We start from the raw sequence: 115343 nt of genomic DNA, 5'->3' as shown, positions 1-115343 counted from the left end.
GTAGGTCACCGCTTCATCCCAGCTGACTTCCTGCCACGGGTCGCTGATGTTTTTGCGGATCATCGGCTTGGTGATGCGATCCGGGTGGGTGGCGTAGCCCCAGGCAAAACGCCCTTTGACGCAGGAGTGGCCGTGGTTGGCCTGGCCGTTCTTGTCCGGCACCATGCGCACCAGTTGGTCGCCTTTCATCTCGGCGCGGAACGAGCAGCCCACGCCGCAATAGGCACAGGTGGTGATCACGCTGCGTTCCGGCTGGCCCAGTTCGACCACGCTTTTTTCCATCAGCGTCGCGGTAGGGCAGGCCTGCACACAGGCGCCGCAGGACACGCATTCGGAGTCGAGGAAGTTATCACCGCCGGCAGCGGCCACGCGGGATTCAAAACCGCGCCCGGTGATGGTCAGGGCGAAAGTACCCTGGGTTTCTTCACAGGCACGCACGCAGCGGTTGCAGACGATGCACTTGCTCGGGTCGTAGTCGAAATAAGGGTTGGAGGTGTCTTTCACGTCCTCCAGATGGTTCTCGCCTTCATAGCCGTAACGCACTTCCCGCAGGCCGACCTGACCGGCCACGGTTTGCAACTCGCAGTTGCCGTTGGCCGAGCAGGTCAGGCAGTCCAGCGGGTGATCGGAGATGTACAACTCCATGACGTTGCGCCGCAGGGTGGCGAGCTTGGGCGTCTGGGTGTGCACGGTCATGCCTTCGGTGACCGGCGTTGTGCAAGACGCGGGGTAGCCGCGCATGCCATCGATCTCCACCAGGCACATGCGGCAGGAGCCGAAGGCTTCCAGACTGTCGGTGGCACAGAGCTTGGGAATGGTGGTGCCCATCAGCGCCGCAGCGCGCATCACCGAGGTGCCTTCGGGCACGGTGATGCTGCGGCCGTCGATGTTCAGGGTGATCTGCACATCGCTTTCGCGGGCCGGCGTGCCTAAATCGATATCGGTTTTCGGGTCGAAGAGAGTAATCATTGCTCGGCCTCCGAGGCTTGCAGACCGAAGTCGGCGGGGAAGTACTTGAGGGCGCTGGCGACCGGATAGGAGGTCATGCCGCCCAGCGCGCACAGCGAACCGTATTGCAGCGTGTCGCAGAGGTCCTTGAGGATGATCACCTGCTCATCACGGCCGGCCTGATCCGGCGCGGCCAGCAGGCGGTCGATCACCTCCACGCCGCGGGTCGAGCCGATGCGGCAGGGTGTGCATTTACCGCAGGATTCCTCAGCGCAGAACTGCATGGCAAAACGGGCCATGTGGGCCATGTCCAATGTGTCATCAGCCACCACCACGCCGCCGTGACCGAGCATCGCGCCGATGGCGGCGAAGGCCTCGTAATCCAGCGGCGTATCGAATTGTGACGGCGGCACCCAGGCGCCCAGCGGACCGCCCACCTGCGCAGCCTTCAGCGGCCGGCCACTGGCGGTACCGCCACCGTAGTCTTCCACCAGCTCGCGCAGGGTCAGGCCAAAGGCCCGTTCCACCAGACCGCCGTGACGGATGTTGCCGGCCAGTTGGAAAGGCATGGTGCCCAGGGAACGGCCCATGCCGTAATCGCGATAGAACTGTGCACCTTTGGCCAGAATCAGTGGCACCGAGGCCAGGGTCAGTACGTTGTGTACCAGTGTTGGCAGGCCGAACAATCCTTGCAAAGCGGGGATCGGCGGCTTGGCGCGGACGATTCCGCGTTTGCCTTCCAGAGAGTCCAGCAGTGCGGTTTCTTCACCGCAGATGTACGCACCGGCACCCACTCGTACTTCCATATCGAAGGCCTGACCGCTGCCGCCGACATTGGCGCCGAGATAACCGGCGTCACGGGCGATGTTCAGTGCCTGACGCAGAGTGGCCACGGCATCCGGATATTCCGAGCGCACATAGATGTAGCCGAAGGTGGCGCCGGTGCAGAGGCCGGCAATCGCCATGCCTTCGATCAGCAGGAAGGGGTCGCCTTCCATCAACATGCGGTCGGCAAAGGTGCCGGAATCGCCTTCGTCGGCGTTGCACACGATGTATTTCTGCGCCGCCTGAGTGCCGCGCACCGTGCGCCATTTGATCCCGGCGGGGAAGGCTGCGCCGCCACGACCACGCAGGCCGGAATCAAATACTTCCGTCGCGGTCTGCTCGCCACCCACCGCGATGGCCCTTTTCAAACCCTCGAAACCGCCGTGGGCCTGGTAATCTTCCAGCGACAAGGGCCGGGTAATACCGGCGCGGGCGAACAGCAGGCGTTGCTGAGACTTGAGATAAGGCAACTCGTCCACCCGGTCCAGGGCCAGTGGATGAGCGGACGGCTCACCTTGCAGCGCCTCGAGCACGGACGGCACATCGGCAGCGGTCAGCGGACCGAAACCAATCCGGCCTTGCGCCGTGTCCACTTCCAACAGCGGTTCCAGCCAATACAGGCCCCGCGAACTGGTGCGCTGCAGCTCCAGCGGCAGATTAAGTGCCTTGGCCTGAGTGATCAGCGCCGTGGACACCTCTTCGGCGCCCACGGCACGGGCCAGCGAATCACAGGGCAGATAAAGAGTCGGCATCACGCGTCCTCCCGGCAAGCATCAAGCAGGGCATCCAAACGCTCGGCACTGAGCCGCGCATGCACCCGACCATCCAGCTCCAGAGCGGGCGAACAGGCGCAGGCACCGAGGCAATAAACGGGGCGCAAACTGATGCTGCCATCGGCGCTGCTGCCGTGGTCATCCAGTTGCAGACGATCGCGCAACTGTGCGGCCAACTGCTCGGCACCACGGCTCTGGCACGACTCGGCGCGGCACAGACGCAGAATATGGCGGGCCGGCGGCGAGGTACGGAAGTCATGGTAAAAACTGATCACCCCGCGAACCTCGGCCTGACTCAGGTTCAGGGCATGAGCAATCTCGGGGACGGCCGCATCGGGGATGTAGCCGATGCGCTCCTGAATATCATGAAGAATCGGCAACAGCGCGCCGGGAGTGCCCTTATGGCGCTCCAGCAGAGTGTTGACCACAGACAGGTGCAAACTCTCATCAGGCATTCAGCAATCCTCACGGTCACGGACAAACCAGAAGGTCGTCGGTCGTCCGAAAGTGTCGGCTGCGGCATTCACACCACGTCACGGTATCGTGGCATTTTCAGGCCGTTGGCCAGGGCACCCTTGGCGGGCATCTTGTTGTGCCCAATGCGGTCTTCGCCGCACCTCTACCGGGCATAAAGGGCAGCTTGCCACGCGGCTATTGATCGAACTGCACCAAAGCGACGTGTTCGGTTCTGCCTACGACTCTCCATTAAGTCTAGTTGAGCGGGGCACGGGAGCCTCGGTCAGTGGCTTAATGCCTGTATGGGCTTGTCGTGGGGGATGTATAGCAAGCATTAGAGGGGAGAAGAAGCGTCAGATCTGTGGGCGATTCTACGGAGCAGATGCGTTGATCTACTCAGCGATAGTGCTGACACGAGCCCTCTGTGGGAGCGAGCCTGCTCGCGAAAGCGCCAGCCCAAACAACATAGATGTTGAATACCGGGGAAGCGTGGCCTGTCCCTTCTTTCATTTTATATTCTAAGAATGGTCACCAAAAACAAGCTTGGCATTAAGCGTATCAAGCAGATCAAACGCACTGATGTAAGGGACATTGAACTGCTGGCAAATATTGGGGATTTTGATTTTCTGACTTGTCGAAGGCACCAACACCTCGTGGGTTACTACGGTCTGCCTGGTTGCGTGCGCTTTTGCAATCAACCATGGATCGGCCCCATCGAGAAAGCGAATTTTTTCTGTCTGTTTAGGGAGAGGCATGTCCATGACAAACGTCGCGATCCGCGTAAAGGTTATCTGTGTGCTGGAGTCGTCGACTGGTAAAAAGTGATTTGGCCTTTCTTTCGCCCATTTGGACAGGTCATCGCCGAATTCAACTAATTCCTTGTATACAAGCGAGACGCTGGAAATCTTACCGGCATCGTATGCCTTGTCTAACCAGTCCCAGAGTCCAGGACAAAAACCCATCCGGTAGTGAGTGTTTTTCGCCTGTATGCAGGAATTCATATCCAGCAGATAACTCAAATTCCAAATTCCTTTTTAGAATATTCAGACAGCTTGTGCGGTTTCACGCCAATCAAGCGCGCCGCATCTCGAAGAAGCATTCTTCCGCTTAATGCTTCACTGGCCACTGCCATAGCGAGGGTTTTGCTGACCCGCCCTGTCTGCAATCTGCTGTATGGCGGTGCTCCATCCTTACAGCGAGCCTTGTGTTCAGCGAGCTTTCTGGCAACGAACACTCCATATTCGTCTGCCGTTATGAGGTTGAAGGTCAGGGCGCGCCGGGCTATGACCGAGCCACTCACATGGAAGATTTTTGTCAGGTGCGGGATGTTTTCTTGCCACTCAATATCAACGTCCCAAGCGGAAAGGAATTCGCGACCAGGCGTTAATAGCTCTGCCGCTACTGCATTGCACAAGATCTCTTCCGCTCGATGACTTGCAGGCTCCCCGTCAGACACACCGGAGCAGCCTATCCAGATATGAGATACCTCATGGGCTAGCGTGAATAGCCTTGCCTCAGGGCAATCTGCTGTGTTGATAAAAATGACGGGCACTAAGGTATCGCTGATTGCGAAACCTCTGAACTCTTCTACACGCAATGGCCTGCTCGTATTGTTATTCACAATACTGTTGCGCATCACAAGGATGCCGGCGCTTTCAATCGTGCTGACCAGATTTTTGAAATAGTCATCAAAATCGCCACGATTGGGCTTGGGGGGAATACCTAAGGTCGCTCGGATGTCTGCAACGATCATTTCGGCGCTATCGCTCACCGAAAACTTTCCAACCGCTCCATTTTCAGTGATGCCCTGGCTGATCAGGTAATCGCGATACCATTCCTGTCTTTCCATGGCCCACCTGATGGTATCCCTCAGGGCCAGGCTGTATTCGTGCTCGCGTTTTCCATTGATCGTTCTGAGGTCTGGCAGAAGAAGACTTTCCTCTGGGGGGTGAGGCAGGTAAAGGTATCCAAACGGGATGTACGTCTGCCGGGCGTAATTCATTGCCTGATTGAAAGAGGGCTTCTTCTTGCCTTGCTCCCAGGCCAACACGTTGTCTTCCTGCGTCCCAAGACTCTTGGCCAGGGTGCTCGTGCTAAGGGATGCTCGCTCCCGCGCCCATCGCAGAACGTCCGGATTAATCAGCGCTTCCATGTGTGATTCCGATTCGTTGTCATAACCATCCCGCCAAATGCCCATGCACAGCCAATTCAAACCATAGCCGTATCTCACTACAGGGAAGGGGGACGGTCACGCGTTTTTGGTCGCTAAACTGTGCGCATTTGTAATCCCCGAAGAACTCCGGGCCGTCGTAGGAGCAAAGCTTGCTCGCGAAAGCGCCAGTCCATCCAACGTCAATGCTGAATGCGGCGTGGGGGGCTGGCCCTGCAATCTCGATCGAAATACGCTATGAAGTCAGGCTCAAGCCGTTCATTTGAAAAACAGGGAAAGACTGATGATTGATTTCAACAACAAGGGATTCTTCAAGCTCAAGCAAAACGACGAGTACGCCGAACGCGTTTCCGCCCTGTTGATCGACGGCGAACACGTCATCGACGCCTACAAATCCATGCGCGACGGCGTGGTGTTCACCAACAAACGCATCATCTCGGTCAACGTCCAGGGCATCACCGGCAGCAAAAAAGACTTCACCTCATTGCCCTACAAAAACATCGTGGCCTACTCGGTAGAAACCTCAGGCACGTTCGACCTGGACTCCGAGCTGGAGATCTACTTCTCATCGCTGGGGAAGGTGAAATTCGAATTCACCGGCAAGACGTCGATGGTGGAAGTTTCCAAGCTGATTTCCCAACATCTGCTTTAACCACCCCCAACAAAAAGCCCCGGAAACCCCGGGGCCAAACCAAATACCAACCAACACACAAACCCCCTGTGGGAGCGAGCCTGCTCGCGAAAGCGGCAGCCCAGCCAACACCAATGCCGAATGCAGAGCTGAAACAAAAAACAACTCCCCCACTCAAGCCAAACAATGCCAGCCAACTCACCCCAACCCCTGTGGGAGCGGGCTCGCCCGCGAAAGCGCCAGCCCAATCAGCATCAATCCTGAACCAGCCACCAACATCGCAAGCAACCCAAACCCACAGACATCAACAACTACTCTTCAGCCTTCGCCGCCGCCCGCTTGGATGCCTGCACAGAAGTCCGATCCCGAGTCAGCACCTTCACCGCATCATCCACCACCGCCTTACTCATCGCCGTCAAATAATGCGCAGCCCAGGCGTGGTAATCCGTGTCCCTGGCATAAGCCGCATCCTTGGTCAGCGCCTTGGCGAGAAACAGAAAATCAGAAGCCATGGCCAACGCATCGCCGAGAGGGACGTCGCGGGTGACATGGAATAGAGGTTGATCGGAGCAGTAGATGGCGGGGGTTAAACCGATGGTTTTGAGTTCGGGTTGTTCGGTCATTGGCCACCTCCGAGGATGGAGAGGCAATGGGGGAGGGGGTTACGCGATTGGAAATCGCCTAGAGGGAAAAGCCAAATTTCAAACGGATTGATACTGCGCATTATCCAACTCCTTGATATGAGGAGCTGCCACGTTCGTTACCACACGAATGGGTGACAGCTGTGCGCAGGGTGGTAAACCGGGAATCAAGGAAACCGGCACGCCCGAGGGCGTCCCACGCACAGCCGCCATAACTCACGCCGCAGGCATAAAAAAAGCGCCTGATGACGTGATTGGGGCGCTGTTGCGCCTTGAATAACTCGGGTTACCACACCCGGTCGCTGAATTGGCAGCGACGGGTGGGAGGGTATCGTGGAGGTCACTTTCCTGCAACCTCAAAAGATTCATAAGCCAACCATTCGAAACCAGGAAACGCTCAACGTTCTTATTGTAGGAACGACTTTTACCGTCACGATTTAGATGAGTGTATAGTTCACGGATGGATATCGGTGATACTGGAGTAAGTATGCGCAGAAGTGTCGAGGCCGCAAGGTCTTGAAATTGCGGTGACTTTAAGATGTTAGCTGGTGTGCGTTTTATCAGCTTATTGGTTGGCGATCAAGGAGCTAAAGTAGCTTGATCCCAGTTGAAAAGATTGAAAACGGTCGGAGAGTGGTGGATGTTTACCATTTATTTGGGGGGTAGTAAGAAAAGCCGTATGCATCTCGTCCTTGATGAGCGATACGGCGTTTTCCTTTTGCCTAATTTGAAATCAGTCGAAGTAGCTCGTTTTATGTGGTTGGACACTATCAAGTAATATCATTGCTAAGCGTCATCAAAAAGGTTCTTTGCTCCTGCAATCAGCATATTTGCCAATCGGTGGTCGCAATCCTCATACTTAAATTGGCGAGCCAAGTAACCATAGGCAACGGCGGCTCTTTCTCTTTTGCCAACTGCAACGCTTTCAGCCCATGCTAAACAACTTAAGAAAAACTCGGGGGCGGGGCATGTTTCATCTATGAATTGTTTCTTGCCCCAGTTTGATGCCGTTTTTTCACTTGGCCAGCCACTGTTAACAAATGGGCCCTGAACATGAAAAAGCGAGCTGAGTTCAAGTGTAATCGGGTCTCGACTACAAGCACATTCGCCCACATCACCGTAGTCGATAAGAACCGGAATAAAATTAGAGGAAACTAAAATGTTGTAACCATGCAGGTCGCTATGAGTGCAGCCCCAGTTTACTTGCACAATAGATCGTTCAAAATTTTCGATCCAATCATGTTTGATGTGACCGCGAATAGATAGGAATTTTTCATCGCTGATAAAACATCTTCGAATGTCTGCCACGGTGAGTCGCCGTTGCACTGCTGCTGAATGCCAATTATTCATAGAAGCTGCGACATTATTAATGACTTGCCCGCTGCCGCCGGACATGAAAGAAAATGCAGTGCTTTCGGATGCATTTGCTAGGCCATAGAAAACGCCAGAAATATTTTTTGCACCGTGATTTACTAATGATAATTTTCTAGGTGTGGCACTTGCTTCCAAGCGCACGACAAGCCGATCATAGCGATCAACTTCATCATGGATTGCAGCGGGACTACCTATTTTGGCAACCGAATCATGGATTTTTGAGCCATTAGAATCGGTAACTAAAAGTTTAAATACTGATGCGCCTGAAAGCCCTCCCCCTATGCGCGATATTTTACAAAAAACACCACCGACAGATCTGGTAAATATTCGAATTAGTCTGATTTCAGACGTTGAAAGTTCTTCGTTAAACTGAAGTTCAATGTCAAATATGGCATCGCAACCATGAATATAAGGCGCAATTGCTGGCTCGAGGTTGTTAAGTCGATGCTTCTTTTGTAGGTTTATTACAGGTAATGGTTGGTTTTGTCCCCAGATATCTACTTGATGACCCATTTGCAAGAGATCTGGTAGAAATTCCTCAGCTGAAGATCCTGTTAAAATAAAGATAGGCGTACCTGGAGCTACGGCTACGGCAATATCTAAGATGCTTCTTCCATGTTCTGGCGAGCTGTCCATCGATCCATTTTCCGATGGAATTTTTAAGTCTAGAAAAATAAGATCAAAAAAATCGTTGGTGATGTGTTCTATTGCCGAGCTTTTTGTGCTGGCTACCACATACGAAGGAGCTCTGCACATTGAAGAGACCCTGCTTTTAATCTCATTAACAAAATCTTCTTCGTCTTCAATAATCAGGATGTTCACAAGTTTAAGCTCCATCTTAATTCGTAGCGGGCTCCGCCGGCTGCTGAATTACTCAGCGAAATACGCCCACGTAAAGTTTCTATTGCCTGTTTAGCTATACCTAGTCCGAAACCAAGATGCCCAGATTTTGAAGATTCGCCAAGCGTAAATGATCTATTAACGTCACTCGCAAGACCAGGGCCGTTGTCTATAATGCTTATCCAGCAATCGTGGTCTGTTGTTCCCCAACTTATTACAATGCTAGGTTTATGTTGTTCTGTGGCTGTTAATAACGTTGCTTCTATTGCATTTTTTATCCCATTACACAACGCTAGTCTAAGAAGGCTGCGGTCGCAGAAGACTATAAGGGGTTTAATTCCAACTAGCGTAATCTCGACTTGATCGCCAATATTTTCAAGTTTGGATAGCTCATCAATAAATAATGCTAAGTCCATATCGATCGGTCTAGGTACTGAAGTGGCTTTTTTCAGTTCTTCTATACCATCAAATGTATCTTGAAGGGCTTCAATACGTCGTTTGCAATGCGATAATTGATAGTTGGGGATTTCTTGCGCTACGGCGCTTGCTAGAAGTCCTAATTTAGAACCTATTTCGTGTAATAGAAGGCCAGCCACCCACTCAATCGCTTCTGATCGAAGTTTTTGCCTAACCTCGGTTGGAATTGTATCCTCAGGTTCAACTACTAATTCGGGTAAAATGCTAAGCTTCGAAATTAGAACTTCAAGCCGTTTTTTTACATGAAAATCATGTTCTGCCGATTTCAGTTTAAGTAGGATGGGTATGTCGGAAACAACAGCTGTTCGCTCCAGTGCCCTCACGGCAGTGAATCGTAAGTGCGTTAGATTGCTCTGCATTGCCTTGAAGGCTTCAGCACGATCCATTTTTAACCATGGTCTCCATAAAAGGAAGCTCGCGTCGCGAAAGCTTTAGCTCCTCCCTCCATTACAGTGCTGATCGCATGAACAATTTTCTCATCATGGAGCGCTCCAGCGGAAATTTTGAATCCTCGTCGCCCATCCGATCCTAAATGAAGGACCGAATCAGCATCTCCTAAAACGGGGATGTTGGGGTTATGAGTAGAAAATATTATCTGGCCTTGATCACCACGAGATAAAATTACTCGTATAAGGGTATCGGCAATGAAAGCGTTATCAATATGGTCTTCCGGTTGGTCTACTATTAGCATTCTGCTCATGTGAGATAGAATCAATGGCAGTACTACCGTGCAACGTTGTCCAGTAGATAGTTCGTTGATATCTTTATAATCGCTTCCATCCAGTAGCTGCAAAGATGCTTCGTCTTCAATGCAGATCGTACACAGCTCGCTCAAGTCATATCCTTTTAAATGGGATAGTATTCGAGATGCTCTATCAGCTGTAATTCCCGCTGCTTGCTCTATAAGCTCAACGTCAAAGTTGTCAACCGCTTCTACTAACGCCCTTGGGCTTATGTGAAGGGCTAACGTTTCTGCTATGTCCGCGTATCGAATGCCACTGCCCCTGAGGGCTTCGGCGATTGCCGCGGAAAAAATTTTAGATTGACCGTTTCTAAGTACTGACAATTTTATGTTAGGACCCACTATGCTATTCAGCCACTCTGTGGCCTGCTGTCTCATAGCGAATCGCTTATAACGAATTTGATCAAGTTCATCTAGTGCGGCAGATCTTTCAGTAATAAGCTGTGCAAGAAAACTTTTTCGTTCTGTAATGTAGCTAGCGATAGAGTTAAGTTTGGCTATTTGCTCTCTGAGCTCTTGGCCTCTTCGTAGAATGCTGCCTGATCCAGCTTGTATAGCATCTACTTCTTGTCTTAGTTGACGAGCCTTATCTTCCAGGACGATTTTTTCAGACGAGGCGGTTTGTGTAATGGCCACTAGCGCATGATAGATCTGTATTACTTCGTGCAGCTCAGCGTTCAACCTGCTTGATACGGATTTGATTCTGTCTCGAAAAGGCTCAATTAGTTCGGCTTCTGGCGATGCAAGATTCAACGAGTATGAAGGCGATGCATCTGCGGCTTGTTTGACTATATGCGACCATGCTGCTATATCATTGCTGAGTCGTGTAATTTGCTCGACGAATACTCCCGATTTGGATATGGCAGAGGACTGTATGTTTAATGCTTGGGTCTTTTCATTTAGCGTAATGGAGGTTTTTGAGACCTCCTGCTCCGCCGCTATTATTTTTTGGAGCTCTTCCGTAAGTATGGGGAGGGATGTTAATTGTTGCTCTAGCTCGTCAATTTCTCTTCTGTAAGTTTCCGCTTGAGAAGTCAATGCTCGGCATTTTCCAACTATTTCTCGTTCGTGCGATTCGGTTGATCCTTGTGAGGATACGAACCCATCTATGAGGCGAAGTCTGCCGGCGGACTCTAAGCCCACGGTTTCTATCTCCGTCTGAGAAAATACAACTGGTTTCTTAAATGGTGATGTAATTCGAGGCGATAAATCATTGGCGGTTCTTGTTACGACAATTTTTTGGTCGTTTTCTGAAAGTGTTACCGTGACCTGTCCGGAGCCTAGAACCGAAAGAGCATGTTCTTTGCTGCGTTTAGTTGTGTCAGATGTCGTGCTTGTAACATCTAGGCAGTATCTTATTATTTCAATTAAAGATGTTTTTCCTGTGCCTCTTGCTCCAATGATAACGTTCAGTCCGGGGGCGAAACTTACGTCTAGTCCGTCAAGAAATCCTTCTTCAATCTGTACTCGTTCAATATGCATGTCTAGCTCCGAGTCCTTTTCTTGCTGAGATTAATCATGTTTTTAAGATAGCTCAGATTCTCACAGTCAAGAAGGTGCGACTACTTTGTTTTTTACGAAATTTATAAAAAAAACAGGCTGAAAGTCAAAAGTAAAAATGAGTCGAATCCAGGGCGGACTGCGCTTTCATGACGGGTTCTCATTGCATCCGTACGCGCAGGCGTTCCGGAGGAAAAAATCGTCATATCGCTGCCAATTCAGAGACCGGTGTGGATCCGCGCAAAATATGCACGACAGCGTTTGACTCATGGTGGAAAAAGGGAGAGATTTTTTGATCTGGCTGTGGCGCTAGCGTCGGTATGCCTGTTGGGCATCTCCGTTTTTTCTGCGACGCTTTACTCATTGAATGTCTTTCAAAAAATCCTTGAGCGCAATGAGCGGCGCACCAATCTGCTTTATCGTCTGGATCCCGGCAAACTCACTCGCCAACCTCCGCAACTCCCGCCCCAACGGCTTATCCACACCCCCAACAGCCTCCAGCGCTAACCCCACACACTCACCCACCTTCACCTGAATCCCCTCAACATCCCCCCGACGCACCAGTAACTCAAACACATCCCGCTGGTAGTCACCCATGACCAGGTCATCTCGCAAAATCGGACTCTGACCTTCCGACTCGTAAGCCAGCTTAAGAGAGAAGAGGGCGACGGTTTCCAGTTGCGATTCCATGGATGAAGTCCTTGATGAGTGTCTTACTGACCGAGGGTGCGAAAAATCAAAAAAAGCATCGCCAGCAGGCTGGCTCCCACAGGTCGGCGGGGTGTCAGGTGCTTTTCTTTAGGCGAAAAAAAAGGCCTTGCTAAGCAAGACCTTTCTTAATTTTGGTGCCCCGAGGGAGACTCGAACTCCCACTCCTTTCGAAAACGGATTTTGAATCCGCCGCGTCTACCAATTCCGCCATCAGGGCTCAATGGCGGCGAAGTATAGAGAGGTGATAACCGTCGGTCAATCAGGTACATGGAGAATTTTTGATATTTCCGCTAGACTTCCCGGCCCTGCTAGACGAACCCCATCATGCGCGTTGCTGACTTTACTTTCGAACTCCCTGATTCGCTGATCGCCCGCCATCCTTTGGCCGAGCGTCGCGGTAGTCGCCTGTTGACCCTGGATGGGGTCAGCGGCGCCCTGGCACACCGTCAATTCACTGATTTGCTGGAGCATTTGCGCCCTGGCGATTTGATGGTGTTCAACAATACCCGGGTGATTCCGGCGCGGCTGTTTGGCCAGAAGGCTTCCGGCGGCAAGCTGGAAATTCTGGTGGAGCGGGTGCTGGACAGTCATCGCGTGCTGGCCCATGTGCGCTCCAGCAAGTCGCCCAAGCCGGGGTCGAAGATCCTCATCGACGGAGGTGGCGAAGCCGAGATGCTGGCGCGTCATGATGCGTTGTTCGAGTTGAGCTTTGCCGAAGAAGTATTGCCGCTGCTCGACCGCGTCGGGCACATGCCGTTGCCTCCTTATATAGACCGCCCGGATGAGGGCGCGGACCGCGAGCGTTACCAGACCGTCTACGCCGAGCGTTTGGGCGCGGTGGCGGCGCCGACGGCGGGGCTGCATTTCGATCAGGTGCTGATGGAGGCCATCGCGGCCAAGGGCGTCGAGACGGCGTTCGTGACCTTGCACGTTGGCGCGGGCACCTTCCAACCGGTGCGGGTCGAGAAGATTGAAGACCACCACATGCACAGCGAATGGCTGGAAGTCGGCCAGGACGTGGTGGATGCGGTTGCCGCCTGTCGTGCGCGCGGCGGTCGGGTGGTGGCGGTGGGGACCACGAGTGTGCGTTCGCTGGAAAGCGCTGCCCGTGATGGCGTGCTCAAGCCGTTCAGTGGCGATACCGACATTTTCATCTACCCGGGCCGGCCGTTTCATGTGGTCGATGCCCTGGTCACCAACTTCCATTTGCCCGAATCCACGCTGTTGATGCTGGTTTCGGCGTTTGCCGGTTATCCGGAAACCATGGCCGCCTATAAAGCCGCGGTCGACAACGGATACCGCTTTTTCAGCTACGGTGATGCGATGTTCATCACCCGTAACCCCGCGCCTGCCGGTCCTAAAGAGCCAGGCCCAGAGGAAACAGTATGAGTCGCGAATGTCGCATGTCGTTTGAGCTGCTTGCCACCGATGGCAAGGCTCGTCGTGGTCGCCTGACCTTCCCCCGTGGCACCGTCGAGACCCCGGCCTTCATGCCGGTCGGTACCTACGGCACGGTCAAGGGCATGCTGCCACGGGATATCGAGGCGATTGGCGCTGAAATTATCCTGGGCAACACCTTTCACCTGTGGCTGCGCCCGGGCATGGAAGTGATCAAGAAGCACGGCGACCTGCACGATTTCATGCAGTGGAAAGGCCCGATCCTGACCGACTCCGGTGGTTTCCAGGTGTTCAGCCTGGGCGCCATGCGCAAGATCAAGGAGGAGGGCGTGACCTTCGCCTCGCCGGTCGACGGCGCCAAGGTGTTCATGGGCCCGGAAGAGTCGATGCAGGTCCAGCGTGACCTGGGTTCCGACATCGTGATGATTTTCGACGAATGCACGCCGTACCCGGCCGACGAAGACGTCGCTCGCGTGTCCATGGAGTTGTCGCTGCGTTGGGCCCAGCGCTCGAAGAACGCCCATGCCGACAACACGGCGGCGCTGTTCGGCATCGTTCAGGGCGGCATGCACCAGGATTTGCGCATGCGCTCCCTGGAAGGCCTCGACAAGATCGGCTTCGATGGTCTGGCGATCGGCGGTCTGTCGGTAGGCGAGCCCAAGCATGAGATGATCAAGGTGCTGGATTATCTGCCGGGCCAGATGCCGGCTGACAAACCTCGTTACCTTATGGGTGTTGGCAAGCCGGAAGATCTGGTTGAGGGTGTGCGCCGCGGTGTGGACATGTTCGATTGCGTGATGCCAACCCGTAATGCCCGCAATGGGCATCTGTTCATTGATACTGGCGTGATCAAGATCCGTAACGCGTTCCATCGCCATGATGATTCGCCGCTGGATCCGACCTGCGATTGCTATACCTGCCAGAACTTCTCCCGCGCTTATCTGCATCACCTGGACAAGTGCGGCGAAATGCTGGGAAGCATGCTCAATACCATCCATAACTTGCGTCATTATCAAGTGCTTATGGCTGGTTTGCGCGAGGCTATTCAACAGGGTACATTGGCCGCCTTTGTCGATGCCTTCTACGCCAAACGCGGGCTACCCGTTCCGCCTTTGGACTGAGTTTCCTGACCCCAAGATTCAACATTTGCAACTGGAGTGCTAAATGAGCTTTTTTATCTCTAATGCCATGGCTGACGCTGCTGCACCGGCAGCTGCATCCCCAATGGGCGGCGGCTTTGAGTGGATTTTCCTGGTCGGCTTTCTGGTCATCTTCTACCTGATGATCTGGCGTCCACAGGCCAAGCGCGCCAAAGAGCAGAAGAACCTGCTGAGCAGCCTGCAGAAAGGCGACGAAGTCGTGACCACCGGCGGCATCGCCGGCAAGATCACCAAAGTGGCCGACGATTTCGTCGTTCTGGAAGTTTCCGACACCGTCGAAATGAAATTCCAGAAAGGCGCCATCGCCGCCACGCTGCCAAAAGGCACGCTGAAAGCGATCTAAGTTTCAACTTCTACTCAATCGACGGGGCGCGCAAGGCGCCCCGCGTCATAAGCGGGCGGCGTGATGCTGAACAAATACCCTCTGTGGAAATACATTCTGATCCTGGCGGTGCTGGCGATCGGTCTGATTTATTCCGCTCCCAATCTTTATCCTGACGACCCGGCCATTCAGGTCAGCGGTGCAAGCACTGCGCTGCAGGTCAATCAGGCTGATCTGGACCGTGTGAGCGCAGCTCTCAAGGAAGCCGGGATCAACGTCAAGGCTGCCACCCTGGCTGCCGGCGGCAAGGGCGGTCTGATTCGCCTGGTCAAGGCTGAAGACCAGTTGCCTGCCAAGGACGTCGTGCGCAAGGCGCTGGGTGATGACTACGTCGTCGCGCTGAACCTGGCACAAACCACCCCGCAATGGCTGCGCAGCCTGGCCGCGCACCCGATGAAGCTGGGTCTGGACTTGTCCGGTGGTGTGCACTTCCTGCTCGAAGTGGACATGGACAAAGCCCTGGATGCACGCCTGAAAGTCTACGAAGGCGACGTCAAGAGCCTGTTGCGTAAAGAGAAACTGCGCTATCGCAGCCTGCCGCAACTGGGCGGTGCCATTCAGCTGGGCTTCTCCGATGAAGCGACCCGCGAACAGGCCCGTTCGATCATCCGCAAGAACTTCAACGATTTCGACATTGTTCCGGCCGACCTCAATGGCCAACCGGTACTGCGTCTGGCGATGACCCCGGCGAAGCTGGCGGAAATCCGCGAATACTCCATCAAGCAGAACTTGACCACGGTACGTAACCGCGTCAACGAGCTGGGTGTTGCCGAACCTATCGTCCAGCGTCAGGGCGCCAACCGTATCGTGGTTGAGCTGCCGGGCGTACAGGACACCGCAGAAGCCAAGCGTATCCTCGGCAAGACGGCCAACCTCGAGTTCCGTCTGGCGGCCGAGCCGGGTGCTTCGAAAGCCACTTCCGAAACTTTCGAATTCCGTGAGGGCAACCGTCCTCCGGCGCAGATCGAGCGTGGCCTGATCATCACTGGCGACCAGGTGACTGACGCCAAGGCTGGCTTCGGCGAGCACGGTTCGCCGGAAGTGAACATTCGTCTGGACGGCCACGGCGGCGAGCTGATGAGTCGTGCGACCCGTACGAACGTCGGTCGCAGCATGGCGGTAATCTTCATCGAGCAGCGTCCGGTCACCACTTACACCAAGCAAGTGGTCAACGGCGTCGAAAAAGAAGTGCCGGTTCAGTCGTTCAAAGAAGAGAAGAAGATCATCAGCCTGGCGACCATTCAGTCGCCGCTGGGTGCGCAATTCCGCATTACCGGCCTGACCGGCCAGGGCGAATCGTCCGAACTGGCGCTGCTGTTGCGTGCCGGTGGTCTGGCGGCGCCGATGTACTTCGCTGAAGAGCGCACCATTGGTCCAAGCCTGGGTGCCGACAACATCGTCAAGGGGGTTGATGCGTCGCTGTGGGGCATGCTGTTCGTCTCGCTGTTCATCATCGCCATCTATCGCTTCTTCGGCATCATCGCCACGGTTGCGCTGGGTGTGAACATGGTGCTGCTGCTGGCACTGATGTCGCTGCTGGGCGCCACGCTGACCCTGCCGGGTATCGCCGGTATCGTGTTGACCATGGGTATGGCGGTCGACGCCAACGTACTGATCTTCTCGCGGATTCGTGAGGAGATTGCGGCGGGCATGAGCGTACAGCGGGCAATCAACGAAGGTTTCGGTCGCGCATTCACCGCGATTCTCGACGCCAACCTGACCACCTTGCTGGTGGGCGGGATCCTGTTTGCCATGGGTACAGGTCCGGTCAAGGGCTTCGCCGTGACCATGTCCCTCGGGGTTCTGACCTCGATGTTCACGGCCATCATGGTCACCCGCGCGATGGTCAACCTGATCTTCGGCGGACGTGACTTCAAGAAGTTGTGGATTTAAGGGGCTGCCATGTTACGTACAATCAACTTCATGGGCGTTCGCAACGTTGCGTTCGGCGTCACATTGTTCCTTACCGTGCTGGCCTTATTCAGCGTCGCCACCAAGGGCATGAACTGGGGCCTGGACTTCACCGGCGGTACGCTCATCGAGCTGACCTATGAGCGTCCGGCCGATGTGACCAAGGTGCGTGAGCAGCTTGTTTCCTCGGGCTACCACGAAGCCGTGGTGCAGAACTTCGGCGCCACCACCGATTTGCTGGTGCGCATGCCGGGTGAAGATCCGCAACTGGGTCACCAGGTGGCGGAAGCGCTGCAGAAGGTCGGCGGCGACAACCCGGCGACGGTCAAGCGCGTCGAGTTCGTCGGCCCGCAGGTGGGTGAAGAGCTGCGCGACCAGGGCGGCCTCGGCATGCTGATGGCGCTGGGCGGCATCCTGATCTACCTGGCGTTCCGCTTTCAGTGGAAATTCGCCGTTGGTGCGATCGTGTCCCTGATCCACGACGTGATCGTGACCATCGGTATCCTGTCGTTCTTCCAGATCACCTTCGACCTGACGGTGCTGGCGGCGGTACTGGCGATCATCGGTTACTCGCTCAACGACACCATCGTGGTATTCGACCGGGTTCGTGAGAACTTCCGCGTACTGCGCAAGGCCAGCCTGATCGAGAACATCAACATCTCGACCACCCAGACCCTGCTGCGGACCATCGCCACTTCGGTTTCCACCTTGCTGGCGATCGCGGCACTGCTGTTCTTTGGTGGCGACAACCTGTACGGCTTCTCCCTGGCGCTGCTGGTGGGTGTTCTGGCGGGTACTTACTCGTCGATCTACATCGCCAACGTGGTGCTGATCTGGCTGAACCTGAGCTCCGAAGACCTGATTCCGACGGTGAATACCGAGAAGGAAGTCGACGACCGTCCTTGAAGGAGGCTTCCTCCAGCGATGTAGTCCAAAAAGGCGCGAGTTGAACTCGCGCCTTTTTTTATGCTCCAAGGCTGGGAGAAGCGCGGGTTTATCCCGCATTGGATGGTCAGGAGGTTCATGTGAACAAGTCGATGCTGGTTGGTGCTGTACTGGGTGCTGTCGGTGTGACTGCCGGGGGTGCTGTGGCCACCTACAGCCTGGTTAAAGATAACGGCCCTGAGTATGCGCAAGTACTCGCCGTTGAGCCGGTCAAGACGCAAATCAAGACTCCACGTGAAGTGTGCAAGGATGTAGCTGTTACCCGGCAAGCGCCGGTGAAAGATCAACACCAGATCGCCGGTACCGTGGTAGGTGCGCTGGCGGGTGGTTTGCTGGGTAATCAGATCGGCGGCGGCACCGGCAAGAAAATTGCCACGGTGGCGGGCGCGGTCGGTGGCGGTTACGCCGGCAACAAGGTTCAGGAGGGCATGCAAGAGCGTGACACCTACACCACGACGCAAACCCGTTGTAATACGGTGAATGACATCAGTGACAAGGTCGTGGGTTACGACGTGCGCTACTCGCTGGACGGTAAAGAGGGGAAAGTGCGAATGGATCGCGATCCTGGTAACCAGATTCCAGTGGATAAAGAGGGCAAGTTGATCTTGTCGGAGAATCAGCAGGCTCATTGATCTGCTGAAATCAAAGATTCAAAAAGAAGCACCCTGCGGGGTGCTTTTTTGTGCCCGGGATTTATGCACAACCGTTAATGCCCCTGTGGGAGCGAGCCTGCTCGCGAAGGCGGTGTATCAGTCGCCATCATTGCTGGATGTGAGGCCGCTTTCGCGAGCAGGCTCGCTCCCACAGGGGGTCAGTGGTGTTATCGGGGGTGGATTCCAGGCATAAAAAAAGCACCCCGAAGGGTGCTTTTCTGTCGCTTGGGCGCTTAGCGCTTCAGCGAGGCCGGCAGGTGCGGCTGGATCGCCGTCAGGACTGCCTTGAAGCATTTGGTGTTACCGGCAACGACGTGGCCTTTTTCGAGGAAGTCGTGACCACCGGTGAAGTCGCTCACCAGGCCGCCTGCTTCCTGAATCAGCAGGGCGCCTGCGGCCATGTCCCACTCGGACAGTCCCGACTCCCAGAAAGCGTCGAAACGACCGGCGGCCACGTAGGCCAGGTCCAGGCTTGCCGAGCCGGCACGGCGGATGCCTGCGGTCTGGCCAACCAGGGCGCGGAACATGCCCAGGTAGTTGTCGAGGTTGTCCATTTGGTCGTCACGGAACGGGAAGCCGGTACCCAGCAGGGCGCCGTCCAGGCTGGTGCGGCCGCTGACGCGCAGGCGGCGACCGTTCAGTTGAGCGCCGCGACCGCGGCTGGCGGTGAATTCTTCCTGGCGAACCGGGTCCAGAACAACGGCGTGTTCCAGGCGACCGCGGTATTTGCAGGCGATGCTGACAGCGAAGTGAGGAATGCCGCGCAGGAAGTTGGTGGTGCCGTCCAGTGGGTCGATGATCCACAGGTACTCTTCGCCTTCGATCCCGGTACCGGCATGCAGGCCGGTCTCTTCACCCATGATCGAATGATTCGGGTAAGCCTTGCGCAGCGCGTCGATGATTTTCTGTTCGGCGGCGCGGTCCACCTCGGATACGTAATCCTTGGCGTCTTTTTCGTCGACCTTGATGGTATCCAGGCGCTCGATGGAGCGGAAGATCAATTCACTGGCGCTGCGGGCGGCGCGCAGCGCGATATTCAGCATGGGCTGCATGGATGTGTCACCTAAGGTTGTTAAAGAAAGCCGGGCATTCTATCAGAAAGTTTCTACAGGTGAAGGACGACGTTCGCTTTCATGGCTTAACGGTAGTGAGCGCTGTAAGATTCTGCTCCCGATAATGTGTTCGAGAGCGCCTCCCTTGCTGCAAAACATTCGTGTCGTCCTGGTCAATACCAGCCATCCGGGCAATATCGGCGGGACCGCGCGCGCCATGAAAAACATGGGGCTGTCGCGGCTGGTGCTGGTCGAACCACGCTTGTTCCCGCATCACGAGGCCGATGCCCGTGCCTCCGGTGCCGGAGACATCCTTGAAAAAGCGCAAGTCGTCGCCACCTTGGAAGATGCCTTGGTCGGCTGCAATCTGGTGCTCGGCACCAGCGCCCGTGATCGCCGGATTCCCTGGCCGCTGCTCGATCCCCGTGAATGCGGTGCGAAAGTGGTGGAGGAAGCCGGGCAGGGCGCCGAGATCGCCCTGGTGTTCGGCCGTGAAGATTCCGGCCTGACCAATGAAGAGCTGCAGCGATGTCATTATCACGTGCACATCCCATCCGACCCTGAGTTCAGCTCGCTGAACCTTGGGGCGGCGGTGCAGGTGTTGAGTTATGAAGTGCGCATGTCCTGGCTGGCGGCCGAAGGTCAGCCGAGCAAGGTCGAGAAGGAAGAAGTGGCATCGGTCAAAAGCGCTGAGCTGGCGACCATGGACGAGCTGGAACGATTCTATGAGCACCTGGAACAGACCCTGGTGGCCATTGAGTTTCTCGATCCGGAAAAGCCACGGCACTTGATGGCGCGCCTGCGCCGGTTGTACGGACGCAGCTCGGTCAGCCGGGCGGAAATGAATATATTGCGTGGCATCCTCACGGAAACCCAAAAAGCGGCCCGTGGCGAGCTTCTGAAGCGGAAGGATTAATGATGTTCGAGCGTTTGCGTGAAGATATCCAGAGTGTTTTCCATCGTGATCCAGCAGCGCGTAATGCTTTTGAAGTCCTGACCTGCTACCCGGGCATGCATGCCATCTGGATCCATCGCCTGTCATCGATGTTGTGGCGTGCCGACCTGAAATGGCTGGCGCGGCTGGTGTCGAACTTCGGTCGCTGGCTGACCGGGATCGAGATCCATCCGGGTGCCAAGGTCGGTCGGCGGTTCTTTATTGACCACGGCATGGGCATTGTCATCGGTGAAACCGCCGAGATCGGCAACGACGTGACCCTGTATCAGGGCGTGACCCTGGGCGGCACCAGCTGGAACAAGGGCAAGCGTCACCCGACCCTTGAAGATGGCGTGGTGGTTGGGGCGGGCGCCAAGGTGCTCGGCCCGTTCACGGTCGGTGCCGGGGCCAAGGTCGGCTCCAATGCGGTGGTTACCAAGGCTGTTCCGGCGGGTGCGACCGTTGTCGGGATTCCGGGGCGGATTATCGTCAAGTCCGATGAAGAGCAGGACGCCAAGCGCAAGGCCATGGCCGAGAAGATCGGTTTTGATGCCTATGGTGTCAGCGAAGACATGCCGGACCCGGTGGCGCGCGCCATCAATCAACTGCTTGATCACCTGCAGGCCGTGGATGGTCGTCTGGAGGGGATGTGCGGGGCATTGAAGGATCTGGGCAGTAATTACTGTGCCAAGGATCTGCCTGAGCTGCGCGAAGAAGACTTCGCCTGCGTGAAGGACAAGGACCAGAGTCAGGCCGGTTAATGCCTTTGTAGGTCGTATTCAGGCAATGGCACAGCGCTAAGCGGTGTGCCATTAAGCCGCAGACCCTGATATCATGCGCCCGCTCTTTGCGGGTAAACCTGACTAAAGTACTAGGTCTTATAGTTGACTTAAATACTCAGGAATTGCATACTCGCCCCATTCCGAACTCCGTGGTAATTGTCCATGCGACTGACTACAAAAGGCCGATACGCCGTGACCGCCATGCTCGATCTGGCGTTGCACGCGCAGCACGGGCCCGTGTCCCTGGCCGATATCTCCGAGCGCCAAGGCATCTCCCTGTCCTACCTCGAACAGCTGTTCGCCAAGCTGCGCCGCAGCAACCTGGTGTCCAGCGTTCGTGGCCCAGGCGGCGGTTACCAGCTGTCACGCGACATGCAAGGTATCCAGGTCGCCCAGGTGATCGATGCGGTGAACGAATCGGTCGATGCCACCAAATGCCAGGGCCAGGGTGATTGCCATCAAGGCGACACCTGCCTGACCCACCACTTGTGGTGCGATCTGAGCCTGCAGATTCACGAATTTCTGAGCGGTATCAGCTTGGCTGACCTTGTGACTCGCCGTGAGGTACAAGAAGTAGCCCAGCGTCAGGATCAACGCCGTTGCAACAGCAAGGCGCCACGCCTGGACAAGATTGAAGCGTCCGCCGTCGAATGACAGCCAGAGAGCTAACGGCGTGCCAGCCAGCCTGATTTAGGAGATAGTCCATGAAATTGCCGATTTACCTTGATTACTCTGCGACTACCCCGGTTGATCCGCGTGTCGCGCAAAAAATGAGTGAATGCCTGCTGGTCGACGGAAACTTCGGTAACCCGGCGTCCCGTTCCCACGTGTTCGGCTGGAAAGCTGAAGAGTCCGTCGAAAACGCCCGTCGTCAGGTGGCCGACCTGGTCAATGCCGACCCGCGCGAAATCGTCTGGACCTCCGGTGCCACCGAATCCGACAACCTGGCAATCAAGGGTGCGGCACATTTCTACGCCACCAAAGGCAAGCACCTGATCACCACCAAGATCGAGCACAAGGCTGTCCTGGACACCATGCGCCAGCTGGAGCGTGAAGGTTTCGAAGTCACCTACATTGAGCCTCGTACCGACGGCCTGGTGACTCCGGAAATGGTCGAAGCCGAACTGCGCGACGACACCATCCTGGTTTCGGTCATGCACGTGAACAACGAAATCGGTACCGTCAACGACATCGCCGCCATCGGCGAGTTGACCCGCTCCAAGGGCATCCTGTTCCACGTCGACGCCGCTCAGTCCACCGGCAAGGTCGAGATCGACCTGCAGAAGCTGAAAGTCGACCTGATGTCGTTCTCCGCCCACAAGACTTATGGCCCTAAAGGCATCGGCGCCCTGTACGTGAGCCGCAAGCCGCGTGTGCGCATCGAAGCGACCATGCACGGCGGCGGTCACGAGCGCGGCATGCGCTCCGGCACCCTGGCGACCCACCAGATCGTCGGCATGGGCGAAGCCTTCCGCGTGGCCAAGGAAGACATGGCTGCCGAGAACGCACGCATCAAGGCCCTGAGCGACCGCTTCTACAAGCAGGTCGAGCACCTGGAAGAGCTGTACGTCAACGGCAGCCTGACCGCCCGCGTTCCGCACAACCTGAACCTGAGCTTCAACTACGTTGAAGGCGAGTCGCTGATCATGGCGCTCAAGGATCTGGCGGTTTCGTCCGGTTCGGCTTGCACCTCGGCATCGCTTGAGCCTTCCTACGTGCTGCGCGCCCTGGGCCGCAACGATGAACTGGCACACAGCTCGATCCGTTTCACCTTCGGCCGCTTCACCACCGAAGAAGAAATCGACTACGCCGCGCAGAAAGTCTGCGAGGCCGTTACCAAGCTGCGCGCTCTGTCGCCGCTGTGGGACATGTACAAAGACGGTGTCGACATTTCGAAAATCGAGTGGGCGGCACACTGATTTCAAGTCGCCGCGAACCAGCCCTGCGGACCCAGGTTCCGGGGCTTTAAGAGCGACTCTCTGATGAGTGAGGATTAAGAACCATGGCTTACAGCGAAAAGGTCATCGACCACTACGAAAACCCGCGCAACGTCGGCAAGATGGACGCGGAAGATCCTGATGTCGGCACCGGCATGGTCGGCGCGCCGGCTTGCGGCGACGTGATGCGCCTGCAGATCAAGGTCAACGACGCCGGCATCATCGAAGATGCCAAGTTCAAGACCTATGGCTGCGGTTCGGCCATCGCTTCCAGCTCCCTGGCCACTGAGTGGATGAAGGGCAAGACGCTGGACGAGGCAGAAACCATCAAGAACACTCAGCTGGCTGAAGAACTGGCCCTGCCGCCAGTGAAAATTCACTGCTCCGTGCTCGCTGAAGACGCCATCAAGGCGGCCGTTCGCGATTACAAGCAGAAGAAAGGCTTGATCTGACTTTCAGGATTTGGCGACGAGTAAGGAGTCACCGATGGCTATCAGCATGACAGAAGCGGCTGCTCGACACGTGCGACGCTCCCTCGACGGGCGCGGCAAAGGTGAGGGGATTCGCCTGGGTGTTCGCACCACGGGCTGTTCCGGCCTTGCCTACGTGCTGGAGTTTGTCGACGAGGTGGTTGCAGAGGATCAGGTGTTCGAAAGTCACGGCGAAAAAGTGATCATCGACCCGAAAAGCCTGGCCTACCTGGACGGCACCGAGCTCGATTTCGTCAAGGAAGGGTTGAACGAAGGCTTCAAGTTCAACAACCCCAACGTGCGCGGTGAATGTGGCTGCGGCGAAAGCTTCAACATCTGAGGCTGCTCGTGGGTACTCCTTGTCATTTCGCTTTATTTGAGCTGCAGCCGAGTTTCAATCTGGACCTCGATCAGCTGGCTTCGCGTTACCGCGAGCTGGCGCGCAGCGTTCATCCGGACCGCTTTGCTGACGCCTCCGAGCGTGAGCAACGGCTGGCGCTAGAGCAATCCGCGAGCCTCAACGAGGCCTACCAGACGCTCAAGAGTCCCCCCAAGCGCGCGCGATACCTGCTCGCCTTGAATGGTGGCGAGCTGCCGCTGGAGGTCACGGTGCATGACCCGGAGTTTCTTCTGCAACAGATGGAGTTGCGCGAAGAGCTCGAGGACCTGCAGGACAGCGCCGACTTGTCGGGCGTTGCCGCGTTCAAGCGCCGGTTGAAGACTGCCCAGGATGAACTGAACCAAAGCTTCGCAGCTTGCTGGAACGATGCCGCGCAACGTGAACGGGCCGAACGCCTGATGCGGCGCATGCAGTTCCTCGACAAGCTCACCTACGAAGTGCGCCAATTAGAAGAGCGCCTCGACGATTAACCCAGTGCCGCTCCGGTCGCACGCCTGATATACAGATAAGTCCTGATAACGATGGCCCTACTGCAGATCGCCGAACCCGGCCAAAGTCCTCAACCGCACCAGCGTCGTCTGGCTGTGGGGATCGACTTGGGCACTACCAATTCGCTGGTCGCTGCATTGCGCAGTGGACTTTCCGAGCCTCTGGCCGACGCAGAAGGGCAGGTTATCCTGCCGTCTGCCGTGCGCTATCACGCCGATCGCGTCGAAGTCGGCGAGTCGGCCAAGCTGGCTGCCTCCACCGATCCCTTGAACACCGTGCTGTCGGTCAAGCGCTTGATGGGTCGTGGTCTGTCCGACGTCAAGCAATTGGGCGAGCAACTGCCTTACCGCTTTGTCGGTGGCGAGTCGCACATGCCGTTCATCGACACGATCCAGGGCCCGAAAAGCCCGGTCGAAGTCTCGGCGGACATCCTCAAGGTCTTGCGCCAGCGTGCCGAAGCCACCCTCGGTGGTGAGCTGGTGGGTGCGGTCATCACCGTTCCGGCCTATTTCGACGACGCTCAGCGTCAAGCCACCAAGGACGCGGCCAAACTGGCCGGCCTTAATGTGCTGCGTTTGCTCAACGAGCCGACGGCAGCGGCGGTGGCTTATGGGCTGGATCAGCACGCCGAAGGCCTGGTGGCGATTTATGACCTGGGCGGCGGTACGTTCGATATCTCGATTCTGCGCCTGACCGGCGGTGTCTTCGAGGTGCTGGCCACCGGTGGCGACAGTGCTCTGGGCGGCGATGACTTCGACCACGCCATCGCAGGCTGGATCATCGAGAGCGCCGGTTTGTCTGCCGACCTGGATCCGGGTGCGCAACGCAATCTGCTGCAAACCGCTTGCGCGGCCAAAGAGGCGCTGACCAACGCGGCGTCGGTTGAAGTCGCGTATGGCGACTGGAAAGCCGAGCTGACCCGTGAGGCCTTCAACGCGCTGATCGAGCCGATGGTTGCCCGCAGCCTGAAAGCCTGTCGCCGCGCCGTTCGTGACTCCGGTGTCGAGCTGGAAGAAGTGCACGCGGTGGTCATGGTGGGTGGTTCGACCCGTGTCCCGCGTGTTCGCGACGCCGTTGCCGAAGCTTTTGGTCGCCAGCCGCTGACTGAAATCGATCCGGATCAAGTGGTGGCCATCGGTGCCGCGATCCAGGCCGATACCCTGGCCGGCAACAAGCGCGATGGCAGTGAATTGCTGCTGCTTGACGTGATTCCGTTGTCCCTGGGGCTGGAAACCATGGGCGGCCTGATGGAGAAGGTGATTCCGCGCAACACCACCATTCCCGTCGCCCGCGCCCAGGACTTCACCACCTACAAAGATGGCCAGTCGGCCATGGCGATCCACGTATTGCAGGGCGAGCGCGAGCTGATCAGCGACTGTCGCTCCCTGGCGCGTTTCGAATTGCGTGGCATTCCGGCGATGGTTGCCGGTGCGGCGAAGATTCGCGTGACCTTCCAGGTTGATGCCGACGGTCTGCTGAGCGTCTCCGCTCGCGAGCTGGGCTCGGGTGTCGAAGCCAGCATCCAGGTCAAGCCGTCCTACGGTCTGACCGACGGCGAAATCGCCAAGATGCTCAAGGATTCGTTCCAGCACGCCAACGACGACAAGGTGGCCCGCGTGCTGCGTGAGCAGCAGGTCGATGCCCAGCGTCTGATCGAAGCGGTGCAGGCCGCCCTGGAAGCCGACGGCGAGCGCCTGCTCGATGCCGATGAACGCATGGTCATCGAGCTGCAGGTGCAGGAACTGACCGAACTGATGAAAGGTACCGATGGTTACGCCATCGAGCAGCAGACCAAGCGTCTGTCGCAAGTGACCGATGCCTTTGCTGCCCGCCGCCTGGACTCGACGGTGAAAGCCGCGCTGGCGGGGCGCAACCTGAATGAGATTGAGGAATAACGATGCCGCAGGTCATTTTTCTGCCACACGAAAAGTTTTGCCCGGAAGGCATGGTCGTGGAGGCTGAGACCGGTACGTCCATCCTCGAGCTGGCCCATGAGCACCACATCGAGATGGAAAGTGCCTGTGGCGGCGTCTGCGCCTGTACCACCTGCCACTGCATCATCCGTGAGGGTTTTGACTCGCTGGAAGAAGCCGATGAGCTGGAAGAGGACTATCTTGACAAGGCCTGGGGGCTGGAAGCTCAGTCGCGCCTGGGCTGTCAGGCCAAGGTCGGGACTGAAGACCTGACCGTCGAAATTCCGAAGTACTCGCTCAACCACGCAGCCGAAGCGCCGCACTGATTCAAGGAATTGTCATGAGTCTCAAGTGGACTGATGTGCTGGAAATCGCGATCCAGCTGGCTGAAACCAAGCCCGATGTAGATCCTATGTCGGTCAACTTCGTCGATCTGCGCAAGTGGGTGATGGAATTGCCCGAGTTCGACGATCACCCTGATCATTGTGGCGAAAAGATCCTGGAGGCCATTCAGGCCCACTGGATCGAAGAACGCGACTGAGCCACGCTGCAGGTTAGGCAATACCCAAGAACCCGCGTATAATTCGCGGGTTTAATTTTTCGCAAATTACCGTTTCTGGAGTTACATCATGGCTGTTCAACGTACTTTCTCCATCATCAAGCCTGACGCCGTTGCTAAAAACGTGATCGGCGAGATCACCACCCGTTTCGAAAAAGCAGGCCTGCGCGTTGTAGCTTCGAAACTGAAGCAACTGTCCAAAGCCGAAGCCGAAGGCTTCTACGCTGAGCACAAAGAGCGCGGTTTCTTCGGTGACCTGGTTGCTTTCATGATCTCCGGTCCGGTTGTCGTTCAGGTTCTGGAAGGCGAAAACGCTATCGCTCTGAACCGTGAGCTGATGGGCGCTACCAACCCTAAAGAAGCTGCTGCCGGCACCATCCGTGCTGACTTCGCTGAATCCATCGACGCCAACGCTGTACACGGCTCGGACTCCGAAGCCGCTGCCGCTCGCGAAATCTCGTACTTCTTCGCAGCTACTGAAGTAACCACTCGCTAAGCATTGGCTTAAGAGTGAAGGTGAATCCATGACTACATCGACTGTTAAAACCAACCTGCTGGGTCTCACCCAGTCGGAAATGGAAAAATTCTTCGACTCAATCGGGGAGAAGCGTTTCCGTGCCGGTCAGGTAATGAAATGGATTCACCACTTTGGCGTCGATGATTTCGACGCCATGACGAACGTCAGCAAGGCCTTGCGCGAAAAGCTCAAGGCTGTTGCTGAAGTTCGCGGTCCGGAAGTGGTCAGCGAGGACATCTCCAGCGACGGCACCCGCAAGTGGGTGGTGCGCGTGGCGTCCGGCAGCTGCGTCGAGACCGTGTACATTCCCCAGGGCAAGCGCGGCACCTTGTGCGTTTCGTCCCAGGCAGGCTGTGCCCTGGATTGCAGTTTCTGCTCCACCGGCAAGCAAGGCTTCAACAGCAACCTCACCGCCGCCGAAGTCATTGGCCAGGTGTGGATTGCCAACAAATCCTTTGGCAGCGTCCCGGCGACCGTCGACCGTGCCATCACCAACGTGGTGATGATGGGCATGGGTGAGCCGCTGCTGAACTTCGACAACGTCATTGCCGCCATGCATCTGATGATGGATGACCTGGGCTACGGCATTTCCAAGCGCCGCGTGACCCTGTCCACGTCGGGCGTGGTGCCGATGATCGATGAGCTGTCCAAGCACATCGACGTCTCCCTGGCGTTGTCCCTGCACGCACCGAATGACGCATTGCGTAACCAATTGGTGCCGATCAACAAGAAGTATCCGCTTAAGATGCTCCTCGAGTCGTGCCAGCGCTACATGTCGTCCCTGGGCGAAAAGCGCGTGCTGACCATCGAGTACACCTTGCTCAAGGACGTGAACGACAAGGTCGAGCACGCGGTCGAGATGATCGAGTTGCTCAAGAACATCCCATGCAAGATCAACCTGATACCTTTCAACCCGTTCCCGCACTCCGGGTACGAGCGGCCGAGCAACAACGCCATTCGTCGGTTCCAGGATCAGCTTCATCATGCCGGTTTCAACGTCACTGTCCGCACCACCCGTGGTGAAGACATCGACGCCGCTTGTGGTCAACTGGTAGGGCAGGTGCTGGATCGCACCCGTCGCAGCGAACGTTATATCGCGGTGCGTGAATTGAGCGCCGAGAACGATATTGCTTCGAGCGCCGCGAATAAGTAACCAAGAGAGGATCTCTATGTCCCTGCGCTTTGCGCTGCTTTTGCTATTGGCCAGCCTCTGCGCTGGCTGTGTGCTTTCGGGCGATTACAACCCGATGAAGACCAGCAAGGGCCGCGACGAAGCGCGTGAGGCGTATGTGCAGCTGGGTATCGGTTATCTGCAACAGGGCATGACCGAGCGGGCCAAAGTACCGCTGAAGAAAGCCCTGGAACTGGATGCTGCGGATCCGGACGCCAACGCGGCGCTGGGGCTGGTATTCCAGGCCGAGATGGAGCCGGAACTGGCCGACCAGCATTTTCGCAAGGCGCTGTCTTCCCGTCCCGCCGATGCGCGAATCCTCAATAACTACGGCAGTTTTCTTTTCGAGCAAAAACGTTACAAGGAAGCCTACGAGCGCTTTGAACAGGCCGCCGCCGATACCCTGTATCCTGAGCGATCGCGAGTGTTCGAGAACCTGGGCATGACCGCTTCGATGCTTGGCCAGCGGGAGTTGGCCCAGCAGCAACTGGAAAAAGCCCTGCGTTTGAATCGCCAACAACCACGCGCATTGCTGGAAATGGCTGAGTTGTCTTACGAAGACAGGCATTATGTGCCCGCGCGTGACTACTACGATCGTTTTAGTCTGCTCGCCGAGCAAAATGCACGTAGTCTATTGCTCGGCGTTCGGCTGGCAAAAGTGTTTGAAGATCGCGACAAGGCCGCAAGTGCAGGCCTGCAATTAAAACGACTCTATCCCGGTACACCGGAATATCAGCAATACCTGTCGGAGCAATGATGAAAGCGGCGCATCCCGAAGTTGTAGCAGCGAATCGCGTTAACCCCGGTGAGACCCTGCGCCAGGCCCGCGAAAGCAATGGCTGGTCGCTGGCCGAAGTGGCTCTCAAGCTCAACCTCACCGTCAACTCCCTGAGCAATCTGGAAGCCGGCGAATTCGACAAGCTGCCTGGGCACACCTTTGCTCGCGGTTATATTCGCGCCTATGCCAAATTGCTCGGCATGGACCAGGCCGTTCTGGTCCAGCAGTTCGATCAATCCACCGGTACCGACTCCCAGGGCAGCAGCGTGCATAGCCTGGGTCGTATCGAAGAACCGGTTCGGGTTTCCCACACCATCTTGCGTGTTGTCAGCCTGTTGCTGCTGGTGGCGGTGATTGGTGGTGGTTTTGTCTGGTGGCAGGATCAAACCTCGCTGCGCACCAAGGACCTGATCAGCCTGAGCCCTGAACACGTAGAAGTCGAAGGCGCCGACGGCACCACCCAGATTCATCCGCTGGACGAGCCGGAAGACCAGGCTGTCGCGGAAGGTCAGGCTGAAAACACCACCGCTCTGGCATTGCCGCAAGCCGAGACCGCGGCTGAAGCGCCGGCGGATGCTCAAGCGACTGAACCCGCAGCGCCTGTATCACCAGCACCAGCGCCAGCTGCACCGGCGCACAGTACGGCTGCGGTTGTCGCGACGCCTGCGACTCCGGCCCCGGCAGTTCCCGCCGTACCGGCCCCGGCAGTCACTGCACCGATTGCCCCGAGCGTTCCGGCGCAAGCGGCTGCGACGCCAGCTCCGGCAGCGGCTCCGGTGGCCGGCCAGGGTCAGGTTCAACTGCAATTCACCGCCGATTGCTGGACGCAAGTGACCGATGGCAGCGGCAAGGTGTTGTTCAGTGGTCTCAAGCGTAAAGGCGATAGCCTTTCCGTCAGCGGCAAGCCACCGTTTGCCGTCCGCCTGGGCTTCGCCCGTGGCGCGCAGGTCAGCTACAACGGCCAGTCGGTCGATGTTGCTCCGTTCACCAGTGGCGAGACTGCTCGCCTGAAGTTGGGTCAATAAGTCATGCACGGCGAATCTCCAATCAAACGTCGCGAATCGCGCAAGATCTGGGTCGGTAACGTGCCTGTTGGCGGCGATGCGCCTATCGCTGTGCAGAGCATGACCAACAGCGACACTAACGATGTCGCGGCCACCGTGGCGCAGATCAATCGTCTTGAAGCGGCTGGCGTCGATATCGTGCGGGTATCCGTACCGGACATGGACGCCGCCGAGGCCTTCGGCAAGATCAAGCAACTGGTCAAGGTGCCATTGGTGGCCGATATCCATTTCGACTACCGCATTGCGTTGCGCGTCGCCGAGCTGGGTGTCGACTGCCTGCGAATCAACCCGGGCAACATCGGTCGCGAAGATCGCGTACGCGCCGTGGTCGATGCCGCCCGTGATCGCGGGATTCCGATTCGCATCGGCGTCAACGCCGGCTCCCTGGAAAAAGACCTGCAAAAGAAATACGGCGAGCCGACCCCGGCCGCGCTGGTCGAGTCGGCCTTGCGCCATGTCGAGCACCTTGAACGCCTGAATTTCCAGGACTTCAAGGTCAGCGTGAAAGCCTCCGACGTGTTCATGGCCGTCGAAGCCTACCGCCTGCTGGCCAAGGAAATCGTCCAGCCGCTGCACCTGGGCATCACCGAAGCCGGTGGTTTGCGTTCAGGCACGGTGAAATCCGCCGTGGGCCTCGGTATGCTGCTCGCCGAAGGGATTGGCGATACTATTCGCATCTCGTTGGCGGCCGACCCGGTCGAGGAAGTGAAAGTCGGCTACGACATTCTCAAATCCCTGCACCTGCGTTCCCGTGGCATCAACTTCATCGCCTGCCCGAGCTGCTCGCGGCAGAACTTCGATGTGGTCAAGACCATGAACGAGCTGGAAGGGCGCCTCGAAGACCTGCTGGTGCCGCTGGATGTCGCAGTCATCGGTTGCGTGGTCAACGGACCGGGTGAAGCCAAGGAAGCCCATATCGGCTTGACCGGCGGCACGCCAAACCTGATTTACATCGACGGCAAGCCGTCGCAGAAACTGACGAATGACAATCTGGTGGATGAGCTTGAACGCTTGATCCGCCAGAAAGCGGCCGAAAAGGTCGAAGCTGACGCTGCCGTTATCGCGCGCGGCTGATCGAACGAATTAAGGAATTTTTGTGAGCAAGTCTCTGCAAGCCATTCGTGGCATGAACGACATCCTGCCCGAACAGACCCCGCTGTGGCGTCATTTCGAAGGCAAAGTTTCGCGTCTGCTGGATAACTACGGTTACAAGCAGATCCGCATGCCGATCGTCGAGTTCACCGAGCTGTTCAAGCGCTCCATCGGTGAAGTGACCGATATCGTCGAAAAAGAGATGTACACCTTCGACGACCGCAACGGCGATTCCCTGACCCTGCGTCCCGAGGGTACCGCGGCGTGCGTGCGTGCAGTGCTCGAACACGGCATCACTGGCGGTGGCCAGGTGCAGAAGCTCTGGTACATCGGCCCGATGTTCCGCCACGAGCGGCCGCAGAAAGGTCGTTATCGCCAGTTCCACCAGATCGGTGTCGAGGTGTTCAACCTCGACGGCCCGGACATCGACGCCGAACTGATCGTGCTGACCTGGCGCCTGTGGGGCGAGCTGGGTATCCGCGATGCGGTCAAGCTCGAGCTCAACAGCCTGGGCACCAGCGAGTCCCGTGGCCGTTATCGCGAAGCGCTGGTCGAGTTCCTGTCCGGGCACCTGGACAAGCTGGACGAAGACAGCCAGCGTCGCCTGAAGACCAACCCGTTGCGGGTACTGGACACCAAGAACGCCGAGACGCAGGCGATTCTGGTCGATGCGCCGAAAATGGCCGATTACCTCGACGAAGAGTCCCGCGTGCACTTCGAGGGCCTCAAGGCTCGTCTGGACGCTGCCGGCATTCCTTACGTGATCAACCCGAAGCTCGTTCGCGGGCTGGATTACTACAGCAAGACCGTTTTCGAGTGGGTCACCGATAAACTGGGCGCCCAGGGCACCGTGTGTGCCGGTGGTCGTTACGATGGCCTGGTCGAGCAGATGGGTGGCAAGCCGACCGCGGGTGTCGGTTTCGCCATGGGCATCGAGCGCCTGGTCCTGCTGCTCGAAACCCTCGAGCAGATCCCGGAAGAGATCTCCCGTCAGGTCGACGTCTACCTCTGCGCCTTCGGTGAAGAAGCCGAGCTGGCCGGCCTGGCCCTGGCCGAGCGTGTGCGTGACCAATTGCCCAACCTGCGCCTGCAAGTGAATGCCGGCGCCGGCAGCTTTAAAAGCCAGTTCAAGAAAGCCGACAAGAGCGGTGCGTTGTATGCATTGATCCTCGGTGACGACGAGATGGCCCAGCAAGTGGTAGGTTTCAAACCCCTGCGTGGCCAGGGCGAACAACAAAGCATTGCCTGGGATGCGCTTGCTGCACACCTGGCCACCTGCGTCGTGCAGGGTTGAAGCTGTCTTAACAGCCGATTTAGCGATTAAGGAGTATTGGGGTGTCGAGTACCGAAGACGAAAACCTGGCGGATTTGAAGGAATGGTGGTCACGCAACGGCAAGCCCCTGGTCACTGGCGGCCTGTTGGCGCTGGTTATCGTGTTCGGCTGGCAGGCGTTCCAGAAGTATCAGAACAACCAGTCGCAAGGCGCCTCGGTGCTCTACCAGCAATTGCTGGAGACCACACTGACGCCGGACGGCAAGCCTGACGCGGCCCGTGTTTCGGACCTCGCAGCCAAGCTCAACAGCGAATTCGGCGGCAGCGCCTATGCGCAATACGGCAGCCTGTTCGTGGCGAAAGTCGCCGTCGACAGCGGCAAGTTGGATGACGCAGCCAGCGAACTGAAAGCCATTGCCGACAAACCGGCCAACCCGGCACTGGGCGAAATCGCCCGTCAGCGCCTGGCGCAGGTGCTGGGCGCGCAGAACAAGGCCGATGAGGCCCTGAAACTGCTCGAAGGCGATGCCGACAAGGCCTTCCTGGCCACTCGCGAAGAACTCAAGGGCGACCTGCTGGTGCAGCTGGGTCGTACCGATGAAGCGCACGCGGCGTATCAAAAAGCCAAGGCGGCACTGTCGGATGAAGCGGCGGTCGGTGGCCTACAAATCAAGCTGGACGACCTGGCCAAAGGGGATGCGTGACGTGATCCGTTGGAAACATGCAGCATTGCTGACCCTGGCCATTTTGGCCGCAGGTTGCAGCAGCAACAGCAAGAAAGAACTGCCACCGGCCGAGTTGACCGATTTCAAGGAAGAAGTGGTTCTGCAAAAGCAGTGGAGTCGTTCGATCGGTGACGGTCAGGGCGAAACCTACAACATGCTGGTACCGGCGATCGATGGCAGCACCATCTATGCCGCCGATGTAACCGGTGTGGTGATGGCGATGGATCGCAGCAACGGCGACGTCAAGTGGAAGAAAGATCTCGAACTGCCTGTTTCCGGCGCCGTTGGCGTCGCTTACGGTCTGCTGACGGTCGGTACGACCAAGGGTGAGATCGTTGCCCTGGATGCCATCAGCGGCGAAGAGAAATGGCGCTCCCGGGTGTCCAGCGAAGTCCTCGCACCGCCGGCCAACAACGGTGATGTGGTTGTGGTTCAGACCCAGGACGACCGTCTGATCGGCCTGGACGCCGCGACCGGCAACCAGCGCTGGTTGTATGACAGCACGCCTGCCGTATTGACCCTGCGCGGTACCAGCGCGCCGATCGTCACCAACCGTCTCGCGGTGGCTGGCCTGTCGACCGGTAAAGTGGTCGCTCTCGACATTTCCAACGGCGTGCCGGTATGGGAACAGCGTGTAGCGATCCCGCAAGGCCGTTCGGAACTGGAGCGCGTTGTCGACATCGACGGCGGCCTGCTGTTGTCCGGCGAAACGATTTATGTCGCGAGCTACCAGGGTCGCGTTGCGGCACTGGACCTGCAAAGCGGTCGGCAGCTGTGGCAGCGTGATGCTTCCAGCTACGCCGGTGTCGCCCAGGGTTTCGGCAGCGTCTACGTGAGCCTGTCTTCGGGTACCGTTGAAGGTGTCGACGAACGTTCCACCACTGCCCTGTGGAGCAACGATTCGCTGGCCCGCCGTCAACTGTCGGCCCCGGAAGTGTTCTCCAGCTACGTTGCAGTCGGTGACCTGGAAGGTTACCTGCACCTGCTGAGCCAGGTGGACGGCCGTTTCGTCGGCCGCGAACGCATCGACAGCGACGGCCTGCGTGCCCGTCCGCTGGTGGTGGGTGACACGATTTATGTCTATGGCAACAGCGGCAAACTGGAAGCCCTGACCATTAAGTAAGAACTATGCTTGGGGTTAACCACCTCAGGCTGCTTCACTTGCGGGTATGAATGTGGGAGCGAGCCTGCTCGCGATGGACGTCAACGATTACGTTTGCGTCCTGAATAAACGCGGTGCCCTGGCGTTTTTCGCGAGCAGGCTCGCTCCCACAGACAAGCGCACAGTGTTGCCCCGAGCACCAGCCGCTGCCTCGCAGCGGCTTTTGTATTTTCTGAAATAACGAAGTGGAGAGCCGCATGGTTCCCGTAATCGCCCTGGTGGGCCGACCGAACGTCGGCAAGTCCACCTTGTTCAACCGCCTGACCAGGACTCGCGACGCCATCGTCGGCGACTTGTCCGGTCTGACCCGTGATCGCCAGTACGGTGAGGCCAAGTGGCAAGGGCGTTCCTACATTCTGATCGACACCGGCGGTATCTCCGGTGACGAGCATGGTATGGACGAAAAAATGGCCGAGCAGTCGCTGCTGGCCATTGAAGAAGCGGATGTAGTGCTGTTCCTGGTAGATGCCAAGGCCGGTTTCACCGCCGCCGACCAGATGATCGCCGAGCATTTGCGCAAACGTAACAAGCGTTCTCACGTGGTTGCCAACAAGGTCGACAACATCGACCCGGAAATGGCCCGCGCCGAATTCGCCCCGTTGGGCATGGGCCACGCGATCCCGATCGCCGGCGCCCACGGCCGCGGCATCACCCAGTTGCTGGAAGCGGCACTGAGTGAATTCCCGAAAGACGAAGACGAGCTGGAAGAAGGCGAGGAAGAGGACGTTGCAGAAGGCGAGGAAGCCAAGCGCATTCCTGGCCCGAGCGAAAAAGACGGGATCAAGATCGCCATCATCGGCCGGCCGAACGTCGGCAAGTCGACCCTGGTCAACCGCATGCTCGGTGAAGACCGGGTGATCGTGTATGACCAACCCGGCACCACCCGCGACAGTATCTACATCCCGTTCGAGCGTAACGACGAGAAGTACACGCTGATCGACACCGCCGGTGTGCGCAAGCGCGGCAAGATCCACGAAGAAGTCGAAAAATTCTCCGTGGTCAAAACCCTGCAAGCCATCAAAGACGCCAACGTGGTGATCTTCGTGATGGACGCCCGCGAAGGCGTGGTAGACCACGACCTCAACCTGCTGGGCTTTGCCATTGAGTCGGGTCGTGCGCTGGTCATCGCGATCAACAAGTGGGACGGCATGACGCCGAGCGAGCGTGACTTCGTGAAGGTCGAGCTGCAGCGTCGCCTGTTCTTCGTTGACTATGCCGACATCCACTTCATCTCGGCACTGCACGGCACTGGCGTGGGCAACCTCTACGCCTCGGTGCAGAACTCGTTCAAGTCCGCGGTCACCCGCTGGCCGACCAACCGCCTGACCCAGATCCTGGAAGACGCGGTTGGCGAGCACGCACCGCCGATGGTCAACAACCGCCGGATCAAGCTGCGTTACGCCCACCTGGGTGGTGCGAACCCGCCGATCATCGTGATTCACGGTAACCAGATCGAGAAGGTGCCGAAGTCTTACGTGCGTTACCTGGAAAACACTTATCGCCGTGTCTTGAAGCTGGTCGGTACGCCGATCCGCATCGAGTTCAAGGGCGGCGAGAACCCGTACGAAGGCAACAAGAACTCGCTGACCGACCGCCAGGTCAACAAGAAGCGCCGCTTGATGTCGCACCACAAGAAGGCCGACAAGAAGCGCCGCGACAAGCGCTGATTCAAGGCTTGCCTCACCCCTGTGGGAGCGGACTTGTTGTGGCGAGGGAGCTTGCTCCCGCTGGACCGCGAAGCGGTCCCATTATCTGCAACCGAGATCGTTCAGTTAGAACGTATCGACTGATTTGCGACTGCTGCGCAGCCGAGCGGGAGCAAGCTCCCTCGCCACAGGGTTATGTGTTGGTTATTAGAAGAAGGGCGCTATTGGCGCCCTTTTTTTATGGGCGCCGGATGGGCTATCCTCGGGCTCTCCCGCGCCGCCGTTAGAGCCGGGTGTAGAGCAGGGAATCACCGATGATCACCAGTAAGCTGCCGAATGTCGGCATCACTATCTTCACTCAGATGTCTCAGCTCGCGGCGCAGACCGGGGCGCTTAATCTGTCCCAGGGTTTTCCCGATTTCGACGGCCCGCAAGCCCTGCGTGACGCGGTCGGTCGACACATCGCCAGTGGCCACAACCAGTACTCGCCCATGACCGGCCTGCCGGCCCTGCGTCAGCAGATTGCGACCAAGATTACCCGTAGCTATGGCGTCAACGTCGATGCCGACCACGAGGTGACGGTCACTCCCGGCGCGACCCAGGCGATCTTTTGCGCCATCCAGGCGGTTATCCACAGCGGTGACGAAGTCATCGTGTTCGATCCGGCCTATGACAGTTACGAACCTTCGGTGGAGCTGGCCGGTGGGCGCTGTGTGCATGTGCAATTGGGCGTGAAGGATTTCAGTATCGACTTCGAGAAACTCGCCGAAGCCCTGAGCCCTCGCACGCGGATGATTATCCTCAATACCCCGCACAACCCCAGCGGTGCGCTGATCAGTCGTGCCGAACTGGATCAGTTGGCAGCGTTGATCCGCGATCGCGACATCTATGTGATCAGCGACGAAGTCTACGAACACCTGGTGTACGACGGCGTGCCTCACGTCAGCGTGCTGGCCCATGAAGAACTGTATCAGCGCGCTTTCGTGGTCAGTTCCTTCGGCAAGACCTACCACGTCACCGGCTGGAAAACCGGCTACGTGGTCGCGCCGCCAGCCCTGACGGCCGAGCTGCGCAAGGTGCACCAGTACGTCAGTTTCTGCGGCGTGACCCCGCTGCAATATGCCCTGGCCGATTACATGGCCGAGCACCCGGAGCACGTCGAAGAATTGCCAGGTTTTTATCAGGCCAAGCGCGACTTGTTCTGCGATCTGCTGGCACCGTCGCGTTTCAGTTTCACGCGGGTGGCGGGTACGTATTTCCAGTTGGTCGACTACTCGCAGATCCGCCCGGACCTCAATGATGTCGAAATGGCGCTGTGGATGACCCGCGAACACGGCGTCGCCAGCATTCCGATCTCGGTGTTCTACCAGACTCCGCCCGAAGGCCAGCGCCTTGTGCGGCTGTGTTTTGCCAAGCGCGAGGAGACCCTGCGTGAAGCGGCGGAAAAACTATGCGTGATCTGAGTGCATTGCCGAAGCTGACCGTTGCGCTGATCCAGACAACCCTGGCCTGGCACGACCGCCAGGCCAATCTGGAGCATTTCGAGCGGCTGCTCGAACAGGCTCGTGGCGCTGACCTGATCATCCTGCCGGAGATGTTCACCACCGGTTTCTCCATGGAGTCCGAGACGCTGGCCGAGGCGGAAAACGGCCCCACCAGCAAATGGTTGCGGACTCAGGCGGCGAACCTCGATGCGGTGATTACCGGTAGCGTCATTATTCAGGTCGCCGATGGCAGTCATCGCAATCGCCTGTTATGGGCGCGGCCGGACGGCGAGGTGCTGCACTACGACAAGCGGCACCTGTTCCGTATGGCCGGCGAGCACAATCACTACACCCCCGGCGAGCGTCAGGTGCAGTTCGAGCTCAAGGGCTGGCGGGTGCGACCGCTGATTTGCTACGACCTGCGCTTCCCGGTGTGGAGCCGCGATGCCCAGGACACCGACCTGCTGTTGTATACCGCCAATTGGCCGGGCGCGCGGCGACAGCACTGGAACCGCTTGCTGCCGGCACGGGCGATCGAGAACCTGTGCTACGTGGCAGCGGTGAACCGCGTCGGCACCGACGGTAAAGGCTTTGCCTATACCGGTGACAGCCAGGTACTGGATTTCCAGGGCGAGACATTGCTCAGCGCAGGGGAGGCGGATGGGGTATTCAAGGTGGTGCTGGATGCGGCGGAACTGGCGGCTTACCGGCAGCGGTTTCCTGCGAATCTGGATGCGGATACTTTCGAATTCACCTGAGATTATCACTGCCTGAACTGGCCCCTTCGCGGGCAAGCCCGCTCCCACAGTGATTGATGGCGTACACAGATTTCGTGGCTGGCTCAATTCCTGTGGGAGCGGGCTTGCCCGCGAAGGGGCCGGGACCGCGCTACAAAAACTACAGGCAAACAAAAAGGCCCCAAGGTTCGCACCTTGGGGCCTTTTGCTTTGTAGCGAAGGCTTACGCCGCTTTCGCTTCCGGCTGGCTCAGGGAGCGGTTCAGCGCGCTGAACAGGGCCTTGAAGCTGGCGGTGGTGATGTTTTCATCGATACCCACACCGTGCACCGCACGTTCACCGTTCACACGCAGTTCAATGTAGGCCGCGGCCTTGGCATTGGTGCCCGCGCCGATGGCGTGTTCGTTGTAGTCCATGATCTCCACCGGAATCGGCAGACCGGCCACCAGCGCTTCCAGGGCACCGTTGCCCTTGCCGCGCCAGTGCAGGTTGGTTTCGCCCTGGCCTTTACTGGCGACTTCCACTTCGACGGCGCTGTGGCCGTTTTCTTCCTGCAGGCGATGGCTGACCAGCGCGTACGGGGTGTTGGCCTGCAAGTATTCGCTGTGCAGCAGGGCATGAATTTGCTGGGCGGTCATTTCCAGGCCCAGGCGATCGGTTTCACGCTGCACGACCTGGCTGAACTCGATCTGCATGCGACGCGGCAGGCTGATGCCGTATTCCTGTTCCAGCAGGTAGGCGATACCGCCTTTGCCCGACTGGCTGTTGACGCGGATGACCGCCTCGTAGCTGCGGCCGATGTCGGCCGGGTCGATCGGCAGGTAAGGCACTTCCCACAGGGCATCGGATTTCTGCTGGGCGAAGCCCTTGCGGATCGCATCCTGGTGGGAGCCGGAGAATGCGGTGTGCACCAGGTCGCCGACGTACGGGTGACGCGGGTGAACCTGGATCTGGTTGCACTCTTCGACGACCTTGCGCACGCCGTCGATGTCGGAGAAGTCCAGTTGCGGGTCAAGACCCTGGGTGTACATGTTCAGGGCCACGGTCACCAGGTCGACGTTTCCGGTGCGCTCGCCGTTGCCGAACAGGCAGCCTTCGACGCGGTCGGCGCCGGCCATCAGGCCCAGCTCGGTGGCGGCAACGCCAGTACCACGGTCGTTGTGGGTGTGCAGGCTGATGATCACGCTGTCACGACGATTGATGTGACGCCCGAACCATTCGATCTGGTCGGCATAGATGTTCGGGGTCGCGCATTCGACGGTGGCCGGCAGGTTGAGGATCATTTTGTGCTCGGGCGTCGGGTTCCAGACGTCGATCACCGCATCGCAGACTTCCTTGGCGAACTCAAGCTCGGTGGCGCTGAAGGTTTCCGGCGAGTACTCGAAGGTCCACTCGGTTTCCGGTTGCTGGGCGGCGTACTTGACGAACAGCTTGGCCGCGCTCACGGCGATTTCCTTGATTCCGTCCTTGTCCTGGTTGAAGACAATGCGGCGGAAGGAAGGGGAGGTTGCGTTGTACAGGTGAACGATGGCTTTCTTCGCCCCACGCAGGGATTCGAAAGTGCGGGCGATCAGGTCTTCACGGCCCTGGGTCAGCACCTGGATGGTGGTGTCATCCGGGATGTGGCCGCCTTCGATCAGGGTGCGCACGAAGTCGAAGTCGGTTTGCGAAGCGGCCGGGAAGGAGGCTTCGATTTCTTTCACGCCGACCTGTACCAGGGTTTTCCAGAAACGCAGCTTCTTGACGGCGTCCATCGGTTCGATCAGCGACTGGTTGCCGTCACGCAGGTCGGAGCTGCACCAGATCGGGGCGGCGGTGATGGTTTTCGACGGCCAGGTGCGGTCCGGGATGTCGATGGTCGGGAATGCGCGGTATTTCGAAGACGGGTCTTTGAGCATGCTCATCGGGAAATCCTTATTGTGTGGGCCGAAAAAAGGCGGCCTGCCGGTGGATCAAATGTTCTGGGGATAAAGCGTAAGACGAGGCACCGCGATTCAGCCCGGCAGTCGTGCACTGACTAGGCACAAGCTGCGATGCTGACGGCGCTGAATGAGGGTGTGAGAGGTTTTCATGCCTTCAACCCTAACCGCGGGGGGAAAGGATGGCAAGCAGTCGAAAAAAATTGAGAGGAATACTCGTTGGCGTCTTTTTAGCGAGATTTTATTGCTCTGTTCCAGCCTGATCTTCAGGTTGTTTGCGCAAGGTTTGAGCGATGCGCAATCGGTGTTTTGAGCGCAGGCTGCTTGCGGCGGGGCTATTCTTCTTGAAAGCCTCGACTGGCAAGCGGGAGTCGGCGATGAACGAGTCCGATTGGAAACAGTATTGCGTATTGCGTCCGGTGGCCCATGAGCGGATGTGCACCCGGATCATGACCGACGTCGAAAAGATCGTGCTGGACAAGAGTGTCGCGCCTTACGAACGCATCGACGCCAGCGAGGAATTGCTCAAGGCTGGGCAAAAAGAGCTGTATTGGGCGTTTGGCGTCTTCAGGTTTTCACGTCATGAAGCGCGCTCGCACCTGCTCGGGTTGTGCGCGCGGGAGTTGATCACGGCGGAGGAGCTGAGCTGGTTTTCCGAGGAGACTCAGGAGTGGGTCAGGCATTGTCTGGCGGACCGGGAAGTCCATGGGATCCAGGACCTGGACGCTGAATAGGCGCTGTCCATGACGCCGCCTTCGCGAGCAGGCTCGCTCCCACAAGGATCAACGAGAACCTGTGGGAGCGAGCCTGCTCGCGAAGAGGCCATCAGCCTCTCCTGAGAATCAAGGCTGAAACGCGCCAATAAATATGGCCGGATCCACCCGCGCATCATTGAGGCTGACGTTCCAATGCATATGCGGTCCCGTCGCCCGGCCGGTAGCGCCCACCTTTCCGACCACACCGCCGCGTGCCATTTGCTGCCCAACCTTCACATCAATCTTCGACATGTGGCAGAACATGCTGATAAAGCCCTGGCCATGGTCGACAAACACCGTATTGCCATTGAAGAAGTAATTACCGATCAGAATCACCTTCCCGGCGGCCGGGGTCTTGATCGGCGTGCCGGCAGGCACGGCGAAATCCAGGCCTGAGTGAGGATTGCGCTCTTCACCATTGAAGAAGCGGCGCACGCCGAATTTGCTCGACAGCGGGCCGTTCACCGGTTTATCCAGCAGCACGTTACTGGGCGTATTCGGACTGAACGTGCGGTAGGCAGCGATCTGCTCGGCCAGTTCGCGTTCGATACGCTTGAGATTGTCCGGATCCGGATTGACCTGTTGCGTGTTTTTCAGGGTGATGCGCTGTTCCGGGTATTTCTTGTTACCGACGGTGAACCCCAGGCTACGACCGCCGCTGCTGACGGATTGGGCACCCGGCTTGACCGTCAGCGGTATGCCGACGATGGCCAGCCAGTTGTTCTGTTCCTTGATCACCAGCACCGGTTTGCCCTGATAACTGGCTTTTGGCGCTTGCGCGGCGGTGCCCAGGTCCACCACGGCCACGCCGCCCGGCACCGGTTTGTTCAACAGGCGTGTGATGTAACTGTCGGCATGGGCGTTGAATGTCAGGCACAACAACAGAAACGAAGTAAAAAAGCGCGGCATGGATCAATCCAGTAAAGAAAGGGTGACGGGCGTCAGGTGATTGTCTTCGACCCGCACTTGCAGTTCGCCTTCACCCAGTTTGGCTTTCAGGCGCTGGCCGGTGTGGGTTTGCCCGGCGCTACGGATCGCGTTGCCGCGCTCGTCCAGCAGAATGCTGTAGCCACGGCCGAGGGTCGCCAGGGGGCTGACCACATGCAGTGTCTGCATCTGGCTTTGCAGTTGCAGGCGACGGCTTTTCAAACCTTCGCGCATGGCGCGGGGCAAGCGTTCGGCGAGGCTGTCGAGGCGCTGCCGCAGCATCGCCAGTTGCCGGCCTGGATGCTGTCCGGCGAGGCGGGTTTCCAGACGGATCAGTCGTTCGCGCCGGGTGTTGAGGCTGCGCTCGAAGGCGCGGCGCAGGCGCATGTCCAGATCGTCCAGACGCTGCGCTTGCTGACGCAGACGCTCACCCGGATGACGCAAGCGGCGAGAGATACCTTCCAGGCGCAGCCGGTCACGCATCAGGCGGTCGCGCATGCGCATCACCAGCCGACGATGCAGGCTCTCGACCCGACGCACCAGATCACTGGAGTCCGGTGCCAGCAATTCGGCGGCGGCAGAAGGCGTGGGGGCGCGAACGTCGGCGACGAAATCACTGATCGATACATCGGTTTCATGGCCGACGGCGCTGACGATCGGCGTCACGCAAGCGTCCACGGCGCGGGCCACGGCTTCTTCGTTGAAACACCAGAGGTCTTCCAGAGAGCCGCCGCCACGGGCCAGGATCAATGCATCGAAGCCACGGGCGTCCGCCAGTTTCAGCGCGCGAACAATCTGCGCAGTGGCTTCGCGGCCCTGTACCGCAGTAGGGATCAGCGTCAGCTGAACTTGCGGCGCGCGGCGGCGGAATACGCTGATGATGTCGCGAATCACCGCGCCGGTGGGCGAGCTGATGATGCCGATACGTTGCGGATGCGCCGGCAGCGGCACTTTGCGTTCGGCGCTGAACAGGCCTTCGGCGCTGAGTTTTTCCTTCAAGGCATCGAAGGCCAGGCGCAGCGCACCATCGCCGGCCGGCTCCACGGTGTCGAGGATCAGCTGATAATCGCCGCGCCCCTCGAACAGCGAAACCTTGCCCCGCACCTTGACCGCCAGACCATCCTTCAACGCCTGGCGCACCCGGGCGGCGTTCTGCCGGAAGAGGGCGCAGCGCACTTGGGCGCCGCTGTCCTTGAGGGTGAAGTACACGTGCCCGGACGCCGGGCGGGCGAGGTTGGAGATTTCGCCCTCGACCCAGATGTTGCTGAACACGTCTTCAAGCAACACCCGCGCACGGCCGTTGAGCTGGCTGACGGTCAGGACTTCGCGGTCCAGGCCGAGTCTTGCAAAGGGATCTTTTATCATGGGGCGCAGTTTAAAGGCATTCGGTGAACAATCTCCATGAGTCCGCGCAAATCCCTTGTGGGAGCGAGCCTGCTCGCGAAGGCGTCATGTCAGTCGTTGCAGTGTTGAATGTTATTCCGTATTCGCGAGCAGGCTCGCTCCCACAGGGGTAAAGTCGTCGGCGGTATTCAAGGAGGATTGAGTGTGGCTGAGTTGTTGAACCAATGGCCATTCGGCGCAGTGGACTGGCTGGTGATCGGGGCGGGCATCGCCCTGGCTTACATCGTGTTTGGTATCGCCGGGTTCGGCACGGCATTGGTGGCCGGGCCGATTTTGATTTTGTTCATGCCCTTATCGAAAATCGTGCCGCTGCTGGTGCTGCTGGATTTCATCGCGGCGTTCGGCAATCTGTTGCCTTCACGACGGGACGTGGCCAAACCAGAGCTGCTGCGATTGCTGCCCTGCATGGCGGTGGGCTGCACCCTTGGGGTGATTTTTCTGCTGAACCTGAAATCCGACCTGTTGCTGCTGTTGATGGGGGTGTTTATCAGCGCGTATGCGATCTACAGCCTGTGGATAAAAGTCCGTCCGGCGCAATTGTCTGCTGTTTGGGCGTTACCGATGGGCACCGTGGGCGGGATGTTCGGCGCGTTGTTTGGCAGTGGCGGTTTTTTGTATGCGATCTATCTGAACAGTCGGCTGCCCAAGGACGAAGCGCGGGCGACTCAGAGTGCACTGATCAGTTGCAGCACGGTGGTGCGTTTGAGCCTGTTTGCGGTCGCGGGGGTGTATGCCGAACTACCGTTGCTGGTCCTGGCGCTATGCCTGCTGCCGGCCATGGCGCTGGGGCTGTGGGTCGGTCGGCGGTTGACCATGCGCCTGTCGCGCGAGGCCTTTGTGCGGCTGGTGACGTGGCTGGTGCTGGCGAGCGGGATTGCGTTGATCGGGCGTTACCTGAGCACCTGAATACCGAGGCTTTCCATGTTGATGGGGGCTTCTGTGGCGAGGGGATTTATCCCCGTTGGACTGCGCAGCAGTCCCATCTTTTGGGGCCGCTTCGCAGCCCAGCGGGGATAAATCCCCTCGCCACAGCAAGCCCACAATCACAAAGGCCCTATTTGCAACGTGTCTCAATCGTTGTACTGACTCAACAACCGCTCAAGCCGCGCGCTGAGGCGGCGCTTGATTTCGGTTTCGATGTGCGGCGCGAAGTCGTCGATCACGTCTTGCATGATCAATTGCGCGGCGGCACGCAGTTCGGTGTCGAGGTACAGCAAGGCATCGGCGTTCTTGCTGTCATTCGGCGCCGGTTCCGCGGCGGGCTTGGGTGGTGTCGGCACGACAGTCGGTGCAGGTTCGCTGACGGTGTCGAACAGCATGGGAATCTGTTCCTGGTCACCTTCTTCGACCGTATCGGTCAGCAGCGGTGGTTGCAGGTTGTCATCGCCGAGCAATTGGCGGATCGACTCAAGGTCGTCCAACAGATGCGCGGACTTTTGCAGCGGTTTTGGAGTGTCCATCGGAATGCTCAGAGTCGCTGTAAACGGTGATCTTGCAGAGGATAGCCCTGTTCGCGGTAGAAACGGAAACTCTCCCGCGCGGCCTGGCGGATCACCGGATCTTCGACCACCACTTCCGCCACGCGGGCGAAGCGTTGGGCAAAGGCCGGGACCTTCAGGTCCAGGTTGACCAGCAAATCCTGGTGCTGACCGCAGTCATCGCCAAAACCCAGCACGATCAAGCTGTCCGGTTCGCTTTCAGCGGGGCCGTGGGGTACGAAGCTTTCGCCCTTGAACGCCCACAGACGGGCATCGAGGTCGTCGCGCTGAGCCGCATCGCTGCAATGCAGGTAGACGCGGTGGCCCATGCGCCAGGCTTTTTCGGTGAGCTTGCAGGCGAAATCCAGGCGTGCCGAGGGATCGGCGCTGGGCAGGATATAGAAGTCGACTTTGGTCATTGCGGTTCCTGAGCCAGGGCGGCGCTACCCGAAGGTAACGCCCCCTGGATCATTGGTTTCAGGCTTTGGCGCGGTCCAGCAGGTATTGGGTCAGCAGGGGGACTGGACGGCCAGTGGCGCCCTTGTCCTTGCCGCCGCTGGTCCATGCGGTACCGGCGATATCAAGGTGAGCCCAATTCAGGTTCTTGGTGAAGCGCGACAGGAAGCACGCAGCGGTGATGGTGCCGGCTTTCGGGCCGCCGATGTTGGCGATGTCGGCGAACGGGCTGTCCAGTTGCTCCTGGTATTCATCGAACAGCGGCAGTTGCCAGGCGCGGTCGTCGGCAGCCTGGCCGGCGCTCAGCAGTTGGCCAATCAGTTCGTCGTTGTTGCCCAGCAGGCCCGACGTGTGGGAACCCAGTGCAACCACGCAGGCACCGGTCAGGGTGGCGATGTCGATCACCGCTTGCGGCTTGAAGCGCTCGGAGTAGGTCAGGGCATCGCACAGCACCAGACGGCCTTCGGCATCGGTGTTGAGGATTTCCACGGTCTGGCCGCTCATGGTGGTGACGATGTCGCCAGGACGCGAAGCGTTGCCACTCGGCATGTTCTCGGCGCAGGCCAGGATGCACACCAGGTTGATCGGCAGCTTCAGTTCGAGCACGGCACGCAACGTACCGAATACGCTGGCGGCGCCGCCCATGTCGTATTTCATTTCATCCATGCCGGCGCCCGGCTTGAGGCTGATGCCGCCGGTGTCGAAGGTGATGCCCTTGCCGACCAGTGCGTACGGCTTCTCGGATTTCTTGCCACCGTTGTACTGCATGACGATCAGGCGCGGCGGCTGGGCGCTGCCCTGGCCGACGGCGTAGAACGAGCCCATGCCCAGTGCCTTGATCTTCTTCTCGTCGAGGACTTCGACTTTCAGATCCTTGAACTCTTTGCCGAGGTTTTTCGCCTGCTCACCGAGGAAGGTCGGGTGGCAGATGTTCGGCGGCAAGTTGCCCAGGTTGCGGGTGAACGCCATGCCGTTGGCGATGGCGGTGGCGTGTGTCACGGCGCGTTGCACTTCAGCCTGGGCGGCCTTGATGGTCAGCAGGGTGATTTTCTTCAGGGCGCGCGGTTCGGCTTTCTGGCTTTTGAACTGGTCGAACTGGTATTCGCCGTCCACCAGGGTTTCGGCCAGCAGGCGGGTCTTGCCGTAGCTGTCGCGGCCCTTGACCACGATTTCATCCAGGGCCAGTACAGCGTCACTGCCACCCAGGCCTTTAAGGGTGTTGAGTACGCCGGCGACGATTTTGCGGAACGGGCGGTCGCCCAGCTCTTCATCCTTGCCCACGCCCACCAGCAGCACACGCTCGGCTTTCAGGTTCGGCAGGCTGTGCAGCAACAGGCTCTGACCGACTTTGCCGGCCAGGTCGCCGCGCTTGAGGACAGCGCTGATTGCGCCGCCGCTGAGTTCGTCGAGTTGTCTGGCTGCAGCACCGAGCTTGCGGCCTTCACCGACGGCGGCGACCAGCGTGGCGGTCTTCAACGTTTCCGGGTTAACGCTCTTTACAACCAGTTCCATGTCCGGGTCCCTGAATTGATGGTCAACTCGCAAGCGCTCGACAGCGGGTGTGCGTCGCTTGCTTATAAATATAGAAAGGCGCCGGGAGTGGCCGGCGACGAAGGCCGCAGTTTGAACCTCGCTGCCAGCGCCTGACAACCCTCGGTTGCACGAATGTAGGAGCGAGTTCGCTCGCGGTGAACCCGAGTGCGGCACGGGCTGTCAGAGATCCCGAGTTATCGTTGCCCAGCATCGCGAGCGAGCTCGCTCCTACAGGCGTTTCCCTGCATTGCGCAGTGACAGGCGCACCCAATCACAGGATAATGCGCCATCTTTTTTCGGCGGCTCTGCCTTGCGGGCTGTCTGATATGTTTGCTTGTTCGGCCGCCTTAGCCTGACAACCCTGGAGTGTCTGGTTTGATCGTCTTCCGTTATCTATCCCGCGAAGTCCTGTTGACCTTGAGCGCCGTCAGCGGCGTATTGCTGGTCATCATCATGAGCGGACGCTTCATCAAATACCTCGCCCAGGCGGCTTCGGGTCAACTGGATCCGGGCTCGCTGTTCCTGATCATGGGCTTTCGCCTGCCGGGGTTCCTGCAACTGATCCTGCCGCTGGGCCTGTTTCTCGGGATCCTGCTGTCCTACGGTCGTTTGTACCTCGAAAGCGAGATGACCGTGCTCTCTGCCACCGGCATGAGCCAGCAACGCCTGTTTCGCATGACCCTGTTCCCGGCCACGATCGTGGCGCTGGTGGTTGCCTGGTTGAGCCTGAGCCTGGCACCACAAGGCGCCAATCAGTTCCAGTTGCTGCTGAACAAGCAGGATGCCCTGACCGAGTTCGACACCCTGGAACCAGGCCGTTTCCAGGCCCTGCGCGACGGCACCCGGGTGACGTACACCGAGCAGTTATCGGATGACCGCATCAACCTGGGTGGTGTGTTCATTTCGCAAAAGAACATCAGCTCCGACAAGAAAGATCGCGGTATCTCCGTGTTGGTAGCCGAAAAGGGTCGCCAGGAAATCCGTCCCGACGGCAATCGCTACCTGATCCTCGACAACGGCTACCGCTATGACGGTAACCCGGGGCAGGCCGATTACCGGGCGATCAAGTACGAAGAGTACGGCGTACTGCTGCCCAAGCCGGATGTCAGCGATGAAGTGACCGATCGCGATGCAATGACCACCGCATCCTTGCTGGGCAGTGACGACATCCGTTCCCGTACCGAGCTGCAATGGCGACTGTCCCTGCCGTTGCTGGTGTTCATCGTGACCTTGATGGCGGTGCCGCTGTCGCGGGTCAATCCGCGCCAGGGCCGTTTCCTCAAGCTGCTGCCGGCGATTCTTCTTTATATGGCTTACCTGACCATCCTGATTGCCGCTCGCGGTGCCCTCGAAAAGGGCAAGATTCCACCGGCGCTGGGCTTGTGGTGGGTGCACGGGATCTTCCTGGCCATTGGCCTGGGCTTGCTCTATTGGGAGCCCTTGCGCTTGAAGATGGCGAGCCGCCGCGACGCACTGGAGGTGGCCCGTGGTTAAGCTCGACCGCTACATCGGTAGCAGTGTGTTCATGGCCATCCTGGCTGTTTTGGGGATCATTCTCGGTCTGGCGACGTTGTTCGCGTTCATCGATGAGATGGGCGATGCCAGCGACACCTATACCCTGGTCGATATTCTGAGTTACGTGTTGCTGACCGCGCCGCGTCGTCTGTATGACATGCTGCCGATGGCCGCGCTGATCGGCTGCCTGATCGGTCTCGGCAGCCTGGCCAGCAACAGCGAACTGACCATCATGCGCGCGGCCGGTGTATCGGTCGGACGGATCGTCTGGGCGGTGATGAAGCCGATGCTGGTGCTGATGGTGGTAGGCGTGTTGATTGGCGAGTATGTCGCGCCGGCAACCGAAAGCACCGCACAGGCCAACCGTTCGCTGGCCCAGGGCAGCGGCGATTCTCAAAGTGCCAAGCACGGCCTGTGGCACCGCCAGGGCGACGAGTTCATCCACGTCAATTCCGTGCAACCCAATGGCCTGCTGTATGGCGTGACCCGCTACCGCTTCGATGATCAGCGTCGCATCCTGTCGTCCAGCTTCGCCAAGCGGGCAGCGTTCGACACGGACCACTGGCAGTTGAGCGACGTCACCACCACGCTGTTCCATGAAAAGAGCACTGAAGTGGTCAGCATTCCGGTCGAACGCTGGGACGTGGCATTGAGCCCGCAACTGCTGAGCACGGTGGTGATGGCGCCCGATTCGCTGTCGATCACCGGCCTGTGGGGTTACATCCACTACCTGGCGGACCAGGGGCTGAGCAATGGCCGTTACTGGCTGGCATTTTGGGTCAAGGTGTTGCAGCCGCTGGTCACTGCCGCTCTGGTGCTGATGGCGATTTCCTTCATCTTCGGCCCGTTGCGCTCGGTGACCCTCGGTCAGCGGGTGTTTACCGGTGTGCTGGTGGGCTTCACCTTCCGCATTGCCCAGGATTTGCTGGGGCCTTCGAGCCTGGTGTTCGGTTTCTCGCCGCTGTTTGCGGTGCTGGTGCCGGCGAGTGTCTGCGCCCTGGCGGGGCTCTGGCTGTTGCGTCGCGCCGGTTGATGGCGGGGTATTTCCCGCTTCACGCGTCATGAAAAACGCCCCTGTCGCAAGATCGGGGCGTTTTTGTACGCGCCGTCTGACCTGCGAACGTGACGCTTGCGTCGTGGATCAGGTACAATTCCCGGCTATTTTTCGGCGGGCTATGCCTGCAGCCTTTTTGAGTGTTGATCCGTGAGTGATTTGAGTCATATCCGCAATTTCTCCATCATCGCCCACATTGACCATGGCAAGTCGACGCTGGCCGATCGCTTCATCCAGATGTGCGGCGGCCTGGCCGAGCGTGAAATGGAAGCCCAGGTGCTGGACTCCATGGACCTTGAACGCGAGCGCGGGATCACCATCAAGGCTCACAGCGTCACTCTGTATTACAAGGCCAAAGATGGTATCAACTACCAGCTGAACTTCATTGACACCCCCGGCCACGTTGACTTCACCTACGAAGTCAGCCGCTCGCTGGCGGCCTGCGAAGGTGCGCTGCTGGTGGTCGATGCCGGTCAGGGTGTGGAAGCTCAATCGGTAGCCAACTGCTACACAGCGATCGAGCAGGGCCTGGAAGTGATGCCGGTGCTGAACAAGATCGACCTGCCACAGGCCGATCCGGAGCGCGTCAAGGAAGAAATCGAAAAAATCATCGGCATCGATGCCACCGACGCGGTTACCTGCTCTGCCAAGACCGGTCTGGGCGTCGATGAAGTACTCGAGCGCCTGGTCACCACCATCCCGGCGCCGACCGGCAACATCGAAGATCCGCTGCAAGCGTTGATCATCGACTCCTGGTTCGACAACTACCTGGGTGTTGTCTCCCTGGTTCGCGTTCGCCACGGCCGCGTGAAGAAGGGCGACAAGATCCTGGTCAAGTCCACCGGCAAGATCCACCTGGTGGACAGCGTCGGTGTATTCAACCCGAAACACACCCCTACCGCCGACCTGAAAGCCGGTGAAGTGGGCTTCATCATCGCCAGCATCAAGGACATTCACGGTGCGCCAGTGGGCGATACCCTGACCTTGAGCTCGACGCCGGACGTCGATGTGCTGCCGGGGTTCAAACGCATCCAGCCGCAGGTTTACGCCGGCTTGTTCCCGGTCAGCTCCGACGATTTCGAAGACTTCCGCGAGGCGCTGCAAAAGCTCACCCTCAACGATTCGTCGCTGCAGTACACCCCGGAAAGCTCGGATGCACTGGGCTTCGGCTTCCGTTGCGGCTTCCTCGGCATGTTGCACATGGAAATCATCCAGGAGCGCCTCGAGCGCGAATACAACCTGGACCTGATCACCACGGCGCCGACGGTAATCTTTGAGCTGCTGCTCAAGACCGGCGAGACGATCTACGTCGATAACCCGTCCAAGCTGCCGGACCTGTCTGCCATCGAAGACATGCGCGAGCCGATCGTGCGCGCCAATATCCTTGTGCCGCAAGAGCACCTGGGTAACGTCATTACCCTGTGCATCGAGAAGCGTGGCGTACAGGTCGATATGCTGTTCCTCGGCTCCCAGGTGCAAGTGACCTACGACCTGCCGATGAACGAAGTGGTGCTGGACTTCTTTGACCGTCTGAAATCCACCAGTCGCGGCTATGCTTCTCTGGACTACCATTTCGATCGTTACCAATCGGCTAGCCTGGTGAAGCTGGACGTGCTGATCAACGGCGACAAGGTCGACGCCCTGGCGCTGATCGTGCACCGTGACAACTCGCACTACAAAGGTCGCCAGTTGACCGAGAAGATGAAAGACCTGATTCCGCGGCAGATGTTCGACGTGGCAATCCAGGCCGCCATTGGCGGTCAGATTGTGGCGCGTACAACCGTCAAGGCACTCAGAAAGAACGTATTGGCCAAATGCTACGGTGGTGACGTCAGCCGTAAGAAAAAGCTGCTGGAAAAGCAAAAGGCCGGTAAAAAACGCATGAAGCAGGTCGGTAACGTGGAAATTCCACAAGAAGCCTTCCTTGCGGTGCTCAGGTTGGATAGCTAGGTCCTATGTCACTAAATTTCCCGCTGTTGCTGGTCATCGCCGTGTTCGTCTGCGGCCTGTTGGCGTTGCTCGATGTGCTGTTCCTGGCGCCGCGTCGGCGGGCCGCCATTGCCTCCTATGAGGGCAGCGTCAGCCAGCCTGACATGGTGGTGGTCGAGAAACTGAACAAGGAGCCGTTGCTGGTCGAGTACGGCAAATCGTTCTTCCCGGTGTTGTTCATCGTGCTGGTGCTGCGTTCGTTCCTGGTGGAACCGTTCCAGATTCCGTCCGGCTCGATGAAGCCGACCCTGGATGTCGGCGACTTCATCCTGGTGAGCAAGTTTTCCTACGGGATCCGCCTGCCGGTGATCGACAAGAAAGTCATCGAAGTCGGTGAGCCACAACGCGGTGATGTGATGGTGTTTCGCTATCCGAGCGATCCGAACGTCAACTACATCAAGCGTGTCGTTGGCTTGCCGGGTGATCAGGTTCGTTACACCGCCGACAAGCGTCTGTTCGTCAACGGTGAGTCGATTGCCGAGCAACTGGTCGGCTCCGAGCCGGGCACGCTGGGCAGTGCCGAGCTCTACAAGGAAAAACTCGGTGTCGCCGAGCACATGATCCGCAAGGAAATGAGCCGCTACCGTGCAACGCCGGACCGTTCGTGGACCGTGCCTGCCGGGCACTACTTCATGATGGGCGACAACCGCGACAACTCGAACGACAGTCGCTACTGGGATGATCCGAGCATTCCCAAGGATCTGCTGGGCATGGTTCCCGACAAGAATATCGTCGGCAAGGCCTTTGCAGTCTGGATGAGCTGGCCGGAACCCAAACTCAGTCACCTGCCGAATTTCTCGCGGGTTGGCCTGATCCAGTAATCAAACACGGCGCTGTTGAACACAGCGCCGAATGCATTTCTGGAGTCGACAGATTCGGCGCCGGAAGCATGAAGCCAATGATATTCAGGACGTTATTTTTGAACACAGCGTTAATTGTCCCAAGCCTGCGCCGACTTTCGGCGATGGCGGTGGAATCCAACCACGAACTCAGCGTGGGTAAACCGTGAGCGTCTCTTTAAGCCGTCTCGAGCGTCAGCTCGGTTACACCTTCAAGGATCAGGAACTGATGGTCCTGGCCCTGACTCACCGCAGCTTTGCCGGGCGTAACAACGAGCGCCTGGAATTCCTCGGTGACGCCATCCTCAACTTCGTCGCCGGCGAGGCGCTGTTCGATCGCTTCCCGTTGGCCCGCGAAGGCCAGTTGTCGCGTTTGCGCGCGCGTCTGGTGAAAGGTGAGACCCTGGCCGTGCTGGCCCGTGGTTTCGATCTGGGCGAATACCTGCGCCTGGGTTCGGGCGAGCTGAAAAGTGGCGGTTTCCGTCGCGAGTCGATCCTGGCCGATGCGCTTGAAGCGCTGATCGGAGCGATCTACCTGGACGCCGGCATTGAGGTGGCACGCGAGCGCGTACTGGCCTGGCTGGCCGGCGAGTTCGAAGGCCTGACGCTGGTCGACACCAACAAGGATCCGAAAACCCGCCTGCAGGAATTTCTGCAGTCCCGTGGTTGTGAGCTGCCGCGTTACGAAGTGGTGGATATCCAGGGTGAACCGCATTGCCGGACGTTCTTCGTCGAATGCGAGATCATCCTATTGAATGAAAAAAGCCGAGGTCAGGGTGTGAGCCGTCGCATTGCCGAACAGGTAGCGGCCGCCGCAGCACTGATTGCCCTGGGTGTGGAGAATGGCAATGACTGATACAAACGCAACTCGCTGTGGCTATGTTGCCATCGTCGGCCGTCCGAACGTGGGCAAGTCCACGTTGCTGAACCACATCCTGGGTCAGAAGCTGGCGATCACCTCGCGCAAACCGCAAACCACCCGTCACAACATGCTCGGCATCAAGACCGAAGGCGACGTGCAGGCGATCTACGTCGACACGCCCGGCATGCACAAGGGTGGCGAGAAAGCCCTGAACCGCTACATGAACAAGACCGCTTCGGCAGCGTTGAAAGACGTCGACGTGGTGATCTTCGTGGTTGACCGCACCAAGTGGACCGAAGAAGACCAGATGGTCCTCGAACGCGTGCAGTACGTGACCGGCCCGCTGATCGTCGCCCTGAACAAGACCGACCGCATCGAGGACAAGGCCGAGCTGATGCCGCACCTGTCCTGGTTGCAGGAACAGCTACCGAACGCACAGATCATCCCGATCTCGGCTCAGCACGGGCACAACCTCGATGCGCTTGAGCGGGTGATTGCCGAGCACTTGCCGGAAAACGATCACTTCTTCCCGGAAGACCAGATCACCGACCGCAGCAGCCGCTTCCTTGCTGCCGAGCTGGTGCGTGAAAAAATCATGCGTCAGATGGGCGCCGAGCTGCCCTACCAGATCACCGTTGAAATCGAAGAGTTCAAGCAACAGGGCAAAACCCTGCACATTCATGCCTTGATCCTCGTCGAGCGTGATGGCCAGAAGAAAATCATCATTGGCGACAAGGGCGAGCGCATCAAGCGCATCGGTACGGAAGCGCGCAAGGACATGGAGCTGCTGTTCGACTCCAAGATCATGCTTAACCTTTGGGTGAAGGTTAAGGGTGGCTGGTCCGACGACGAACGTGCGTTGCGTTCGCTGGGCTACGGCGACCTGTAAATCGCCCAGCAGCACACCGATTCAATTGTGGGAGCGAGCCTGCTCGCGAAGAGGATGTAACATTCAGCATTGATGTTGACTGTCACACCGCTTTCGCGAGCAGGCTCGCTCCCACAGTGGTTTTGGGTTGATTGTAAAATCGCGTTCCGTCATCGAGAGCTCCATGTCCCAGCCAATCGGCCAACCCGCCTACGTCCTCCACAGTCGCGCCTACCGCGAAAGCAGTGCCCTGGTGGACTTCCTCACGCCGCAAGGCCGGCTGCGGGCAGTGCTGCGCAGTGCGCGGGGCAAGGCGGGGACACTGGCACGGCCGTTCGTGCCGCTGGAAGTCGAGTTTCGCGGTCGTGGCGAGCTGAAAAATGTCGGGCGCATGGAAAGTGCCGGCGTGTCCACCTGGCTCAATGGCGAGGCGCTGTTCAGTGGCCTGTATCTCAACGAACTGCTGATTCGCCTGCTGCCCGCCGAAGACCCTCATCCCGGTGTGTTCGAGCATTACGCCGCGACCTTGCTGGCCTTGGCCGAAGGTCGACCATTGGAACCCTTGCTGCGCTCCTTCGAATGGCGGCTGCTCGACGACCTCGGTTACGGCTTTGCTCTCAATGCCGACATGCATGGCGACCCCATCGCCCCGGACGGTCTTTATCGCTTGCAAGTGGATGCGGGGCTGGAACGGGTCTATCTGCTGCAACCGGGTCTGTTCAATGGCGTCGAGTTGCTGGCCATGGCCGAGGCCGACTGGTCCGCCCCCGGCGCCTTGTCCGCCGCCAAGCGCCTGATGCGTCAGGCGCTGGCTGTTCACCTTGGCGGTCGCCCCTTGGTTAGCCGTGAGCTGTTTCGCAAGCCGTAGTCTCCCCGTATGCTGTGCACCGAACTTTCTCTTCTTCTGGAGCGCTTCCGTGACCACCAGCACCCGCATTCTTCTTGGCGTGAACATCGACCACGTTGCCACCCTGCGTCAGGCCCGGGGCACACGCTACCCGGACCCGGTCAAGGCAGCACTGGATGCGGAAGAGGCGGGCGCTGACGGTATTACCGTTCACCTGCGTGAAGACCGCCGGCACATTCAGGAGCGCGACGTGCTGCTGCTCAAGGACGTGCTGCAAACCCGCATGAACTTCGAAATGGGCGTCACCGAAGAAATGATGGCGTTTGCCGAGCGTATCCGTCCGGCGCACATCTGCCTGGTACCGGAAACCCGTCAGGAGCTGACGACCGAAGGTGGTCTGGACGTGGCGGGGCAGGAAGCGCGGATCAAGGCTGCTGTGGAGCGCCTGTCGAAGATCGGCGCTGAAGTGTCACTGTTTATTGATGCCGATGAGCGGCAGATCGAAGCTTCGCGCCGTGTCGGTGCTCCAGCCATCGAGCTGCACACCGGGCGTTATGCCGACGCCGAGACGCCCACCGACGTTGCCGAAGAGCTCAAGCGTGTCGCGGACGGTGTGGCGTTTGGCCTGGCCCAGGGGCTGATCGTCAATGCCGGCCACGGTCTGCATTATCACAACGTCGAAGCCGTTGCCGCGATCAAGGGTATCAACGAACTGAACATCGGCCATGCGCTGGTGGCTCATGCGTTGTTCGTTGGCTTCAAGTCGGCTGTTTCGGAGATGAAGGCGCTGATTCTTGCGGCTGCCGCCAAGGCCTGAAGCACACTACAAAACCTTGTGGGAGCGAGCCTGCTCGCGAAAGCGGGGTGTCAGTCGACATGACTTTGACTGATACACCGCATTCGCGAGCAGGCTCGCTCCCACAGTTTTGATAGGGGAAGGCCGTTAAAGCGGTGCTGGCTCCTGCGCCGGCTTGGTCTTGTCTATTCCCGGCACATGCAATTTGCCCTCGGCCACCTGATCGCCTTCAAGCTGCGGCTGCGTGACCCAGGTCAGGATGTCGTAGTAGCGGCGGATGTTCGCCACGAAGTGCACCGGCTCACCGCCTCGGGCGTAGCCGTATCGGGTTTTGCTGTACCACTTCTTCTCGGACAGGCGCGGCAGGATCTTTTTCACGTCCAGCCACTTGTCCGGATTCAGACCCTCCTTGGCCGCCAGTTTGCGCGCGTCATCCAGATGACCGCCGCCAACGTTGTAGGCCGCCAGGGCGAACCAGGTGCGATCCGGTTCCTTGATCGAGTCGTCCAACTGATCTTTCACGTAGGCCAGGTACTTGGCGCCGCCCATGATGCTTTGCTTGGGGTCAAGGCGGTTGGACACACCCATGGCCTGCGCGGTGTTCTGGGTCAGCATCATCAGGCCGCGCACCCCGGTCTTGGAGGTCACGGCCGGTTGCCACAGGGATTCCTGATACCCGACCGCCGCCAACAGGCGCCAGTCGACTTTCTCTTTCTTGGCGTACGCCTTGAAGTGCTGTTCGTATTTGGGCAGACGCTGCTGCAAGTGTTGGGCAAACGTGGTGGCGCCCATGTAGCCAAGGACGTCGACATGCCCGTAGTAGCGGTCCTTGAGGCGTTGCAGCGTGCCGTTTTTCTTGACCTTGTCGAGGTAGTCGTTGATTTCGTTAAGCAGGCTGTTGTCGTCGCCGGCGGCCACCGCCCAGCTCTGGTTGTTGGCATCACCCAGGTCAAAGGCGACCCGGATATTGGTGAAATACACCTGGTTCATCGCGACTTCGTTGGAGTCGACCAGCGTCAGGTCGACCTGACCTTCGTCCACCATGCGCAGGAGATCAACGACCTCGACCGCGTCGGACTCTTCGTATTCGATGCCGGGAAATTTCTTTTTCAGCTGCGCCAGTTGCTCGGCGTGGGTGCTGCCCTTGAGCACCATGATCTTCTTGCCCACCAGATCTTTCGCGTCGGTCGGACGCGACTGGCCGTTGCGGTAGATGATCTGTGGGGTGACTTCCAGATAAGAGTGGGAAAACCGCACCTGCTTCTTGCGTTCCTCACTACTGACCAGGCCGGCAGCCGCCAGAACCGGGCCGTTGGGCTTGCCCACCTGATTGAACAGGTCGTCGAGGTTGTCGGCGGTCTCGATTTTCAGCTCGACCCCCAGATCGTCGGCGAAGCGCTTCACCAGCTCGTATTCGAAGCCGGTTTCACCGTTGCGATCCTGAAAGTAGGTGGCGGGGCTGTTACGGGTAACCACCCGCAGCACACCATCCTCCTTTACGCGCTCCAGCGTGTTGGGTTTATCAACACAGCCACTGAGCATCAGGAAGAGTCCGGTTGCGATCAGCCATTTGGCGTACCGCGGACGCAAAGCCGTTGGGGAAAACATTTGCGCAGTATACGCAAAGGACCACGAGCGCCATATCTCGACAGCAAAGGGCTAGTCTGCTAGGGCAGGGAAAACCGCTGTGAAGCCCGCAGGAATGGGCTCTGGCGACATTTTGTGACAGTAAAAATATCCCGTCACAATCGACTCGATCAACGCTGGCGACCGGTCCGCAAAGCCGGGCCGACGCCCGGGTGCAACCGCGTGTAGCGTTTCGGGTGATGTCGCGGGCTGTTTAGGCTAGAATGCACGGCCTCAAAGCACACCCCTTCCCGAGGCTGTCCCGAAGATGTTGATCCTGCGCGGCGCTCCTGCCCTTTCTGCCTTTCGCCACAGCAAACTCCTTGAGCAACTGAGCCAAAAGGTCCCGGCTGTCAGTGGCCTGTATGCTGAATTCGCTCACTTCGCCGAAGTCACCGGCGTCCTGACCGGCGACGAACAGCAGGTGCTCGCGCGCCTTCTGAAGTACGGTCCAAGCGTTCCGGTCCAGGAGCCGACCGGTCGTCTGTTCCTGGTGCTGCCGCGTTTCGGCACCATCTCGCCGTGGTCGAGCAAGGCCAGCGACATCGCTCGCAACTGCGGCCTGACCAAGATCCAGCGTCTGGAGCGCGGCATCGCCTTTTATGTAGCCGGCCAGTTCAGCGACGCTGACGCCCAGCTTATTGCTGAAGGGCTGCACGACCGCATGACCCAGATCGTCCTGGGCAACCTGGAACAAGCCGCCGGCCTGTTCAGCCACGCCGAACCCAAGCCCCTGACCGCGATCGACGTGTTGGGTGGCGGTCGCGCCGCGCTGGAAAAAGCCAACACCGAGCTGGGCCTGGCCCTGGCCGAAGACGAGATCGATTACCTGGTCAACGCCTTCGTCGGCTTGAAGCGCAACCCGCATGACATCGAACTGATGATGTTCGCCCAGGCGAACTCCGAGCACTGCCGTCACAAGATCTTCAACGCCAGTTGGGACATCGACGGCCAGAGCCAGGAAAAAAGCCTGTTCGGCATGATCAAGAACACCTACCAGATGCACAACGAAGGCGTGCTGTCGGCTTACAAGGACAACGCTTCGGTGATCGTCGGTTCCGTGGCCGGGCGTTTCTTCCCGGATCCTGAAACCCGCCAGTACGGCGCGGTGCAGGAACCGGTGCACATCCTGATGAAAGTCGAGACTCACAACCACCCGACCGCGATTGCCCCGTTCCCGGGCGCATCCACCGGTTCCGGTGGCGAGATCCGTGACGAAGGCGCGACCGGTCGTGGCGCCAAGCCGAAAGCCGGCCTGACCGGTTTCACCGTGTCCAACCTGCAGATCCCGGGTTTCGAACAGCCGTGGGAAGTGCCGTACGGCAAGCCCGAGCGCATCGTCACCGCACTGGACATCATGATCGAAGGCCCGCTGGGCGGCGCTGCGTTCAACAACGAATTCGGCCGTCCGGCGCTGACCGGTTACTTCCGTACTTTCGAACAGTCCATCACCACGCCTCATGGTGATGAAGTTCGCGGTTACCACAAGCCGATCATGCTGGCCGGCGGCATGGGCAACATCCGTGAAGAACACGTCCAGAAAGGCGAGATCGTCGTCGGCTCCAAGCTGATCGTGCTCGGCGGCCCGGCGATGCTGATCGGCCTGGGCGGCGGCGCGGCTTCCTCCATGGCTACCGGCACCAGCTCGGCGGACCTGGACTTCGCTTCGGTACAACGCGAAAACCCGGAAATGGAGCGTCGCTGCCAGGAAGTCATCGACCGTTGCTGGCAACTGGGTGACAAGAACCCGATCAGCTTCATCCACGACGTGGGCGCGGGCGGTCTGTCCAACGCCTTCCCGGAATTGGTCAACGACGGCGACCGTGGTGGCCGTTTCGAACTGCGCAACATTCCAAACGACGAGCCGGGCATGGCCCCGCACGAAATCTGGAGCAACGAATCCCAGGAACGTTACGTGCTGGCGGTCGGCCCGGCTGACTTCGAGCGCTTCAAGGCGATCTGCGAACGCGAGCGTTGCCCGTTCGCCGTGGTCGGCGAAGCCACTGCCGAGCCGCAGCTGACTGTTACGGATAGCCACTTCGGCAACAGCCCGGTGGACATGCCACTGGAAGTGCTGCTGGGCAAGGCTCCGCGCATGCACCGCTCGGTGGTTCGTGAAAACGAGCTGGGCGACGATTTCGATCCGTCGACCCTGAACATCGCCGACTGCGTCGAGCGCGTTCTGCATCACCCGGCCGTGGCCAGCAAAAGCTTCCTGATCACCATCGGCGACCGCACCATCACCGGCCTTGTTGCCCGTGATCAGATGGTCGGCCCGTGGCAGGTTCCGGTGGCCGACGTTGCCGTCACCGCCACCAGCTTCGACGTCTATACCGGTGAAGCCATGGCCATGGGCGAGCGGACTCCGCTGGCGCTGCTGGACGCCCCGGCGTCGGGTCGCATGGCCATCGGCGAAACCCTGACCAACATCGCGGCTTCGCGGATCGGCAAGATCTCCGACATCAAGCTGTCGGCAAACTGGATGTCCGCTGCCGGTCACCCAGGTGAAGACGCGCGTCTGTACGACACCGTCAAAGCCGTCGGCATGGAACTGTGCCCTGAACTGGGCATCACCATTCCGGTGGGCAAGGACTCGATGTCCATGGCCACCCGCTGGAACGATGACGGCGTGGACAAGGCGGTGACTTCGCCAATGTCGCTGATCGTGACCGGTTTCGCGCCAGTGACTGACATCCGTCAGACCCTGACCCCGCAACTGCGCATGGACAAGGGCACCACCGACCTGATCCTGATCGACCTGGGCCGCGGCCAGAACCGCATGGGTGCCTCGATCCTTGCCCAGGTTCACGGTAAGCTCGGCAAACAGGCGCCGGACGTCGATGACGCCGAAGACCTGAAAGCCTTCTTCGCCGTCATCCAGGGCCTCAACGCCGACGGTCACCTGCTGGCTTACCACGACCGTTCCGACGGTGGTCTGTTGACCAGTGCCGTGGAAATGGCCTTCGCCGGTCACTGCGGCCTGAGCCTGAACCTCGACGGCGTGGCGGAAACCTCGGCGGACATCGCCGCGATCCTGTTCAACGAAGAACTGGGCGCCGTGATCCAGGTTCGCCAGGACGCTACCCCGGACATCCTCGCGCAGTTCAGCGCTGCCGGTCTGGGCGAGTGCGTGTCGGTGATCGGGCAGCCGATCAACAACGGCGAAATCAGCATCACTTTCAATGGCGACACCGTCTTCGAAGGCCAGCGTCGTCTGCTGCAACGCCAGTGGGCCGAAACCAGCTACCAGATCCAGCGTCTGCGTGACAACGCCGACTGCGCCGATCAGGAATTCGACGTGCTGCTGGAAGAGGACAACCCGGGCCTGAGCGTCAAGCTCAGCTACGACGTCAACCAGGATGTCGCCGCGCCTTACATCAAGAAAGGCATTCGTCCACAGGTTGCCGTATTGCGTGAGCAGGGCGTCAACGGTCAGGTGGAAATGGCGGCGGCGTTCGACCGTGCCGGTTTCAACGCGATCGACGTGCACATGAGCGACATTCTGGCCGGCCGTGTCGACCTGAACGAGTTCAAGGGCCTGGTGGCCTGCGGTGGTTTCTCCTACGGCGACGTACTGGGTGCCGGTGAAGGCTGGGCCAAGTCGGCGCTGTTCAACAGCCGTGCCCGCGATGCGTTCCAGGGCTTCTTCGAACGTAACGACAGCTTCACCCTCGGCGTGTGCAACGGTTGCCAGATGATGTCCAACCTGCACGAGCTGATCCCGGGCAGCGAGTTCTGGCCGCACTTTGTGCGTAACCGTTCCGAGCAGTTCGAAGCCCGCGTGGCGATGGTGCAGATCCAGGAATCGAACTCGATCTTCCTGCAAGGCATGGCCGGTTCGCGTATGCCGATCGCCATCGCCCACGGTGAAGGCCATGCCGAGTTCGCCAGCGAAGAAGCACTGCTGGAAGCCGATCTGTCCGGTTGCGTGGCGATGCGTTTCGTCGACAACCACGGCAAGGTCACCGAAAGCTACCCGGCCAACCCGAACGGCTCGCCGCGCGGGATCACCGGTTTGACCAGTCGCGACGGTCGCGTGACCATCATGATGCCGCACCCGGAGCGCGTGTTCCGTGCCGTGCAGAACTCGTGGCGTTCGGAAGACTGGAACGAAGACGCACCTTGGATACGTATGTTCCGTAACGCTCGCGTCTGGGTTAACTGATCGCCGTGTACAAGCTCAGCTTTTTTGTTCCCGACAGTCATGTCGACGTGGTCAAAAGTGCCGTATTCGCCGCCGGTGGCGGGCGGATCGGTGCTTACGACCACTGTGCGTGGCAAGTGCTGGGGCTTGGCCAGTTTCGACCATTGGACGGCAGTCAGCCGTTCATTGGTGAAGAGGGGCAAGTCGAGCAGGTCGAGGAATGGAAGGTTGAGCTGGTGGTGGCCGATGAGTTGATTCGCTCGGTGGTGGCGGCTCTGAAACAGAGCCATCCCTACGAGACACCAGCGTATGAGGTGTGGCGGTTGGAGGATTTCTGATCTTCCGGGCTGCCAAAAAGAAAACCCGCTGAAGTGATTTCAGCGGGTTTTTTATTGTCCAGGATTTGCGGTGCGATTTAGGGTCTCTTCGCGAGCAGGCTCGCTCCCACAATGGATCTGCGTACACCGAACCACTGTGGGAGCGAGCCTGCTCGCGAATGCGATTCATCAGGCACCGAGGATCTAAACCTTGGCACTCACCTCACTGCGATTGACCAACGCTTCCAGCGCCTCACTCAGGCTTGCGGCCCTGTCACCCACCAACAGATGCCAGATGCCGCCCTCAAGCTGACTCACCCCCTGACAACCCAGCACCTTCAAATCGCACTCCGACAATGCCTTGCCATCGGCCAGTAGCAGGCGAATCCGGGTCATGGCCACGCAGTTCAGTTGCAGCACATTGTCGCCACCACCCAAGGCATTCAGCCATTGCCGGGCTTCGGGCGCCGCCATGGCGGCGGGTGGTGGTGCGTCGACCGTCGCAGCCGGAGTGGAGATCACCGCGCGCCCCAATGCTGGCATCGCCAGGCGAATCTCATCGGCAATGCTGTCGGCCATCGGCCCGACCACCACCTGCAAGCTGCCGCCCTTGCCCGGCCGTACCACGGCCATGGCACCCAGCGCTTTCAAGTCCGCATCCGACGCTTTGTTGCGATCCACCATGTCCAGTCGCAGGCGTGTGGTGCAGGCGCCGACGGTGATCAGGTTCTCGGCACCACCCAAGGCCTTGATGTAGGCCCCGGCACGGTCGCTTTCAGCCACGGCAGTCTTTTCGGTCGCGGCGCTGTCTTCCCGGCCTGGTGTCTTGAGGTTGAAACGGCGAATGCAGTAATCGAACACCAGGTAGTAGATCAGCGCATAGACCAGGCCTACCGGCACCACCCGCCAGCCATTGGTGGATTTGCCCCAGCCGAGGATCATGTCGATGAAGCCGCCGGAAAAGGTGAAGCCGAGGTGGATGTTCAGCAGGTTGGTGACGGCCATGGACAGGCCGGTCAGCAGCGCGTGCAGCAGGAACAACAGCGGTGCGAGGAACATGAAGGCGAATTCGATGGGTTCGGTGACGCCGGTCAGGAATGAGGTCAGGGCCATCGACAGGAAAATCCCGCCCATGATTTTGCGTCGCTCCGGCAGGGCGTTGCGGTACATCGCCAGGCAGGCGGCGGGCAGGCCGAAGAGCATCACCGGGAACATGCCGGTCATGAACTGGCCACCTTTCGGGTCGCCGGCAAAGTAGCGCGATATATCGCCGGTCACCAGGGCGCCCGTGGTCGGGTCGGTGAAGTTACCGAACACGAACCAGGCCATGTTGTTGATGATGTGGTGCAGGCCGGTGACGATCAGCAGGCGGTTGAGCACACCGAAAATGAACGCACCGATGCTGCCGCTCTCCAGCAGCAACGCGCCGAAGCCGTTGATGCCGTGCTGGACCGGCGGCCAGATCAGGCCGAACACAACACCCAGGCCTACCGCACTGAAACCTGTGACAATCGGCACGAAACGCCGGCCGCCGAAGAATGCCAGGTACTCCGGCAACTTGATGTCCTTGAACCGGTTGTACAGCGCGCCGGCCATCAAGCCGCTGATGATCCCGGCGAGCATGCCCATGTTGATGCTCGCATCCAGCACTTTGAGCGTGGACACCATCACCAGATAACCAATGGCTCCGGCCAGGCCGGCCGTGCCGTTGTTGTCCTTGGCGAACCCGACGGCGATGCCGATGGCGAAGATCAGTGCCAGGTTGGCGAAAATCACCTGACCGGCGTCGTGGATGATCGCGATGTTCAACAGGTCCGTGTCGCCCAGGCGCAGCAGCAGGCCGGCAATCGGAAGGATTGCGATCGGCAGCATCAGCGCGCGGCCGAGGCGCTGCAGGCCTTCGATGAAGTATTGGTACATGGCGGTTCTCCCTGGATTTTTTGTTGTTCTTTAGCTCAGAGGCCAATGCTGGTGACAGGCATGACGTACTGCCGAGGCGCTGCTCAGCTTGAGCAGGTCCTGGCTGATGCGACGGCATTCGCTGGCGTCGAGGTGGCGTACGCGGTCCTTGATTTCACCGATCTGCACCGGGCTCACCGACAGTTCGCTCACGCCCAGCCCGATCAGTACCGGCGTGGCCAGCGGATCGGAGGCCAGCGCGCCACAAACCCCGACCCAGCGCTTGTGCTGCGCAGCACCGGCACAGGTCAGGGCGATCAAGCGCAGCAGCGCCGGGTGCAGGGCGTCGACCCTTGAGGCGAGGCCGGCATGGTCGCGGTCCATGGCCAGGGTGTATTGCGACAAATCGTTGGTGCCGATGGACAGGAAGTCCGCGTGTTCGGCCAGTTGCTCGGCCAGCAGTGCGGCGGCCGGGACTTCGATCATCACCCCCAACTCCGGGCGCTCGCTCAAGCCCAGCTCGATGCACAAGGCGTCGAGGCGTTGGCGGATGTGCAGTAGCTCGTCGACTTCGGTGACCATCGGCAACAGGATTCGACAACGGGACAACGGCGTAACGTGCAGCAGCGCGCGCAGTTGCTGGTCGAGCAGTTCCGGGCGGGCCTGGGCCAGGCGAATGCCACGCAGGCCGAGTACCGGGTTCGCTTCGGCGGGCAAGGGCAGATAGTCGAGTTGCTTGTCGCCGCCGACGTCGATGGTGCGGATGATCACCGACTTGTCGCCCATGGCATCGAGGACCGCTTGATAGGCGCGGTGTTGCTCCTGTTCGTCCGGCGCGGTATTGCGGTCGACAAACAGAAACTCGGTACGCAAGAGGCCGACGCCATCCGCGCCATTGGCCAAGGCATCCGCGGCTTCGACGCTGGAGGCAACATTGGCGGCGACTTCGATGCGCTGGCCATCCTGGGTTTGCGCCGGGCTGTGCGCCTGGGTCTGTTGCTCGGCGCGGCGTTTCTGATGATCAAGCTGCGCCTGATGCACCTCAGCCAGGCGTTCGGCGCTTGGCATCAGTTCGAGACGACCACCGTCCGCGTCCAGCACGACCGCCTGGCCCTGTTCCTGATCCAGCAGCGATGAGCCCAGTGCGACCAGGCACGGCAAGCCTTTGCCCCGGGCGAGAATCGCCACATGGGACGTCGCGCCCCCTTCGGCCATGCACAACCCGGCGACACCTTGCTGGCTCAGTTGCAGCAGATCGGACGGGGTCAGCTCGTGAGCGGCGACGATGGCGCCGGGCGGTACGTCGTAATGCCAGGCTTCACCAAGCAGGGCGCGCAGCACCCGTTGCTTGAGGTCGCGCAAGTCGTTGGCGCGTTCAGCCAACAGCGAACTGCCCAGTTGCTGGAGCACGTCGCACTGCACGTCGATCGATTGGGCCCAGGCGTGGGTAGCCGCCGTGCCGTGGTCGATGGACAGATGGGCCGCGTCCAGCAATGCCGGGTCTTCCAGTAACGCCAGGTGGGCGGCGAAGATGGCTTCTTCGTCAGTATTCTTGTGTTTTCTGGCCTGGGCCAAGGTGCCGGCGATTTCACTGCGGACCTGGCTCAGTGCGCAATCGAGGGTTTGCCGTTGTTGCGCCGGATCGTTGTGCCCGGCATCCGCAGGCAGGCTGATGGCGTTCAAGCGCAACAGTGGCCCGCCGACCAGCCCCGCAGAGGCGCAGACGCCATGCAACACGCCGGCTTCAGCCACGCGGTTGCGTTGTATCATCGGTGTCGGGGCCACGGCGTGATGTTCTTCGGGCAGTGCCGTGGACAGCGCGGTCAACAAGGCTTGCAGTGCGGCTTCGGCGTCCGTGCCCTGGCAACTGACTTGCACTTCGTCCTGCTCGCCGATGGCCAAGCCCATCAGGCCGATCAGGCTGTCGCATTTCGCCGATTTACCGGCGAAATGCAGCTGCGATTTGCTCTTGAAACCCTGGGCGGTTTGCCGAATCAACGCGGCCGGCCGAGCATGCAAACCGCCACGGTGGGCAATGCGGATGTGGCCGACCATTTCTTCGCCGGCCAGCTCCACGTCCGCCTGCGCGCCCGCGCCATGGCGGCGGATGATGTGCAGCAGCGGCTCGCCGACTTTCACTGATTTGAGGGTGATGGGACGGGCCTGAAAGTCCTGGCTGTTGGTGAGAATCAGCAGGCTGACCAGGCTTTTGCACTGTTGCGCGACCTGGTCCTGATCGTAGCGCAGCAACGGCTGGCCGTTGGCAACCCGTGCGCCTTCCTGAACCAGCATCGAAAAGCCCCGGCCTTGCAGTTCGACCGTGTCGAGGCCCAGGTGCAGCAGCAGTTCGGCACCGTTGTCGGCCCGCAGGGTCACGGCGTGGCCCGTGCGCGCGACGTGTACCACCACACCGGCGCACGGCGCGTGCAGGGTGTCGTTCAACGGGTCGATGGCGATCCCGTCGCCCATGGTGCCGCTGGCAAACACCGCATCCGGGACTTTGGCGAGTGTGAGCACCGGGCCGCTGAGCGGGGCGCTGAGGGTCAGCTCTTTATTGTTGTTGTGCATGGCTCGGTCTCATTGAAAACAGAATTCGGATCGTTTCGCTCCCCCTGTGGGAGCGAGCCTGCTCGCGAAGAACCTGAGAACAACGCGTTCATTCAGGAAACCCGCGTTATCGTTAGCGTCCATCGCGAACAGGCTCGCCCCACAGGGCGTTGCCTTTAATGGGTGCGCGTCACTTTGCTCAGGTGCCGCGGCTGGTCCGGGTCCATGCCGCGTGCAACCGCCAGCCCGGCGGCCATCACATAAAAACTCTGGATCGCCAGGATCGGATCGAGAGCCGGGTGTTCGGCGCGGGTCAGGGGCAGGTCGCGCTCGCTCACGTCATCCGGCGCCGCCAGCAATACCCGTGCACCGCGCTGACGCATGTCCGCCGCCAGGCTCAGCAGGCCGGCTTGTTCGGCACCGCGTGGGGCGAAAATCAGCAAGGGGTAGTGCTCGTCGATCAGCGCCATGGGGCCGTGGCGGACTTCGGCGCTGCTGAAGGCTTCGGCCTGAATCGCCGAGGTCTCCTTGAATTTGAGCGCCGCCTCCTGAGCGATGGCGAAACCGGCGCCACGGCCGATCACCATCAAGCGCTGGCAATCGCGCAGGGCCTCGATAGCGGGGCTCCAGTCCTGCCGCGCGGCATCGCGCAAGCCTTCGGGCAAGGCGAGGCCGGCTTCGAGCAGTTCGGCATCTTCTTTCCAGTGACCGATCAACCGGGCGCTGGCGCTGAGCGTGGCGATGAAACTCTTGGTCGCGGCGACGCTGCTTTCAGTGCCGGCCAGCAGCGGCAGGCTGAATTCACAGGCGGCCTCCAGTGGCGAGTCGACGGCGTTGACCATCGAGATGCTAAGCGCGCCGCGTTTGCGCAACAGGCGCAGGCTGTTGACCAGGTCCGGGCTCTGCCCCGATTGCGAAAAGGCGAACGCCACCTGACCGCTGACTTTCAACGGTGCCTGCTGCATGGTCACCACCGACATCGGCAGCGATGCCACCGGGATGCCCAGCCACTGCATGGTCAGGTAGGCGAAATAACTGGCGGCGTGGTCGGAACTGCCACGGGCCACGGTCATGGCCACTTGCGGCGGCTGGCGACGCAGGCGGCCGGCGATCTCGATCATCGCTGAGTCGAGTTGCTGCAGTTGGGCTTGCACGGCCTCGAACGAGGACAGCGCCTCTTCAAGCATTTTTGAAGTCAATGTCTTCTCCTTCGACCATGACGGCGGTCAGTTTCAGTGAGCGATCCAGCCGCACGCAGTCGGCCCAGGCACCCGTTTGCAGGCGCCCGCGCTCGGTGAGGCCGAGGTAATCGGCGGGAAATTGCGACAGGCGTTGCGAGGCCTCGGTGATCGGCAAACCGATCTTCACCAGATTGCGCAGGGCCTGATCCATGGTCAGGGTGCTGCCGGCCAGGGTGCCGTCGGGCAGGCGCACGCCGCCCAGGCATTTGGTCACGGTGTGGCTGCCGAGCTTGTATTCGCCGTCGGGCATGCCCGCTGCGGCGGTCGAGTCGGTCACGCAATACAGGCACGGGATCGAGCGCAGGGCCACGCGCATCGCGCCGGGGTGCACGTGCAGCAAGTCCGGGATCAGTTCGGCATATTGGGCGTGGGCCAGCGCCGCGCCGACGATGCCCGGCTCGCGGTGATGCAACGGACTCATGGCGTTGTAGAGGTGAGTGAAACTGGTGGCACCGGCTTCCAGCGCGGCGACGCCTTCTTCGTAACTGCCGAGGGTATGGCCGATCTGCATGCGTACACCGCGGGCGCTAAGAGCGCGGATCAGCGCATCGTGGCCGGCGATTTCCGGGGCGATGGTGATGACGCGAATCGGCGCCAGGGCCAGGTATTGCTCGACTTCGGCCATCATCGCGGTGTGGGCGAAGTTCGGTTGCGCGCCGAGTTTGCCGGGATTGATGTAGGGGCCTTCGAGGTGCACGCCCAGCACCCGGGCGCTGCCCTTGGGTCGATCCAGACAGAACTCACCGACGGCTTTGAGCACCTTGGTGATTTCTTCGCTCGGCGCGGTCATGGTAGTGGCCAGCAGCGAGGTGGTGCCGAAACGCACATGGGTCCGGGTGATGGTTTCGAAAGCGGGCGCGCCTTCCATGATGTCCTTGCCGCCTCCGCCGTGAACGTGCAGGTCGATGAAACCCGGCAGCAGATAGGGCAGGTCGTTGTCCGCCGGATCGCAGGGCACGCCTTCGATGGACACGACCTTGCCGTGTTCGTGGACCAGCCGGCCGCGAACCCAGCCGTCGGCGGTGAGGATGTTGTCTTCGGACATGAATCGGTTCTCGGTTGATCGATCAGCGAGGTGGCTTTCTATCGAGGAAGCGCTTCATCGACGAAGCTCTTCATCTACGGAGCTCGGCGACAAAATCGTAGTAATCATTGCGGCAATAGGTGTCGGTGACTTCGATGGGCGTGTTGTCTTCGAGGTAGCCGACCCGGGTCATCAGCAACATGGCGGTGCCGGGGGCGATGCCTACCAGCGCGGCGAACTCGTCCGAGGCGTTGATGGCCTGTATGTGCTGCAAGGCGCGCACGACAGGTTTGCCAATGCCATCGAGGTATTCGTAAAGGGAATCGCCCACTGCCTGCGGTTTGGGAATGATCGAGGCGGGCAGGGTGCTCATCTCGATGGCCATCACCGTGTCGTCGGCCTTGCGCAGGCGTTTCATGCGCGCCACCTTGTCGTTGGGCGACAGGCCGAGGCGGATCAGTTCTTCGTGGGTCGGCAGGGTGATTTCCCGCTCCAGCCATTGCGAACCGGGAACAAACCCCTTGAGGCGCAACATTTCGCTGAAGCCCGACAGGCGCGACAGCGGTTGTTCCAGGCGTGGGGTAATGAACGTGCCGGAACCCTGGTTGCGACGGATCAGGCCCTGTTCGAGCAACACTTCCAGTGCCTTGCGTGCGGTGACGCGGGATATGCCCAGCATTTCGCTGAGGTTGCGTTCCGACGGCATTGCCTGCTCGGCTTTCCACTGGCCGGCATGGATCGCCGCTTCCAGGTTGCGCGCCAGTTGCAGGTACAACGGCGTGGGCTGGGTGTCGTCAGGGCGCAGGGCGTGTAGGTCATTCATGTAGGTTTGGTCCGATGCGGATGTAGGATTGTTGTCGCTCGGTTGTGGGTGAAACCTAATACCACTTGAATACCATGTCAACGCAGTGTCCTGGCTTAAGGCGTGGAGAAACCGGCCTGTTCAGGTGCTTTGGGAGGGGGTTGGTTTGAAGTGGTATTAGGGGTGGGAATTTTGAACGCAAAGATCGCAGCCTTCGGCAGCGCCCACGGGTGGAAGTGGTATCTGCCCTGTAGGCGCTGCCGAAGGCTGCGATTTTTTGAATTTTTTTTTGATCCCGACCGAAGGTAGCGGTCAGAGGATGATCATTGTGGCGAGGGAGCTTGCTCCCGCTGGGGCGCGAAGCGGCCCTAAAAACAGAGAGTGCAGTGTCAGATAGAAATTGGAACCGCTTCGCAGCCCGGCGGGAGCAAGCTCCCTCGCCACAAAAGCTCGCATGTCACACAAAAGTTTACGGACGGATTTCGATCATCGTGCCGTCCGGCACCAGGTTCCAGATTTCGCGCATGTCCATGTTGCGCATGGCGATGCAGCCGTCGGTCCAGTCCAGGGTGTGGAACAGGTCCTCAGGGTTGTCTTCGGTGTCGGGGGTGCCATGGATCATGATCATGCCGCCGGGATCGACGCCTTCACGTCGTGAGCGGGCGGAGTCGCTGATGTTCGGGTAGGAGATATGCATGGCCAGGTTGAAGCGGTCGCTGACCTTGCGCCAGTCGAGCCAGTAGAAACCTTCCGGCGTGCGTTTATCGCCCTCCATCAGTTTCGGCCCTATGGGGCGCTTGCCCAGGGAAATGCGATAGGTCTTGAGCGGCTTGCCGTCATTGATCAATTGCAATTGGTGGGCAGACTTGAGAACCAGGACTTTCTCGATGACCTTGCCGTCCAGGGATCCCACGGCAGACGCCTGGGACACCGCAACGAACGACAAACAGAACAGGGCAAGCAACCAGCGCATTGAAACGATTCCCCAGGAGGTGTCGCGACTATTTATTTATAGATGTTTTTTAGTTGGCAGGCTGAGCAAGCGGCGGGATCGATTCAGACCGTACGGGGTAGACCTCGGTCCGCCGGTCAGCGAAGAAGCATTCTAAGGTACGGCCCACTGTGCGGAAAGCCAGCTCGTCCCAAGGGATGTCCGCTTCGTCGAATAATTGCACTTCGAGGCTCTCGGGGCCGGCGGCAAAGTCCAGGTCCGCCAGTTCGGCGCGGAAGAACACGTGCACCTGGCTGATATGCGGCACATCGATCAGCGTATAGATACTCAGGTTGCGCACCCGGGCGCAGGCTTCCTCGGCGGTTTCACGAATGGCCGCCTGTTCGATGGTTTCGCCGTTTTCCATGAAACCGGCGGGCAGGGTCCAGTAACCGAGCCGAGGCTCGATGGCGCGTCGGCACAGCAGGACCTTGGTGCCCCAGGTCGCCAGGCAGCCGGCGACGATATTGGGGTTCTGGTAATGAATGGCGTGGCAACTGTCACAGACAAAACGCAGGCGCGAATCGCCTTCGGGAATGCGTTGGGTCACCGGGTTGCCGCACTGACTGCAAAATTTCATGCTTGGGTTCCTGAATGCTGCGCCTATCTTGGCGTGCGGCGGTGTCTGTCGGCAAGTTGTCGTTTCGCGACACGCCGCCATCCGGGGGGTTGGGCGACCGAAGCGATTGGTGCATGATGCAAGGTAAGGCACAAATCGAGAACACTCATGCTGGACGAGCTACTGCATCGGGTAAGTAACCACACCCCGCGCGCGCTGGAGACTGACCGACGTTTCCCCGAGGCTGCCGTATTGGTGCCCATTACCCGCAGTGACGAGCCGGAACTGGTGCTGACGTTGCGTGCCAGCGGGCTCTCGACCCATGGCGGCGAAGTCGCCTTCCCCGGCGGCCGGCGTGACCCCGAAGACCCGGACCTGATTTTCACCGCCCTGCGCGAAGCCGAAGAAGAGATCGGCCTGCCGCCGGGTCTGGTCGAAGTGATCGGTCCGCTGAGCCCGCTGATCTCCCTGCACGGCATCAAAGTCACGCCTTATGTTGGCGTCATTCCGGATTTCGTCGAGTACCGGGCCAACGATGCTGAAATCGCCGCCGTGTTCAGCGTCCCGCTGGAGTTCTTCCGAAAGGACCCGCGCGAGCACACCCATCGCATCGATTACCAGGGCCGCAGCTGGTACGTGCCGAGCTATCGCTATGGTGAGTACAAGATCTGGGGATTGACCGCGATCATGGTCGTGGAGTTGATCAACCTTCTCTATGACGCCAAGATCAGCCTGCATCAACCGCCAAAAAGCTTTATCAATACCTGAAGCCATCATTCGAATGGCCTGAACACGTGACGCCTTGAGGACAACACAATGAAATACCGCTTGGGCGACGCCCGTGTCGAGACCCACCCGGACAGCTGGGTCGCACCCAACGCCGTGCTGGTGGGCAAGGTCAAGCTGGAAGAGGGCGCCAACGTCTGGTTCAACGCCGTGCTGCGCGGCGACAACGAGTTGATCCTGATCGGCAAGAACAGCAACGTCCAGGACGGCACCGTGATGCACACCGACATGGGCTACCCGCTGACCATCGGTACCGGCGTGACCATCGGCCACAACGCCATGCTGCATGGCTGCACCGTCGGCGACTACAGCCTGATCGGTATCAACGCAGTGATCCTCAACGGCGCGAAGATCGGCAAGAACTGCATCATCGGCGCCAATTCGCTGATCGGCGAAGGCAAGGAGATTCCGGACGGTTCGCTGGTCATGGGCTCGCCGGGCAAAGTGGTGCGCGAACTGACCGAGCCGCAGAAGAAAATGCTCGAAGCCAGCGCCGCCCACTATGTGCATAACTCGCGGCGTTATGCCCGCGATTTGGCTGAGCAGGAACAATGACTACGCCAGAACGTCCGGTGTTATCGCCCTGCGTGAATATTTGTGCGTTGGACGACGATGACATCTGCACCGGGTGCCAGCGCACAGTGGAAGAAATCACCCGCTGGAGCCGGATGGACAATGCCGAGCGGCGCAAGGTGCTGGAGTTGTGTCATGAGCGGGCCAAATCCAGTGGGTTGGTGTGGATGTTGCCCTCGAAATCCGATTCCTGAGTCGTTTGACGCTTTCGTGGCGAGGGAGCTTGCTCCCGTTGGGGCGCGAAGCGGCCCTGAGATCAACCAAACAGCATTCAGGAAGATTTTTGGGGCTGCTCCGCAGCCCAGCGGGAGCAAGCTCCCTCGCCACAGGTTATTTGTGACCTGAAGATGAAGTACCCTGTGCGCCAAATTGACAGGTACTTCCATGTTTTTCCTCATCGCCTACATCAGCAGCGTCGTGCTGATCAACTACGCCTTTTCCACCGCCCCGGACCTGGACATCATCTGGTCAGCCTGGGGCGGTCTGGTGTTTGTGCTGCGCGACATGGTGCAAACCCGTTTCGGCCACGGCGCGATCGCGGCGATGCTGGCGGCGCTGGTGTTGTCCTATGTGACGTCCGATCCGTCCATCGCCCTGGCCAGCGCCACGGCGTTCGCGGTGTCCGAGTGCATTGACTGGCTGGTGTTCAGCATCACCAAGCGCCCGCTGCACGACCGCCTGTGGATAAGTTCGGCCCTGAGCATTCCGCTCGATACCTTTATCTTCTTCGGCATGATCGATGCGCTGACCCCTGGTGTGATTCTCACCGCCCTGGGCTCGAAGTTCGCCGGCGTGACCGCCGTGTGGCTGATCATGGCCTGGCGCCTGCGCAAACAGGCTCTCGTCAGCTGAAGCCAAACCCCGCGGTTCATGTAAAATGCCGCGCTTTCTCCCATGGGATGCGCGCCCGGCGTTGCATTCCTCGATGATCCGCTTCCTTGAGGACCTTCAGATGACCCGTATCGGAACTCCATTGTCGCCCACCGCGACCCGCGTATTGATGTGTGGCTGTGGCGAGTTGGGCAAGGAAGTGGTGATCGAACTGCAACGCCTGGGCGTTGAAGTGATTGCCGTGGACCGTTACGCCAATGCGCCGGCCATGCAGGTTGCCCACCGCAGCCACGTGATTAACATGCTCGATGGCGCAGCCTTGCGTGCAGTGATCGAAGCCGAGAAGCCGCACTTCATCGTGCCGGAAATCGAAGCCATCGCCACTTCGACCCTGGTGGAGCTGGAAGCCGAAGGCTTCACCGTAATTCCCACCGCACGTGCCGCCCAGCTGACCATGAACCGCGAAGGCATCCGTCGCCTGGCCGCCGAAGAGCTGGACCTGCCGACCTCACCGTACCACTTCGCCGACACCTTCGAGGACTACAGCAAGGCCGTCGAAGACCTCGGTTTCCCGTGTGTGGTCAAACCGGTCATGAGCTCGTCGGGCAAAGGCCAGAGCCTGCTGCGCAGCGTCGATGACGTGAAAAAGGCCTGGGATTACGCGCAAGAAGGCGGCCGTGCCGGTAAAGGTCGGGTGATCGTCGAAGGTTTCATCGATTTCGACTACGAAATCACCCTGTTGACCGTGCGACACGTTGGCGGCACCACCTTCCTCGCGCCGGTCGGCCACCGTCAGGAGAAGGGCGACTACCAGGAATCCTGGCAGCCGCAAGCCATGAGCCCGATTGCCCTGGCCGAATCCGAGCGCGTGGCCAAAGCCGTGACCGAAGCCCTGGGTGGCCGTGGCCTGTTTGGCGTCGAGCTGTTCATCAAAGGCGACCAGGTGTGGTTCAGCGAAGTCTCGCCGCGCCCGCACGACACCGGCATGGTCACGATGATTTCCCAGGACCTGTCGCAGTTCGCCCTGCATGCACGGGCGATCCTCGGCCTGCCGATCCCGGTGGTGCGCCAGTTCGGTCCTTCGGCCTCGGCGGTGATTCTGGTGGAAGGGCAGTCGACCCAGACCGCTTTCGCCAATCTCGGCGCCGCACTGAGCGAGCCGGATACCGCGCTGCGTCTGTTCGGCAAGCCTGAAGTCAATGGCCAGCGCCGGATGGGTGTGGCACTGGCACGCGACGAGTCGATCGACGCTGCCCGGGCCAAGGCCACCCGCGCGTCGCAGGCGGTGGTTGTCGAGCTGTAAAAACAGCGGCGGCGGGCCTATACCTTCTAGGTGTGGGCTCGCCCTGATGCCGGTCAGAAGGTACTGAACTGTGGGAGCGAGCCTGCTCGCGAAAGCTGTTTCACATTCAACATCCATGTTGATACGAACTCCGCTTTCGCGAGCAGGCTCGCTCCCACAGGGATTACGCCGGAAGGACGGGCGCAAGACCTTTCATCAATGCTTCAGGCCTGTACCCCATGAATTCGCAAAGCATCATCGTCCCGAAAATCTCCACGCTGCCGGTGCACGAGCCCCGGGCGCGGGCGATCGTGCGTTGGCTTGTCCGCAAGAACATCATCAAGGAAGAGCTGACCACTTGTGGCCGCACGGGCAATCGCATGGCCCACGCCATCGGCGAAGGCGCACGCGATGTGGTCCTGCACCCGGAAGCCCTGCCGTTCGGCGAGCCGATCAATGGCCTGGAGATCATCACCAAGCGCTGCATCTATACGCCGGCCAAGGGTTTTTTGGGCGAAGCGGGCTGTGCCGAGTGTCGCAAGGAAATCGGCGAAGCGCTGTTTGAAAGCCTGGAAGACTGGATGCCGGGGCGCACCGACAACTTCACCTGCCCCGAATGCGGGCATGAAGATGACATCAACGGCTTTCTGTTCCTGCAGGAGTGCGGCTTCTCCAATTTGGGGTTCATCTTCAATAATTGGGCCGAAGCGGGGTTCAAGCAGGCATTTCTCGATGAGTTTGCCGATTGGCTGGATCAGCCGGTGAGCTGGGTAAAAGTCGAGTTGTAATACGGCTGGATGACCGCGTTATCGTTTATCGCTGGCAAACCAGCTCCCACAGGATCGCACCGAATCTGTGGGAGCTGGCTTGCCAGTGATGCTCTTCAAAACACCCGTCGATCACTGCGCCGATAATAGACAGAGTTTTACATTGAACCCGAGGGGGTGTCTGACTATAATGGCGCGCTTCCATTTTCCCGCTCGGGAGCCCCCGCGATGCTGCGTATCAGCCAAGAAGCTCTGACATTCGACGACATTCTCCTAGTGCCCGGTTATTCCGAGGTGCTTCCTAACGAAGTCAGTCTCAAAACCCGCCTTACCCGTGGCATCGAGCTGAATATTCCACTGGTTTCCGCCGCAATGGACACCGTCACTGAAGCCCGTCTGGCAATCGCCATGGCTCAGGAAGGTGGTATCGGCATTATCCACAAGAACATGACCATCGAGCAGCAGGCTGCCGAAGTCCGCAAGGTCAAGAAGTTCGAAGCCGGTGTCGTCAAGGACCCGATCACCATCGAGGCTGATGCCACGGTTCGTGACCTGTTCGAACTGACCCGCCTGCACAACATTTCCGGCGTTCCGGTGCTGCACGATGGCGACCTGGTCGGCATCGTCACCTCCCGTGACGTGCGTTTCGAAAACCGTCTGGACGCCAGTGTCCGTGAAGTGATGACGCCTAAAGAGCGCCTGGTCACGGTCAAGGAAGGCGCCGACAAGAACGACGTTCGCGAGTTGCTGCACAAGCACCGCATCGAACGCGTGCTGATCGTCGACGACAAGTTCGCCCTCAAAGGCATGATGACCGTCAACGACATCGAAAAAGCCAAGGCCTACCCACTGGCCAGCAAGGACGATCAAGGTCGTCTGCGCGTCGGCGCTGCCGTCGGTACCGGTAAAGACACCGGTGATCGCGTCGCTGCCCTGGTCAATGCGGGCGTTGACGTGGTGGTGGTCGACACCGCCCATGGTCACTCCAAAGGCGTGATCGACCGCGTTCGCTGGGTCAAAGAGAATTTCCCTGAAGTGCAGGTCATCGGCGGCAACATCGCCACCGGCGCTGCCGCCAAGGCCCTGGCCGAAGCCGGCGCTGACGCCGTCAAGGTCGGTATCGGCCCTGGCTCGATCTGCACCACCCGTATCGTCGCCGGTGTCGGCGTCCCGCAAATCAGTGCCATCGCCAACGTCGCCGCTGCCCTTGAAGGCACAGGCGTTCCGTTGATTGCCGACGGCGGCATCCGTTTCTCCGGTGACCTGTCCAAGGCCATCGTGGCCGGTGCCTCCTGCGTGATGATGGGCTCGATGTTCGCCGGTACCGAAGAAGCACCGGGCGAGATCGAACTGTTCCAGGGCCGTTCGTATAAGGCTTACCGCGGCATGGGTTCGCTGGGTGCCATGTCCCAGGCTCAAGGTTCCTCCGACCGTTACTTCCAGGACTCCTCGGCAGGCGCCGAGAAGCTGGTTCCGGAAGGCATCGAAGGGCGTGTTCCGTACAAGGGCACCCTGAGCGCCATCATCCATCAACTGATGGGCGGCCTGCGTTCTTCCATGGGCTACACCGGTAGCGCCAACATCGAAGAAATGCGCACCAAGCCTGAGTTCGTGCGGATCACCGGCGCCGGCATGGCCGAATCCCACGTCCACGACGTGCAGATCACCAAGGAAGCGCCAAACTACCGCGTAGGTTGAGCCTTCAAGTAAAAAGTTAACGACCGGGGCTGTTTTATTCAGCCCCGAGTTGTTTCTGAATCACGACTGTTACTGAATGACTTAGACGAGACTGAATCATGGCCCTCGATATTCACGCTCACCGCATCCTGATCCTCGACTTCGGTTCCCAGTACACCCAACTGATTGCCCGCCGCGTGCGTGAAATCGGCGTGTACTGCGAACTGCACCCGTTCGACATGGATGACGAAGCGATTCGCGAATTCGCACCGAAGGGGATCATCCTCGCCGGCGGCCCCGAGTCCGTGCACGTGGCTGACAGCCCGCGCGCGCCACAAGCGGTCTGGGACCTGGGCGTACCGGTCTTCGGTATCTGCTACGGCATGCAGACCATGGCCGAGCAATTGGGCGGCAAGGTTGAAGGCTCCGAACTGCGTGAGTTCGGTTACGCCCGTGTCGACGTGGTCGGCAAGAGCCGCCTGCTGGACGGCATCGAAGATCACATCGACGCTGACGGCCTGTTCGGCCTCGACGTGTGGATGAGCCACGGTGACAAGGTCACCAGGATGCCGGAAGACTTCCACATCCTGGCCAGCACCCCGAGCTGCCCGATCGCCGGCATGTTCAGCGACGAGCGCGCTTACTACGGCGTGCAGTTCCACCCGGAAGTGACCCACACCAAGCAGGGCGGTCGCATCCTGTCGCGCTTCATCCTCGACATCTGCGGCTGTGCAGCGCTGTGGACCCCGTCGAAGATTGCCGAAGACGCCATCGCCCAGGTCCGTGCCCAGGTCGGCACCGACAACGTACTGCTCGGCCTGTCCGGCGGTGTTGACTCCTCCGTGGTTGCCGCGCTGTTGCACAAGGCCATCGGCGACCAACTGACCTGCGTCTTCGTCGACAACGGCCTGCTGCGTCTGCACGAAGGCGAGCAAGTGATGGCCATGTTCGCCGAGAACATGGGCGTCAAGGTGATCCGCGCCAACGCCGAGGACCAGTTCCTCAACAATCTGGCCGGCGAAGCCGACCCGGAGAAGAAGCGCAAGATTATCGGCCGTACTTTCATCGACGTGTTCGATGCCGAATCCTGCAAGCTGGACAACATCAAGTACCTGGCCCAGGGCACCATCTACCCGGACGTGATCGAGTCGGCTGGCGCGAAAAGCGGCAAGGCCCACGTGATCAAGTCGCACCACAACGTGGGCGGCCTGCCTGAGGAAATGAACCTCAAGCTGGTTGAACCGCTGCGCGAGCTGTTCAAGGACGAAGTCCGTCGTCTGGGCCTGGAACTGGGCCTGCCGTACGACATGGTCTACCGTCACCCGTTCCCGGGTCCGGGCCTGGGCGTGCGCATCCTCGGTGAAGTGAAGAAGGAATACGCCGACCTGCTGCGTCGCGCCGACCACATCTTCATCGAAGAACTGCGCAAGGCCGACTGGTACCACAAGGTCAGCCAGGCATTCGTGGTATTCCAACCGGTGAAATCGGTCGGCGTGGTCGGCGATGGCCGTCGTTACGCCTGGGTCGTGGCGCTGCGTGCCGTGGAAACCATCGACTTCATGACCGCGCGTTGGGCACACCTGCCTTACGAGCTGCTGGAAACCGTTTCCGGCCGTATCATCAATGAAATCGAAGGCATCTCCCGCGTCACCTACGACGTGTCGAGCAAGCCGCCGGCGACGATCGAGTGGGAATGATCCTGCTCGTTGCGTTGCAGTGAAACAATAAGAAAACCCTGGCCTTGGCCAGGGTTTTTTTTGCGGGATCTGCATGACCAGATCAGCCGGGCAGGCGGCTCTGAAGGCTCATGCCCATCTGTTCAAGTCCCTTGGATAATTGCTCCAGACTGGCATAGGGGACGCCGCTGACCGAAGTCCATGACGGACGATCAATGTAATAGCGCCCGTCGGCCAGGGTCTGGACGGGCGTTTGCACCATCATTTCGTTCTGACTGCGATGAATGAGCCTGTAAGTGTTTTCCGAGCGTTCGAAAATATACATGCCTCGGCGAGTAAGCAGCCGATCGAGCTGCTGTGCGTTACGGCTGACCGGCGGTGCTTCCATCCGAAGCAGCAGATCGGCTTGCTGGGTGTCGATGATGTCGCCTATCGCTTCACCCGGGACGAAGGGGCCTCTTGCTATATCAATGCCCGAATCCACGCCAATACTTTCGCCTTGTCCGGGATTGACCTCTTCAATTCGCAAACCGATGCCGCCCTCCAGCTCACTGATGCCGGCAAACCCTCTGAATGTGTTGGTGTTTTCAACGCCGGTCAACACCACCCACTGACCAGAGCCGTTGTTGGTTTGATCCATGAACATGATGTCGTTGGTCAGGTGGTTGGTACTGATTTGCTCTTCAATCCGTGTCTGCGAAACCGGCTTCCTGTATGTCGCGGCACACTCGGTAGCCTGGACACGAATACCGTTTTGCCTGGCGGTTTTTACCAGCTCCAGTTCATTGAATTGCCCTGAAGGGTCGGTACCGAGCCGGGTCAGGTACTGTTCCAGGTCTTTGGACATGACGCCGGACTTGAAGTAGGCGTTCAGGTCGGCCTGTGCGAAGTCGTTGAGCAGTCGGCGCACATAGAGGGTCTTGACCCCTTGTCGCGCCAGAGCGGCCATGTTTTCGATCATCAATCGCATGCTGGTTATGCGCCCCGGCGTTTCGCTGATGACCAGTCCGGGTGCGGATTCAAATACCTTTGCAATCAGCTCCGGGATTGTCGTTGATGCGGTGACGACCGGAAGTTGCGGACGCGGCGGCAAGTTGGCCCACGGGAGGTTGTTGTAGAAACGTCCGGCGGAGATTAAAAGTGCCGTGGCTTTCTCGGCGAAGTTCAGGGCATATCGATCGGTAGCAATCAGATCGCCATTGGGGCCGATTTGAAGTTGAATGTGCGTCTCGGGTAATTGCATTGCCCATTTTTTCAACCCTGATTGACGCGCTGCTTCAACATCGTAGGGGGTTCTAACCCGGCCGATGTCAGTCGAGGTCGAGGGCTGAGGTTCGGTGACAGGCGGGCCAGGTTCAAGGGCCGGTGGCGTTGGCTCGGCGAGGGACGGGTCAGGTCCGCCGAGTTCCAGTTCCACTGTGCACTCCTTGCCAAGGCACTGGCCGCCACCCTGGAGTCCCAGCCGGGTCATCCGCTCCCAGACCCCTTCGGCATTCAAGCGCACCGGCAATGAGTGAACAAGCTGGTTGGGCCTCGCCGGGTCGATGATCGCCCAGAAACCGCCGCCCTGTGAGTCCGGGAAATAGCGCACGTAATAAGCCGTGTCATTCATCAGAATGGCGTAGGGAGGTTCGGAGTTTAACCGGTAGATCCCTTGGTATTTCCCCGGCTCCAAGTCCGGTGTCAGCCCGTCCAGTAGCTCATTTGATTGAAAGGTTTGCGCAATCTCTGACACTTGGCCCGATTCATGGGGCAAGGAAATTGTTTCCCCTGCGGGAGGCGATACTCCCTCGATTTCCTGAGGCGCAGGTTCCTCCGACACCTCTGTATCTTCTAAATATTCAGCCCATTCGGCTGCCTCTGCGGCGTCGACCTCTGCACCCACTTCGGCCATTGAGCCGACACCTTTCAAAAATGGCAGATTGAACAGCGTATTTATGCCGTTGAGGACCGCCCCGATAACCCCTTCCTTGCGCTCGGCGGCTGTCTTGGCGTTTGCCGCCTGATCAATGTTCAGTCCCATGTTGGCCAGGCCGGCGCCGATCACCGGTAATGCCACTGGCCAGCCGACGGCGGCCATCGGGCCGAACACCTTCAAACCAGCGCCCAGGTAACCGATCCACAGTTTTTTTCTCAGATCACCGTTGGACGTCAGAGACAAATCGGCTTCATCGAGCATCGCGGTCCGGGTCGAGTCACGCAACCAGTCGAACGCATCCCCCGTCACCGCCTGATTTTTCTGGTTGATCAGGTGATGGTCGGAATGGCCCCAGGTGCTGACCAGCCGATTCATCAGGTCGGTGATGTTCTCGGTGATCTGCTGTCGGTCAGCCAGCGGAAAATGCTCCAGGAACTGTGCGCGTGGGGCTTTTTCGTTCATTTTTTGCAAGACCCACCAGTGCATGTCGGTGGTGGTTTCCAGCACATGAAACGCTTCGTTATCACCCGGTACGTACAGGATTTGACGGCCCTTGGCGTCAACGATGCGCAGAATGTTCGTTGCGACATGGCCGTCTACATCCAGGGGATACACCTGCGACCCCTGGCCTGCGGGCGACTCGGATTGCAGCATGGCCAGGCTGACCGGCCAGGTCAGCGGGCCGATGACGGCATTGAGGGTGGTTTGAAAATCCTCGTCAGACAGATGGCCGTTTTCTCGCGCTTCAACGGCTTTGCCGAGGAAATTGCATTTGGCCAGCGTGCGGAAATCACTGGCATGGTCGTTCCAGAACGTCTGCAACTTGTTGCGATAAAGGTCACTGAAGTTAATGGCCCAGAAGTCCTTCAAGACCTCGTTACCATGCAGGCGCACTTCATTGGTTGCATCGAAGTTTCTTTCGTCCGGTCCTGCGGTATAGAAGCCCCCGTACAAGTCCAGAAGATCGGAATTGTCCTGATCGGTCGCGCGAAAGCGGTGAATGACCAGCTGCGTCAGGGTCAGGGATTCGTAGGGTTTATCGTCATAGTGCTGCCAACCGGTGAACGACGGCCCCAGGTTCTGAGCGGTCTTGAAGCGGTGAAAATAGACTTTATCGGGGTCGAGGCCGGCGACTCCGTATTTTTCAAGTAATTGCGCGGCGACCTCATGTGCGGTGTCCTGCAGGCTCGGACAAGCCTTGATCACCTGCGCGGCGATGTTTTTGAGGGCAGCCTTGTCGGCTGCGTTGGGCAGTGGGCGGGTCTGTGTCGGGGTCATTCGCTCTGTTCCTTGAGTGAGAGACGACGAGGATGGCCCGCTTGCCCGAGGTCAGTGCGTTACATATGTACCGCACCACGTCGCTCCAGCCTGCGTCCATCCGCCGCGCCGCCCTTACTGTTTCGCAACCGCAGGTGTATCGTATTCGCCTTTTCCAGGCCCCTGGCCTGTCGCTGAAACGTGAGGTAGTTGAGTTCATGTCCTTTACCCGTCGCCAAATCCTCGGTGGCCTGGCCGGTCTTGTTGTCGTTGGCTTCGGAGCGGGAGGCGCGGCGCGTTACTGGCTGGGCAAGCGGGCCGATGCCGAGGCGGGCCACGACTATGAGCTGATTGCCGCGCCGTTGGACGTCGAACTGGTGGCCGGGCACAAGACCCCGGCCTGGGCGTTCGGCCCGTCGGCACCGGGGACCGAGTTGCGGGTACGCCAGGGTGAATGGTTGCGGGTACGGTTCATCAACCACCTGCCGGTGGCGACCACCATCCACTGGCACGGCATTCGCCTGCCGCTGGAAATGGACGGCGTGCCTTACGTGTCGCAGTTGCCGGTGCTGCCCGGTGAATATTTCGACTACAAGTTCCGCGTGCCGGATGCCGGCAGCTACTGGTATCACCCCCACGTCAGCAGCAGTGAAGAACTCGGCCGCGGGCTGGTCGGCCCGCTGATTGTCGAAGAACGCGAGCCGACCGGATTCAAGTACGAAAAAACCTTGAGCCTGAAGAATTGGCATGTCGATGAGCAGGGGGCTTTCGTCGATTTCAGCATTCCTCGTGAAGCGGCCCGTGGCGGCACGGCGGGGCGCCTGTCGACCATCAACGGCGTGCCGCAAGCGGTCATCGACTTGCCGGCCGGGCAGATCACACGCGTGCGTCTGCTCAATCTCGATAACACCCTGACCTATCGCCTGAACATTCCGGGTGTCGAAGCGCAGATCTACGCGCTGGATGGCAATCCCATCGAGCCTCGGCCACTGGGCAAGGAATACTGGCTGGGCCCTGGCATGCGAATCTGCCTGGCGATCAAGGCACCGCCGGCTGGTGAAGAATTGTCCTTGCGCAACGGTCCGGTCCGCCTGGGCACGTTGCGTTCAGTGGCCAATACCGACGCGCCAACCGAGTGGCCCCCCGCACTGCCTGCCAACCCGGTGGCCGAGCCGGACCTGGCCAATGCCGAGAAACTCAACTTCAATTTCGAGTGGGTGGGCTCGGTGTCGGTCAACGTTGACAATGGCAGGCCGCCGAGCTTGTGGCAGATCAACGGCCAGGCCTGGGACATCACCGACAAGACCTGCGCCGACCGCCCGATTGCCAAGCTTGAGAAGGGCAAGAGCTACATTTTCGAATTGAAAAACATGACTCAGTACCAGCATCCGATTCACCTGCACGGCATGAGCTTCAAGGTCATTGCTTCGAACCGGCACAAGGTCATTCCGTACTTCACCGACACGTACCTGTTGGGCAAGAACGAACGCGCGCAAGTGGCGCTGGTGGCCGATAACCCTGGTGTGTGGATGTTCCACTGCCATGTGATCGACCATATGGAAACCGGCCTGATGGCCGCGATCGAGGTGGCCTGATGCGTCAGATTCGACCCGCCGCAATCATCGACCGCAGCCGTGACCGTGATTTCATGCGCGAAGCCCTGGCCCTGGCCGCGCAAGGTGCCGCCCTTGGCGAAGTGCCAGTGGGTGCGGTGCTAGTGCAGGACGGTGAAATCATCGGTCGCGGCTTCAATTGCCCAATCAGCGGCAACGACCCCAGCGCCCACGCCGAGATGGTCGCGATCCGCGCCGCCGCCCAGGCCGTGAGCAACTACCGTCTGACGGGCAGCACGCTGTACGTGACGCTGGAGCCTTGCAGCATGTGCGCCGGGTTGATCGTGCACTCGCGAATCGCGCGGGTGGTGTATGGCGCGCTGGAACCGAAGGCGGGGATTGTGCAAAGCCAGGGGCAGTTTTTCACCCAGGGTTTTTTGAATCACCGGGTGTTGTATGAGGGCGGGGTATTGGCGCAGGAGTGTGGTGCAGTCTTGAGCGAGTTCTTCAAGGCCCGAAGAGCAAAACCCGCAATCTAGGTAACGACCCCAATCCTTGTGGGAGCTGGCTTGCCAGCGATAGCGATGTATCAGTCGACATCAATGCTGGATGTGCCGACGCCATCGCTGGCAAGCCAGCTCCCACAGGGTTACTCGGTGTTTGAGAGATTTACTTCTTCGCGACGATGACCGCCCGCATCGGTGCCGGCAGCCCTTCGATGGTCTTGCTGTGATCTTCCGGATCGAGGAAATCACTCAACGACTGATACTTCATCCACTCCGTCCCGCGCTGTTCCTCGACCGTGGTCACGCTCACATCCACGCATTTCACATCGGTGAACCCGGCACGGCGCAGCCACAATTCCAGTGCCGGCACCGAGGGCAGGAACCACACGTTGCGCATCTGTGCATAACGATCTTCCGGCACCAGCACCTGATGTTTGTCGCCTTCGACCACCAGGGTTTCGAGCACCAGTTCGCCGCCCTTGACCAGGCAATCTTTCAGCGCCAGCAAGTGCTCGATCGGCGAGCGACGGTGGTAGAACACACCCATTGAGAACACCGTGTCGAAACCTTCCAGATTCGGCGGCAGGTCTTCAAAAGGAAATGGCAGGTGCCAGGCATTGGGTTCGGACAAGTAACGCTGTACCGCCTGGAACTGGCAGAAGAACAGCCAGTTCGGATCGACGCCGATCACGCTGTCCGCACCGGCGCCGAGCATGCGCCACATGTAGTAGCCGTTGCCGCAGCCGACATCGAGAATGCGCTTGCCTTGCAGATCCAGGTGCGGCGCGACCCGCGACCATTTCCAATCCGAGCGCCATTCGGTGTCGACGTGCACGCCGAACAGATCGAACGGCCCCTTGCGCCATGGCGAGAGGCCCATCAGCGCCGTGCGCATCTGCGCGCGGGTTTCATCGTCGCAATCGGTGTCCAGCTTCAGGCCGTTGAGCAAATCGACTTCGCTCGGCTGGATCTTCGGCAAGGCATCCAGTGCGCTTTGCCAGCGCTCCAGGTCGCCGTGACCCTTTTCCATTTTTTTGTCGAGTTGCGCTTGCAGGGTGTTGGCCCAATCGGCCAAAGGTGTTCCCGCCAGACGGCGGGCGAGGGGGGACAGATCAATCATGGCAAGGCAATCAACGAGGCAAAGTTAAGACACTGGAACCACGGCACGACTTTCGAAAACCCGGCGGCCAGCAGGCGTTCGCGGTGTTCTTCGAGGCTGTCGGGCTTCATGACGTTTTCGATGGCGCTGCGCTTCTGGGCGATTTCCAGTTCGCTGTAGCCGTTGGCGCGTTTGAAGGCGATGTGCAGGTCGGTCAGCAGGGCGTGTTCCTGTTCGTCTTCAAAACGCAGCTTTTCCGAGAGGATCAACGCGCCGCCGGGCAACAACGATTGACGGATGCGCGAAAGCAATCCGGTGCGCTGATCCGGGGCGATGAATTGCAAGGTGAAGTTCAGCGCCACCACCGAGGCCGGCTGGAATTGCAGGGCGAGGATGTCACCTTCGATCACCTCGACCGGCAGTAACTCCTGGAACATCGAATCCTGGCCGTTGAGGTACTCGCGGCAGCGCTCAACCATCGCCGCGGAGTTATCCATCGCGATCACCCGGCAACCGTCGGTGCGCACATGCCGACGCAAGGCCTGGGTCACGGCACCCAGGGACGAGCCGAGGTCGTACAGCACGCTGTTGGGCTGGGCGAACTGCGCGGCGAGCACGCCGAGGTTTTCCACGATGGTCGGATAACCTGGCACCGAGCGCTTGATCATGTCCGGGAACACCCGCACCACGTCCTCGTTAAAAGCGAAGTCAGGCACCTGGGCCAAAGGCTGGGCGAAAAGGCGATCGGATTCTTTGCTCACGGCGGTTCCAGCGGTGTCGATGAAAAGGCCGGCATTTTAGCCAAGTTGGCGGGGGGATGCGCGGGTTGTCTGATAAACCGCTTTCGCGAGCAGGCTCGCTCCCACATGGACTGCGCTGTACCTGTGGGAGCGAGCCTGCTCGCGAAGCGTTCAGCGCGGTTTTGAGTCAAAGGCAGAGGCGGTAATCCCCCATTGCCCCAACCAGTAACTGAGGATGATCACATAGGGCGCGGCATCGAACGGCATCACAAAGCGACTGATGCCAATCACGCTGTCCGAGAACACAAATGCCACGGCACCCGCAGCCGCCAGCAGCGCGGAGCGTTTGGGCACATCGGTGCCAAGCCGGGCCAGCGCTCGCCACAGCATGGCGCTGATGGCCAGGCCGTAGACGATCACCGGGATGAGCAACGGCCCCAATCCGTGGGCAATCAGAATCCCCAGCAGAACGGCCCCGACTCCCAGGGCGATAATCAGCGGCAACAGCGCCAACCGGCGGCAGTCGCTCAAATACGCTTTCAGATAGGCCAGATGCGCAACCAGAAACGCACCCAGGCCAAACACAAACAAATCCCCCGGCCACGCCAGCAACACATCGCCGATCAGGGAGAAGATCAAGCCGAGGCTGATCCAGCGCCGATAGTCGCTGGGCGGCGCGTCGTGCAGCCAGCCGAGCAAGGCCAGTACCGGCAACGGTTTCACCAACAGGCACAGCAGCGAGGCGTGCACGCTCAGGCCGTAGAGAAACGTCACCGCGCCCATCAGCGCCAGAATCAGCCAACCCATGGTCAGTTAACCGAAATCGCGCAGTCGAAGGATTCCACCGGCAGCACTTCCGGTGCCCAGGGCTGTTGCGAGGTCAGGCGCAAGCGTGCGGTGCCGGGTGCAAAGGCCTGAAAGCGCCAGGTCGAGACGCCGGCCGCGCCCACAACACCGGCATCTTCCGGGTTTCGATAAACCTCTGGCCCCAGTGCACGCAACACGCCGCCGGCCGAATCCTGAATGGCCCAGCGATAGCCCGTGGTCGGGTTGCTTGGCAGGGTCAGGATCAGGTTTTGCCCGCTGGTGAGTTTAATCGGGCATTCGCTTTGTTTTTCCACGGTCACGTTGTGCTTCGGTTGCGTGGCGCAGGCGGCCAGCAGCGCGAGGGCAATAGGGACAAACAGGCGGGTGGGGGACATAGGGTCTGTGGCTCCGGCGTTCTCGACGAACGGCGAGCATAACTGAAGGTGAGACAAATTGTGACAGGTGCGGGAATTGGCGTTGTGAGCGCCGACGCCTTCGCGAGCAGGCTCGCTCCCACAGGGATTGCAGTAGGCACAAAATTTGTGAACACCACTGCAACCACATGTGGGAGCGAGCCTGCTCGCGAAAGCGATGACGCAGGCGCTACAACGCTGTCAGAACAACACCTTCGCCACATCCGCAAACGCTTGGCGAAATGGACTGTAATATCCAGCCTGCTGCTGATGTTCTCCAGAAACATAAAGGACGCGTCACGCAACAGTAAGGGCCATATCGTCAGTCCAGTTCGATTTGTGCTCTACCCCATCAAAGTGCCAATAGGTTTGCATTGCTTTCATCTTGTATGCGCCGGGTAACAGTGCCCATCCAGGTTTTGCCTCCCACCCACCAGCGCCATCAGGATCAACGTTGGTTTTGTAAGTGGCCGTGGGCAAAGGACTCACTCTGGTTAACTCGATGTCAACCCGAGTCTGGGCATGATGCCCTGTCCCTTTGATAGTTTGATCAAGTAGAGGAAGTGAGCCCCCCGCAGTGGGCTTTGTGAAAACCGGTCGTTCGAGCAACTTTTCGAATGAAATGATTTCAGTCGGTTCGGAGGTTTCGTCGGGCCACCATGTTTTCTGCCGTACCTTAATCTCGGCATTCTTCGGAACGAGATAGAAACTTCGGCTGAGGTAGATGCTGAAGGTGCCGTCCTGCTCGACCGTACCAACGTCATGCCAGGTACCTTGTTGCGTAAAGTTCGATTGCAGCTGTATGACAGCACCTGCTACGCCAGTCCCCTTCAACTCCAGTTTTTCAACGGTCGCCCCTTCTGTTGGATACGAAAGGACGGGTGGGAGTAATTGCGTGTTCGCCATGGTTGCTCACACTTGATTGAGGTATGAGCAACCGTTTTAGCAGTGCATGTAAGCAGTGCCACCTGTCAGAACTATCAGTTCCGACAGGTGGTTTACTATGAGCCAATTGTCAGAACAACACCTTCGCCACATCCGCAAAGCGCTTGGCGAAATGCACGGTAATCCCTTCCTTCAGATAATCCGGCAGTTCGTCGAAACTCCCGCGATTCGACTCCGGCAGGATCAACTCGAAAATCTTCTGCCGCCGCGCCGCGATGACCTTTTCGCGCACGCCGCCAATCGGCAGTACATGCCCGGTCAAGGTCAGTTCGCCGGTCATGGCCACGCCTTTTTTCGGGGGCTGGTTGCGGGCGAGCGAGAGCAGGGCGCTGGCCATGGTCACGCCGGCGCTTGGGCCGTCTTTGGGTGTTGCGCCTTCCGGCACGTGCAAGTGCACGAAGGCTTCGTCGAAGAACTTTGGATCGCCGCCGAACGACTTCAGATTGGAGCTGACGTAGCTGTAGGCGATTTCCGCCGACTCTTTCATCACATCACCCAGTTGCCCGGTGAGTTTGAATCCGCGATTCAACGTGTGAATCCGCGTCGCTTCGATCGGCAAGGTCGCGCCGCCCATGCTGGTCCAGGCCAGTCCGGTGATGACGCCAGTGCCCGACAGGACTTGTTCGTTGCGAAACACCGGATGGCCGAGGGAGGCTTCCAGGTCTTTCGGACCGAGTTTGATCACTGCGTTCGGCTCATCGATCAATTTCATCACGGCCTTTCGCACCAGTTTGCCGAGCTGTTTTTCCAGCTGCCGCACGCCGGCCTCACGGGCGTAACCGTCGATCAAGGCCTTCAACGCGTTGTCACTGATGCTCAGGCTGCCTTTGGAGACACCGGCCTTTTCCAGCAGCTTGGGCCACAGGTGACGCTTGGCGATGGCGACTTTTTCTTCGGTGATGTAACCCGACAGCCGAATCACTTCCATGCGGTCGAGCAGCGGGCCGGGTATCGAATCCAGGGTGTTGGCGGTGCAGACGAACAGCACTTTCGACAGGTCCATGCGCAGATCAAGGTAGTGGTCGAGGAATTCGACGTTCTGCTCAGGGTCGAGGGTTTCCAGCAACGCCGACGCCGGGTCGCCCTGGTAGCTTTGGCCCATCTTGTCGATTTCATCGAGCATGATCACCGGGTTCATCACTTCGACGTCTTTCAACGCTTGAACGAGTTTGCCCGGCTGCGCGCCGATGTAGGTGCGGCGGTGGCCCTTGATCTCGGCTTCGTCGCGCATACCGCCGAGGCTGAAGCGGTAGAACGGCCGGCCCAGGGACTCGGCGATGGATTTGCCGACGCTGGTCTTGCCCACGCCCGGCGGGCCGACCAGCAGCACGATAGAACCGCTGATCTCGCCTTTATAGGCACCGACCGCGAGGAATTCGAGGATGCGGTCCTTGATGTCGTCGAGGCCTGCGTGGTGTTTGTCCAGCACCTTGCGCGCGTGTTTGAGGTCGAGCTTGTCCTCGCCATACACGCCCCACGGCACCGAGGTCGCCCAGTCGAGGTAGTTGCGGGTCACCGCATACTCCGGCGAACCGGTCTCGAGGATCGACAGCTTGTTCATCTCTTCTTCGATGCGCTTCTGCGCCTGCGACGACAGTACCTTGCCGGTCAGTCGCTGCTCGAACTGTTCCAGGTCGGCGCTGCGGTCGTCCTTGGTCAGCCCCAGCTCCTGCTGGATGACCTTGAGTTGTTCCTTGAGGAAAAACTCGCGCTGGTGCTCGCCGATCTTGCGGTTCACTTCGGCGGAGATTTCCTTTTGCAGGCGCGCGACTTCGACTTCCTTGCGCAGCATCGGCAGGACTTTTTCCATGCGCTTGAGCATCGGCACGCAGTCGAGCACTTCCTGCAGTTCGCTGCCGGTGGCCGAGGTCAGCGCGGCGGCGAAGTCGGTCAGCGGCGATGGGTCGTTGGGGCTGAAGCGGTTGAGGTAATTCTTCAGTTCTTCGCTGTACAGCGGGTTGAGCGGCAGCAGTTCCTTGATCGCATTGATCAGCGCCATGCCATAAGCCTTGACCTCATCGGTCGGCTCGGTGGGCTGGTGCGGGTATTCGACTTCCACCAGGTACGGCGGGCGATGGTGCTTGAGCCAGGTCTTGAGCCGGACGCGGGTCAGGCCCTGGGCGACGAATTGCAGTTTGCCGTTTTCGCGGCTGGCGTGGTGCACCTTGACCAGGGTGCCGTACAGCGGCAGGGCCGAGGTGTCGAAGTGGCGTGGATTGTCCTGGGGTGTGTCCATGTAGAACAGGGCCAGGGAGTGGTGCTCGGATTTGCTGACCAGATCAAGGGTTTCCGCCCAGGGTTCTTCATTGACGATGACCGGCAGCACCTGGGCCGGGAAGAACGGTCGATTGTGGATCGGGATGATGTAGACCTTGTCCGGCAGATTCTGGCCGGGCAGGGCGAGGCCTTTGCCGGGAGTGTGGTGGTGGGCGTTTTCCGGGTCGGCGTATTCGCTGGAGTCTTCGGGGAATTCCTGCTGGTCGCTCATGGGGGCACCTGCGCAATGGGTATGGGTCTTAGATGGGGCAGGTTGGCGGTGGTTTCAATGATGCTTGGGGGTTACTGAATCATTCGAGGGTATGTTCAGTAGATAGACAGGTTAGCTGGGTACTTTGGTTGGGGCGGTCCCGGTGGTCACTTAAAACAGATGATGTTCCAGCCGTCGGGGCCCGTCGCCCGCTTGATCGAAAATCCACCGAACGACGCCGGGTAGCGATCTCAACGCGGCAAAAACCTGCGACCGGTGCTGTAGGGTGCAGAGCACATGCACATTGGGGCCGGCATCCATCGTGGCACACACCTGCAGCCCTTCGCCGCGCAGTTGGCGAACCCGTTCAAGCAGCGTCAGTGTTGTCGGTTGCCAATAGAAAACCGGCGGTTGGGACGTCATGGCGATCATGTGCATTTCAATGGCTTCGCACTCCACGGCGTCGGCCAATGCAGTGAAGTCACGGTTGAGAATGGCTTGGCGCACGGTGTTCAGGCGGTCTGGCAACAGATCAAGACGGGCTCGGTAAAAAGGGCTGCTGGAGGCCAGATGATGACCCTGGCGGGAGCTGACCTTCTTGTGCCTGGCGTCGACCACGGCAATCAGGTCACACAGCGGCCAGTGCTGCGCCGGAGCGAAGGCTTGTGCCGGCCCTGCAAGCTGTCGGGCATCGCCTGGCCACTGGACAAATCCGCCGAACGCCGACCGTGACGCCGAACCTGAGCCGGACAAACGTGCCAGTTCACTGATGTGCGCGGCATCGCAGTTCTGATCGCACAGCAGGGCGAAGGCCATGGCCAGGGCACTGAAGCCAGCCGCCGACGAAGCGATTCCGGCTCCGGTGGGGAAGCTGTTGCTGGTGGCGATGCGCAGGGGGTGCCAGTGATCGAAGTGCTGGCGCAGTTGCCCCAGGTGATACTCGATACCGAAGCGCAAAGAGGCGTTGGCGGGCACCAGTGTGCCCTCGCGGGTTCTCCACAGGATCTCATCGGTTGAGCCAATGGGCAGCGGTGCCATCGTGCAAAGGCTGACGCACTGACTCAGGGTCATGGACAGCGAAACGTTGTTGGGGAGCGTCAGCTGTTCATTGCTCATGCCCCAATACTTGATCAATGCAATGTTGCTGGGGGATGAGACGGTGATTCGGTTCATTTCTGAGTGATCTCCAGGCCGCTCACCCCCAGTGCTGCATCAATCCTGCGGTAGTGCGCCAGTTCCGGCAGCGCCGGGGCACCCACCCCCAGCAGCGCTCCGGCGCTCTCCCCGCAAAGCGCACCGGCGCCACATATCTTTGCCGCGCCTCCGGCCCTTTCTATGGCGCGAATCACCTCGGCAACGGCAGCTGGAACGACACCCAGTTTTTCCAGATCGGCTTCATAGTCGCGCAACACGGCCTTGAGTGTTTCAGGCATCGGACGCGTTTGCTGCAAGAGCGAGCAAAAGCGCTCAGTGTTGCGACACATGCTGGCCAGCAGTGGATTGCCCTTGCCTGCCAGCCTGTGTCGAGTGGCGGCGACCACTTGTCCGGTACTCTCGCGGGCGGCGCCGGTGTGATAGAGCTGCAATCCGTGCAGTACGCTCAGGTTTTCGATGGGCCATGGAGTCAGGTTGAAACCACCTTCCCCGTCTGATCGCCGCTCGACCACCGAGCCATGCAGGCTGGTGTTGTGGTCGATCCCGGAAGACTGGCCGTGGACATAGCGCTCAATGGTTTGCGCCAGACATTGCACTGGATTGTCCATCGCTGGCAGCCTGAAGAGCCGCAGCAGTGCCGCCACCAGCGTAACCGCCAAAGCGCCGGAGCTGCCGAACCCGGCTTCGGCAGGAATCTGTGATCGCACCCGCAGAGAGAATCCACGCCAGTCCTGCGGTGCCAACCTGAGCAGGATTTCTCCGATGGAGCATTTGACCACGTGATCAAGGTCCTGGCCTTTGACCTGAGCAAAGGTCCGGGATGTTGGATCGCTCACATAGTGCTTCCACGCCTGGCGCACTTGCAGGGTGTAATCCGCCAGTTGCAGAGGGTCGTAAACCCGCTGGATCGAGAGGTCGGGCAATCTCAGTTTAATCTGTCCGTCGTGACGCGGATGTACCCGGACATTGCAATACAGCCCCAGGGAACTGGCGATCACCGGACATCCATGCAGGGCGGCGTGCTCACCCATCAGAATGATTTTGCCCGGGGCGCTGGCTTGAATGGCGATCATCCGTCAACGTCCCAGTTGCACATGGGCTTTGACCAGATTGTGAGACGCTTGCGCAGCCATGATCGACAATTCACCCGCCAACACCAGGGTGCCGAGTATTTCTGCCAGGCGCAGCACATCCATCCCGGGTTTTTTCTCGCCGGGCACGATGCCCATCAACGCCAGGGCCTCCGATTGCGTGCCAAGGCCGGTACCACCGCCGACGGTGCCCAACGGTGTGTCGGGCAACAGGATTGAGGCGTAGACGGCGCCATGCTCGCGGGGTTCGATACAGGTGATACCGATGGCACCACCGCGCCACCAGCGGCATGCAGTGCACTGCAACCTCGGGAGACACTGGCGATCAATGCGCCTTCCGTGGTGGCCAACGGTGCGAATACCGGTTCACTGGCGCAAAGCGCTTGACCCTTGATCAGCACGGGCCCGACGACACCCACCGGAATCTGAATGGCACCGATGAAGTTCTCGCATTTGGCCGGTTTTGCATCGAAGGTGTAGTTACCGATGGTGTGGAGCGACATTCCGCGGATACGTTGCAAAGCTTCGCGACGGATGTAGGCCGCTTCGTCGTGGGAAAAAGCCTTTGGCAACTAGTGCAGTTTGATTTCACCCTCGGCCAGTGCCTCGATCCAGCCAGTGACATTTCGGTTTGGGGACGTCATTTGCACCTCAGTTATACGGGCACGCTTTTGCGTGCGTGCAATTGAGGATGCGCAGAAAAGAAATGAGCAGCTACTGTCAGAGTTGACAGTTATTTAGATCGATTGGCGATTGATCCTTTATCGATGAGGCATTCAAAAAAAAGGGCGACACCCTTACGGAGCGTCGCCCTTTGTTCTGCTGTCGCTAAAAACTATTCCGACAGTTTGTACGCAATCACATAGTCACCCTGTTTGGTGCCCAGGGAACCATGACCGCCGGCAACGACCAGCACGTATTGCTGGCCGTCCTTGCCGGTGTAGGTCATGGGTGTGGTCTGCGCGCCGGCCGGCAGGCGGCCTTCCCACAGTTGCTTGCCGTTTTTCACGTCGTAGGCACGCAGGTACTGGTCGAGGGTGCCGCTGAGGAAACCGACGCCACCGGCGGTGGTAAAGGTGCCGCCCAGGCTTGGCACGCCCATGCTCAGCGGAATCGGAACCGGTGAGCTGTCGCGCACGGTGCCGTTCTTGTGCATCCAGATTTTTTCCTGGGTGGTCAGGTCGATGGCGGCCACGTAGCCCCAGGCCGGCGCCTGGCACGGCAGGCCCATTGGCGAGAGCAGTGCTTCGAGGATCACGCCGTACGGCGCACCCTTGTTCGGCTGCACACCTTCGGTTTCGCTTTTGCGCGGGCCTTGGGCGGCGATGTCGGCGGCCGGGATCATTTTCGATTTGAAGGCCATGTAGCTCGGGTTCACGAAGGCGATCTGGCGCACCGGATCGACCGAGATACCGCCCCAGTCGAACACGCCGAAGTTACCCGGATACACGATCGAACCCTGCAACGACGGCGGGGTGAACGGACCGTCGTAGCGCATGGATTTGAAGTCGATCCGGCAGATCAGCTGGTCGAACGGGGTCACGCCCCACATGTCGCGTTCCTGCAGCGGTGGCGGCATCAGGTTGAGGTCGGATTTCGGCTGGGTCGGCGACGTGTGGTCGCCTTCCACCGCGCCTTGCGGCACCGGCACTTCATTGATCGGTACGATGGCCTGGCCGCTGCTGCGGTCCAGTACGTAGATGCTGCCTTGCTTGGTGGAGGCCAGTACCGCCGGCTTCACGCCATCGGCGGTTTTCAGGTCCATCAGGGTTGGCTGGCCACCGACGTCCATGTCCCACAGGTCATGGTGGGTGAACTGGAAGTGCCAGCGCACTTTGCCGGTGGCGATGTCCAGGGCGGTCAGGCCGGCGGCGTGCAGTTCCGACTCAGGGGTGCGCGCGCCACCGAACTGGTCCGGGGTCTGATTGCCCATCGGCAGGTAGAGCATGCCGAGTTTTTCATCGACGGCGAACATGGACCACATGTTCGGTGAGTTGCGGGTGTAGACCTTGCCTTCGGCAATCGGCGTGGTGTCGTCCGGGTTGCCGCTGTCCCAGTTCCACACCAGTTTGCCGGTGTGCACGTCGAAGGCGCGGATCACACCGCTCGGTTCGTCGGTGGAGACGTTGTCGGTGACGTGCCCGCCAATCACCACCAGGTCCTTGGTGACTGCGGGAGGCGAGGTGGAGTAGTAGCCGCCGGCGGTGAAGCCGCCGATGTTGGCGCGCAGGTCGACCTGGCCCTTGTCGCCGAAGTCTTCGCACATCTTGCCGGTGTCGGCGTTGAGGGCAATCAGACGGGTATCGGCGGTGGGCAGGAAGATGCGGCGTGGGCAGATGCTGGCCACCGGTGCGCTGGCGCTGCCGGTCGGGCTCTGTTCGGAGGCATACACCGCGTCATCGTGATAGGTCACGCCACGGCAGGTCATGTGCGCCCAACCCTTGAAGTTCGCCGCGTTCTGCGTCGAGAGCTTCGGATCGAAACGCCAGATTTCCTTGCCGCTGTCCGGGTCCAGCGCAATCACCTGGCTGTGCGGCGTGCAGACATAGAGCATGCCGTTGACTTTCAGCGGGGTGTTTTCGGCGGTGGTTTCGCCCGGGTCGTTCGGCCCTGGCAGATCACCCGTGCGGTAGGTCCAGGCCGGCACCAGCTTGTGCACGTTCTGCGGGGTGATCTGTGCCAATGGCGAGTAACGGTCGCCGTGAGCACTGCGGCCGTAGGAGTTCCAGTCGCCGTCCGGCATGGCAGGCGCGGTGTTGGTCATGCCCGGGACGCTGTCGCGGTCCAGTTGTCCCTTGATTTCACCGGGGTTGGTGAACTGGCTGGCCAGCGCAGTGGCGCCGGCGATGACCACGGCCACGCTCAGCGCACCCGTGCCCATCGGTGCTGCACCGGCGCGCAACAGCGGACTACGGAACCATGGCAGCAACATGACGATGCCGAGGGCAAACAACATGGCCAGACGCGGCACCAGTTGCCACCAGTCGAGGCCGACTTCCCACAGTGCCCAGACGGTGCTGGCGAACAGCACCAATGCGTACAGGCCCAGCGCAGCGCGGCGGGCGGCGATCAGCAGGACGCCGGTCAGCGTCAGGCCAATACCGGCCAGCACGTAATACAGCGAGCCGCCGAGCAGGCTCAGCTTGATACCGCCGGCCAGCATGGCCAGGCCCATTAGCAGAAGCAGGACACCGAGCAGGCTCGGCAGCAGACGGCTTCGACTCAAAGCACCCTCAGTGCTCATAGTGTGGTTCTCCGTGAAGTTTTGATGAGTCCCGCGCAGGTTCACTGTAGATGATGATCCTGTGTGGGCATGGTTCAGCTAAAAGGTGTTCTGTCGATGCGGTCCCTTGTGGGAGCGAGCCTGCTCGCGAAGGCGGTGTGTCATCCGACGCTGATGTTGGATGTGATGGCCGCTTCGCGAGCCGGCTCGCTCCCACAGGTTTTTGCGTAATTCTTAGAACGACGACTGGATCTTGATCCCGCCAATCAGCTCATCGTCGACCTGGTCCACGCCACCGGGGTGGCGGATGTATTGCAGGTTCGGGCGCACGGTCAGCCAATTCGTGACGTGCACGCCGTAATAGAGTTCGGCGCTGTATTCGGTGTCCTGGGGCGGCAGGAACGACGGATCGTCGTAGTCGAAAACGGCGTGGGCCTGGTTGGTCGCCTCGGCGTTCTTGCGATAGGCCGGGTTGACGTGGACGCGGGCCAGGGCGAAGCCGATGTCGTCATTGGCGCGTGCATCGAACAGACCTTTGTAGACGACACCGGCCTGGACGTAGTTGTCGATGGCGTTGGTCTTCTTGTCGTGCATCGTGCCGTTGGCGAACACGCTCAAACCCCGGCTGTGATCGCTGGCGACGCTGGTGATTTGCTGCTGGATGCCGAGCCACACACCGTGCTTGCTCGACGCGCTGCGGTAAGCCTCGCCACTCAGGGCGGCGGGCTGGCCATGGCTATCCTTGTAGACGTCGGTGGCATTGGCGTTGCTGTAGTAATAACCGGCGCGGTATTCCCCCGGCAGGCCGTCGAACTTCGGCGTCCACACCACTTCCACCGGTAGGATCGCGCCCTGGGTGCCGCTGCCGCTGAGCTTGAAGCCGTTGTCGCGATCCAGATTCGACGGGTTTTGCTCATAGGCACCGACCTGTGCGTACAGTTCAGGCGTCAGGTGATATTTGATCCGCAGCGCCCACTGGCTGACCGGCCAGTTGTACCAGATGTCACCGACCCAGTTGCCCACCTGGGAGCCGCAGAACGCCAGGTTCTGGAAGTCGCAGGGGAAGCTGTTGAAGTCTTCGCCCTCGCCAAAACGGCCGACCTTGATGTCCAGCTTCTGGTCGAAAAACTTCTGCTGGTACCACATCTGCGTCAAGCGCCAGGTCTGGCCGCGCCCCCAGACTTCCTGGGCCGAGGTGAAACCGCCGACTCGCGGATCGTTGATGCGGTCGTTGCTGATGTTGTTGCCACTGCGCTCGGTAATGGTCAGCTGAAACTCCGCGTCGTCCCAGCCCAGGATCTTCTGCAAATCCAGATGCGTGCCGAAGCCGAACTGGTCGCTGTAGCGCGCCGTCCGGTCATGGTCGTAGCCGCCGTGCAGATTGCTACCCATTTCACCGGTGTAGTCGACCTTGAAGTCGTAGCCTTTCTTCGCCAGTTCGCTGCGCGTGCCGTTCCCGTCACCGAGCATCCAGGGTGAGTTGTTATCGAAGGCCGGGGTGGCCTGGACGCAGGTGGCGAGACTCAATGCGGTGAATCCGCCGATGAGGCTCAGGGATTTTTGACGAATGACAGGCGTAAAGACAGCGCTGTCTTTCAAGGTTTGCAAATCGGGCATTCTTGATCTTTTTCTGGGGAATGAACGGAAACAGCAGAACTGAAGGTGTTGGCGGAAGCGTTTCAGCTAAAGCGTGCGCAAGGATAATGTTCTGTTACAAATAGAGAAAGGGCTTTTACAGACATGCATCGTTTCGGATTTGGTAACAGTGAGGCGGATGACTGCTGTCCACTGTGGGAGCGAGCCTGCTCGCGAAGGGGGTGAACGATAACGCGTGAGTCCAGATGCCAAGCCGCATCATTGGTTTCTTCGCGAGCAGGCTCCCACAGAGTTGTCGCGGTTCACCTACATTTAATAGACCGCTTCCCCCCAACGAAGCCCTCGGCTAAGGTGCGCGGCTTCCCATTCCTACATCGCTGAAGGCCCGGCATGACCGAACAGACCCACGACCCGCTGCACGGCGTCACCCTGGAGCAAATCCTCAACGCCCTGGTTGAACACTACGAATGGTCGGGGCTGGCCGAGCGCATCGACATCCGCTGCTTCAAGAGTGACCCGAGCATCAAGTCGAGCCTGACGTTCCTGCGCAAAACCCCATGGGCGCGGGAGAAGGTCGAGCGCTTGTACGTGAAGTTGATGCGCACCAAGCGTCCGCTCTGAATATGGTCAAACAGTCAGTCGCGCGACGTCGATATGTTGCCGTGGCCGCCATCCTTGGCTGGGCCGGATTGAGCATTCAGCTGTACCTGATTTTCTACTCGCGCTGGACTCTGGCCGCCAGCCTGTTGGGCGGGCTGGTGAGCTTCTTCAGCTACTTCACCGTGCTGACCAATACCCTGGTGGCGACCGTTCTGACCTGTGAACTGACGTCCCGCGAATCGGCCGCACGGCGCTGGTTTTTACAGCCGTGGGTCAGCAGTGGCATTGCCGTGAGCATCGCCGTGGTCGGCATTGCCTACAGCCTGTTGCTGCGCCATCTATGGCATCCCGAAGGCTGGCAATGGCTGGCCGATGAGTTGCTGCATGACGTCATGCCGCTGCTGTTTCTGGTCTATTGGTGGTGCTGGGTGTCCAAGGGGACGTTGCGGCTGCGGCATGTCGCGCTGTGGCTGATTTATCCGCTGGTGTACTTCGGCTATGCGTTGTTGCGCGGGCATCTGCTGGCGACTTACCCGTACCCGTTCATTGATGTGGATAAACTGGGTTATCCACAGGTGTTTATCAATGCGGGTGGGATGTTGGTGGGGTTTGTGGTGATTGCTCTGTTGATGATCGGGGTTGATCGCTGGCGTGGTGGCAAAGGCATGGAGTTGTAGCGTTTGTAGCATCGCCTTCGCGAGCAGGCTCGCTCCCACATTGGATCAGCGTACACCGGCCCCTTGTGGGAGCGAGCCTGCTCGCGAAGGGGCTAGTGAGGAAGTTACTCCTCGTCGCTGTCACCCATCCGCCAGTAGCCCACCGCTTTGACGAATTGATCATCAAGGCCATGTTCATCCAGCAACACCCGGCGAATCTGCCGCGATACCTTGCTCTCGGTCGCAACCCAGGCATACAGGCTGCCGGTCGGAACCTTGACCTGGCGCACGGTGGTCAGCAAATGATCCTTGCCGCCTTCGCGCAGCACCCAGATCACATTGACCTGGGCAGCGCTCTCCAGCGCTTGTTGTTCCTTGCCGTTCTCCACTTCCACAATCACCAGCGCGCGCCGATTGGCCGCCAGGCCTTCCAGGCGGCGGGCGATGGCGGGCAGGGCGGTTTCGTCGCCGATCAGCAGGTAGCTGTCGAAAATGTCCGGCACGATCATCGAACCCCGTGGCCCGCCGATGTGCAGGAACTGGCCGGGTCTGGCCTGTTCGGCCCAGGTCGAGGCCGGGCCGTCGCCATGGAGCACGAAGTCGATGTCCAGCTCCCGTTTTTCCAGGTCGTAGCGGCGCGGGGTGTAGTCGCGCATTGGCGGCATTGCCCCGTCATTCTTGCCGGCGCCCAGTACCAGGTTTTCCAGCGCGGCAGCCTGTTCGGCGTTCTGCGGGAACAGCAGCTTGACGTGATCATCCGTGCCCAGACTGACGAAGCCCGCAAGCTCCGGCCCACCCAGGGTGATCCGACGCATGCGCGGGGTCAGATCGACTACACGCAGGACTTGCAGGCGACGTCGTTTGATTTCATGCATCACACGGTGAATGGTTTGGGTCGGGTCGATGATCTCGGTCATTCGGCGCTCTCCTGAACAGGCGTCACGGCGGGGCCGTCGACGATGGCTTTGGCGGTGTTGTTGAGCAGGTCGCGTACCCGCAGGATTTCTTCCGGGCTCCAGCGACCGTGGTGCATTTGCAAGGCATGGCGCAGGTTATGCACCGCTTCATGGATCTCCGGCGGGCGGTCATGGCCGCGCAATGAGCGCTTGCTGACTTCGATGCGCATGCGCACGCCATCCAGCGCGATCGCCTGCTCGATCAACGAATGCCGTCCGGCGTCGGTCACGCTGTAGCGTTTTTTCCCGCCCTCGGCATCGCCCAGGATCATTTCGCTTTCTTCCAGAAACGTCAGGGTCGGATAGATCACGCCGGGACTGGGGCTGTACGCGCCATCGAACATGCCTTCGATCTGGCGGATCAGGTCGTAGCCATGGCAGGGCTGCTCGGCGATCAGCGCCAGCAGCAGTAATTTCAGATCGCCGGGAGCAAATACTCGCGGGCCTCGACCGCCGCGTTCACGGCCGTGGCGTTTCTCGAAGCCGTCACGGCTGTCGCCGTGCTCGCGGTGGGGGGAATAATGGTCTCTCATTGGCTGCGTGCTCTCGTCGTATTTAGATACAACGTAAGATATATCTTGCGTGCGAAGCAAGACTTTTGTTGAGAATGAATTACATTTGGCGACGAATGGCGGTTGGCAGGGCGACGAAAATCCTGATTCCAGCCATGCATTCCATTTTTTATTTTTCGACTCGATCGCAAACTTGAAAGTTAAAGCCATCACTCTATTTAATTGGAGCTAATATTCTAAAGAAGGCTCATGTTCCCGTATTCAGTCGTCGAGATTGCTGTATGGTTTTTAACTGAAAACTGTATGTAAGGTAGAACTTACAGCTGCTGTTTTGTTTTTCTGTTATTCATTCTTTTTTCTTTCCGCTTGCGAAGTAGTTGAACTACGCGATCGTCGGAAGTTGCCTGCTTACTTTCCAGGTCGAACAGTCGATCATGCCCCGGCGTTGAAAGTCCAAACCAACACAACCTTTGGGTAGGCGTTGTTTGAACTTTCAATGAACCGATCCTTTAAAGAAAACAGGTACTGAACGATGTTCAAGAAAATTGCAATCGCTGCCCCACTGGCTGTTCTGGCTTTGAGCTCCTCCGTGGCATTTGCCGCCGGTGAAGCCCGTCACTCCATCAGCCTGGTCGCCCATGTACCGACCAATGGTTTCTATGTGGTGCCGACTGACGCCGACCTGGTCAACAAGGATCAGGACATGAGCTTCAGCCCGATCACCGGCACCATGAAACCGGTTGTAGGCTTCTTCGACGTGCGCAACACCAACGGTTCGGTTCATGGCTATCTGGAAGGTGTGCCGAAGCTGGTCGGCGGCGCGAGCATCATCGATCTTAAAGTCGAGTTCAACAACAACTACTTGCTGCATCCCCGGGTGATCCTCGGGCTGTCGACACGTCAGGTTCGGGAAAAGCTGCAATACGGCACCTCCATTGACTGGACCCTGGCCAACAGCACCAGTATGTACGCCAACTTCTACCAGACCGAAGACCACGGCACCGGGCTCGATCTGCAAGGCCTGTACAACTATGGCGCCGGCAGCCTGGTGATCAGTCACAACCGCAGCTGGCTGGATACCACCAACACCTACGACACCCTGCCGGACGGCACGCGCATTCGTCAGCGCAACGTGTTCACCGGGCAGACCAGCAATTCCTCGCTGGCGCTGAATCACCGCGTCAGCCGTAACAGTTCGATCAACGCCCGGGTTGACATCGAAGTGCCCGTTTGCATCGGGCTTGCTGATGTAATCCGAATCGGCGGTAAAGGTTTCGGACGCTGCAAAATTGTGCAGTGCCGCATCCAGCAAGGACACCGTTCGACTGGAATAGCCCGGTTGCATGTCAATGACATACCAAGGCGTTTTTTTCGGGAAGTAAAGACGCAAGTAAGTGGACCGTACATCCACGTCGATTTTATGTGTTTCTTTAAGCCTGGCTTTTAGTAAGGGTTCAGCGAAAGCATAAATATCCAGTACCTTTCCGAACGTCTGATCTGCCTGGTTTTGTGCTTCCCAGGCTTGCAGGTTGGCGGTTTTCAGTGAGTCGTGGCCGGCGGCGCCATACCAGTTCTGGACTGCCAGAGGTGTTGTATTCAGTACTCGCGCACGATCCGGGGAAGCTTTTTTGAATTGAGGGCTGATGGCGCTTTTGATGCGTTCGTAATGACGTCCTTTATTTGTTTCCGCAACAGAAGGGATTATGGGGTTCAAGTTTGGCATCGTTATTTATCTGGCGTAGTTGAAAGATAAATAGCGTATCGCCCGGGGCTTAAATAAAAAGCCGGAATTGTTCGTGGGTTATTTCATGTTTATTAGGCGGGGTGTTTTTGATTTTGAATATAAGCGATAAATAATTATGGCCCACAAACGGCCAGATAACGCTATGGCGCTGCCCTGTCGGCCAGCACCCTCAGCGTCGCACCATTTCAATCGGCAGGCACTGCGTATGAGTACCCGGTTGCAAGTAGGGGTTGAGAATCGGTGCCATGCCCTTGAGCACTTGCACGGGCAGTGCGGAAGTGAAGGTGAAACTCTCGGCGCTGCGCCCTGGTACGAAGGCGGTGAGGGTGCCGAAGTGGGTATCGCCGATGTAGAACACGAAAGTTGCCGTGCGGTTGATCGACTTCGAACTCAGAATGCGCCCGCCGGAACCGATCGCTTCGATGCGGTTATCGCCGGTGCCGGTCTTGCCGCCCATGGCCAGGGTTTTGCCATCTGGCGTAATGAAAGTCCCGGCCACCCGCCTGGCGGTACCGGCATCCACCACCTGGGAAAGGGCCTCGCGCAAGGCCGTGGCGACCTCGGACGGCATCACCCGTTTGCCCACATCCGGGTCATTGATCAGCTTGGTTTCATACGGCGTGTTCGCCGCGAAGTGCAGGCTGTCGATACGCAGCGTCGGCATGCGCACGCCGTCGTTGAGAATGGTGCCGATGAGCTCGGCGAGGGCGGCGGGGCGGTCGCCGGAGCTGCCGATGGCGGTGGCCAGCGATGGCACCAGATGGTCGAACGGGTAGCCGACTTTCTGCCAGCGCTGATGAATGTCGAGGAACGCCTCGATCTCCAGCATGGTGCGGATACGGTTGTCGCGGGCGCCCTTGTGCCGGCTCTTGAACAGCCAGCTGTAGACTTCCTGGCGCTCGAACTGGCTGGCCTTGACGATGTCCTTGAACGTGGCATCGGGGTGATTGAGCAGGTAGCCCATCATCCACAGGTCCAGCGGGTGCACCTTGGCGATGAAGCCCTGGTCCGGCAGGTCGTAGGTGCCGGGGCCGTAGGCCAGATAGAGTCGTTCAAGGCGTTCGTCGGTGAGTTTTTCGGTGAGCTTGGTCCCCGTGAGGTGCGAGCGCACGAAGGTGTTGAAGCTTTGCTGACTGGCTTGGGGCAGCAAGTAACGGTGCACGGCGGCCATGCGGATCGGCGTCGGGCGCATGCCATCGAGGAAGGTTTCGAGTCGCGCCTGGGTGTCCTTGTTTTTGTACTTCTTCCAGAATTTCAGCAGGAACGACGTACCCTCGCGGTCGGCGAAGGAGGCCAGGTATTCCTGACGCCGTGGATCGCGATCGTCCTTGAGCAGTTCGGCGCTGCTGTTGGGGCCTGAATAAGTGGTGTAGCGCACCAGGTCACGCATCAGGCGAATGAACGGCAGGTTGATCGACTCCCGAATGGCATCGCGCAGGGTCGGCAAGCGGCCGTTGTCTTCCTTGCGGAAGTTATTGAACGTGTGCAGACCACCGCCGGTGAAAAACGCTTCGCCGGGGCTGGCCGAGTATTTGCGGTCCAGTGCGGCGCTGAGCAGGGGCGGCAGGCTGCGGTCTTTGTTCTGGATCAGATAATCGACAACCCAGCGGCTCAGGCGATCCTGCTCCGGCACCTCGACTTTCTTCAATTCCGGAACGGTCATGCCGGCATATTTGTCGTGTATTTCGGCAATGATTTGCAGGTAGGTGGTGAGCACGCGCATTTTCGCCGTGGAGCCCAATTCCAGTTTGCTGCCTTCATTGATGTCGAACGGCTGATCGGTGCTGTCGGTCTGCACCCGAACCCGCGAGCCGTCCGGGGTCAGCTCGAAGAGGGTGAAGCTGTAACGCACCTGGGTGGTGCTGGTGGGGGTCAGCAAGCGTTCGCCCATCAGGCCGATCTCTGTTGCAAAGGCCGGATCGGCCAGGCGCTTGAGGTAGGCGGTGGCCTGGGTTTGCAGGTCACCCTGCAGGGTGCTGGTGGCCGAGAGATCGAGGCGGTCGAGGTCGTACAGCGGACGGTTGAGCAACCCGGCCAGGCGACTGCGTGCCACGCTGATGCCCTTGTTGGTTTCGATCGGTTGAATGGTCGGCTGGGTCAACCAGTCGCGATACGTGACCTTGCTGGCCAGTGCCGCATCGGCGAAAGGCTTATCGATCACGCCGTTCTGCGCCAGCAGGCGAATATGGCTGTCGGTAAGACTGGCCAGTTCCTCGCGGCCCTTGGTCAGGTAATGGGAAGGTCGGCGCTGGGCGATCATCAATGACAACATTTCGCGCAGGGCCAGACCTTTTTCCGCCAGACTCTGTGGATCCGTCGCGTTGCTGGCCAGGCGTTCATTGGCCTGGTTGAAGTCGGCGCCGTACCAGACGCGCAAACCCTCGGCCATGCCGTGCACTTCGCCGTGACCCGGCACCGCCGACAGAGGCACGCTGTTGAGGTAATCGCGCACCACATTCTGCCGGGCCTTGAGCGTTTCCGGCCCATCCTGATAGGCGCGCACGCTGGCGGAAATCATCTGGCGGATTTTCTCCCCGCCCGACGCTGTCAAGCCATCGGGCGAGTGCCGGTACTTCTCAAGCTGCGTCGCCAGGGTGCTGCCGCCTGCCGATTGGCCGGGCAGGTGCAACATCTTGGCAACCTGGGTATAGGCCGCCATGCCGAACCGCGGCCAGTCCACGGCCGGGTTGGCCAGGGGCTGGCGCGGGTCGAGCAGGAAGCGGTTTTCGATGAACAGCAAGCTGTTGACCACCACCGGCGGGATCGACTCAAAGCTGGAATAAAGCTGTTGCGGGTAGTTGAACTGGTACAGCGGCGCCGCCTTGCAATCGGTGATCGACAACCCGGCCTGGATCTTTTCCGCATAGGGCACGAACAAGCCCTTGTCGGTATAGTTCATCAGCTCCGGGGAAAAGCGGGTCTGGGCGGAAATCACGTAATCACGCTTGAGCAAGCGCGGCAGGAACTCGCCCAGGGAGCTGTAGCCCAGGCGCAGATCGAACGGCCCGGCGCCCGGGTAGTGAATCGCATCGCTGGGACCGGGTTTGAGCTCATAACTCAGGGTCTTGGCAAACTTGCTGACCTCCCGGGCCTGAAATCGGGAGGTGCGCATCTCCTTGGACGCCGCCAGACCCACGACGACCGCAATAATCAGCAGCAACAACCAGAAAGCCTTCCAGCCGTGTCGGCTACGGCGGGGTTTTTCAGGTAAAGGCGCTTCTTCATCCACTCGTTCAGTCGGGACCACAGTTTTACTCGAATCGGTTTGCCATAAAGCGCCCATAGTCGACTGATCCATTCACGCAGATTGATCGGACTTGTCTGAAGCTTAGTCGGTGGTTGGCGATGGTGAAAAAATTGTGAAGGCCCAATCATCGTGGATCCACTTTGATCGGTGGCTGGCAGGATGGAGGGAGAGGCGGCGGGCTTCCTGTATAGGTGGATTCATCTGTGGCGAGGGGATATCCCCGTTCGGCTGCGCAGCAGTCGTAAATCAGAAAAAACCAATCTATCTGGATGGACGCAGGGGGCCGCTTCGCGACCCAACGGGGATGAATCCCCTCGCCACAGGGCACCTCGTCACCATTATGTAGTGAGTTGCTCTGAAACGGCTGGGCTAGACATGTCGACGGGTAAACCAATGCCAAGCGGTGGGAATGACGCTGCACCAACACCTTGCAATACTCGGCGCCGCTTTAAATAGCGAAAAATCCTACAAAATCCAGTCAATCTATCTCCAAAAATCCCTGTTTTATCGAGAAGTACGCCTGAATTTTGTGGTTTATAGAGTGAAAACATCTATCGTCAGCTTTTTATACTGCACACCCCGCTGATCTCGCAGGTTCCCCCCTGTCAGACGGTTCCGCCCACAAAGCAGGACCGGTTACGGGAAGCCATGGCTTATCAGCCAGCGCTTCAACACTCGGTGGTCATATCCAATAACAAGACGAGGTTGTACCCCTATGCCAACAGGCAATCACTTGCCCCAGGGCGAGACCGCTCAGGGCGGCCCGCTCAAACGCGAACTCGGTGAACGGCATATCCGCCTGATGGCGCTCGGTGCCTGTATCGGTGTCGGTCTGTTTCTCGGTTCGGCCAAGGCCATTGAAATGGCTGGCCCGGCCATCATGCTCTCCTACATCATCGGTGGTCTGGCGATCCTGGTGATCATGCGCGCCCTTGGCGAGATGGCCGTGCACAACCCGGTTGCCGGATCGTTCAGCCGTTATGCCCAGGACTATCTCGGCCCGCTGGCGGGTTTCCTGACGGGTTGGAATTACTGGTTTTTGTGGCTGGTGACCTGTGTCGCGGAGATCACTGCCGTGGCGGTGTACATGGGCGTCTGGTTCCCCGACGTACCGCGCTGGATCTGGGCGCTCGCCGCGTTGGTCAGCATGGGCTCGATCAACCTGATCGCGGTCAAGGCGTTCGGTGAGTTCGAATTCTGGTTCGCCCTGATCAAGATCGTCACCATCATTGCCATGGTGTTGGGCGGTATCGGCATCATTGCCTTTGGTTTCGGCAACGACGGTGTGGCGTTGGGGATTTCCAACCTCTGGTCCCACGGCGGCTTCATGCCCAACGGCGTGCAAGGCGTGTTGATGTCCCTGCAAATGGTCATGTTCGCCTACCTCGGTGTCGAGATGATCGGCCTGACCGCCGGTGAAGCGAAGAACCCGCAGAAGACCATTCCCAATGCGATCGGCTCGGTGTTCTGGCGGATTCTTCTGTTTTACGTCGGTGCGTTGTTCGTCATCCTGTCGATCTACCCGTGGAACGAAATCGGCACCCAGGGCAGTCCGTTTGTGATGACCTTCGAGCGCCTTGGCATCAAGACCGCCGCCGGCATTATCAATTTCGTGGTGATCACCGCGGCGCTGTCGTCGTGCAACGGTGGCATCTTCAGCACCGGGCGCATGCTCTACAGCCTGGCGCAGAATGGCCAGGCCCCGGCAGGCTTCGCCAAAACCTCGAGCAACGGCGTGCCGCGTCGCGCGTTGCTGCTGTCGATCGGCGCCTTGTTGTTGGGCGTGTTGCTCAACTATCTGGTGCCTGAGAAAGTCTTCGTCTGGGTGACGGCGATTGCCACCTTCGGGGCGATCTGGACCTGGGTGATGATCCTGCTGGCCCAGCTCAAGTTCCGCAAAGGTTTGACTGCCAGTGAGCGCGCCGGCCTGAAATACCGCATGTGGTTGTACCCGCTCAGCTCGTATCTGGCGTTGGCGTTTCTGGTGCTGGTGGTTGGCCTGATGGCGTACTTCCCGGATACCCGTGTGGCGCTGTATGTCGGCCCGGCATTCCTGGTGCTGCTGACGGTGTTGTTCTATGTGTTCAAGCTGCAGCCGACCAATGCATCGCAGGGTGCGGTGCGTTCGGCTTCGTAGGTTGAAAGAGCTGTTGTGGCGAGCGAGCTTGCTCGCCACAAAGGTTTGTAAATTTTACTGCTATCAAGCGGGCGCGCTTTGCAAGGGTCGATTCAACCGCTTGTTGAACTCCAGCCACGCCCCCAGCAACGCCATCAACCCGGCGCCCACCAACGCAGTAAAGATCTGCATGGCAAACGCGTCGTCGGTCAGGGCGTTGAGCATGTCCGCCAGCGGCGCGAGCAATACGCCCAGGCAGAAGATCTCCAGCGAAAAACGTCCCATGCGGCAGCTTTGCTGTGCCAGCCAGGTTTGTGTCCAGCCGGTATCAGGCAGCAGTTTCGCCGTGACGTAGGCCAGCGCCAGGAAGTGCAGCAGGCGCACGGGCGACAGGTTGGTCTTGCTGATCGGGTACAGCAGATTGCTCAGGCTGGCCGGCATCAGCGCGTCGTGAATCTGCGGCCAGCGCCACGCAACGGTCAACACCCCGGCAACGACGACGTACACCGCCGCGGTCATGAATAATGGCTGGCGCAGTAACGATCGAGTGTCAGGCAGGCGTGGGCGCTGGGCACGAATCGCGGCGGCACCGCCCAACACAAACAGCAGCTGCCAGGCGACCGGGTTGAAGTACCACACGCCATCCTTGATCGCAGCCAGGTTCCAGCCGAACAGCGGCACCATCAGGTACACCGCCAGCGACATGGCCACCACCACCCAAGGCTTGCGCACCAGCATCGGCAACGCCAGTGGCAACCCGGCCAGCAGCACGATGTACAGCGGCAACGGGTCCATCAGGTTCGGCTTGAAGCGCAGCAAGAGTTCATCGATCAACGCCTGCTGAGGGTCGCTGATGAAGTGGTGCATGCCCATTTCCTCTACCAGGTCGCGGGTTTCCACATGGCTGTTGGCGAAGAACACGATGCCCATCAGCATCGCCAGCAGGAAGATGTGCACCACATAGAGCACCCAGGCACGCCGCAGGATTTTCACACAGGCGATCAGAAAGCCTTCCCGGGCCAGTACTTTGCCGTAGGCCAGCACGGCGGCATAGCCGGCCAGGAACACGAAGACTTCGGCGGCATCGCTGAAGCCGAAGTTGCGCAGGGTGATCTGGCCCAAAGGGTTGTGGGGCACGTGATCCCAGAAAATGAAGATCAGTGCCAGGCCGCGAAAAAAATCGATCCGGTGATCGCGCGCTATCGTCATGACGGCAAGCTCGTAAACAGGTGTTGAACAAAAGGAGTAGCCGGAGGCGCGCACGGTTGCCCGCCGCACATCGGCGGCGCGCAGGGTGGCCCGATTCGCCGGCAATTGCAAAGGCGGGGTATTACGGGATGTTGACGGGGCGTTTAACCGCTGGTCTGAAAGGTGCTCATGCCTGCGATTTCTGACAGCAGACGAGCTCAAATACTTATGGGGAAGTACAACGTCGTCCAGCACAGGATTGTCAGTATGAGGCGGTTGTGGAGGGGCTTTTCCAGTTACACGGTGATCGGGGTTGCCAACACCCTTATTCACTGGCAGATCTTTTTCCTGCTGAGCGTCGCAGCAGGCCTGCGACAGGCTGTCAGCAATCTGGCGGCGTTTTGCGTTGCCGCCTCGTTTTCCTTCTACATGAATGCGCTCTACACCTTTGACAGCAAGGCGTCGGTCGGCGGCTATCTGTTGTTCATGGCAGCGATGGGGGCGTTGAGCTATGGCGTCGGCCATGCCGGTGACTTGTGGCGGTTGCACGGTTTGCTGACCGTGGCGTTGTTTTCGGCGTTGAGCCTGGTATTGGGTTTCCTGTTTTCCAAGTACGTGGTCTTTCGCGAGCGTAATACATGAAGATCTCGCTCATCGTTCCGGTGTTCAACGAAGAACAGGCGATCGATGTGTTTTATCAGGCCGTGCGGCGAGAGCTGAAACTCGACGATGGCGACGTGGAAATCGTCTTCATCAACGACGGCAGCACCGACCTGACGGCAGAGCGCGCCACGGCCCTGGCGCAAGCGGACGATCAGGTCATGCTGATCAATTTTTCCCGCAACTTCGGCAAGGAGCCGGCGCTGTTTGCCGGTCTGGAGTACGCCACCGGCGACGCGGTGATTCCGATGGATGTCGACCTGCAGGACCCGATCAGCGTGATCCCGCGACTGATCGAACAATGGCGCAACGGTGCGGATGTGGTATTGGCCAAACGCAAGGATCGTCATGCCGACAGCTATCTGAAACGCCACAGCGCGTCGTTGTTTTACCACCTGTTGAATCGCATTTCGTACACCCGGATCGAAGAGAACGTCGGGGACTTCCGCCTGATGGACCGCAAGGTGGTCGATGTGATCCGTACCCTGCCCGAGCATCAATTGTTCATGAAAGGCGTGCTGTCCTGGGCCGGGTTCAACACGGTGGTGGTGGAGTACGAGCGAGCCCCGCGCGTGACGGGGAAAAGCAAGTTCAATGGCTGGAAACTGTGGAACCTGGCGCTGGAGGGCGTGACGTCATTCAGCACCGTGCCGTTGCGTTTGTGGACCTACGTCGGTGGCGGGATTTCGATCTTCGCCGTGCTGTATGCGGTGTACATGGTGCTGGACAAAATTTTCAACGACAACAGCGTGCCCGGTTACCCCTCATTGATGACCGCCATTCTGTTTCTCGGCGGCGTGCAACTGATCGGGATCGGCATCCTGGGGGAGTACATCGGGCGGATCTACATAGAGGCCAAGCACCGGCCGCGCTATGTGGTCAAAGACATTGTCGGCGGCAAACCGCGGCGTGAGCCTTAGTATGGGCAGGTTCAGCGATTTTTTCGTCAAGGAGATGGGGCGTCGCCAAGCCTGGCTGTTTTTTCTGCTGGCGACCTTTGTGTATGTCGTGCCGCTGATCCTCGCGGATTATCCCTACATCGATGACAACTGGCGTTCGCTCTCGGCCGGCATGGCCTGGGCGGAGCAGGGGCGGTTGTTCACCCAGTTGTTCTACAACGCGCTGACCTTCACCGATGCGGCACCGAATATCTTTCCGTTGCCGTTGTTGATCGCCATCGTGGCCATGTCCTCGGCACTGACCAGCCTGACGTTTCATTATTTTCGTCAGCCGACCATCGCTTGTTGCCTGGTGCTGTTGCCGCTCTGGTACAACCCGTTCCTCCTGCAGAACCTGTCCTACCAATACGACGGCGCGCCCATGGCTTTGAGCCTGGTGGCGGTGATCTACGCCATTACGTTTCGCCATCCTTCGCGCAACATGCAATGGCTGGTGCCTTCGTTTCTGATTGCGCTGGCACTGGGGCTGTATCAGATCAGTCTGAATGTGTTTCTCGGGCTGTGCTGTCTGGAGCTGCTCAGGGCTGCCGAGGAAAAAATGCCCTGGCCTGAGTGGGGCGCCTTGATCGGCTGGAAGCTTGCCCAGGTGCTGTTGGGGTGGCTGATTTACTGCGCCACGGCCTATCCGTTCCTGGGCCAGAATCGTACGTTGCTACTCAACTGGTCGGCGCAGCCCCTGCTGCAAATCGATATCAATATCGGCCGGGTGCTGGAAAAAGTCATGCTGCTGTTACATGGCGGATTTATCTGGGTGTTCGCCGTGTTGCTGTTTTGCGCCATTGCCGGGGCAGCTCTGTTGGGAAAGAACATCGTGGGGCGCAAGGAGAGCGTGCCGAAGCGGTTGTCGATCGGCCTGCTGTGCGTGCTGACAGTACCGCTGGTGTTGCTGTTGGTGTCGGGTGTGGCGTTGATCTTTCGCGACTTCAACGAGGGCGCCCGGACCCTGATGGGATTTGCGGTGCTGCTGGTGCTGCTGTTCTATTTGAGCCATCTGGCGATGGCGTCAGTGCATGAACGATTGCCGCTGCTGTTGCTGGTGCCGCTGTTGGCGATGCTGTCGTTGTCGTTTGCCTACGGTCGGGTACTGACGGTGCAGAAGACCTTCGCCAACAGCGCGCTCTTCAGCCTTGAGCGCGATATCAGCAACCATCGCGCCTTGCGCGAAGCCAAGCGTATTTACATGTCAGTGACCTATTCCGATTACTGGTTGCTGGGGGCCGCCGGTTCGTTCAAGCAGCTGCCGGTACTGCACTATCTGCTGAACATCGACTTCTACATGCTGGCGGAAAACCTGCCCAAGGTAGGCATCACCAACGTGGTCGCGGAGCGGGAGCGGCGCAATGCAACGCGGGTGGGTTATCAGAACTTTTCACCGGTGGTGGAGAGCCCTTACTACCGGATTTACTTGCTGGGTGATTACGGTTTCATCGTCATGAAAGAACCGGCCCCGATCAAATCGCTTCGTTGGTGAAGCGGCTGGCCGGGGCCGTCAGCGTCAGGCGGCGACCACTTCGTTTGGCTCGAAACTGTCCGCCCGCGCCATCTGCCACATCCGCGAGTAGAACTCGCCATTCACTTCCCCGGTCAGCAACTCCCCAGGCTTGAGGAACACGTGCAACTGCGAGAACAGTTTGATCTCGGTTGCCGACATGCGCCGCACCAGGTGCTTGGCCGATAACTGAGAGGGGTGTTCAAGGCCGGCGGCCGCCAGCATTTCCGCCAGGCCCTTGAGGGTGTTGCGGTGGAAGTTGTAGACGCGCTGGGCCTTGTCCGGCACCACCAGCGCGCGCTGGCGCAGGGTGTCCTGGGTGGCGACGCCGGTCGGGCATTTGTTGGTGTGGCAGCTCTGCGACTGGATGCAACCGATGGCGAACATGAAGCCGCGCGCCGAGTTGGCCCAGTCGGCACCGATGGCCAGGACGCTGGCGATGTCGAAGGCGCTGACGATCTTGCCGCTGGCGCCGAGTTTGATTTTGTCCCGCAGGTTCAGGCCCACCAGGGTGTTGTGCACGAACAGCAACCCTTCGCGCATCGGCACGCCGATGTGGTCGGTAAACTCCACGGGGGCGGCACCGGTGCCGCCTTCCTTGCCGTCGATCACGATGAAGTCCGGGAGGATGCCGGTTTCCAGCATGGCCTTGGCGATGCCCATGAACTCCCACGGATGACCGAGGCAGAACTTGAAGCCTACCGGTTTACCGCCGGACAACTCACGCAGCTGCTGGATGAAATGCATCATCTCGATCGGCGTGGAAAACGCGCTGTGCCGCGACGGAGAAATGCAGTCTTCGCCCATGTTGATGCCACGTGTGTCGGCGATTTCCTGGGTGACCTTGTGCTTGGGCAGGATCCCGCCATGACCAGGCTTGGCACCCTGGCTCATCTTGATTTCGATCATTCGCACTTGCGGGGTTCGCGCCTGTGCCGCGAAGCGTTCCGGGTCGAAGCGGCCGTCGGCGGTGCGACAGCCGAAATAGCCGCTGCCCAGTTCCCACGTCAGGTCGCCACCGTGTTCGCGGTGATAGGGGCTGATGCTGCCTTCGCCGGTGTCGTGGGCGAAGTTGCCGAGTTTGGCGCCCTGGTTCAACGCACGGATGGCGTTGGCGCTGAGCGAGCCAAAGCTCATGGCGGAGATGTTGAACACCGAGGCGGAGTACGGCTGGGTGCATTGCGGGCCGCCGACCGTGACCCGGAAACCGCTGGTGTCACTCAAGGGCGCCGGGCGCATGGAGTGGCCGATGAATTCGAAGCCCGACTGGTAGACATCGATCAAGGTACCGAAGGGCTTGTCGGCGCTTTCATTCTTGGCTCGGGAATAGACCAGCGAACGCTGGGCGCGGGAAAAGGGCAGGGCATCGCTATCCGACTCGAGCAGGTACTGGCGGATTTCCGGGCGAATGCCTTCAACCAGGTAGCGGATGTTGCCGAGGATCGGGTAGTTGCGCCGTACCGCGTGGGGGCTTTGCAGCAAGTCGCCTATGCCGATCAGGCTGAGCACGCCGGTGATGGCGGTGAAAGGCCAGAGCCAGTCGTGTTCGAGGAAAGGCAGGCTGGCGAGGGTGAATATCACGCAGACGGCAAAGAAGGCGTAGCGGCTCAGGAGTGACAGGCTCATACGGTTTCCTTGGGTTCGGACTCGGTTGCAGGGGGCATGGAGATCCCTGTGGGAGCGGGCTTGCCCGCGATGGCGTGGTGTCAGTCGAATAATTTATTGCTGAAAGGTCGCTATCGCGGGCAAGCCCGCTCCCACAGTAAAAAGCAAAGATCATTCCCCCAGGATTTCAGGCATTTTGTGCCTGGAGAAAAATCGAAAACAGCTCGGACTGGGACTTGATCCCCAGCTTGCTGTACATGTGTTTCTTATGGACTTTCACGGTTTCTATCGAGATTTCCAGTTTGCGGGCGATTTCCTTGCTGGAGCAGCCACTGAGCATCAGGCGCCCGACATCCAGCTCCCGGGCAGTCAATTGCGCGCCCTTGAGTTGTTGTACCGAGGCTTCCAGCTGTACCCGCCAATCGCCTTGTACCGGCGCAGGCGCCAGGGCCACGACTTCGTTGATCTCGTACGGCAGGCGCTGGCGCAGCAGGCCCAGCACCCACGGCGCAATCAGCGACAGCAAGGCAATCTGCTGCGCGCTGAAACGCTGCTTGCTGCCCAGGGACAGGCACAGCGTGCGGTCGCCTTCGAGCTGGCAATTAAACTGGATTTCGTCGGCCACGACATTCACACGAAAGTATCGTTGATAGTACTCGGTGAGTTCGAAATGCTCCGGCGCCACTTCCGATAAACGATACAAACCCGTGCGCGACTGCTCGCGGCAGGCGATGTAGAACGGATCGAGCAGGTACAGCCCGCGCAGGTAATCCTGGAACAACTGATCGGGGCTGCCGTCGATGCCCGGGCATTCGGCGAACACTTGCGGGTGCTGGTCGGCGCTGAACAGCAACGCAACCCAACTGTCGCAGGGCACATATTGATCCAGCAATCGGACAAGCTGCGTCCAGAAGTTGGGCTTGTCCAGGGCGTCGATCAGTTGCCCCACCGAACGGTGCCAGGCGATGTCGTCCAACGAGAGTGTCATGCATCTACCCCTATCGTGTTACCCCAGCGGCGTGATTTCCGGGCCGCCCGCTTGCTGCGCATACTGGCGCACAGACAGCGACCGGGCAATCTTTCCGGCGTTCAGAACAAGGACTACCCATGAAAGTCGAACTCGCCCAATTGGCGGGCCGTGACAACGACACGGCTTACAACCTCGAACGCTCCCTGGCGGCCATCAATGCCTGCGCTGCCGATACGCAGCTGATCATGTTTCCGGAAAGCCACTTGATGGGGTTCCCGTCGGCCGAGTCCGTGGCCGAGGTCGCCGAACCGCTGAACGGCCCGACCGTCAGCGCGATTGTCACCGCCGCCCGTGAACGCAACATCGCCGTGGTCATCGGTACTGCCGAGAACGACAGCGGCCGTTTCTATAACACCACGCTGCTGATCACCCCCGAAGGCATAGCGCTGAAGTATCGCAAGACCCACCTGTGGGCGTCGGATCGCGGCGTCTTTGAAGCGGGCGATCGCTACGCCACTTGCCTGTGGAACGGCGTGCGTGTCGGCCTGCTGATTTGCTACGACATCGAATTCCCGGAAACCGCCCGCGCCCTGGCGCAACTGGGTGCCGAGTTGCTGCTGGTGACCAACGGCAACATGGACCCCTACGGCCCGACCCACCGCACCGCAATCATGGCCCGCGCCCAGGAAAACCAGGCGTTTGCGCTGATGGTCAACCGGGTGGAAGAGGGTGACGGCGGTTTGCTGTTTGCCGGCGGCAGTGCGCTGGTGGATCCGCTGGGCACGCTGTTGTTCGAGGCCGGGCGCGAGGAGGGGCGGTTTGCGGTGGAACTGGACCTGAGCCGGTTGACGGCGGCGCGCCAGGATTATCGGTACCTGGATGATCAGCGGCTGAAGTTGCCCGGCGAATTGATTGAGCATGCCAGTGGACTGCGGGAGTTGGTGATTCCTGCGCGTTGATCGGGATTTTCTGTCGCCCGGGCTGACGCCATCGCTGGCAAGCCAGCTCCCACAGGGATCTTGGGCGTTCACAAAACCCATGTGGGAGCAACTGTCTTCACCCTGCCATTCGTCACCGCCATTCGGTGCCGTCTCTCAGCATGGCATTCAGCCTGATCAGCAGTACCCGCATGCAGGCGATGAGCGCGACTTTCGCGCTCTTGCCTC

The 115343-nt window shown here is 59.4% G+C and carries 100 protein-coding genes, 1 tRNA gene and 3 pseudogenes (1 of these 104 running past the window's edge); 58 read left to right on the top strand and 46 right to left on the bottom strand.

Translation table 11 applies throughout. The features are described from left to right. From fdhF to CKW21_RS09910, 5 genes are all read right to left on the bottom strand, one after another. Nucleotides 1-969: the start of a formate dehydrogenase subunit alpha gene (gene fdhF / locus CKW21_RS09930; RefSeq protein WP_095193796.1), read on the bottom strand. It extends 1908 nt beyond the left edge of the window; only the first 969 of its 2877 coding nucleotides appear in the window; the start codon lies at nt 967-969; its stop codon lies off the left edge, out of view. Next, a complete protein-coding gene (locus CKW21_RS09925) occupies nt 966-2525 on the bottom strand; it encodes an NADH-quinone oxidoreductase subunit NuoF (protein WP_095193795.1) in 1560 nt (519 codons plus the stop codon). The genes fdhF and CKW21_RS09925 overlap by 4 nt, the downstream gene beginning before the upstream one ends. After that, nucleotides 2525-3001, bottom strand: a complete 477-nt coding sequence (locus CKW21_RS09920; protein WP_095193794.1) for a formate dehydrogenase subunit gamma — start codon at nt 2999-3001, stop codon at nt 2525-2527. The genes CKW21_RS09925 and CKW21_RS09920 overlap by 1 nt, the downstream gene beginning before the upstream one ends. Before the next feature lie 519 nt (nt 3002-3520). After that, nucleotides 3521-4021: a DUF4411 family protein gene (locus tag CKW21_RS09915; protein ID WP_095193793.1), complete on the bottom strand. Its 501-nt coding sequence runs from the start codon at nt 4019-4021 to the stop codon at nt 3521-3523. Continuing rightward, nucleotides 4018-5154 (bottom strand): ImmA/IrrE family metallo-endopeptidase, encoded by a 1137-nt coding sequence (locus tag CKW21_RS09910; RefSeq protein ID WP_095193792.1) that lies wholly within the window; start codon nt 5152-5154, stop codon nt 4018-4020. Before CKW21_RS09910 ends, CKW21_RS09915 begins: the two co-directional genes overlap by 4 nt. 301 nt (nt 5155-5455) lie before the next feature. Here CKW21_RS09910 and CKW21_RS09905 point away from each other — a divergent pair, with 301 nt between their 5' ends. Continuing rightward, nucleotides 5456-5824, top strand: coding sequence for a PH domain-containing protein (locus tag CKW21_RS09905; protein WP_095193791.1), 369 nt, complete (start codon nt 5456-5458; stop codon nt 5822-5824). Between the two features lie 290 nt (nt 5825-6114). Here the strand turns inward: CKW21_RS09905 and CKW21_RS09900 are convergent, their stop codons facing one another. The 6 genes from CKW21_RS09900 to CKW21_RS09875 form a co-directional block, all read right to left on the bottom strand. Further along, a complete protein-coding gene (locus tag CKW21_RS09900; RefSeq protein WP_095193790.1) occupies nt 6115-6426 on the bottom strand; it encodes a DUF3077 domain-containing protein in 312 nt (103 codons plus the stop codon). An 804-nt stretch (nt 6427-7230) separates the two neighbouring features. Then, nucleotides 7231-8640, bottom strand: coding sequence for a hypothetical protein (locus CKW21_RS09895; RefSeq protein ID WP_170948652.1), 1410 nt, complete (start codon nt 8638-8640; stop codon nt 7231-7233). Further along, nucleotides 8637-9521, bottom strand: coding sequence for a sensor histidine kinase (locus CKW21_RS09890; RefSeq protein WP_095193788.1), 885 nt, complete (start codon nt 9519-9521; stop codon nt 8637-8639). Before CKW21_RS09890 ends, CKW21_RS09895 begins: the two co-directional genes overlap by 4 nt. A gap of 2 nt (nt 9522-9523) precedes the next feature. Then, a complete protein-coding gene (locus CKW21_RS09885; protein WP_095193787.1) occupies nt 9524-11359 on the bottom strand; it encodes an AAA family ATPase in 1836 nt (611 codons plus the stop codon). Between the two features lie 378 nt (nt 11360-11737). Beyond that, nucleotides 11738-12067 (bottom strand): hypothetical protein, encoded by a 330-nt coding sequence (locus CKW21_RS09880; protein WP_095193786.1) that lies wholly within the window; start codon nt 12065-12067, stop codon nt 11738-11740. Between the two features lie 153 nt (nt 12068-12220). Continuing rightward, nucleotides 12221-12305, bottom strand: a tRNA-Leu gene (locus CKW21_RS09875). A 107-nt stretch (nt 12306-12412) separates the two neighbouring features. Here CKW21_RS09875 and queA point away from each other — a divergent pair. The 6 genes from queA (at nt 12413) to CKW21_RS09845 (ending at nt 18516) form a co-directional block, all read left to right on the top strand. Next, nucleotides 12413-13477: a tRNA preQ1(34) S-adenosylmethionine ribosyltransferase-isomerase QueA gene (queA, locus tag CKW21_RS09870; protein WP_095193785.1), complete on the top strand. Its 1065-nt coding sequence runs from the start codon at nt 12413-12415 to the stop codon at nt 13475-13477. Nucleotides 13478-13491: 14 nt separating this feature from the next. Beyond that, nucleotides 13492-14607, top strand: a complete 1116-nt coding sequence (gene tgt, locus CKW21_RS09865) for a tRNA guanosine(34) transglycosylase Tgt (RefSeq protein ID WP_170948654.1) — start codon at nt 13492-13494, stop codon at nt 14605-14607. Nucleotides 14608-14650: 43 nt separating this feature from the next. After that, a complete protein-coding gene (gene yajC, locus CKW21_RS09860) occupies nt 14651-14989 on the top strand; it encodes a preprotein translocase subunit YajC (RefSeq protein WP_016773317.1) in 339 nt (112 codons plus the stop codon). A 63-nt stretch (nt 14990-15052) separates the two neighbouring features. Then, nucleotides 15053-16921, top strand: a complete 1869-nt coding sequence (secD, locus tag CKW21_RS09855) for a protein translocase subunit SecD (protein ID WP_095193783.1) — start codon at nt 15053-15055, stop codon at nt 16919-16921. A gap of 9 nt (nt 16922-16930) precedes the next feature. Then, nucleotides 16931-17845: a protein translocase subunit SecF gene (gene secF, locus CKW21_RS09850; protein WP_095193782.1), complete on the top strand. Its 915-nt coding sequence runs from the start codon at nt 16931-16933 to the stop codon at nt 17843-17845. Nucleotides 17846-17964: 119 nt separating this feature from the next. Continuing rightward, nucleotides 17965-18516 (top strand): glycine zipper 2TM domain-containing protein, encoded by a 552-nt coding sequence (locus CKW21_RS09845; protein WP_020795595.1) that lies wholly within the window; start codon nt 17965-17967, stop codon nt 18514-18516. Nucleotides 18517-18770: 254 nt separating this feature from the next. Here the strand turns inward: CKW21_RS09845 and suhB are convergent, their stop codons facing one another. Further along, complete coding sequence (gene suhB / locus CKW21_RS09840) at nt 18771-19589, bottom strand: inositol-phosphate phosphatase (protein ID WP_007941397.1); 819 nt, start codon at nt 19587-19589, stop codon at nt 18771-18773. Nucleotides 19590-19734: 145 nt separating this feature from the next. Here suhB and trmJ point away from each other — a divergent pair, with 145 nt between their 5' ends. The 21 genes from trmJ to CKW21_RS09735 all read left to right on the top strand — a co-directional run bounded on the left by trmJ (nt 19735) and on the right by CKW21_RS09735 (nt 38743). After that, nucleotides 19735-20505, top strand: coding sequence for a tRNA (cytosine(32)/uridine(32)-2'-O)-methyltransferase TrmJ (gene trmJ, locus CKW21_RS09835; protein WP_095193781.1), 771 nt, complete (start codon nt 19735-19737; stop codon nt 20503-20505). Nucleotides 20506-20507: 2 nt separating this feature from the next. Continuing rightward, the gene (gene cysE / locus CKW21_RS09830) at nt 20508-21284 is read left to right on the top strand and encodes a serine O-acetyltransferase (RefSeq protein ID WP_095193780.1); all 777 of its coding nucleotides are present in this window, start codon (nt 20508-20510) and stop codon (nt 21282-21284) included. A gap of 183 nt (nt 21285-21467) precedes the next feature. Continuing rightward, complete coding sequence (iscR, locus tag CKW21_RS09825; protein WP_007903581.1) at nt 21468-21959, top strand: Fe-S cluster assembly transcriptional regulator IscR; 492 nt, start codon at nt 21468-21470, stop codon at nt 21957-21959. A gap of 50 nt (nt 21960-22009) precedes the next feature. Beyond that, complete coding sequence (locus tag CKW21_RS09820) at nt 22010-23224, top strand: IscS subfamily cysteine desulfurase (RefSeq protein WP_095193779.1); 1215 nt, start codon at nt 22010-22012, stop codon at nt 23222-23224. Nucleotides 23225-23307: 83 nt separating this feature from the next. Continuing rightward, nucleotides 23308-23694 (top strand): Fe-S cluster assembly scaffold IscU, encoded by a 387-nt coding sequence (gene iscU, locus CKW21_RS09815; RefSeq protein WP_007974006.1) that lies wholly within the window; start codon nt 23308-23310, stop codon nt 23692-23694. A 34-nt stretch (nt 23695-23728) separates the two neighbouring features. Then, nucleotides 23729-24052 (top strand): iron-sulfur cluster assembly protein IscA, encoded by a 324-nt coding sequence (gene iscA, locus CKW21_RS09810; protein ID WP_003227904.1) that lies wholly within the window; start codon nt 23729-23731, stop codon nt 24050-24052. An 8-nt stretch (nt 24053-24060) separates the two neighbouring features. Next, nucleotides 24061-24582 carry a co-chaperone HscB gene (gene hscB / locus CKW21_RS09805; RefSeq protein ID WP_095193778.1) on the top strand — a complete coding sequence of 174 codons (522 nt, stop codon included), beginning with the start codon at nt 24061-24063 and terminating at the stop codon, nt 24580-24582. 51 nt (nt 24583-24633) lie between these two features. After that, a complete protein-coding gene (gene hscA / locus CKW21_RS09800) occupies nt 24634-26496 on the top strand; it encodes a Fe-S protein assembly chaperone HscA (RefSeq protein ID WP_095193777.1) in 1863 nt (620 codons plus the stop codon). 2 nt (nt 26497-26498) lie between these two features. Further along, nucleotides 26499-26840 (top strand): ISC system 2Fe-2S type ferredoxin, encoded by a 342-nt coding sequence (gene fdx, locus CKW21_RS09795; protein ID WP_085715824.1) that lies wholly within the window; start codon nt 26499-26501, stop codon nt 26838-26840. Nucleotides 26841-26854: 14 nt separating this feature from the next. Next, on the top strand, nt 26855-27055 hold the full coding sequence (gene iscX, locus CKW21_RS09790) for a Fe-S cluster assembly protein IscX (RefSeq protein ID WP_095193776.1): 201 nt from the start codon (nt 26855-26857) through the stop codon (nt 27053-27055). A gap of 88 nt (nt 27056-27143) precedes the next feature. Then, nucleotides 27144-27569 (top strand): nucleoside-diphosphate kinase, encoded by a 426-nt coding sequence (gene ndk, locus CKW21_RS09785; RefSeq protein ID WP_007964426.1) that lies wholly within the window; start codon nt 27144-27146, stop codon nt 27567-27569. A gap of 28 nt (nt 27570-27597) precedes the next feature. Further along, on the top strand, nt 27598-28743 hold the full coding sequence (rlmN, locus tag CKW21_RS09780) for a 23S rRNA (adenine(2503)-C(2))-methyltransferase RlmN (protein ID WP_095193775.1): 1146 nt from the start codon (nt 27598-27600) through the stop codon (nt 28741-28743). 16 nt (nt 28744-28759) lie between these two features. Continuing rightward, nucleotides 28760-29518, top strand: coding sequence for a type IV pilus biogenesis/stability protein PilW (gene pilW, locus CKW21_RS09775; RefSeq protein WP_095193774.1), 759 nt, complete (start codon nt 28760-28762; stop codon nt 29516-29518). Continuing rightward, nucleotides 29518-30564: a RodZ domain-containing protein gene (locus CKW21_RS09770; protein ID WP_095193773.1), complete on the top strand. Its 1047-nt coding sequence runs from the start codon at nt 29518-29520 to the stop codon at nt 30562-30564. Before pilW ends, CKW21_RS09770 begins: the two co-directional genes overlap by 1 nt. A gap of 3 nt (nt 30565-30567) precedes the next feature. Beyond that, nucleotides 30568-31677: a flavodoxin-dependent (E)-4-hydroxy-3-methylbut-2-enyl-diphosphate synthase gene (gene ispG / locus CKW21_RS09765; protein ID WP_003185136.1), complete on the top strand. Its 1110-nt coding sequence runs from the start codon at nt 30568-30570 to the stop codon at nt 31675-31677. A 22-nt stretch (nt 31678-31699) separates the two neighbouring features. After that, nucleotides 31700-32989, top strand: a complete 1290-nt coding sequence (gene hisS / locus CKW21_RS09760; RefSeq protein WP_095193772.1) for a histidine--tRNA ligase — start codon at nt 31700-31702, stop codon at nt 32987-32989. A 41-nt stretch (nt 32990-33030) separates the two neighbouring features. Next, nucleotides 33031-33672 (top strand): tetratricopeptide repeat protein, encoded by a 642-nt coding sequence (locus tag CKW21_RS09755; protein WP_095193771.1) that lies wholly within the window; start codon nt 33031-33033, stop codon nt 33670-33672. After that, entirely contained in the window at nt 33665-34816 is a 1152-nt protein-coding gene (bamB, locus tag CKW21_RS09750; RefSeq protein WP_095193770.1) for an outer membrane protein assembly factor BamB, read from the top strand. The genes CKW21_RS09755 and bamB overlap by 8 nt, the downstream gene beginning before the upstream one ends. Nucleotides 34817-35052: 236 nt before the next feature. Beyond that, nucleotides 35053-36522 (top strand): ribosome biogenesis GTPase Der, encoded by a 1470-nt coding sequence (gene der / locus CKW21_RS09745; protein ID WP_095193769.1) that lies wholly within the window; start codon nt 35053-35055, stop codon nt 36520-36522. Nucleotides 36523-36815: 293 nt separating this feature from the next. Beyond that, nucleotides 36816-37964, top strand: coding sequence for a pyridoxal phosphate-dependent aminotransferase (locus tag CKW21_RS09740; protein ID WP_095193768.1), 1149 nt, complete (start codon nt 36816-36818; stop codon nt 37962-37964). After that, nucleotides 37952-38743: an amidohydrolase gene (locus tag CKW21_RS09735; protein WP_095193767.1), complete on the top strand. Its 792-nt coding sequence runs from the start codon at nt 37952-37954 to the stop codon at nt 38741-38743. Before CKW21_RS09740 ends, CKW21_RS09735 begins: the two co-directional genes overlap by 13 nt. Nucleotides 38744-38945: 202 nt before the next feature. Here the strand turns inward: CKW21_RS09735 and leuA are convergent, their stop codons facing one another. Further along, complete coding sequence (gene leuA, locus CKW21_RS09730; protein ID WP_095193766.1) at nt 38946-40625, bottom strand: 2-isopropylmalate synthase; 1680 nt, start codon at nt 40623-40625, stop codon at nt 38946-38948. A 392-nt stretch (nt 40626-41017) separates the two neighbouring features. On the opposite strand from leuA, the gene CKW21_RS09720 reads away from it, so the two are divergent. Next, the gene (locus CKW21_RS09720) at nt 41018-41374 is read left to right on the top strand and encodes a hypothetical protein (protein ID WP_095194065.1); all 357 of its coding nucleotides are present in this window, start codon (nt 41018-41020) and stop codon (nt 41372-41374) included. A gap of 108 nt (nt 41375-41482) precedes the next feature. Here CKW21_RS09720 and CKW21_RS09715 read toward each other — a convergent pair whose 3' ends face one another. Both CKW21_RS09715 and xseA read right to left on the bottom strand, forming a co-directional pair. Further along, a complete protein-coding gene (locus CKW21_RS09715) occupies nt 41483-42304 on the bottom strand; it encodes a M23 family metallopeptidase (RefSeq protein ID WP_095193765.1) in 822 nt (273 codons plus the stop codon). 3 nt (nt 42305-42307) lie between these two features. Then, nucleotides 42308-43687, bottom strand: a complete 1380-nt coding sequence (gene xseA, locus CKW21_RS09710; protein ID WP_095193764.1) for an exodeoxyribonuclease VII large subunit — start codon at nt 43685-43687, stop codon at nt 42308-42310. A 177-nt stretch (nt 43688-43864) separates the two neighbouring features. Here xseA and CKW21_RS09705 point away from each other — a divergent pair, with 177 nt between their 5' ends. After that, a complete protein-coding gene (locus CKW21_RS09705; RefSeq protein ID WP_095193763.1) occupies nt 43865-44632 on the top strand; it encodes a sulfite exporter TauE/SafE family protein in 768 nt (255 codons plus the stop codon). A 164-nt stretch (nt 44633-44796) separates the two neighbouring features. Here CKW21_RS09705 and CKW21_RS09700 read toward each other — a convergent pair whose 3' ends face one another. Genes CKW21_RS09700 through CKW21_RS09690 form a run of 3 tightly spaced genes read right to left on the bottom strand, consistent with a single transcriptional unit; the run spans nt 44797 to nt 47172 of the window. Further along, nucleotides 44797-45186, bottom strand: a complete 390-nt coding sequence (locus tag CKW21_RS09700; RefSeq protein ID WP_095193762.1) for a DNA polymerase III subunit chi — start codon at nt 45184-45186, stop codon at nt 44797-44799. 8 nt (nt 45187-45194) lie between these two features. After that, nucleotides 45195-45623, bottom strand: coding sequence for a DNA polymerase III subunit chi (locus tag CKW21_RS09695; protein WP_095193761.1), 429 nt, complete (start codon nt 45621-45623; stop codon nt 45195-45197). 58 nt (nt 45624-45681) lie between these two features. Further along, on the bottom strand, nt 45682-47172 hold the full coding sequence (locus CKW21_RS09690; RefSeq protein WP_095193760.1) for a leucyl aminopeptidase: 1491 nt from the start codon (nt 47170-47172) through the stop codon (nt 45682-45684). A gap of 396 nt (nt 47173-47568) precedes the next feature. Here CKW21_RS09690 and lptF point away from each other — a divergent pair, with 396 nt between their 5' ends. From lptF to pdxJ, 8 genes are all read left to right on the top strand, one after another. Further along, nucleotides 47569-48687 carry an LPS export ABC transporter permease LptF gene (gene lptF / locus CKW21_RS09685; RefSeq protein ID WP_095193759.1) on the top strand — a complete coding sequence of 373 codons (1119 nt, stop codon included), beginning with the start codon at nt 47569-47571 and terminating at the stop codon, nt 48685-48687. Beyond that, on the top strand, nt 48680-49741 hold the full coding sequence (lptG, locus tag CKW21_RS09680) for an LPS export ABC transporter permease LptG (RefSeq protein WP_095193758.1): 1062 nt from the start codon (nt 48680-48682) through the stop codon (nt 49739-49741). The genes lptF and lptG overlap by 8 nt, the downstream gene beginning before the upstream one ends. Nucleotides 49742-49912: 171 nt before the next feature. Further along, the gene (gene lepA, locus CKW21_RS09675; RefSeq protein WP_008020289.1) at nt 49913-51712 is read left to right on the top strand and encodes a translation elongation factor 4; all 1800 of its coding nucleotides are present in this window, start codon (nt 49913-49915) and stop codon (nt 51710-51712) included. Nucleotides 51713-51717: 5 nt separating this feature from the next. Then, nucleotides 51718-52572, top strand: coding sequence for a signal peptidase I (lepB, locus tag CKW21_RS09670; RefSeq protein WP_095193757.1), 855 nt, complete (start codon nt 51718-51720; stop codon nt 52570-52572). A 184-nt stretch (nt 52573-52756) separates the two neighbouring features. Next, the gene (rnc, locus tag CKW21_RS09665) at nt 52757-53446 is read left to right on the top strand and encodes a ribonuclease III (RefSeq protein ID WP_095193756.1); all 690 of its coding nucleotides are present in this window, start codon (nt 52757-52759) and stop codon (nt 53444-53446) included. Beyond that, nucleotides 53439-54341 (top strand): GTPase Era, encoded by a 903-nt coding sequence (gene era / locus CKW21_RS09660; RefSeq protein WP_007973959.1) that lies wholly within the window; start codon nt 53439-53441, stop codon nt 54339-54341. The genes rnc and era overlap by 8 nt, the downstream gene beginning before the upstream one ends. A 163-nt stretch (nt 54342-54504) precedes the next feature. After that, the gene (gene recO / locus CKW21_RS09655) at nt 54505-55188 is read left to right on the top strand and encodes a DNA repair protein RecO (RefSeq protein WP_095193755.1); all 684 of its coding nucleotides are present in this window, start codon (nt 54505-54507) and stop codon (nt 55186-55188) included. A gap of 49 nt (nt 55189-55237) precedes the next feature. Continuing rightward, nucleotides 55238-55984: a pyridoxine 5'-phosphate synthase gene (pdxJ, locus tag CKW21_RS09650; RefSeq protein WP_095193754.1), complete on the top strand. Its 747-nt coding sequence runs from the start codon at nt 55238-55240 to the stop codon at nt 55982-55984. A gap of 126 nt (nt 55985-56110) precedes the next feature. On the opposite strand, the gene mltF is transcribed toward pdxJ, so the two are convergent. Beyond that, nucleotides 56111-57571 carry a membrane-bound lytic murein transglycosylase MltF gene (mltF, locus tag CKW21_RS09645; protein ID WP_095193753.1) on the bottom strand — a complete coding sequence of 487 codons (1461 nt, stop codon included), beginning with the start codon at nt 57569-57571 and terminating at the stop codon, nt 56111-56113. A 286-nt stretch (nt 57572-57857) separates the two neighbouring features. Between mltF and purL the strand changes: the two genes are divergently transcribed. Both purL and cutA read left to right on the top strand, forming a co-directional pair. Then, a complete protein-coding gene (gene purL / locus CKW21_RS09640) occupies nt 57858-61754 on the top strand; it encodes a phosphoribosylformylglycinamidine synthase (RefSeq protein ID WP_095193752.1) in 3897 nt (1298 codons plus the stop codon). Between the two features lie 5 nt (nt 61755-61759). Continuing rightward, complete coding sequence (cutA, locus tag CKW21_RS09635) at nt 61760-62071, top strand: divalent cation tolerance protein CutA (protein ID WP_095193751.1); 312 nt, start codon at nt 61760-61762, stop codon at nt 62069-62071. A gap of 183 nt (nt 62072-62254) precedes the next feature. Here cutA and nagE read toward each other — a convergent pair whose 3' ends face one another. The 7 genes from nagE to CKW21_RS09600 all read right to left on the bottom strand — a co-directional run bounded on the left by nagE (nt 62255) and on the right by CKW21_RS09600 (nt 71134). Continuing rightward, nucleotides 62255-63970 carry an N-acetylglucosamine-specific PTS transporter subunit IIBC gene (nagE, locus tag CKW21_RS09630; RefSeq protein ID WP_095193750.1) on the bottom strand — a complete coding sequence of 572 codons (1716 nt, stop codon included), beginning with the start codon at nt 63968-63970 and terminating at the stop codon, nt 62255-62257. Nucleotides 63971-64000: 30 nt separating this feature from the next. Beyond that, a complete protein-coding gene (ptsP, locus tag CKW21_RS09625) occupies nt 64001-66517 on the bottom strand; it encodes a phosphoenolpyruvate--protein phosphotransferase (RefSeq protein WP_095193749.1) in 2517 nt (838 codons plus the stop codon). 155 nt (nt 66518-66672) lie between these two features. Continuing rightward, the gene (locus CKW21_RS09620; RefSeq protein WP_371917516.1) at nt 66673-67683 is read right to left on the bottom strand and encodes an SIS domain-containing protein; all 1011 of its coding nucleotides are present in this window, start codon (nt 67681-67683) and stop codon (nt 66673-66675) included. Continuing rightward, a complete protein-coding gene (nagA, locus tag CKW21_RS09615; RefSeq protein ID WP_095193747.1) occupies nt 67676-68782 on the bottom strand; it encodes an N-acetylglucosamine-6-phosphate deacetylase in 1107 nt (368 codons plus the stop codon). The genes CKW21_RS09620 and nagA overlap by 8 nt, the downstream gene beginning before the upstream one ends. Before the next feature lie 70 nt (nt 68783-68852). Next, entirely contained in the window at nt 68853-69584 is a 732-nt protein-coding gene (locus CKW21_RS09610) for a GntR family transcriptional regulator (protein WP_095193746.1), read from the bottom strand. A gap of 448 nt (nt 69585-70032) precedes the next feature. Further along, nucleotides 70033-70536: a murein L,D-transpeptidase family protein gene (locus CKW21_RS09605; protein ID WP_095193745.1), complete on the bottom strand. Its 504-nt coding sequence runs from the start codon at nt 70534-70536 to the stop codon at nt 70033-70035. A 49-nt stretch (nt 70537-70585) separates the two neighbouring features. Continuing rightward, on the bottom strand, nt 70586-71134 hold the full coding sequence (locus CKW21_RS09600; protein WP_095193744.1) for an NUDIX hydrolase: 549 nt from the start codon (nt 71132-71134) through the stop codon (nt 70586-70588). A 147-nt stretch (nt 71135-71281) separates the two neighbouring features. On the opposite strand from CKW21_RS09600, the gene CKW21_RS09595 reads away from it, so the two are divergent. The 8 genes from CKW21_RS09595 (at nt 71282) to guaA (ending at nt 78726) form a co-directional block, all read left to right on the top strand. Beyond that, complete coding sequence (locus CKW21_RS09595; RefSeq protein ID WP_095193743.1) at nt 71282-71881, top strand: CoA pyrophosphatase; 600 nt, start codon at nt 71282-71284, stop codon at nt 71879-71881. Nucleotides 71882-71929: 48 nt separating this feature from the next. After that, complete coding sequence (locus CKW21_RS09590) at nt 71930-72454, top strand: gamma carbonic anhydrase family protein (RefSeq protein WP_095193742.1); 525 nt, start codon at nt 71930-71932, stop codon at nt 72452-72454. Continuing rightward, the gene (locus tag CKW21_RS09585; RefSeq protein ID WP_095193741.1) at nt 72451-72666 is read left to right on the top strand and encodes a DUF1289 domain-containing protein; all 216 of its coding nucleotides are present in this window, start codon (nt 72451-72453) and stop codon (nt 72664-72666) included. Before CKW21_RS09590 ends, CKW21_RS09585 begins: the two co-directional genes overlap by 4 nt. Nucleotides 72667-72856: 190 nt before the next feature. Then, on the top strand, nt 72857-73324 hold the full coding sequence (locus CKW21_RS09575) for a preQ0 transporter (protein ID WP_095193739.1): 468 nt from the start codon (nt 72857-72859) through the stop codon (nt 73322-73324). A 100-nt stretch (nt 73325-73424) separates the two neighbouring features. Next, nucleotides 73425-74606 (top strand): formate-dependent phosphoribosylglycinamide formyltransferase, encoded by a 1182-nt coding sequence (gene purT, locus CKW21_RS09570; RefSeq protein WP_095193738.1) that lies wholly within the window; start codon nt 73425-73427, stop codon nt 74604-74606. A gap of 218 nt (nt 74607-74824) precedes the next feature. Then, the gene (locus tag CKW21_RS09565) at nt 74825-75373 is read left to right on the top strand and encodes a sugar ABC transporter ATPase (protein WP_095193737.1); all 549 of its coding nucleotides are present in this window, start codon (nt 74825-74827) and stop codon (nt 75371-75373) included. A 207-nt stretch (nt 75374-75580) separates the two neighbouring features. After that, the gene (guaB, locus tag CKW21_RS09560) at nt 75581-77050 is read left to right on the top strand and encodes an IMP dehydrogenase (RefSeq protein WP_095193736.1); all 1470 of its coding nucleotides are present in this window, start codon (nt 75581-75583) and stop codon (nt 77048-77050) included. A gap of 98 nt (nt 77051-77148) precedes the next feature. After that, a complete protein-coding gene (gene guaA, locus CKW21_RS09555; protein ID WP_095193735.1) occupies nt 77149-78726 on the top strand; it encodes a glutamine-hydrolyzing GMP synthase in 1578 nt (525 codons plus the stop codon). Between the two features lie 82 nt (nt 78727-78808). On the opposite strand, the gene CKW21_RS09550 is transcribed toward guaA, so the two are convergent. Continuing rightward, nucleotides 78809-81901 carry a membrane-targeted effector domain-containing toxin gene (locus tag CKW21_RS09550; protein ID WP_095193734.1) on the bottom strand — a complete coding sequence of 1031 codons (3093 nt, stop codon included), beginning with the start codon at nt 81899-81901 and terminating at the stop codon, nt 78809-78811. Nucleotides 81902-82098: 197 nt separating this feature from the next. Here CKW21_RS09550 and CKW21_RS09545 point away from each other — a divergent pair, with 197 nt between their 5' ends. Further along, nucleotides 82099-83475 carry a multicopper oxidase family protein gene (locus tag CKW21_RS09545; protein ID WP_095194064.1) on the top strand — a complete coding sequence of 459 codons (1377 nt, stop codon included), beginning with the start codon at nt 82099-82101 and terminating at the stop codon, nt 83473-83475. After that, complete coding sequence (tadA, locus tag CKW21_RS09540) at nt 83475-83972, top strand: tRNA adenosine(34) deaminase TadA (RefSeq protein WP_095193733.1); 498 nt, start codon at nt 83475-83477, stop codon at nt 83970-83972. Before CKW21_RS09545 ends, tadA begins: the two co-directional genes overlap by 1 nt. 130 nt (nt 83973-84102) lie before the next feature. Here the strand turns inward: tadA and cmoB are convergent, their stop codons facing one another. From cmoB to CKW21_RS09470, 12 genes and pseudogenes are all read right to left on the bottom strand, one after another. Next, on the bottom strand, nt 84103-85059 hold the full coding sequence (gene cmoB / locus CKW21_RS09530) for a tRNA 5-methoxyuridine(34)/uridine 5-oxyacetic acid(34) synthase CmoB (protein WP_095193731.1): 957 nt from the start codon (nt 85057-85059) through the stop codon (nt 84103-84105). Next, nucleotides 85056-85799, bottom strand: coding sequence for a carboxy-S-adenosyl-L-methionine synthase CmoA (gene cmoA, locus CKW21_RS09525; protein ID WP_095193730.1), 744 nt, complete (start codon nt 85797-85799; stop codon nt 85056-85058). The genes cmoB and cmoA overlap by 4 nt, the downstream gene beginning before the upstream one ends. 150 nt (nt 85800-85949) lie before the next feature. After that, nucleotides 85950-86585 (bottom strand): lysoplasmalogenase, encoded by a 636-nt coding sequence (locus tag CKW21_RS09520; protein ID WP_095193729.1) that lies wholly within the window; start codon nt 86583-86585, stop codon nt 85950-85952. 2 nt (nt 86586-86587) lie between these two features. Then, nucleotides 86588-86980 carry a protease inhibitor I42 family protein gene (locus CKW21_RS09515; RefSeq protein ID WP_095193728.1) on the bottom strand — a complete coding sequence of 131 codons (393 nt, stop codon included), beginning with the start codon at nt 86978-86980 and terminating at the stop codon, nt 86588-86590. A gap of 315 nt (nt 86981-87295) precedes the next feature. Further along, on the bottom strand, nt 87296-87904 hold the full coding sequence (locus CKW21_RS09510; protein WP_095193727.1) for a hypothetical protein: 609 nt from the start codon (nt 87902-87904) through the stop codon (nt 87296-87298). A 109-nt stretch (nt 87905-88013) separates the two neighbouring features. Next, nucleotides 88014-90431: an endopeptidase La gene (gene lon / locus CKW21_RS09505; RefSeq protein ID WP_095193726.1), complete on the bottom strand. Its 2418-nt coding sequence runs from the start codon at nt 90429-90431 to the stop codon at nt 88014-88016. Nucleotides 90432-90581: 150 nt separating this feature from the next. Further along, nucleotides 90582-91583 (bottom strand): diphosphomevalonate decarboxylase, encoded by a 1002-nt coding sequence (gene mvaD / locus CKW21_RS09500; protein WP_095193725.1) that lies wholly within the window; start codon nt 91581-91583, stop codon nt 90582-90584. Next, nucleotides 91580-92638: a mevalonate kinase gene (locus CKW21_RS09495; protein WP_095193724.1), complete on the bottom strand. Its 1059-nt coding sequence runs from the start codon at nt 92636-92638 to the stop codon at nt 91580-91582. The genes mvaD and CKW21_RS09495 overlap by 4 nt, the downstream gene beginning before the upstream one ends. A gap of 3 nt (nt 92639-92641) precedes the next feature. Next, the gene (locus tag CKW21_RS31640) at nt 92642-92962 is read right to left on the bottom strand and encodes a hypothetical protein (protein ID WP_095193723.1); all 321 of its coding nucleotides are present in this window, start codon (nt 92960-92962) and stop codon (nt 92642-92644) included. Between the two features lie 30 nt (nt 92963-92992). Beyond that, nucleotides 92993-93159: pseudogene (locus CKW21_RS32275) on the bottom strand (hypothetical protein); the annotation flags it as partial. 332 nt (nt 93160-93491) lie between these two features. After that, nucleotides 93492-95900: a glucose/quinate/shikimate family membrane-bound PQQ-dependent dehydrogenase gene (locus tag CKW21_RS09480; protein ID WP_095193722.1), complete on the bottom strand. Its 2409-nt coding sequence runs from the start codon at nt 95898-95900 to the stop codon at nt 93492-93494. Nucleotides 95901-96113: 213 nt separating this feature from the next. Next, nucleotides 96114-97496, bottom strand: a complete 1383-nt coding sequence (locus CKW21_RS09470; protein WP_095193721.1) for a carbohydrate porin — start codon at nt 97494-97496, stop codon at nt 96114-96116. Between the two features lie 369 nt (nt 97497-97865). Here CKW21_RS09470 and CKW21_RS09465 point away from each other — a divergent pair, with 369 nt between their 5' ends. Together CKW21_RS09465 and CKW21_RS09460 are read left to right on the top strand one after the other, a co-directional pair. Beyond that, nucleotides 97866-98096, top strand: a complete 231-nt coding sequence (locus CKW21_RS09465; protein ID WP_095193720.1) for a VF530 family DNA-binding protein — start codon at nt 97866-97868, stop codon at nt 98094-98096. Nucleotides 98097-98098: 2 nt separating this feature from the next. After that, nucleotides 98099-98752 carry a Pr6Pr family membrane protein gene (locus CKW21_RS09460; protein ID WP_095193719.1) on the top strand — a complete coding sequence of 218 codons (654 nt, stop codon included), beginning with the start codon at nt 98099-98101 and terminating at the stop codon, nt 98750-98752. Nucleotides 98753-98856: 104 nt separating this feature from the next. On the opposite strand, the gene CKW21_RS09455 is transcribed toward CKW21_RS09460, so the two are convergent. Together CKW21_RS09455 and CKW21_RS09450 are read right to left on the bottom strand one after the other, a co-directional pair. Then, on the bottom strand, nt 98857-99648 hold the full coding sequence (locus CKW21_RS09455; RefSeq protein ID WP_095193718.1) for a siderophore-interacting protein: 792 nt from the start codon (nt 99646-99648) through the stop codon (nt 98857-98859). Further along, entirely contained in the window at nt 99645-100220 is a 576-nt protein-coding gene (locus CKW21_RS09450) for a PadR family transcriptional regulator (RefSeq protein ID WP_095193717.1), read from the bottom strand. Before CKW21_RS09450 ends, CKW21_RS09455 begins: the two co-directional genes overlap by 4 nt. Before the next feature lie 835 nt (nt 100221-101055). On the opposite strand from CKW21_RS09450, the pseudogene CKW21_RS32270 reads away from it, so the two are divergent. Beyond that, nucleotides 101056-101412: pseudogene (locus CKW21_RS32270) on the top strand (pilus assembly protein PapC); the annotation flags it as partial. A 63-nt stretch (nt 101413-101475) separates the two neighbouring features. On the opposite strand, the pseudogene CKW21_RS32265 reads toward CKW21_RS32270, so the two are convergent. Continuing rightward, nucleotides 101476-101922: pseudogene (locus CKW21_RS32265) on the bottom strand (dermonecrotic toxin domain-containing protein); the annotation flags it as partial. A 190-nt stretch (nt 101923-102112) separates the two neighbouring features. Further along, nucleotides 102113-105226, bottom strand: coding sequence for a transglycosylase domain-containing protein (locus tag CKW21_RS09440; protein WP_095193716.1), 3114 nt, complete (start codon nt 105224-105226; stop codon nt 102113-102115). A 679-nt stretch (nt 105227-105905) separates the two neighbouring features. On the opposite strand from CKW21_RS09440, the gene CKW21_RS09435 reads away from it, so the two are divergent. Continuing rightward, on the top strand, nt 105906-107327 hold the full coding sequence (locus CKW21_RS09435) for an amino acid permease (RefSeq protein WP_095193715.1): 1422 nt from the start codon (nt 105906-105908) through the stop codon (nt 107325-107327). Between the two features lie 63 nt (nt 107328-107390). On the opposite strand, the gene CKW21_RS09430 is transcribed toward CKW21_RS09435, so the two are convergent. Beyond that, on the bottom strand, nt 107391-108515 hold the full coding sequence (locus tag CKW21_RS09430; protein WP_095193714.1) for an OpgC family protein: 1125 nt from the start codon (nt 108513-108515) through the stop codon (nt 107391-107393). Between the two features lie 246 nt (nt 108516-108761). Between CKW21_RS09430 and CKW21_RS09425 the strand changes: the two genes are divergently transcribed. Genes CKW21_RS09425 through CKW21_RS09415 form a run of 3 tightly spaced genes read left to right on the top strand, consistent with a single transcriptional unit; the run spans nt 108762 to nt 111584 of the window. Then, on the top strand, nt 108762-109136 hold the full coding sequence (locus CKW21_RS09425; RefSeq protein WP_095193713.1) for a GtrA family protein: 375 nt from the start codon (nt 108762-108764) through the stop codon (nt 109134-109136). After that, nucleotides 109133-110074: a glycosyltransferase family 2 protein gene (locus CKW21_RS09420; RefSeq protein WP_095193712.1), complete on the top strand. Its 942-nt coding sequence runs from the start codon at nt 109133-109135 to the stop codon at nt 110072-110074. Before CKW21_RS09425 ends, CKW21_RS09420 begins: the two co-directional genes overlap by 4 nt. Before the next feature lies 1 nt (nt 110075). Further along, a complete protein-coding gene (locus CKW21_RS09415) occupies nt 110076-111584 on the top strand; it encodes a glucosyltransferase domain-containing protein (protein WP_095193711.1) in 1509 nt (502 codons plus the stop codon). A 24-nt stretch (nt 111585-111608) separates the two neighbouring features. Here the strand turns inward: CKW21_RS09415 and CKW21_RS09410 are convergent, their stop codons facing one another. Together CKW21_RS09410 and CKW21_RS09405 are read right to left on the bottom strand one after the other, a co-directional pair. Continuing rightward, complete coding sequence (locus CKW21_RS09410) at nt 111609-113228, bottom strand: FMN-binding glutamate synthase family protein (protein ID WP_095193710.1); 1620 nt, start codon at nt 113226-113228, stop codon at nt 111609-111611. Nucleotides 113229-113394: 166 nt separating this feature from the next. Next, nucleotides 113395-114195, bottom strand: a complete 801-nt coding sequence (locus CKW21_RS09405; RefSeq protein WP_095193709.1) for a LuxR C-terminal-related transcriptional regulator — start codon at nt 114193-114195, stop codon at nt 113395-113397. A gap of 119 nt (nt 114196-114314) precedes the next feature. Between CKW21_RS09405 and CKW21_RS09400 the strand changes: the two genes are divergently transcribed. Continuing rightward, nucleotides 114315-115136 carry a carbon-nitrogen hydrolase family protein gene (locus CKW21_RS09400; protein WP_095193708.1) on the top strand — a complete coding sequence of 274 codons (822 nt, stop codon included), beginning with the start codon at nt 114315-114317 and terminating at the stop codon, nt 115134-115136. Nucleotides 115137-115343 lie beyond the last annotated feature (207 nt).

The organism is Pseudomonas sp. Irchel 3A7 (assembly GCF_900187565.1).
Lineage (GTDB): Bacteria > Pseudomonadota > Gammaproteobacteria > Pseudomonadales > Pseudomonadaceae > Aquipseudomonas.
The sequence above is the reverse complement of the archived record's forward strand: the minus strand, read 5'-3'. Positions and strand labels throughout refer to the sequence as shown.

Coding starts and splice junctions, on each gene's coding strand:
- CKW21_RS09925 (WP_095193795.1), bottom strand. CDS start 2,525: ATGCCGACTCTTTATCTGCCCTGTGATTCGCTGGCCCGTGCCGTGGGC.
- CKW21_RS09920 (WP_095193794.1), bottom strand. CDS start 3,001: ATGCCTGATGAGAGTTTGCACCTGTCTGTGGTCAACACTCTGCTGGAG.
- CKW21_RS09910 (WP_095193792.1), bottom strand. CDS start 5,154: ATGGAAGCGCTGATTAATCCGGACGTTCTGCGATGGGCGCGGGAGCGA.
- CKW21_RS09905 (WP_095193791.1), top strand. CDS start 5,456: ATGATTGATTTCAACAACAAGGGATTCTTCAAGCTCAAGCAAAACGAC.
- CKW21_RS09900 (WP_095193790.1), bottom strand. CDS start 6,426: ATGACCGAACAACCCGAACTCAAAACCATCGGTTTAACCCCCGCCATC.
- CKW21_RS09890 (WP_095193788.1), bottom strand. CDS start 9,521: ATGGATCGTGCTGAAGCCTTCAAGGCAATGCAGAGCAATCTAACGCAC.
- CKW21_RS09885 (WP_095193787.1), bottom strand. CDS start 11,359: ATGCATATTGAACGAGTACAGATTGAAGAAGGATTTCTTGACGGACTA.
- CKW21_RS09880 (WP_095193786.1), bottom strand. CDS start 12,067: ATGGAATCGCAACTGGAAACCGTCGCCCTCTTCTCTCTTAAGCTGGCT.
- queA (WP_095193785.1), top strand. CDS start 12,413: ATGCGCGTTGCTGACTTTACTTTCGAACTCCCTGATTCGCTGATCGCC.
- tgt (WP_170948654.1), top strand. CDS start 13,492: ATGTCGTTTGAGCTGCTTGCCACCGATGGCAAGGCTCGTCGTGGTCGC.
- yajC (WP_016773317.1), top strand. CDS start 14,651: ATGAGCTTTTTTATCTCTAATGCCATGGCTGACGCTGCTGCACCGGCA.
- secD (WP_095193783.1), top strand. CDS start 15,053: ATGCTGAACAAATACCCTCTGTGGAAATACATTCTGATCCTGGCGGTG.
- secF (WP_095193782.1), top strand. CDS start 16,931: ATGTTACGTACAATCAACTTCATGGGCGTTCGCAACGTTGCGTTCGGC.
- suhB (WP_007941397.1), bottom strand. CDS start 19,589: ATGCAGCCCATGCTGAATATCGCGCTGCGCGCCGCCCGCAGCGCCAGT.
- cysE (WP_095193780.1), top strand. CDS start 20,508: ATGTTCGAGCGTTTGCGTGAAGATATCCAGAGTGTTTTCCATCGTGAT.
- iscR (WP_007903581.1), top strand. CDS start 21,468: ATGCGACTGACTACAAAAGGCCGATACGCCGTGACCGCCATGCTCGAT.
- CKW21_RS09820 (WP_095193779.1), top strand. CDS start 22,010: ATGAAATTGCCGATTTACCTTGATTACTCTGCGACTACCCCGGTTGAT.
- iscU (WP_007974006.1), top strand. CDS start 23,308: ATGGCTTACAGCGAAAAGGTCATCGACCACTACGAAAACCCGCGCAAC.
- iscA (WP_003227904.1), top strand. CDS start 23,729: ATGGCTATCAGCATGACAGAAGCGGCTGCTCGACACGTGCGACGCTCC.
- hscA (WP_095193777.1), top strand. CDS start 24,634: ATGGCCCTACTGCAGATCGCCGAACCCGGCCAAAGTCCTCAACCGCAC.
- fdx (WP_085715824.1), top strand. CDS start 26,499: ATGCCGCAGGTCATTTTTCTGCCACACGAAAAGTTTTGCCCGGAAGGC.
- iscX (WP_095193776.1), top strand. CDS start 26,855: ATGAGTCTCAAGTGGACTGATGTGCTGGAAATCGCGATCCAGCTGGCT.
- ndk (WP_007964426.1), top strand. CDS start 27,144: ATGGCTGTTCAACGTACTTTCTCCATCATCAAGCCTGACGCCGTTGCT.
- rlmN (WP_095193775.1), top strand. CDS start 27,598: ATGACTACATCGACTGTTAAAACCAACCTGCTGGGTCTCACCCAGTCG.
- pilW (WP_095193774.1), top strand. CDS start 28,760: ATGTCCCTGCGCTTTGCGCTGCTTTTGCTATTGGCCAGCCTCTGCGCT.
- CKW21_RS09770 (WP_095193773.1), top strand. CDS start 29,518: ATGAAAGCGGCGCATCCCGAAGTTGTAGCAGCGAATCGCGTTAACCCC.
- ispG (WP_003185136.1), top strand. CDS start 30,568: ATGCACGGCGAATCTCCAATCAAACGTCGCGAATCGCGCAAGATCTGG.
- bamB (WP_095193770.1), top strand. CDS start 33,665: ATGCGTGACGTGATCCGTTGGAAACATGCAGCATTGCTGACCCTGGCC.
- der (WP_095193769.1), top strand. CDS start 35,053: ATGGTTCCCGTAATCGCCCTGGTGGGCCGACCGAACGTCGGCAAGTCC.
- CKW21_RS09740 (WP_095193768.1), top strand. CDS start 36,816: ATGATCACCAGTAAGCTGCCGAATGTCGGCATCACTATCTTCACTCAG.
- CKW21_RS09735 (WP_095193767.1), top strand. CDS start 37,952: ATGCGTGATCTGAGTGCATTGCCGAAGCTGACCGTTGCGCTGATCCAG.
- leuA (WP_095193766.1), bottom strand. CDS start 40,625: ATGAGCATGCTCAAAGACCCGTCTTCGAAATACCGCGCATTCCCGACC.
- CKW21_RS09720 (WP_095194065.1), top strand. CDS start 41,018: ATGAACGAGTCCGATTGGAAACAGTATTGCGTATTGCGTCCGGTGGCC.
- CKW21_RS09715 (WP_095193765.1), bottom strand. CDS start 42,304: ATGCCGCGCTTTTTTACTTCGTTTCTGTTGTTGTGCCTGACATTCAAC.
- xseA (WP_095193764.1), bottom strand. CDS start 43,687: ATGATAAAAGATCCCTTTGCAAGACTCGGCCTGGACCGCGAAGTCCTG.
- CKW21_RS09700 (WP_095193762.1), bottom strand. CDS start 45,186: ATGGACACTCCAAAACCGCTGCAAAAGTCCGCGCATCTGTTGGACGAC.
- CKW21_RS09695 (WP_095193761.1), bottom strand. CDS start 45,623: ATGACCAAAGTCGACTTCTATATCCTGCCCAGCGCCGATCCCTCGGCA.
- CKW21_RS09690 (WP_095193760.1), bottom strand. CDS start 47,172: ATGGAACTGGTTGTAAAGAGCGTTAACCCGGAAACGTTGAAGACCGCC.
- lepB (WP_095193757.1), top strand. CDS start 51,718: ATGTCACTAAATTTCCCGCTGTTGCTGGTCATCGCCGTGTTCGTCTGC.
- era (WP_007973959.1), top strand. CDS start 53,439: ATGACTGATACAAACGCAACTCGCTGTGGCTATGTTGCCATCGTCGGC.
- recO (WP_095193755.1), top strand. CDS start 54,505: ATGTCCCAGCCAATCGGCCAACCCGCCTACGTCCTCCACAGTCGCGCC.
- mltF (WP_095193753.1), bottom strand. CDS start 57,571: ATGTTTTCCCCAACGGCTTTGCGTCCGCGGTACGCCAAATGGCTGATC.
- purL (WP_095193752.1), top strand. CDS start 57,858: ATGTTGATCCTGCGCGGCGCTCCTGCCCTTTCTGCCTTTCGCCACAGC.
- nagE (WP_095193750.1), bottom strand. CDS start 63,970: ATGTACCAATACTTCATCGAAGGCCTGCAGCGCCTCGGCCGCGCGCTG.
- ptsP (WP_095193749.1), bottom strand. CDS start 66,517: ATGCACAACAACAATAAAGAGCTGACCCTCAGCGCCCCGCTCAGCGGC.
- CKW21_RS09620 (WP_371917516.1), bottom strand. CDS start 67,683: ATGCTTGAAGAGGCGCTGTCCTCGTTCGAGGCCGTGCAAGCCCAACTG.
- nagA (WP_095193747.1), bottom strand. CDS start 68,782: ATGTCCGAAGACAACATCCTCACCGCCGACGGCTGGGTTCGCGGCCGG.
- CKW21_RS09610 (WP_095193746.1), bottom strand. CDS start 69,584: ATGAATGACCTACACGCCCTGCGCCCTGACGACACCCAGCCCACGCCG.
- CKW21_RS09605 (WP_095193745.1), bottom strand. CDS start 70,536: ATGCGCTGGTTGCTTGCCCTGTTCTGTTTGTCGTTCGTTGCGGTGTCC.
- CKW21_RS09600 (WP_095193744.1), bottom strand. CDS start 71,134: ATGAAATTTTGCAGTCAGTGCGGCAACCCGGTGACCCAACGCATTCCC.
- CKW21_RS09595 (WP_095193743.1), top strand. CDS start 71,282: ATGCTGGACGAGCTACTGCATCGGGTAAGTAACCACACCCCGCGCGCG.
- CKW21_RS09590 (WP_095193742.1), top strand. CDS start 71,930: ATGAAATACCGCTTGGGCGACGCCCGTGTCGAGACCCACCCGGACAGC.
- CKW21_RS09585 (WP_095193741.1), top strand. CDS start 72,451: ATGACTACGCCAGAACGTCCGGTGTTATCGCCCTGCGTGAATATTTGT.
- CKW21_RS09575 (WP_095193739.1), top strand. CDS start 72,857: ATGTTTTTCCTCATCGCCTACATCAGCAGCGTCGTGCTGATCAACTAC.
- purT (WP_095193738.1), top strand. CDS start 73,425: ATGACCCGTATCGGAACTCCATTGTCGCCCACCGCGACCCGCGTATTG.
- CKW21_RS09565 (WP_095193737.1), top strand. CDS start 74,825: ATGAATTCGCAAAGCATCATCGTCCCGAAAATCTCCACGCTGCCGGTG.
- guaB (WP_095193736.1), top strand. CDS start 75,581: ATGCTGCGTATCAGCCAAGAAGCTCTGACATTCGACGACATTCTCCTA.
- guaA (WP_095193735.1), top strand. CDS start 77,149: ATGGCCCTCGATATTCACGCTCACCGCATCCTGATCCTCGACTTCGGT.
- CKW21_RS09550 (WP_095193734.1), bottom strand. CDS start 81,901: ATGACCCCGACACAGACCCGCCCACTGCCCAACGCAGCCGACAAGGCT.
- CKW21_RS09545 (WP_095194064.1), top strand. CDS start 82,099: ATGTCCTTTACCCGTCGCCAAATCCTCGGTGGCCTGGCCGGTCTTGTT.
- tadA (WP_095193733.1), top strand. CDS start 83,475: ATGCGTCAGATTCGACCCGCCGCAATCATCGACCGCAGCCGTGACCGT.
- cmoB (WP_095193731.1), bottom strand. CDS start 85,059: ATGATTGATCTGTCCCCCCTCGCCCGCCGTCTGGCGGGAACACCTTTG.
- CKW21_RS09520 (WP_095193729.1), bottom strand. CDS start 86,585: ATGGGTTGGCTGATTCTGGCGCTGATGGGCGCGGTGACGTTTCTCTAC.
- CKW21_RS09515 (WP_095193728.1), bottom strand. CDS start 86,980: ATGTCCCCCACCCGCCTGTTTGTCCCTATTGCCCTCGCGCTGCTGGCC.
- CKW21_RS09510 (WP_095193727.1), bottom strand. CDS start 87,904: ATGGCGAACACGCAATTACTCCCACCCGTCCTTTCGTATCCAACAGAA.
- lon (WP_095193726.1), bottom strand. CDS start 90,431: ATGAGCGACCAGCAGGAATTCCCCGAAGACTCCAGCGAATACGCCGAC.
- mvaD (WP_095193725.1), bottom strand. CDS start 91,583: ATGAACCGAATCACCGTCTCATCCCCCAGCAACATTGCATTGATCAAG.
- CKW21_RS09495 (WP_095193724.1), bottom strand. CDS start 92,638: ATGATCGCCATTCAAGCCAGCGCCCCGGGCAAAATCATTCTGATGGGT.
- CKW21_RS09480 (WP_095193722.1), bottom strand. CDS start 95,900: ATGAGCACTGAGGGTGCTTTGAGTCGAAGCCGTCTGCTGCCGAGCCTG.
- CKW21_RS09470 (WP_095193721.1), bottom strand. CDS start 97,496: ATGCCCGATTTGCAAACCTTGAAAGACAGCGCTGTCTTTACGCCTGTC.
- CKW21_RS09465 (WP_095193720.1), top strand. CDS start 97,866: ATGACCGAACAGACCCACGACCCGCTGCACGGCGTCACCCTGGAGCAA.
- CKW21_RS09460 (WP_095193719.1), top strand. CDS start 98,099: ATGGTCAAACAGTCAGTCGCGCGACGTCGATATGTTGCCGTGGCCGCC.
- CKW21_RS09455 (WP_095193718.1), bottom strand. CDS start 99,648: ATGACCGAGATCATCGACCCGACCCAAACCATTCACCGTGTGATGCAT.
- CKW21_RS09450 (WP_095193717.1), bottom strand. CDS start 100,220: ATGAGAGACCATTATTCCCCCCACCGCGAGCACGGCGACAGCCGTGAC.
- CKW21_RS09440 (WP_095193716.1), bottom strand. CDS start 105,226: ATGGGCGCTTTATGGCAAACCGATTCGAGTAAAACTGTGGTCCCGACT.
- CKW21_RS09435 (WP_095193715.1), top strand. CDS start 105,906: ATGCCAACAGGCAATCACTTGCCCCAGGGCGAGACCGCTCAGGGCGGC.
- CKW21_RS09430 (WP_095193714.1), bottom strand. CDS start 108,515: ATGACGATAGCGCGCGATCACCGGATCGATTTTTTTCGCGGCCTGGCA.
- CKW21_RS09425 (WP_095193713.1), top strand. CDS start 108,762: ATGAGGCGGTTGTGGAGGGGCTTTTCCAGTTACACGGTGATCGGGGTT.
- CKW21_RS09420 (WP_095193712.1), top strand. CDS start 109,133: ATGAAGATCTCGCTCATCGTTCCGGTGTTCAACGAAGAACAGGCGATC.
- CKW21_RS09415 (WP_095193711.1), top strand. CDS start 110,076: ATGGGCAGGTTCAGCGATTTTTTCGTCAAGGAGATGGGGCGTCGCCAA.
- CKW21_RS09410 (WP_095193710.1), bottom strand. CDS start 113,228: ATGAGCCTGTCACTCCTGAGCCGCTACGCCTTCTTTGCCGTCTGCGTG.
- CKW21_RS09405 (WP_095193709.1), bottom strand. CDS start 114,195: ATGACACTCTCGTTGGACGACATCGCCTGGCACCGTTCGGTGGGGCAA.
- CKW21_RS09400 (WP_095193708.1), top strand. CDS start 114,315: ATGAAAGTCGAACTCGCCCAATTGGCGGGCCGTGACAACGACACGGCT.